At 65.1% G+C, this 110,588-nt stretch carries 116 protein-coding genes and 2 pseudogenes; 59 read left to right on the top strand and 59 right to left on the bottom strand.

All coding sequences use genetic code 11. From position 1 onward, the window contains the following. Positions 1-265, bottom strand: a pseudogene (locus IQ16_RS21875) (IS110 family transposase); the annotation flags it as partial. Between the two features lie 187 nt (positions 266-452). Here IQ16_RS21875 and IQ16_RS21885 point away from each other — a divergent pair. The 4 genes from IQ16_RS21885 (at position 453) to IQ16_RS21900 (ending at position 5,489) form a co-directional block, all read left to right on the top strand. Then, positions 453-1,460, top strand: a complete 1,008-nt coding sequence (locus IQ16_RS21885; RefSeq protein ID WP_018645817.1) for a methyltransferase — start codon at positions 453-455, stop codon at positions 1,458-1,460. A 284-nt stretch (positions 1,461-1,744) separates the two neighbouring features. Next, on the top strand, positions 1,745-3,211 hold the full coding sequence (locus tag IQ16_RS21890; RefSeq protein ID WP_018645818.1) for an amidase family protein: 1,467 nt from the start codon (positions 1,745-1,747) through the stop codon (positions 3,209-3,211). Positions 3,212-3,258: 47 nt separating this feature from the next. Next, on the top strand, positions 3,259-3,840 hold the full coding sequence (locus IQ16_RS21895) for a TetR/AcrR family transcriptional regulator (protein ID WP_018645819.1): 582 nt from the start codon (positions 3,259-3,261) through the stop codon (positions 3,838-3,840). 278 nt (positions 3,841-4,118) lie between these two features. Then, positions 4,119-5,489, top strand: a complete 1,371-nt coding sequence (locus IQ16_RS21900) for a heterodisulfide reductase-related iron-sulfur binding cluster (protein ID WP_145831751.1) — start codon at positions 4,119-4,121, stop codon at positions 5,487-5,489. Positions 5,490-5,591: 102 nt separating this feature from the next. Here IQ16_RS21900 and IQ16_RS21905 read toward each other — a convergent pair whose 3' ends face one another. Then, entirely contained in the window at positions 5,592-6,059 is a 468-nt protein-coding gene (locus tag IQ16_RS21905) for a cupin domain-containing protein (protein WP_026312476.1), read from the bottom strand. A gap of 332 nt (positions 6,060-6,391) precedes the next feature. On the opposite strand from IQ16_RS21905, the gene IQ16_RS21910 reads away from it, so the two are divergent. After that, a complete protein-coding gene (locus IQ16_RS21910; RefSeq protein ID WP_018646122.1) occupies positions 6,392-7,612 on the top strand; it encodes an MFS transporter in 1,221 nt (406 codons plus the stop codon). Between the two features lie 21 nt (positions 7,613-7,633). On the opposite strand, the gene IQ16_RS21915 is transcribed toward IQ16_RS21910, so the two are convergent. Both IQ16_RS21915 and IQ16_RS21920 read right to left on the bottom strand, forming a co-directional pair. After that, on the bottom strand, positions 7,634-8,020 hold the full coding sequence (locus IQ16_RS21915; protein ID WP_026312475.1) for an ester cyclase: 387 nt from the start codon (positions 8,018-8,020) through the stop codon (positions 7,634-7,636). Positions 8,021-8,036: 16 nt separating this feature from the next. After that, positions 8,037-8,927 (bottom strand): LysR family transcriptional regulator, encoded by an 891-nt coding sequence (locus IQ16_RS21920; protein ID WP_018646121.1) that lies wholly within the window; start codon positions 8,925-8,927, stop codon positions 8,037-8,039. 104 nt (positions 8,928-9,031) lie between these two features. On the opposite strand from IQ16_RS21920, the gene IQ16_RS21925 reads away from it, so the two are divergent. Further along, on the top strand, positions 9,032-9,757 hold the full coding sequence (locus IQ16_RS21925; RefSeq protein WP_018646120.1) for an SDR family oxidoreductase: 726 nt from the start codon (positions 9,032-9,034) through the stop codon (positions 9,755-9,757). Here the strand turns inward: IQ16_RS21925 and IQ16_RS21930 are convergent. The 3 genes from IQ16_RS21930 to IQ16_RS21940 form a co-directional block, all read right to left on the bottom strand. Beyond that, positions 9,754-10,626 (bottom strand): bifunctional helix-turn-helix transcriptional regulator/GNAT family N-acetyltransferase, encoded by an 873-nt coding sequence (locus IQ16_RS21930; RefSeq protein WP_018646119.1) that lies wholly within the window; start codon positions 10,624-10,626, stop codon positions 9,754-9,756. The genes IQ16_RS21925 and IQ16_RS21930 overlap by 4 nt on opposite strands. A 51-nt stretch (positions 10,627-10,677) precedes the next feature. Next, positions 10,678-11,091 carry a cupin domain-containing protein gene (locus IQ16_RS21935; RefSeq protein WP_018646118.1) on the bottom strand — a complete coding sequence of 138 codons (414 nt, stop codon included), beginning with the start codon at positions 11,089-11,091 and terminating at the stop codon, positions 10,678-10,680. Between the two features lie 77 nt (positions 11,092-11,168). Next, positions 11,169-11,570, bottom strand: a complete 402-nt coding sequence (locus IQ16_RS21940) for an Ohr family peroxiredoxin (protein ID WP_018646117.1) — start codon at positions 11,568-11,570, stop codon at positions 11,169-11,171. Positions 11,571-11,718: 148 nt separating this feature from the next. Between IQ16_RS21940 and IQ16_RS21945 the strand changes: the two genes are divergently transcribed. Further along, the gene (locus IQ16_RS21945; protein ID WP_018646116.1) at positions 11,719-12,177 is read left to right on the top strand and encodes a MarR family winged helix-turn-helix transcriptional regulator; all 459 of its coding nucleotides are present in this window, start codon (positions 11,719-11,721) and stop codon (positions 12,175-12,177) included. Between the two features lie 81 nt (positions 12,178-12,258). Next, positions 12,259-13,002, top strand: a complete 744-nt coding sequence (locus IQ16_RS21950; protein WP_051123046.1) for a 2-keto-4-pentenoate hydratase — start codon at positions 12,259-12,261, stop codon at positions 13,000-13,002. A gap of 44 nt (positions 13,003-13,046) precedes the next feature. Here IQ16_RS21950 and IQ16_RS21955 read toward each other — a convergent pair whose 3' ends face one another. From IQ16_RS21955 to IQ16_RS21970, 4 genes are read right to left on the bottom strand one after another with little or no spacing between them, the layout of a single operon-like run. Continuing rightward, on the bottom strand, positions 13,047-13,409 hold the full coding sequence (locus IQ16_RS21955) for an MmcQ/YjbR family DNA-binding protein (RefSeq protein WP_018646114.1): 363 nt from the start codon (positions 13,407-13,409) through the stop codon (positions 13,047-13,049). A gap of 44 nt (positions 13,410-13,453) precedes the next feature. Then, positions 13,454-14,497: a threonine aldolase family protein gene (locus IQ16_RS21960; protein WP_018646113.1), complete on the bottom strand. Its 1,044-nt coding sequence runs from the start codon at positions 14,495-14,497 to the stop codon at positions 13,454-13,456. After that, positions 14,497-15,744 (bottom strand): dicarboxylate/amino acid:cation symporter, encoded by a 1,248-nt coding sequence (locus tag IQ16_RS21965; protein ID WP_018646112.1) that lies wholly within the window; start codon positions 15,742-15,744, stop codon positions 14,497-14,499. The genes IQ16_RS21960 and IQ16_RS21965 overlap by 1 nt, the downstream gene beginning before the upstream one ends. Then, complete coding sequence (locus IQ16_RS21970; protein WP_018646111.1) at positions 15,741-16,424, bottom strand: GntR family transcriptional regulator; 684 nt, start codon at positions 16,422-16,424, stop codon at positions 15,741-15,743. Before IQ16_RS21970 ends, IQ16_RS21965 begins: the two co-directional genes overlap by 4 nt. 152 nt (positions 16,425-16,576) lie before the next feature. Between IQ16_RS21970 and IQ16_RS21975 the strand changes: the two genes are divergently transcribed. The 12 genes from IQ16_RS21975 to IQ16_RS22035 all read left to right on the top strand — a co-directional run bounded on the left by IQ16_RS21975 (position 16,577) and on the right by IQ16_RS22035 (position 25,611). Beyond that, the gene (locus tag IQ16_RS21975) at positions 16,577-17,212 is read left to right on the top strand and encodes a PadR family transcriptional regulator (RefSeq protein WP_026312474.1); all 636 of its coding nucleotides are present in this window, start codon (positions 16,577-16,579) and stop codon (positions 17,210-17,212) included. Between the two features lie 15 nt (positions 17,213-17,227). Continuing rightward, positions 17,228-17,872, top strand: a complete 645-nt coding sequence (locus tag IQ16_RS21980) for an O-methyltransferase (RefSeq protein WP_018646109.1) — start codon at positions 17,228-17,230, stop codon at positions 17,870-17,872. A 373-nt stretch (positions 17,873-18,245) separates the two neighbouring features. After that, positions 18,246-19,910, top strand: a complete 1,665-nt coding sequence (locus tag IQ16_RS21990; RefSeq protein ID WP_018646108.1) for an acetolactate synthase large subunit — start codon at positions 18,246-18,248, stop codon at positions 19,908-19,910. A gap of 208 nt (positions 19,911-20,118) precedes the next feature. Next, complete coding sequence (locus IQ16_RS21995; RefSeq protein WP_018646107.1) at positions 20,119-20,466, top strand: Lin0512 family protein; 348 nt, start codon at positions 20,119-20,121, stop codon at positions 20,464-20,466. A gap of 4 nt (positions 20,467-20,470) precedes the next feature. After that, entirely contained in the window at positions 20,471-21,163 is a 693-nt protein-coding gene (locus IQ16_RS22000) for a GNAT family N-acetyltransferase (protein WP_026312473.1), read from the top strand. Between the two features lie 73 nt (positions 21,164-21,236). Continuing rightward, positions 21,237-22,421 carry a serine hydrolase gene (locus tag IQ16_RS22005; protein WP_018646105.1) on the top strand — a complete coding sequence of 395 codons (1,185 nt, stop codon included), beginning with the start codon at positions 21,237-21,239 and terminating at the stop codon, positions 22,419-22,421. 95 nt (positions 22,422-22,516) lie between these two features. After that, positions 22,517-22,726 (top strand): YgaP family membrane protein, encoded by a 210-nt coding sequence (locus IQ16_RS22010; RefSeq protein WP_026312472.1) that lies wholly within the window; start codon positions 22,517-22,519, stop codon positions 22,724-22,726. Further along, on the top strand, positions 22,723-23,244 hold the full coding sequence (locus IQ16_RS22015; RefSeq protein WP_018646103.1) for an RNA polymerase sigma factor: 522 nt from the start codon (positions 22,723-22,725) through the stop codon (positions 23,242-23,244). The genes IQ16_RS22010 and IQ16_RS22015 overlap by 4 nt, the downstream gene beginning before the upstream one ends. A gap of 3 nt (positions 23,245-23,247) precedes the next feature. Further along, a complete protein-coding gene (locus IQ16_RS22020) occupies positions 23,248-23,595 on the top strand; it encodes a carboxymuconolactone decarboxylase family protein (RefSeq protein ID WP_018646102.1) in 348 nt (115 codons plus the stop codon). A gap of 30 nt (positions 23,596-23,625) precedes the next feature. Then, complete coding sequence (locus tag IQ16_RS22025; protein WP_018646101.1) at positions 23,626-24,291, top strand: DUF429 domain-containing protein; 666 nt, start codon at positions 23,626-23,628, stop codon at positions 24,289-24,291. A gap of 142 nt (positions 24,292-24,433) precedes the next feature. Continuing rightward, the gene (locus IQ16_RS22030) at positions 24,434-24,817 is read left to right on the top strand and encodes a hypothetical protein (protein ID WP_018646100.1); all 384 of its coding nucleotides are present in this window, start codon (positions 24,434-24,436) and stop codon (positions 24,815-24,817) included. A gap of 89 nt (positions 24,818-24,906) precedes the next feature. Further along, positions 24,907-25,611, top strand: a complete 705-nt coding sequence (locus IQ16_RS22035; RefSeq protein WP_018646099.1) for a glutathione S-transferase family protein — start codon at positions 24,907-24,909, stop codon at positions 25,609-25,611. Between the two features lie 2 nt (positions 25,612-25,613). Here IQ16_RS22035 and IQ16_RS22040 read toward each other — a convergent pair whose 3' ends face one another. From IQ16_RS22040 to IQ16_RS22050, 3 genes are all read right to left on the bottom strand, one after another. Beyond that, positions 25,614-26,396, bottom strand: a complete 783-nt coding sequence (locus IQ16_RS22040; RefSeq protein WP_018646098.1) for a sulfite exporter TauE/SafE family protein — start codon at positions 26,394-26,396, stop codon at positions 25,614-25,616. A gap of 3 nt (positions 26,397-26,399) precedes the next feature. Then, on the bottom strand, positions 26,400-27,032 hold the full coding sequence (locus IQ16_RS22045) for a TetR/AcrR family transcriptional regulator (protein ID WP_018646097.1): 633 nt from the start codon (positions 27,030-27,032) through the stop codon (positions 26,400-26,402). A gap of 218 nt (positions 27,033-27,250) precedes the next feature. Beyond that, positions 27,251-27,622 carry a tRNA-binding protein gene (locus IQ16_RS22050; protein WP_026312471.1) on the bottom strand — a complete coding sequence of 124 codons (372 nt, stop codon included), beginning with the start codon at positions 27,620-27,622 and terminating at the stop codon, positions 27,251-27,253. Between the two features lie 105 nt (positions 27,623-27,727). Between IQ16_RS22050 and IQ16_RS22055 the strand changes: the two genes are divergently transcribed. Next, entirely contained in the window at positions 27,728-28,081 is a 354-nt protein-coding gene (locus IQ16_RS22055; protein WP_018646095.1) for an ArsC family reductase, read from the top strand. A gap of 22 nt (positions 28,082-28,103) precedes the next feature. On the opposite strand, the gene IQ16_RS22060 is transcribed toward IQ16_RS22055, so the two are convergent. Continuing rightward, a complete protein-coding gene (locus IQ16_RS22060; protein ID WP_035667416.1) occupies positions 28,104-28,751 on the bottom strand; it encodes a PAS domain-containing protein in 648 nt (215 codons plus the stop codon). 335 nt (positions 28,752-29,086) lie between these two features. Between IQ16_RS22060 and IQ16_RS22065 the strand changes: the two genes are divergently transcribed. The 7 genes from IQ16_RS22065 (at position 29,087) to IQ16_RS22095 (ending at position 35,560) form a co-directional block, all read left to right on the top strand. Then, complete coding sequence (locus IQ16_RS22065; RefSeq protein WP_008551999.1) at positions 29,087-29,842, top strand: ABC transporter ATP-binding protein; 756 nt, start codon at positions 29,087-29,089, stop codon at positions 29,840-29,842. Beyond that, positions 29,835-30,581: an ABC transporter ATP-binding protein gene (locus tag IQ16_RS22070; protein ID WP_018646093.1), complete on the top strand. Its 747-nt coding sequence runs from the start codon at positions 29,835-29,837 to the stop codon at positions 30,579-30,581. The genes IQ16_RS22065 and IQ16_RS22070 overlap by 8 nt, the downstream gene beginning before the upstream one ends. A gap of 39 nt (positions 30,582-30,620) precedes the next feature. Further along, a complete protein-coding gene (locus tag IQ16_RS22075) occupies positions 30,621-31,838 on the top strand; it encodes an ABC transporter substrate-binding protein (RefSeq protein WP_018646092.1) in 1,218 nt (405 codons plus the stop codon). A gap of 67 nt (positions 31,839-31,905) precedes the next feature. Next, complete coding sequence (locus IQ16_RS22080) at positions 31,906-32,769, top strand: branched-chain amino acid ABC transporter permease (RefSeq protein WP_008551982.1); 864 nt, start codon at positions 31,906-31,908, stop codon at positions 32,767-32,769. A gap of 1 nt (position 32,770) precedes the next feature. Further along, complete coding sequence (locus IQ16_RS22085; protein WP_018646091.1) at positions 32,771-33,739, top strand: branched-chain amino acid ABC transporter permease; 969 nt, start codon at positions 32,771-32,773, stop codon at positions 33,737-33,739. Between the two features lie 156 nt (positions 33,740-33,895). Then, the gene (locus tag IQ16_RS22090; protein WP_018646090.1) at positions 33,896-34,540 is read left to right on the top strand and encodes a DUF47 domain-containing protein; all 645 of its coding nucleotides are present in this window, start codon (positions 33,896-33,898) and stop codon (positions 34,538-34,540) included. Positions 34,541-34,552: 12 nt separating this feature from the next. Beyond that, the gene (locus IQ16_RS22095; protein WP_018646089.1) at positions 34,553-35,560 is read left to right on the top strand and encodes an inorganic phosphate transporter; all 1,008 of its coding nucleotides are present in this window, start codon (positions 34,553-34,555) and stop codon (positions 35,558-35,560) included. Here IQ16_RS22095 and sugE read toward each other — a convergent pair. Beyond that, positions 35,553-35,867 (bottom strand): quaternary ammonium compound efflux SMR transporter SugE, encoded by a 315-nt coding sequence (gene sugE / locus IQ16_RS22100; RefSeq protein WP_018646088.1) that lies wholly within the window; start codon positions 35,865-35,867, stop codon positions 35,553-35,555. The genes IQ16_RS22095 and sugE overlap by 8 nt on opposite strands. A gap of 159 nt (positions 35,868-36,026) precedes the next feature. Between sugE and IQ16_RS22105 the strand changes: the two genes are divergently transcribed. The 8 genes from IQ16_RS22105 (at position 36,027) to IQ16_RS22140 (ending at position 45,029) form a co-directional block, all read left to right on the top strand. Then, positions 36,027-37,649 carry a peptide chain release factor 3 gene (locus IQ16_RS22105; RefSeq protein ID WP_018646087.1) on the top strand — a complete coding sequence of 541 codons (1,623 nt, stop codon included), beginning with the start codon at positions 36,027-36,029 and terminating at the stop codon, positions 37,647-37,649. A 252-nt stretch (positions 37,650-37,901) separates the two neighbouring features. After that, positions 37,902-38,480: a hypothetical protein gene (locus IQ16_RS22110; RefSeq protein WP_018646085.1), complete on the top strand. Its 579-nt coding sequence runs from the start codon at positions 37,902-37,904 to the stop codon at positions 38,478-38,480. A 195-nt stretch (positions 38,481-38,675) separates the two neighbouring features. Beyond that, complete coding sequence (locus IQ16_RS22115) at positions 38,676-39,260, top strand: NnrU family protein (protein WP_018646084.1); 585 nt, start codon at positions 38,676-38,678, stop codon at positions 39,258-39,260. Between the two features lie 69 nt (positions 39,261-39,329). Next, positions 39,330-40,922 carry a class I adenylate-forming enzyme family protein gene (locus IQ16_RS22120; RefSeq protein ID WP_018646083.1) on the top strand — a complete coding sequence of 531 codons (1,593 nt, stop codon included), beginning with the start codon at positions 39,330-39,332 and terminating at the stop codon, positions 40,920-40,922. A 169-nt stretch (positions 40,923-41,091) separates the two neighbouring features. Continuing rightward, on the top strand, positions 41,092-41,745 hold the full coding sequence (locus IQ16_RS22125; RefSeq protein ID WP_018646082.1) for a tetratricopeptide repeat protein: 654 nt from the start codon (positions 41,092-41,094) through the stop codon (positions 41,743-41,745). Between the two features lie 43 nt (positions 41,746-41,788). Then, a complete protein-coding gene (locus tag IQ16_RS22130) occupies positions 41,789-42,343 on the top strand; it encodes a hypothetical protein (RefSeq protein ID WP_018646081.1) in 555 nt (184 codons plus the stop codon). Between the two features lie 50 nt (positions 42,344-42,393). Continuing rightward, positions 42,394-43,776, top strand: a complete 1,383-nt coding sequence (der, locus tag IQ16_RS22135; RefSeq protein ID WP_018646080.1) for a ribosome biogenesis GTPase Der — start codon at positions 42,394-42,396, stop codon at positions 43,774-43,776. Continuing rightward, positions 43,773-45,029: a TCR/Tet family MFS transporter gene (locus IQ16_RS22140; RefSeq protein ID WP_018646079.1), complete on the top strand. Its 1,257-nt coding sequence runs from the start codon at positions 43,773-43,775 to the stop codon at positions 45,027-45,029. The genes der and IQ16_RS22140 overlap by 4 nt, the downstream gene beginning before the upstream one ends. A gap of 141 nt (positions 45,030-45,170) precedes the next feature. Here the strand turns inward: IQ16_RS22140 and IQ16_RS22145 are convergent, their stop codons facing one another. The 6 genes from IQ16_RS22145 to radA all read right to left on the bottom strand — a co-directional run bounded on the left by IQ16_RS22145 (position 45,171) and on the right by radA (position 52,468). Continuing rightward, the gene (locus tag IQ16_RS22145; RefSeq protein ID WP_018646078.1) at positions 45,171-46,394 is read right to left on the bottom strand and encodes an ABC transporter substrate-binding protein; all 1,224 of its coding nucleotides are present in this window, start codon (positions 46,392-46,394) and stop codon (positions 45,171-45,173) included. Positions 46,395-46,561: 167 nt separating this feature from the next. After that, the gene (locus IQ16_RS22150) at positions 46,562-47,710 is read right to left on the bottom strand and encodes an NHL repeat-containing protein (RefSeq protein ID WP_018646077.1); all 1,149 of its coding nucleotides are present in this window, start codon (positions 47,708-47,710) and stop codon (positions 46,562-46,564) included. 80 nt (positions 47,711-47,790) lie between these two features. Continuing rightward, positions 47,791-48,531: an SDR family NAD(P)-dependent oxidoreductase gene (locus IQ16_RS22155; RefSeq protein WP_145831753.1), complete on the bottom strand. Its 741-nt coding sequence runs from the start codon at positions 48,529-48,531 to the stop codon at positions 47,791-47,793. Between the two features lie 140 nt (positions 48,532-48,671). Beyond that, positions 48,672-50,195 carry an amidophosphoribosyltransferase gene (purF, locus tag IQ16_RS22160; protein WP_018646075.1) on the bottom strand — a complete coding sequence of 508 codons (1,524 nt, stop codon included), beginning with the start codon at positions 50,193-50,195 and terminating at the stop codon, positions 48,672-48,674. Positions 50,196-50,223: 28 nt separating this feature from the next. Continuing rightward, positions 50,224-50,853 carry a CvpA family protein gene (locus IQ16_RS22165; protein WP_018646074.1) on the bottom strand — a complete coding sequence of 210 codons (630 nt, stop codon included), beginning with the start codon at positions 50,851-50,853 and terminating at the stop codon, positions 50,224-50,226. Positions 50,854-51,019: 166 nt separating this feature from the next. Further along, a complete protein-coding gene (gene radA / locus IQ16_RS22170) occupies positions 51,020-52,468 on the bottom strand; it encodes a DNA repair protein RadA (protein WP_018646073.1) in 1,449 nt (482 codons plus the stop codon). A gap of 204 nt (positions 52,469-52,672) precedes the next feature. Between radA and IQ16_RS22175 the strand changes: the two genes are divergently transcribed. Then, positions 52,673-53,830, top strand: a complete 1,158-nt coding sequence (locus IQ16_RS22175; RefSeq protein ID WP_244635807.1) for an ABC transporter substrate-binding protein — start codon at positions 52,673-52,675, stop codon at positions 53,828-53,830. Between the two features lie 14 nt (positions 53,831-53,844). After that, positions 53,845-55,890 carry a putative bifunctional diguanylate cyclase/phosphodiesterase gene (locus IQ16_RS22180; RefSeq protein ID WP_026312469.1) on the top strand — a complete coding sequence of 682 codons (2,046 nt, stop codon included), beginning with the start codon at positions 53,845-53,847 and terminating at the stop codon, positions 55,888-55,890. Positions 55,891-55,900: 10 nt separating this feature from the next. Here the strand turns inward: IQ16_RS22180 and IQ16_RS22185 are convergent, their stop codons facing one another. The 9 genes and pseudogenes from IQ16_RS22185 to IQ16_RS22225 all read right to left on the bottom strand — a co-directional run bounded on the left by IQ16_RS22185 (position 55,901) and on the right by IQ16_RS22225 (position 62,932). Continuing rightward, complete coding sequence (locus IQ16_RS22185; RefSeq protein WP_018646070.1) at positions 55,901-56,626, bottom strand: sulfite exporter TauE/SafE family protein; 726 nt, start codon at positions 56,624-56,626, stop codon at positions 55,901-55,903. A gap of 238 nt (positions 56,627-56,864) precedes the next feature. Next, a complete protein-coding gene (locus IQ16_RS22190) occupies positions 56,865-57,782 on the bottom strand; it encodes a ribokinase (RefSeq protein ID WP_018646069.1) in 918 nt (305 codons plus the stop codon). A 10-nt stretch (positions 57,783-57,792) separates the two neighbouring features. Further along, entirely contained in the window at positions 57,793-58,239 is a 447-nt protein-coding gene (rpiB, locus tag IQ16_RS22195) for a ribose 5-phosphate isomerase B (RefSeq protein WP_018646068.1), read from the bottom strand. A 67-nt stretch (positions 58,240-58,306) separates the two neighbouring features. Next, positions 58,307-59,101 (bottom strand): annotated as a pseudogene (locus tag IQ16_RS22200) (transporter substrate-binding domain-containing protein). A gap of 20 nt (positions 59,102-59,121) precedes the next feature. Beyond that, the gene (locus tag IQ16_RS22205) at positions 59,122-59,877 is read right to left on the bottom strand and encodes an amino acid ABC transporter ATP-binding protein (RefSeq protein ID WP_018646066.1); all 756 of its coding nucleotides are present in this window, start codon (positions 59,875-59,877) and stop codon (positions 59,122-59,124) included. Between the two features lies 1 nt (position 59,878). Next, a complete protein-coding gene (locus IQ16_RS22210) occupies positions 59,879-60,547 on the bottom strand; it encodes an amino acid ABC transporter permease (RefSeq protein ID WP_026312468.1) in 669 nt (222 codons plus the stop codon). A gap of 7 nt (positions 60,548-60,554) precedes the next feature. Beyond that, complete coding sequence (locus IQ16_RS22215; RefSeq protein ID WP_018646064.1) at positions 60,555-61,238, bottom strand: amino acid ABC transporter permease; 684 nt, start codon at positions 61,236-61,238, stop codon at positions 60,555-60,557. Positions 61,239-61,248: 10 nt separating this feature from the next. Beyond that, positions 61,249-62,148 carry an NAD(P)-dependent oxidoreductase gene (locus tag IQ16_RS22220; protein ID WP_018646063.1) on the bottom strand — a complete coding sequence of 300 codons (900 nt, stop codon included), beginning with the start codon at positions 62,146-62,148 and terminating at the stop codon, positions 61,249-61,251. A 43-nt stretch (positions 62,149-62,191) separates the two neighbouring features. Next, entirely contained in the window at positions 62,192-62,932 is a 741-nt protein-coding gene (locus IQ16_RS22225) for a FadR/GntR family transcriptional regulator (protein ID WP_018646062.1), read from the bottom strand. 255 nt (positions 62,933-63,187) lie between these two features. On the opposite strand from IQ16_RS22225, the gene IQ16_RS22230 reads away from it, so the two are divergent. Together IQ16_RS22230 and IQ16_RS22235 are read left to right on the top strand one after the other, a co-directional pair. Next, on the top strand, positions 63,188-63,556 hold the full coding sequence (locus IQ16_RS22230; RefSeq protein ID WP_018646061.1) for a GFA family protein: 369 nt from the start codon (positions 63,188-63,190) through the stop codon (positions 63,554-63,556). 97 nt (positions 63,557-63,653) lie between these two features. Beyond that, a complete protein-coding gene (locus tag IQ16_RS22235; protein WP_018646060.1) occupies positions 63,654-64,469 on the top strand; it encodes an SGNH/GDSL hydrolase family protein in 816 nt (271 codons plus the stop codon). Positions 64,470-64,582: 113 nt separating this feature from the next. Here IQ16_RS22235 and IQ16_RS22240 read toward each other — a convergent pair whose 3' ends face one another. Beyond that, positions 64,583-65,353, bottom strand: a complete 771-nt coding sequence (locus IQ16_RS22240; protein WP_018645342.1) for an exodeoxyribonuclease III — start codon at positions 65,351-65,353, stop codon at positions 64,583-64,585. 41 nt (positions 65,354-65,394) lie between these two features. On the opposite strand from IQ16_RS22240, the gene IQ16_RS22245 reads away from it, so the two are divergent. Next, positions 65,395-65,613 (top strand): hypothetical protein, encoded by a 219-nt coding sequence (locus tag IQ16_RS22245; protein WP_018645344.1) that lies wholly within the window; start codon positions 65,395-65,397, stop codon positions 65,611-65,613. 161 nt (positions 65,614-65,774) lie between these two features. Here IQ16_RS22245 and alr read toward each other — a convergent pair whose 3' ends face one another. After that, positions 65,775-67,049, bottom strand: a complete 1,275-nt coding sequence (gene alr, locus IQ16_RS22250) for an alanine racemase (RefSeq protein ID WP_018645346.1) — start codon at positions 67,047-67,049, stop codon at positions 65,775-65,777. A 46-nt stretch (positions 67,050-67,095) separates the two neighbouring features. Next, positions 67,096-68,607: a replicative DNA helicase gene (locus IQ16_RS22255; protein ID WP_018645348.1), complete on the bottom strand. Its 1,512-nt coding sequence runs from the start codon at positions 68,605-68,607 to the stop codon at positions 67,096-67,098. A gap of 546 nt (positions 68,608-69,153) precedes the next feature. Here IQ16_RS22255 and IQ16_RS22260 point away from each other — a divergent pair. Next, entirely contained in the window at positions 69,154-69,360 is a 207-nt protein-coding gene (locus IQ16_RS22260) for a hypothetical protein (RefSeq protein WP_018645352.1), read from the top strand. A gap of 3 nt (positions 69,361-69,363) precedes the next feature. Here IQ16_RS22260 and IQ16_RS22265 read toward each other — a convergent pair whose 3' ends face one another. Next, the gene (locus IQ16_RS22265; protein WP_026312373.1) at positions 69,364-70,614 is read right to left on the bottom strand and encodes a cyclopropane fatty acid synthase; all 1,251 of its coding nucleotides are present in this window, start codon (positions 70,612-70,614) and stop codon (positions 69,364-69,366) included. 278 nt (positions 70,615-70,892) lie between these two features. Between IQ16_RS22265 and IQ16_RS22270 the strand changes: the two genes are divergently transcribed. From IQ16_RS22270 to IQ16_RS22280, 3 genes are all read left to right on the top strand, one after another. Further along, positions 70,893-71,807, top strand: a complete 915-nt coding sequence (locus IQ16_RS22270) for a hypothetical protein (RefSeq protein ID WP_026312374.1) — start codon at positions 70,893-70,895, stop codon at positions 71,805-71,807. A 106-nt stretch (positions 71,808-71,913) separates the two neighbouring features. Beyond that, on the top strand, positions 71,914-72,510 hold the full coding sequence (locus IQ16_RS22275; RefSeq protein WP_026312375.1) for a TetR/AcrR family transcriptional regulator: 597 nt from the start codon (positions 71,914-71,916) through the stop codon (positions 72,508-72,510). 11 nt (positions 72,511-72,521) lie between these two features. Next, positions 72,522-72,989 (top strand): PaaI family thioesterase, encoded by a 468-nt coding sequence (locus IQ16_RS22280; protein WP_018645360.1) that lies wholly within the window; start codon positions 72,522-72,524, stop codon positions 72,987-72,989. Between the two features lie 134 nt (positions 72,990-73,123). Here IQ16_RS22280 and rplI read toward each other — a convergent pair whose 3' ends face one another. The 4 genes from rplI to rpsF all read right to left on the bottom strand — a co-directional run bounded on the left by rplI (position 73,124) and on the right by rpsF (position 75,621). Continuing rightward, positions 73,124-73,723 carry a 50S ribosomal protein L9 gene (rplI, locus tag IQ16_RS22285; protein WP_018645361.1) on the bottom strand — a complete coding sequence of 200 codons (600 nt, stop codon included), beginning with the start codon at positions 73,721-73,723 and terminating at the stop codon, positions 73,124-73,126. Between the two features lie 47 nt (positions 73,724-73,770). Continuing rightward, entirely contained in the window at positions 73,771-74,751 is a 981-nt protein-coding gene (locus IQ16_RS22290; protein WP_018645362.1) for a YybS family protein, read from the bottom strand. Between the two features lie 127 nt (positions 74,752-74,878). Then, positions 74,879-75,118: a 30S ribosomal protein S18 gene (rpsR, locus tag IQ16_RS22295; protein WP_007592020.1), complete on the bottom strand. Its 240-nt coding sequence runs from the start codon at positions 75,116-75,118 to the stop codon at positions 74,879-74,881. A 5-nt stretch (positions 75,119-75,123) separates the two neighbouring features. Beyond that, complete coding sequence (gene rpsF, locus IQ16_RS22300; RefSeq protein WP_020607995.1) at positions 75,124-75,621, bottom strand: 30S ribosomal protein S6; 498 nt, start codon at positions 75,619-75,621, stop codon at positions 75,124-75,126. Between the two features lie 339 nt (positions 75,622-75,960). Here rpsF and IQ16_RS22305 point away from each other — a divergent pair, with 339 nt between their 5' ends. From IQ16_RS22305 to gmk, 9 genes are all read left to right on the top strand, one after another. After that, positions 75,961-76,665, top strand: coding sequence for a TetR/AcrR family transcriptional regulator C-terminal domain-containing protein (locus IQ16_RS22305; RefSeq protein ID WP_018645364.1), 705 nt, complete (start codon positions 75,961-75,963; stop codon positions 76,663-76,665). A gap of 3 nt (positions 76,666-76,668) precedes the next feature. Continuing rightward, on the top strand, positions 76,669-77,694 hold the full coding sequence (locus IQ16_RS22310; RefSeq protein ID WP_018645365.1) for a fatty acid desaturase family protein: 1,026 nt from the start codon (positions 76,669-76,671) through the stop codon (positions 77,692-77,694). Positions 77,695-77,867: 173 nt separating this feature from the next. Then, positions 77,868-78,827 carry an ACP S-malonyltransferase gene (fabD, locus tag IQ16_RS22315; RefSeq protein WP_018645366.1) on the top strand — a complete coding sequence of 320 codons (960 nt, stop codon included), beginning with the start codon at positions 77,868-77,870 and terminating at the stop codon, positions 78,825-78,827. Between the two features lie 12 nt (positions 78,828-78,839). Beyond that, on the top strand, positions 78,840-79,577 hold the full coding sequence (fabG, locus tag IQ16_RS22320; protein WP_018645369.1) for a 3-oxoacyl-[acyl-carrier-protein] reductase: 738 nt from the start codon (positions 78,840-78,842) through the stop codon (positions 79,575-79,577). A 315-nt stretch (positions 79,578-79,892) separates the two neighbouring features. Then, the gene (locus IQ16_RS22325; RefSeq protein WP_008130699.1) at positions 79,893-80,132 is read left to right on the top strand and encodes an acyl carrier protein; all 240 of its coding nucleotides are present in this window, start codon (positions 79,893-79,895) and stop codon (positions 80,130-80,132) included. Positions 80,133-80,241: 109 nt separating this feature from the next. Further along, entirely contained in the window at positions 80,242-81,507 is a 1,266-nt protein-coding gene (gene fabF, locus IQ16_RS22330; RefSeq protein WP_018645371.1) for a beta-ketoacyl-ACP synthase II, read from the top strand. Positions 81,508-81,632: 125 nt separating this feature from the next. Beyond that, positions 81,633-82,913 carry an endolytic transglycosylase MltG gene (gene mltG, locus IQ16_RS22335; protein WP_018645372.1) on the top strand — a complete coding sequence of 427 codons (1,281 nt, stop codon included), beginning with the start codon at positions 81,633-81,635 and terminating at the stop codon, positions 82,911-82,913. A 113-nt stretch (positions 82,914-83,026) separates the two neighbouring features. Then, complete coding sequence (locus tag IQ16_RS22340; RefSeq protein ID WP_018645373.1) at positions 83,027-83,914, top strand: YicC/YloC family endoribonuclease; 888 nt, start codon at positions 83,027-83,029, stop codon at positions 83,912-83,914. Positions 83,915-83,917: 3 nt separating this feature from the next. Next, positions 83,918-84,577 (top strand): guanylate kinase, encoded by a 660-nt coding sequence (gmk, locus tag IQ16_RS22345; protein ID WP_018645374.1) that lies wholly within the window; start codon positions 83,918-83,920, stop codon positions 84,575-84,577. Here gmk and IQ16_RS22350 read toward each other — a convergent pair. From IQ16_RS22350 to lptF, 12 genes are all read right to left on the bottom strand, one after another. Beyond that, positions 84,510-85,709: a hypothetical protein gene (locus tag IQ16_RS22350; RefSeq protein WP_026312376.1), complete on the bottom strand. Its 1,200-nt coding sequence runs from the start codon at positions 85,707-85,709 to the stop codon at positions 84,510-84,512. The two genes, gmk and IQ16_RS22350, sit on opposite strands and share 68 nt — an antisense overlap. 1,110 nt (positions 85,710-86,819) lie before the next feature. Beyond that, on the bottom strand, positions 86,820-87,041 hold the full coding sequence (locus tag IQ16_RS45745; protein WP_018645376.1) for a hypothetical protein: 222 nt from the start codon (positions 87,039-87,041) through the stop codon (positions 86,820-86,822). A gap of 56 nt (positions 87,042-87,097) precedes the next feature. Then, the gene (locus IQ16_RS45750) at positions 87,098-87,274 is read right to left on the bottom strand and encodes a hypothetical protein (protein ID WP_018645378.1); all 177 of its coding nucleotides are present in this window, start codon (positions 87,272-87,274) and stop codon (positions 87,098-87,100) included. Between the two features lie 225 nt (positions 87,275-87,499). Further along, on the bottom strand, positions 87,500-87,916 hold the full coding sequence (locus tag IQ16_RS22365; protein ID WP_018645380.1) for a hypothetical protein: 417 nt from the start codon (positions 87,914-87,916) through the stop codon (positions 87,500-87,502). A 200-nt stretch (positions 87,917-88,116) separates the two neighbouring features. Continuing rightward, complete coding sequence (locus IQ16_RS22370; protein WP_018645383.1) at positions 88,117-88,344, bottom strand: hypothetical protein; 228 nt, start codon at positions 88,342-88,344, stop codon at positions 88,117-88,119. Positions 88,345-88,426: 82 nt separating this feature from the next. Further along, complete coding sequence (locus IQ16_RS22375; protein WP_018645385.1) at positions 88,427-89,485, bottom strand: alcohol dehydrogenase; 1,059 nt, start codon at positions 89,483-89,485, stop codon at positions 88,427-88,429. A gap of 22 nt (positions 89,486-89,507) precedes the next feature. Beyond that, a complete protein-coding gene (gene rsmA / locus IQ16_RS22380; RefSeq protein ID WP_018645387.1) occupies positions 89,508-90,365 on the bottom strand; it encodes a 16S rRNA (adenine(1518)-N(6)/adenine(1519)-N(6))-dimethyltransferase RsmA in 858 nt (285 codons plus the stop codon). Next, entirely contained in the window at positions 90,365-91,378 is a 1,014-nt protein-coding gene (pdxA, locus tag IQ16_RS22385) for a 4-hydroxythreonine-4-phosphate dehydrogenase PdxA (RefSeq protein WP_018645389.1), read from the bottom strand. The genes rsmA and pdxA overlap by 1 nt, the downstream gene beginning before the upstream one ends. Then, positions 91,378-92,304: a SurA N-terminal domain-containing protein gene (locus IQ16_RS22390; RefSeq protein ID WP_026312377.1), complete on the bottom strand. Its 927-nt coding sequence runs from the start codon at positions 92,302-92,304 to the stop codon at positions 91,378-91,380. The genes pdxA and IQ16_RS22390 overlap by 1 nt, the downstream gene beginning before the upstream one ends. Before the next feature lie 68 nt (positions 92,305-92,372). Beyond that, the gene (locus IQ16_RS22395) at positions 92,373-94,862 is read right to left on the bottom strand and encodes an LPS-assembly protein LptD (RefSeq protein WP_026312378.1); all 2,490 of its coding nucleotides are present in this window, start codon (positions 94,860-94,862) and stop codon (positions 92,373-92,375) included. Beyond that, positions 94,862-95,959: an LPS export ABC transporter permease LptG gene (lptG, locus tag IQ16_RS22400; RefSeq protein ID WP_018645392.1), complete on the bottom strand. Its 1,098-nt coding sequence runs from the start codon at positions 95,957-95,959 to the stop codon at positions 94,862-94,864. Before lptG ends, IQ16_RS22395 begins: the two co-directional genes overlap by 1 nt. Further along, positions 95,956-97,125, bottom strand: a complete 1,170-nt coding sequence (gene lptF / locus IQ16_RS22405; protein WP_018645393.1) for an LPS export ABC transporter permease LptF — start codon at positions 97,123-97,125, stop codon at positions 95,956-95,958. Before lptF ends, lptG begins: the two co-directional genes overlap by 4 nt. 339 nt (positions 97,126-97,464) lie before the next feature. On the opposite strand from lptF, the gene IQ16_RS22410 reads away from it, so the two are divergent. The 3 genes from IQ16_RS22410 (at position 97,465) to IQ16_RS22420 (ending at position 100,076) form a co-directional block, all read left to right on the top strand. Continuing rightward, complete coding sequence (locus IQ16_RS22410) at positions 97,465-98,964, top strand: leucyl aminopeptidase (protein WP_018645395.1); 1,500 nt, start codon at positions 97,465-97,467, stop codon at positions 98,962-98,964. 4 nt (positions 98,965-98,968) lie between these two features. Further along, positions 98,969-99,421 (top strand): DNA polymerase III subunit chi, encoded by a 453-nt coding sequence (locus IQ16_RS22415; protein ID WP_018645396.1) that lies wholly within the window; start codon positions 98,969-98,971, stop codon positions 99,419-99,421. A gap of 166 nt (positions 99,422-99,587) precedes the next feature. Continuing rightward, the gene (locus IQ16_RS22420) at positions 99,588-100,076 is read left to right on the top strand and encodes a hypothetical protein (RefSeq protein WP_018645398.1); all 489 of its coding nucleotides are present in this window, start codon (positions 99,588-99,590) and stop codon (positions 100,074-100,076) included. A gap of 109 nt (positions 100,077-100,185) precedes the next feature. Here the strand turns inward: IQ16_RS22420 and IQ16_RS22425 are convergent, their stop codons facing one another. The 4 genes from IQ16_RS22425 to IQ16_RS22435 form a co-directional block, all read right to left on the bottom strand. Further along, entirely contained in the window at positions 100,186-100,974 is a 789-nt protein-coding gene (locus IQ16_RS22425) for a class I SAM-dependent methyltransferase (protein ID WP_018645399.1), read from the bottom strand. A gap of 226 nt (positions 100,975-101,200) precedes the next feature. Then, the gene (locus tag IQ16_RS22430; protein WP_018645401.1) at positions 101,201-103,063 is read right to left on the bottom strand and encodes an ABC-F family ATP-binding cassette domain-containing protein; all 1,863 of its coding nucleotides are present in this window, start codon (positions 103,061-103,063) and stop codon (positions 101,201-101,203) included. 46 nt (positions 103,064-103,109) lie between these two features. Continuing rightward, the gene (locus IQ16_RS45755) at positions 103,110-103,283 is read right to left on the bottom strand and encodes a hypothetical protein (protein ID WP_018645402.1); all 174 of its coding nucleotides are present in this window, start codon (positions 103,281-103,283) and stop codon (positions 103,110-103,112) included. Between the two features lie 225 nt (positions 103,284-103,508). After that, positions 103,509-103,766, bottom strand: a complete 258-nt coding sequence (locus tag IQ16_RS22435) for a hypothetical protein (RefSeq protein ID WP_018645404.1) — start codon at positions 103,764-103,766, stop codon at positions 103,509-103,511. Between the two features lie 312 nt (positions 103,767-104,078). Here IQ16_RS22435 and ndk point away from each other — a divergent pair, with 312 nt between their 5' ends. Together ndk and IQ16_RS22445 are read left to right on the top strand one after the other, a co-directional pair. Further along, entirely contained in the window at positions 104,079-104,501 is a 423-nt protein-coding gene (gene ndk, locus IQ16_RS22440) for a nucleoside-diphosphate kinase (RefSeq protein WP_018645406.1), read from the top strand. A gap of 44 nt (positions 104,502-104,545) precedes the next feature. Continuing rightward, complete coding sequence (locus IQ16_RS22445) at positions 104,546-105,406, top strand: TerC family protein (RefSeq protein ID WP_018645408.1); 861 nt, start codon at positions 104,546-104,548, stop codon at positions 105,404-105,406. A gap of 4 nt (positions 105,407-105,410) precedes the next feature. Here the strand turns inward: IQ16_RS22445 and ppx are convergent, their stop codons facing one another. From ppx to IQ16_RS22465, 4 genes are all read right to left on the bottom strand, one after another. Then, on the bottom strand, positions 105,411-106,913 hold the full coding sequence (gene ppx / locus IQ16_RS22450; RefSeq protein WP_018645409.1) for an exopolyphosphatase: 1,503 nt from the start codon (positions 106,911-106,913) through the stop codon (positions 105,411-105,413). A 15-nt stretch (positions 106,914-106,928) separates the two neighbouring features. Beyond that, complete coding sequence (locus tag IQ16_RS22455) at positions 106,929-109,121, bottom strand: RNA degradosome polyphosphate kinase (protein ID WP_018645410.1); 2,193 nt, start codon at positions 109,119-109,121, stop codon at positions 106,929-106,931. 141 nt (positions 109,122-109,262) lie between these two features. Further along, positions 109,263-109,940: a P-loop NTPase family protein gene (locus tag IQ16_RS22460; RefSeq protein WP_145831756.1), complete on the bottom strand. Its 678-nt coding sequence runs from the start codon at positions 109,938-109,940 to the stop codon at positions 109,263-109,265. 91 nt (positions 109,941-110,031) lie between these two features. Continuing rightward, positions 110,032-110,574 (bottom strand): CDP-alcohol phosphatidyltransferase family protein, encoded by a 543-nt coding sequence (locus IQ16_RS22465; protein ID WP_145831757.1) that lies wholly within the window; start codon positions 110,572-110,574, stop codon positions 110,032-110,034. Positions 110,575-110,588 lie beyond the last annotated feature (14 nt).

Genomic DNA, 110,588 nt, shown 5'->3' on the forward strand with positions numbered 1-110,588 from the left:
TATAAGGGCGGACATATTTGGCCGGCATCAACCTGGCATCGTGACCTAGCGATGCGAGTTTGCGGCTCAAATGATGTGCGCCGACGCAGGCTTCCATGCCGATCAGGCAAGGCTGCATATTGGCGAGCCGCGCCTCCACCTGGCCACGCGACCACTTTTGCCGCAGCACGATGGCGCCGCGCGTATCGTGGCCCACGACGTGGAACGAGTTTTTGCCGATATCGATGCCGATCACGGCGATCGCAGTACTGGGTGTCTGGGACATGGCGTGCTCCTTGTCTTGGCGCCCCTGGCCAGCTTATCGCTGGCGGGGCAGGAGCACGGCCGGACCATCCCATTAGCGGGGCTCGAATCTGATGCGCCTTCGTTGTGATACAGCGTGCGCACCACAACGAAAAGCCCGCACTCGATGCATCTTTAATGTGTGCTTGGCAACGGAAGGAGATGAGACCATGGCCGTAAATGCTTTGTCGGACCTTACGCGGCTGATTAACGGTTATCAGGTTTCGCAGTCCATTCACGTGGCGGCCCGGCTTGGCATAGCGGACCACCTTAGTCGCGGGCCCCTAAGCAGCAACGAACTGGCTCAGCTCAGCGGATCGCATCCGAGGACACTTTATCGGCTCCTGCGGGCGCTGGCTTCAGTCGGTGTTTTCCATGAGGCCGAGAACAACACGTTCTCGCTCACCTCGATGGGCGAGTGTCTTCGTTCCGACTCGCCGACCCCACTCGACGGCTGGGCTGCATATGTCGGCCGACCTTATGCTTGGCAGGCCTGGGGCCATCTTGAACACAGCGTCCGCACCGGCGAGAGTGCCTTTCAGCATCTCAATGGTCAGAGCGTATGGGAGTATCGCAGCACCCGTCCAGATGAGAACGCGATCTTCAACCGAGCCATGACGGCCAATTCTCGCGGCGCCATCGAAGCTATTATCGCCGCCTGCGATTTCAGCAGCTTTCGTCACGTCGCGGATATCGGGGGAGGTGAAGGCCAACTGCTGGCGGGAATTCTCGCCGCAAACAAGGGCCTGCGCGGAACGCTGTTCGACCAGCCGCACGTGGTTGGCAAGGCCGCCGAAGTTTTGAACCAACATGGTGTCGCTGACAGATGCGAAATCGTCGGAGGCAGTTTCTTTGAAACCATCCCGGAGGGAGCTGACGCCTATGTTATGCGAGCGATTATCCACGATTGGGACGATAACGAAGCGATCGCTATCCTGAAGGCCTGCCGCCGCGCTATGACGGCTGATGCCAGATTACTCCTCATTGAACGTGTGGTAGAGCCCCCGAACGAGGGGCCGATCTCGAAGTTCAGTGACCTCAACATGCTCGTCATGCTCGGGGCGCTTGAACGGAGCTACGACGAGTATTCCGCGCTATGTCGAACGGCCGGATTTGAGATGCGCGGCACAGCTCGCGCAGGCTCGCACTTCCAGGTCATGGAGGCAGTTCCCACTTAGGCTGACCGGTGCGGGACCTTGCTTCACGGCCGCAGGGGCACGCATCCGATGTGCTTTCATACCTGATGTCTGATTATGGCCGTTGCTGACCTACGCTCAGAGGGCCGTCTTCTTCTGACTGGCCGCTCAATCCGTCCCGTACCTCACGCTCATGTGTCCAGAGAAGGCCGCCGCCATTATTGAAGTACGATCGTAATTTGATATTATGAGCGTAATGGCATTGAAGCTGAGCCTCTGGTCTACGGCAACAGCGAACTGCCGCACACGCTTTTCGCGAGGACTCTATGAACGACCTTACCGCCGCTTCACGGCGCATGGCAGCGCAAGAACTTACGGATGACTCGCTGGGGGTCGTGTCCGCGGCCGCAGCCATTCGCAATGGCGAAATCACTTCAGAAGCTTACACCACAGGACTTCTGCAGCGTTCGCGAGCGCTTGCCGAACTCAATGCCTTTATCACCATCGACGAGGACGCGGTGCTGGCGGCCGCGAGGGATGCGGACAAAGCACGTGCGGCCGGATCGGCGGCTCCGCTGCTGGGCGTGCCGTTCGGGGTAAAAGACAGTTATTTGACGAAGGGGCTACCTACGAGCCTAGGCCTCGATAGCCTCGCCCATTTCGTGCCGCGCGAAGATGCGGACGCTGTCCGTGCCATCAAGCGCGCGGGCGCTCTGTTATTCGGGAAGAATAACCTCGTCGAGATGTCCTACGGCTTGACCGGTCATAATGCACGTTACGGGCAGGTGAAGAATCCGTACGCACGCGATCGTGTGTCGGGCGGCTCGTCGAGCGGCTCCGCCGCAGCGGTGGCCGCCGGCCTCGTTCCGGCGTCGCTGGGCGGTGACACCGTTGGGTCAATCCGGGTGCCCGCATCGTTCTGTGGTGTCGTGGGGTTCAAGCCGACGACCGGACGTTGGCCGCGCGATGGCGTTGCTCCGATCTCCCATACGCTCGACACGACGGGCGCATTCGCGCGAAGCGTCGAGGACTGCATTTTGCTCGATCAGGTCATGACGGGTGAACAAGCGGCCGCCCAGTCCTCCAATGGCGGCTACGATCTCAAGGGAGCTCGACTGGCTTTCGCGCCCCGACAGTTCCTCGAACTGGTGGACACGGATGTCGAGATCCGGTTCCGCGAGGTGATCCGGCGGCTAGCGGACGCTGGCGCCGAAGTGGTTGAGGTCGACCTTGGCGACGATTTCAACGCCCTGATCCAAACCGCGACATGGGGAATCTTCGCTCACGAGACGATGGGCGCGATTTCGGAATTCCTTCGCCGCCATGACATTCCGACCACGTTCGAGGCGATCTATGACGGGCTCAAACCTCAACTTCGGCAGGCGTGGGGACACATCGCCTTACCGGGCGGTGCGGGTGCTATCTCGACAGAAGCCTATCAGACTGCGCTCAACGTGAGCCGGCCTGAAATCCAGCGCCGTCTCGACAGGGCGTTCGTCGCTCATGGAGCGGACGTCATTCTGCAGCCGACGACGCCATGCACCGCGCCCTTAATCGAGGAGCAAGCGACCGTCCATATCGCGGGGCAGGAGGTCAGCTATCTTGCCTTGGCAAACCACACCGTGTCGGCGAGCAGCGTGGGGTTGCCGGGTGTCAGTCTTCCCGTCGGCCTTTCTCGCGCCGGACTGCCAATTGGCCTGGAGCTTGATGCTTCGCTAGGTAGCGACCGGACGCTTCTGGCCCTTGCACGCAAGATCGAAGGCGTTTTTGGTAACGGGCCGATCGCGATCTAGCGGCGTGATCCATAGTGGCTGCGGGATATTGGTGGAGTTGCGAGAAAATGCGCTTCGAGAAAGGTCACAAGGCGGAGACACGACGGCACATCGTCGACGTGGCATCGAAGTGCATGCGCCGGGACGGCATCTCCGCAACGGGAATTGCGGGGATCATGGGCGAAGCCGGCCTCACCAAAGGAGCCTTCTCTCCGCACTTCGAGTCCAAGGACGAGCTTGTTCGCGAAGCGCTGGGCAGGGCGCTGGGCGAACAGCAGCATTGCCTTGAGCAAGATCAGCTTAAGGGCAGCGATCTCGAAGGCACGATACGCCGGTATCTGAACCGCGCCCACCTTGAAGGCGCCGCAGACGGGTGCCCTTCCGCGGCATTGCTTCCGGAAATCGCCCGTCAACCCCTGTCCACCAGGCGAGATTACGAGAAAGCACTGCATAGCTACGTCACGGCCCTGGCCGCACTGCTTCCCGGCGAAGATTCCGTCAAAAAGAACCGGCTCGCGACGGCCATCTTCGGCCTCATGGTGGGCACCTTGCAGTTTGCGCGCGTAGTGCCTGACGCTGCCAAAGCGCGGCAGATCATGGAAGGTGGCGTGGAGGCCGCGTTGCACTTGGCGCGGGCTCCATCACCCTAACGTCAGGAACCGCGCGGAGGGGCTCAAGCCGGCATGCCGCGTGTCCCAAATAACTAAGTCCGCTTCTGGCCCATCGCGGCCCAGAGGATGCTCGTCTCGGTGCCGGCTGTCGAGTGTAGACCGGAAGCGGGTCGCGTCGCTCTGGACCGCCGATTTTGACCCAAAGGCGACAAACCCCGATTGCTGGCCTGCTCGTATACAGCTCGCCATTTGTGGGTTAGGTTCCGAAGTTGTCATGTGCCGCACGTAGCTGATCCGTCAGCGGTCTGGAGCTGGTCATGCAGCCGATAAACGAGGTCCCATTCGAGACGACCCTGGCTGAATGTGTCGAAGAAATGCTCGACGCCTGTACGCGATGCGGGAAATGCGTCGAGGCATGTCCGAGTGTCGAGCCGGCCGGCATCTTGGGGACAAAGTCCGAAGACATCATCGGTGGCATCCTCGAACTGGTACGGACCGGCAACGGCCCCGAAGCGTCGCGCAAATGGGCGCAGTCCTGCATGCGGAGCGGGGCATGCATCAAGGCGTGCGACTATGGCGTCAATCCGCGTTTCTTGCTGAGCATGGCGCGGCTTGGCATCGCGAAGTCGGACGATGAGCTTGCCGAACGACGCCGACTGGGTGTCGAGAAGTACCGCGAGGGAAGTCGTGGAGTGAGCGTGCTTTCGCGCCTGCAACTCGATACGGACGTGCTCGAACGACTGGGTCAGAAATCGGCGTCGGTCTCCACGCCCGTTGAGGCGCCGGATTTCGTGTTTTACACCGGCTGCAATGTGCTCAAGACGCCGCACATCGCCTTGCTTGCCCTCGATATCATGGATGCGCTCGGCGTCAATTATCAGGTGATGGGCGGACCAAGCCACTGTTGCGGCATCCTCCAACTCAAGTCTGGGGACGCAGAGATGGCCGGTCGTATGGGCTCGAGCACCATGGAAAAGCTGTCGCACTCTAACTCGGGACAGGTGATCTCCTGGTGCCCGTCGTGCTACGTCCAGTACACAGAAACCATCCTGCCAACGGTGGAGCGGCAGCGCGGCTCCCGCCCGTTCGAGATGAGCCCGTTCATGCGCTTTCTCGGTGACCGGCTGGCGCAGCTAAAGCCGCACCTTCAGCGCAAGGTCGAAATGCGGGTCGCGCTGCACAAGCATCCCGGCGTGGCCGGCGTCGTGGAAGCCGCCGCTGAAATCCTGACGACGGTCCCCGGTATCGAACTCGTCGATCTGAACCAGCCGGCGGTGGGTTTGCAGAGCGTGGATGTCGGCGTACTTCCAAAGTTCAAGCGCGAATTGCAGCTTATGGAACTTGAGGCGGCGCGCGATGCAGGTGTCGATGCACTGGTCGCGGTCTATCATTCCGATCATCGCGAATTGTGCGCGCACGAGCGCGACTGGCCATTCCGCATCATAAATATCCTTGAAGTGGTTGGCGAAAGCATGGGCCTGCATCGGCACGATCGCTACAAAGAGCTCAAGATCATGCAGGACGCCGACCAGATCATCGCCGACTGTAGCGACCTGATCGCAAAGCACTCGCTTGATCCCAACAATGCGCGTGACGTCGTGGTGAAGGTGCTGCTTGGCGACCAGCCGCTTCCCCTGAGGAGCGGCGCGCTCCCAGAGCCGCGCGCTGGGGGTGTGGCGCCGTCGTAGCAGCTTGACGTCGCTTATTGGCCCATCGCGACATACTGCGCTGCCGCACGAACTTGGTCGCTCTAGGAGCAAAGCGGACGTGGTCACCAGTCACGTTCATAGCTACACGCCCTGGTCCGGATAGGGCGTGCCGTCCTTGTGGACGAAGCGGCCGTCGGAATTGGCGCTCATCATGTCGATGTCCGAGCATGTCGTGAGATCGTCAGGCGCGCGTGAACCGACTTCGAGATAGACGGCAACCGCATTTGAGCGGTTGATCATGTGGTGGCCGTTGCCGGTTGCCTTCGGGAAGGCGGCGCAGTCGCCCGCGCGCAACACGGTTTCGCCCTGGTCCTCGATCAGCACCACTTCGCCTTCGAGCACGTAGACGAACTCGTCCTCATGCGAATGCCAGTGCCGCTGGCTCGACCAGTTGCCCGGCGGCAGGCGCATCAGATTGACGCCGAAATCGGCAAGGCCGCCGGCATTGCCGAGCCGCTTGCGGATGCGCTCGGCGCACGGGGCATCGAAGGGAGCTGGATAGCCCGAGCCCTTGCGGGCCGGGACAGTGGCGATGTCGATCTTGGGCATGGGAGCGTTCCGTTCGAAATCCGAGCATCGAAAGCGCACCGGATCGGCAGCCTGCGCCATGATCGGCGGGCGTCCGAACAGATGCGGTCAAGCTCGTGGGATGATGCCATTCTGCCAGTGTTTTGCCCGACGGAGCAACCGTTTCCCGGCAACGCAAGCCGCGGGCCTCGTAAGTCATTGATCCCACAGCGGCCGGCTACTGTGCATGGGGTTGTTTTCGAAACTTTTTGCTGGCAGGTCACAAAAGCGTGCGGCAAAAATGATGTGCCGCTGTCGGCCGGCGCAGTTCCCATTCGTCTTCCACCCAGACAAATCTGACGGGAGACCAAGAGATGCTTCGTTCCCACTATCGCTGGGTGATCGTCGCCGCAGGCGGCCTGCTCGGCTGCGTCGCGATCGGCGGCATGTTCTCGCTGCCGGTGTTCCTGCAGCCGATTGCCAAGGACACTGGCTGGTCGGTGACCGGCATCTCCAGCGCGATGACGATCGGCTTTCTGGCGATGGCCTTCACCAGCATGGCCTGGGGCACGGCAACCGACAGGTTCGGACCGCTGCCGGTGGTGCTGACCGGATCGACCGTGCTGGCGCTGAGCCTGTTCGCCGCAAGTCATGCGACCTCGCTGATCGTGTTCCAGTTCGTGTTTGGCCTCCTGGTCGGCGCGTCCTGCGCGGCGATCTTCGCGCCGATGATGGCGACGGTCACCGGCTGGTTCGACACGAATCGCAGCCTCGCGGTGTCACTGGTCTCCGCGGGCATGGGCATGGCACCGATGACGATGGCGCCGCTCGCGGCCTGGCTCGTGTCCGGTCATGACTGGCGCACCTCGATGCAGATCATCGCGCTGGTGGTCGCCGCCATCATGATCCCGGTCTCGTTCCTGGTGCGCCGTCCACCCGCGCTCGCGCAGGCCGCGGCAGCACCAATGGCGGAGGGGGCTGCGCAGAGCGAGATGTCGATGGGCGAGGCGCTGCGCTCGCCGCAATTCTTCATTCTGCTTGCCACCAACTTCTTCTGCTGCGCCACCCATTCCGGCCCGATCATCCATACCGTGTCCTATGCCATCAGCTGCGGTATCCCGCTGGTCGCGGCGGTGACGATCTACAGCATCGAGGGGGTTGCCGGCCTCGGCGGGCGCATCGCCTTCGGGCTTCTCGGTGATCGCTTCGGTGCCAAGCGCGTGCTGGTCTCGGGGCTGCTGCTGCAGGCGTTCGGCGCGCTGGCCTACGTCTTCGCCCAACAGCTCGCGACGTTCTACGCGGTCGGCGCCATCTTCGGCTTCATCTATGCCGGCACCATGCCGCTCTATGCGGTGTTGGTGCGCGAGAACTTTCCGCTGCGGATGATGGGGACGGTGATCGGCGGCACGGCGATGGCCGGCAGCCTCGGCATGGCGACGGGCCCGCTCGCCGGCGGCCTGATCTATGACGCGTTCTCCAGCTACGCCTGGCTCTACATCGCCTCCTGGGCGATGGGCTTAGGGGCCTTCCTGATGGCGATGACGTTCCGGCCTTTCGCCAAGCCGCAAGGGGAGGTGGCGCCGGCGGCGGCATGAACGTGAGATCGAGGCGCGGCGTCAGAGCTGCGTCTCGATCGCTGTCTTGTCGATGATCGACCACACCTGCCGGATCTTTCCCTCGCGGAATTCGTAGAACACGTTTTCGCAGAAGGATACGCGCCGCCCGTTGACGGCAAGTCCAAGGAAAGTCCCCACGGGCGTGCAATCGAATCTCAGCCGCGCCGCGATCCCGGGTGGGTCCGACGCCAGCAGTTCGACGTTGAAGTGCAGGTCCGCGATCTCGCGAAAATCCTGCTCCAGCATCGCGCGATAACCGGACAGCCCGAGCGGCCGCGCGTTGTGGACGACGTCGTCGTGCACGAACTGTCCGAGCGCCGGCCAATCCTGCCGGTTCAGGCAGGCGATGTAGCCGTGATAAATGGCGGCAAGCTCGTTCCTGGTCACGGCGGGTTCCTTCGGCTCAGCCGCGCCGCTGCACGTGCTCGATCAGTGCGCGCAGTTTCGGCGCGACGTTGCGGCGGCTCGGATAGTAGAGATAGAAGCCGGCGAAGGAGGCGCAATAGTCCTCCAGGATCGGCACCAGCTCGCCGCGTGCGATCGCAGGCCGGAAGCTCGCCTCCATGCCGAAGGTGATGCCGGCGCCGGCCACGGCGAGCTTGATCATCAGCGCCATGTCGTTGGTCGTGATCTCGGGCGCGACCGCGACGCTGAACTCCTTGCCGCCGTCGGAAAACTCCCAGCGATAGGGCGTGACGTTCGGCGCCGGACGCCAGCCGATGCAGCGAAACGCTGCGAGCTCGGACGGGTGCGAGGGCACCCCGAAGCGATCGCGAAAGGCCGGCGCGCAGACCGCGAGCTGGCGTTCGTCGCCGGCGATCGGCAGCGCGATCATGTCCTGCTCGATCACCTCGCCGAGCCGCACGCCGGCATCATAGCCGGCCGCGACGATGTCGAACTCCGCGTCGGTCACGGTGACGTCGAGCTGCACCTGCGGATTGGCTTCGGCAAAGCCGGCAAGAAACGGACCGGACAGGAAATGCTCGGCGATCGAGGAGACCGCGAGCCGCAACAGCCCGCGCGGCCGTCCACGCAGCGCCTCGGTGTTGCCGAGCGCGGCGCGCATGTCCGCAATGGCAGGGGCGATCTCCGCATGCAGCCGCTCGCCGGCCTCGGTCAGGCTGACGCTGCGCGTCGTGCGCTGGACCAGCGCGATGCCGAGCGTTTCCTCCAACCGCCGGATGGTCTGGCTCACGGCCGAGCGCGTCACGCCGAGACGGTCCGCGGCGGCGCGAAAATTCCGCTCTTCGGCGACCAGCGCAAAGACGGCGAGGGCGTTGAGGTCGGTTTCCATCGGTTAGCGCAGCTTGCCAGCGTGGTTAGATATGATCGTCTTATCACAGCAAAGGCGTCGGTCCATCTTCCCGCAATCACTCCGAACGCGACGGGAAGATCCTCATGCCAATCGATAAAGTCATTCTCATCACCGGCGCCTCCAGCGGCATCGGTGCAGGCATTGCACGCGAGCTGGCTGCGGCCGGCGCCAAGGTCCTGCTGGGCGCGCGGCGCGCCGACCGCCTGAAGGATCTCGCGTCCGAGCTGAACGCGGCCGGCGGCACGGTACTCGCCCATCCGCTCGACGTCACCGACCGCGCCAGCGTCGCCGCCTTCGCCGATGCCGCGCGCGGCGTCTGGGGCCGGGTCGACGTCATCGTCAACAATGCCGGCGTGATGCCGCTGTCGCTGATGGCTTCGCTGAAGGTCGAGGAATGGGACCGGATGGTCGACGTCAACATCAAGGGCGTACTCTACGGCATCGCCGCGGTGCTGCCGGAGATGGTGGCGCGCGGTTCCGGCCATGTGATCAACATCGCCTCGATCGGCGCCTTGAGCGTGTCGCCGACGGCGGCGGTCTATTGCGCGACGAAATATGCGGTGCGGGCGATCTCCGATGGCCTGCGCCAGGAGCACGACAACATTCGCGTCACCTGCATCCATCCGGGCGTGGTCGAGAGCGAGCTCGCCGATACCATCACCGACCCCGTGGCCGCAGCGGCGATGAAGACCTATCGTGCCGTCGCGCTTCAGCCTGACGCGATCGCCCGCGCCGTGCGCTTCGCCATCGAGCAGCCCGACGATGTCGACGTCAACGAGATCGTCGTGCGTCCGACGCGGACGACCTAGAGCCGCTTTTCGAAGAACAGGTCCGGGTAGGGATCGTCGTTGAAGCGCGGAATCTCGCGCCAGCCGGTGGTGCGGTAGAGCTGGCCGGCCTCGGGCAGCGCGCTGTTGGTGTCGAGCCGCAACAGGGCGATACCGAGCTCGCGCGCTGCGTCCTCAGTCGCGTCCATCAGACGCCGGCCGAGCCGCAGCCCACGTGCGGCCGGGGCGACCCAGAGCCGCTTGATCTCGGCATAACCGTGATCGGTTCCCTTCAGGCCCACGCAGCCGATCGGCAGCGTGTCCGACATCGCGACAATGAAGGTGCCGCGCGGCCGGCGCATGTCCTTGGCGTCAGGATCGCGCGACAGGGACACGTCGAAGCCCTGCTTGAAGCGGCGACCGAGCTCGGCATAGTACTCGCCGAGGCAATAGCGTGCCTGTTCGGATTGAGGATCGCTCTCATTCAGCGAAACGCGCTCTCGCGTCAATGCGGATGCGATCAGGTCCATCGCCGCGAGCAAGGCCTCGCGCTGCGCATGCTGCGCTAGGAATCCCTCGGCCTGGGCGTTCGAGAGCGCCTCGTAGGCAGCGAACTCGCGCCGGCCAGTGCGCGTCAGCTTTGCCACGCGGCGGCGGGCGTCGTCCGCATGCGTACTGGTCTCGACCACTCCCTCGTCCTCGAGGCTGCGCAGCAGCCGGCTCATCAGGCCGGAATCGAGCCCGAGATAGTCGCGGATCTCGGCGACGTCCGAACGCCCGTGCCCGATCGCATTGAGCACGCGCGCGGCACCCAACGGGCGCCCGCGCCCAAGAAACGAACTATCGAGTGCGCCGACGGCAGAAGTGACGGCACGGTTGAAGCGGCGGACGCGGGAAACTGGGTTGAGCATGATGTCTGACTTTAGTCAGATATCATGCGCGGGTCAATCGGAACGGCCGGCTCACTGCGCCAGCGTCAGCAGCGGCTTGTCCTTGGCGACGGTATAGGTCGCAAGCTCGCTCGCGGCCTCAGCGCCGACATTCTTCGCCGCATGCACCGTGCCGGCGGGGATGAACAGCACGTCCCCAGCTTTCAGCGTGACCGGCGGATTGCCCTCGACGTCGTATTCGATGGCGCCCGTGAGCACGTAGATGATCTCTTCGCCTGGATGAGTGTGCCGGCCGAACGCCACGCCGGGAGCGAGGTCGACGCGTACCTGCACTGCCTCGCGCCCGGGCGAGCTGAGATCGCGGCGCTGCAGGTCGGTGCGCGTGACGCCGGCCTGGGCGGCCGCGGCCGGCAGGGTGAACAGGTTTGCCGCGAGCAGGACCGCGCTCGACAGCGCGCGCAGGGTTCGCAGACGACGATGGCTCATGGTCGGCTCCTTGTGGTGAGTACGTTGTCCGCGCCGCGCGGGCCCGGCCGATCCCGGCCGGTCCGCGTCGTGGCGCTTCAGACGAGGGTGGTGGTCACCTCGATGTTGCCGTGCACCGCCTTGGAGTAGGGGCAGATGCCATGTGCGGCCTCGATCAGTTCCTGCGCGACCGCGCGATCGACGCCGGGGACGCTGACGTCGAGACGCGCGCGCAGGAAGAAGGCGCCGCCGGCGTTGTTCAGGTCGATCGCGGTGTCGACCGACGGCTCGCTCGGCAGCTTGACCTTGCGCTGCGCAGCCGCGAGCCCGAGCGCGCCGAGATAGCAGGCCGACCACGCGGCGGCGAACAGGTTTTCGGCGGCCGGGTGCGGCTGGGCCAGTTTGACGTTCAGGAACCCGTCGCTGGACTGCGCGGCGCCATCGGCGCCCGAGGTGACGTGGGTCTTGCCAGTGAAGAGAACCTTTGCAGCGGAGGTCATGGTCGTATCCTTCGGTTGGATTATTAATCGTATCCGATCTAATCGGATGCGTGTCGAAATAGTCCCACTGCATTCCGTGGTCAAGCTCTTCCGATTTAATCGGATGCGATTTATATAGGTCCGCAGATCACGAATTGCGGAGGTTCCCGTGGCCCGTTCCCCCAAAACTGCCGGCAAAGGCCGAAAACTCTCGAATTTCCTGTGCTTTGCCGTCTATTCGGCCAATCTCGCCTTCGGCCGGGCCTATAAGCCCCTGCTGGACAAGGTCGGGCTCACCTACACCCAGTACATTGCCCTGGTGGCGCTGTCGGACGAGGACGAGCAGACCGTCAGCGCGCTCGGCGAGAAGCTGTTCCTGGAATCCAACACGCTGACGCCGATCCTGAAGAAGCTCGAGCAGATGGGGCTGATCAAGCGCCACCGCGATCCCGCCGACGAGCGGCAGGTGCGCCTGAGCCTGACGCCTGCGGGGCGCAAGCTGATCGAGCAGGATCTCGGCGGGTCGCTGATTGAGGCGACAGGTCTTGGCGACGATTTTCCGGTGGTGCAGAAGACGGTGAGCGAATTGCGCGACAATCTGCTGCGTGCGACCAAGGCCGATGACTAGCTCATCGAGACATTACAAAAGGGGAGTTTCCGCCACGGCACGCCTCGTCGCCGAGGCCGGACCCCAGCACGGGAGAACATCGTGAGCAATGCGAGTGAAGTGGCGGACCGGTTGATCGCAGCGAGAAGCAGCGGACAGGCGGTCGACTGGCGCGACGTCCTCCCGTCGGATCGTGCCGGCGCCTACGCGATCCAGGATGCCACGCTTGCCCGGATCGGTCCGGTCGGCGGCTGGAAGGTCGGCGCGTCGGGCCCGGACGCCGAGCCCGTCTGCGCGCCGCTGCCTGCGTCCGGCCTGCTTGCCTCCGGCGCGCGGCTCGGTCCGGACTTCCGCCTGCGCGGTGTCGAAGTGGAGGTCGCGCTCCGGGTCGGGCGAGCGCTCACCGCTGACGACGCCGCGTTGTCCGATCGCGAGCTGGCACGTGCATTCGATGCGGTCTATGCCGTCATCGAGGTGGTCGAGACGCGCCTCGAGGATTGGACGAACAGCGCTCCCCTGGCCCAGCTTGCGGATTTGCAGAGCCACGGCGCGTTGCTGATCGGAGCAGCCTCGACAGTCAGCCCTGCTTCCGTCGATCTCAGGAGCGTCGAGGCGGATCTCTCCATCGGTGAAGACATCAGCCGGCGAACCATTGGAGGCAATCCCGCAGGCGACATCTGGCGTCTGCTGCGCTGGCTCATCCGCCATTGCGCGGACCGAGGTGTGCCTCTCTTACCGGGCCACATCGTCACAACCGGTTCGTGCACCGGCATGGTCTTCACAGAGGCGGGGACCAGCGCCCGCGCACGCCTTGTGGGGTTCGGCGAGGTTGCCGTCGACTTCTGAGCTGGAAGAATGAAGGTTCAGCATCGTCGCGACCGCGGGGATGATCACGCCGGCGGGGCGAGCCCCAGCGTCTTGCGGGCCTTGCGCGTCAGCCTCGCCACGATCAGCGCATGGGCCTGCACCAGATAGGCCGTGAGCTCGGCGTCTGGCAGCGCGTTGTTGCTGACGAGCTGTATCCATTTGGCGCGGGCGAGATACGGTGCCGGCCGCGCCAGGCCGTGCTCGATCAGCATCCCGTAGGCCATGTCCGAGACCTTGAACATGTAGCCGCCGGAGCCTGCGGCAAAGCCGCCGCCGAGCGCGAACATCTTGCCGCCGACCTTGAATACCGAAGTGCCTTCCCACTGCACCACCTTGGTGGCAGCGGGCAGGCGCAGGCAGCGCGCTTCGAAGGTTTTCGGAGTCATGGCGCGAGCGATAGCACGCCAAACCCGGCTTGCAAGGCCGCCAGCTAGCGGCCGAGCGCCGCGAAGGCGGCGATGGTGCGGTCGACTGCGCTGTCGCCAATGTGGCGATGGGTGACGAGCCGGAGCTGCGAGGGGCCGCTCGCCTGCACCAGGATGCCGTGCTGCTTCACGCCCTCGGCCCATGCGGCGGCGTCGCGCGCACTTGCGGAGACGTCGACGCGCAGGATGTTGGTCTGCACGTGGTCGGGATCGGCGAGTGCCGGGTCGAGCCAGCTCAAGGCCGCGGCGAGCCGCTTCGCGGCCGCATGATCCTCGGAGAGGCGGTCGATCATCGTCTCCAGCGCAACGAGGCCCGCGGCCGCGACGATTCCGGACTGGCGCATGGTGCCGCCGACGAGTTTTCGCAAGGCTCTTGCCCTTGTGATGACATCGTTGGAGCCGCAGAGCAGGCTGCCGACCGGCGCGCTCAGTCCCTTGGACAGGCAGAGCATGACGCTGTCGGCGTGCGCGGCGATGTGCGCGGCCGGGACGCCGAGCGCGACCGACGCATTGAACAGGCGCGCGCCGTCCAGATGCACGGGAATCCCGCGTGCCTGCCCGAGCGCATGAATGCGCGTCATGTGCGCCAGGGGCAGCACGGCGCCGCCGGCGCCATTATGCGTCGTCTCCATCGCGATCAGGCCGGGGCGCTCCGACGAGCGGATCGCGTCCGCGAGCGCCGTCTCGTCCATTGCGCCGCGGCGTCCCGGCACGGGTTTGGGCAGGAGGCCCGCGATCGTCACGACGCTGCCGAGCTCGGAGTTGAGCAGATGCGCACCGCCATCTGCGAATACGTCCGCGGCGCGCTCGGTATGGGCGAGCATCGCCAGCAGATTGCCCATCGTGCCGCTCGGCACGAACAGCGCGGCCTTCTTGCCGGTCAAGGCGGCGCCGCGCACCTCGAGCGTGCGGACCGTCGGATCGCCCTCGCGGCCGTCGTCGCCGAGCGGGGCGCGCTGCATGCGCTCCAGCATCGCCGCGGTCGGCAGCGTGACGGTGTCGCTGCGCAGGTCGACGATGCCGTCGCTGCCGCTCTCTTGCGTTGCCATCAGGCGTCCTGCACTTGCAGGCCGACTGGCGCCGGCTGGATCTCATCGGCCACGTCGCCGGCAAAGCGCTCTACCAGCTTCACCGCAACCGTGTTGCCGAACACGTTGATCGCGGTGCGGCCCATGTCGAGGAAGGCGTCGACGCCGGCGATGATCGCCAGCGCCTCGATCGGCAGCCCGATCGCCGACAGCACCATGGCAATCGCAACCAGCCCGCCGGAGGGAACGTTGGCGCTGCCCTTGCTCGCGATGGTCGTGACCATGAGGATGGTGAACAGCGTCGACCAGGTCAGCGTCACGCCATAGGCCTCCGCGAGGAAGGTGACGGCGAGCGCGAAATACATGATGGCGCCGTCGCGGTTGAAGGCATAGCCGAGCGGCAGCACCACCGAGACGATGCGCTCCGAGGCGCCCATCGCCCGCAGCTTCTCCATGTGCAGCGGCAGCGTCACTTCCGAGGAGCGGGTGGAGAAGGCGAGGATCATCGGCTCCATCACCGCTTTGGTGACGGCAATCGGCTTCTCGCCGATCGCAAGCAGCATCAGCCAGAAGATCGCGACCATGATGGCAAGGCCGAGATACATGACGCCGACGAGCTTTGCGAGCGCGACCACGGTGGCGAGACCTTGCGTCGCGAACAGCCAGGCCATCACCGCGAAGATCGCGATCGGGGCGAGCGAGGTGATCCATTTGGTGATCTTGAACATCGCCGCCATCACCGCTTCGAGCACGGCGACCATGGGCTCGCCGACCTTGCCGACGGAGGCGAGGGCCAGGCCGAACAGAATGGCGAAGACGAGCGTCGGCAGGATCTTCTGCTCGGCCATCGCCGCCACGATGTTGGAGGGGATCATGTCCATGAAGAACTTGATCCAGTCGACCGACACCGCGAGGTTTTGCGGTACCTTGCCTGTGGCGGCCAGCGGCGCGCCGGCGCCCGGATGGAAGGCGGCGTTGAGCAGGAGGCCGATCAGGATCGAGATCACGGTGGCGAGGTAGAAATAGCCGAGGCTGATCGCGGCGACGCGGCCCAGCACCTTCAGCTCGCTGCCCATCCGGTAGAGGCCGAGCGTGACCGCCGCGAACACCACGGGAATGACGATCATCTTCACAGCCTCGACGAAGGCGGTGCCGATCGGCCGCAGGCTCGCGCCGACATCGGGCCAGAGCAGGCCGACGCAAAGACCCAGCACCAGGCCGAGCAGCATCTGGACCACGAGGGGCAATCTGAGCAGCGGCCGGATCATGCGTGATGATCTCCTTGTCCCGGATATTGCGTGCGGATGGCGCCGAGCGCGGTGAGGCGCGCCTCGAAGGCGGACGACAGATGCCGCCACATGCGCTGCTGAGCGGCATCGGGATCGTGCGCTTCGATGGCCGCGTAGATGTCGAGATGCTCGCTGACGGCCTGGCGCGTACGATCGACGCTGTATTGCCGCATCTTCTGCAGGGCGAGGCCGCTCTGCGCGCGCAGATTGTCGTAGGACTGCGCCAGCCGGCCGTTGCCGGTGGCGCGAAACAATTCGTCGTGGAAGGCCCAGCCGACCTGCTGCGCTTCCTCCACATCGAGATTCTCGCGCGACTGAATCCTGCGCAGTTCCTCGGCGCATCGGCGCAGCGGCTCCGTCGGCCCGCGCGTCGCGGCCAGATAGGCGGCCATGCCTTCGAGCGCGAGCCGCAATTCGTGGATCTCGCGGAGATCGTCGAACGACATCTGGCGCACGAAGGTGCCGCGCATCGGATGGATGGTGAGAAGGCCGTCTTTGGCGAGCGCCTTCAGCGCCTCGCGGATCGGGGTGCGGCCGAGCGCGAGCCTGCTCGACAGGCTGCGCTCGGAAAGAGGCTCGTCGGGCCCGAACTCGCCTGACGTGACGAGGTCGCGGAGCAGCGAATAGGCGCGATCGCGCTCGAGGGAGGTCATGGGCATAACTGACATACCAGCGGTATGTCACGGGTATGTCAAGCTTGGCGACTGGTTTTGCTGGTGAAACCGACCCCAAGCCAAAGTCACGGGCTTGTGCCTTGCATCTCTGATCTCAAACATATCTTACGATATATCTAACAATGGAGATGCCAGATATGTTTCGAGACAAGCACCACGACAGGCACGGCCGCGAGGAGCACGAGTTTCGCTTCGCGTTCGCCATGGGTCGGCACGGCGGCGGGCGGCATCGCTTCGGCCGCGGCGGCCACGGCTTTTTCGGGCGCGGCGGCGACGACTTTCCCGGCGCACGTCGGCTGTCCTCGCAGGACCTTCAGCTCGTGATCCTGGCGCTGCTCGCCGAAAACCCTGCACACGGCTATGAGCTGATCAAGATCATCGAGGAGCGCTCCGACGGCTTCTACACGCCGAGCCCCGGCGTGATCTATCCGGCGCTGACCTATCTCGAAGAGGTCGGCCACAGCAGCGTCCAGCAGGACGGCGGGCGCAAGCTCTACAGCATCACACCGCAGGGCGAGGCGCATTTGGCCGAGAACCGTTCGACCGCGGATGCGATCCTTCAGGCGCTGTCGCGGATCGGGCGCCGCATGGACGAGGTGCGCGAGGCTTTTGCCGGCGTCAGCGATCTCGACGCTGGTGCCTCCGATGAACTGCACCGTGCCCGTCATAACCTCAAGCGCGCGCTACGCAGCAAACACGGCAGCGACGCCGCCGAGGCCCACCGCATCGCCGCGATCCTGGATCGCGCCGCTGCGGAAATCCTCGGCAAGTGATGGAGGACGCCACGCATGAATGATCGGCCCCACAGTCCGATTCAAGATCCGCGCGTCAACACCGTGATCGCGCGCCTGCAAGGCGCGCGGCAGCGTCCATCGGGCGGCGGGCCGCGCGGCTCGTCTAGCAGCCGCGATCCCCATGCCTACGCCGAGCAGGGCTTTTCGATCCATCCCGAGCAGGGCGAGTTGATCTATCTGCTCTGCCGCGGTCTGCGCGCCACGCGCGTCGCCGAATTCGCGACGTCGGTCGGCATGTCCACGCTCTATTTCGCGGCGGCGCTCCGCGACAATGGCGGCGGCACCGTGATCGGCTCGGAGATCGTGCCGGCCAAGGTCGAGACCGCCAGGCGCAATCTCGCGGAGGCGGGCCTTGCCGACTACGCCGAGATCCGCGAGGGCGATGCGCGACAGACGTTGCGCGATCTCGGCGGTCCCGTCGACTTCGTTCTGATCGATGGCTGGCCGGGCGAGGGAGGTCCTTCGCTGGCGCGCGAGGTGATCGAGATCGTCGCGCCGCAGCTACTGATCGGCGGCTACGTCATGAACGACAATGCCGAGCCCGACTACCTCGACTTCATCCGCGATCCCCGAAACGGCTTCGTCTCGATGACGCTGCCGCTCAAGGCCGGCACCGAGCTCAGCCTGAAGGTGAAGTGAGATATTGTAGCCGGGGTGAGCGAAGCGATACCCTGGACCGCTGCGTCCGGTGGCACGATTCCCGGATGTCGCTTTGCTCACCCGGGCTACAAGGCCTTGCGAGCTACAGAAGCAGGCCGGTGCCCCTTGCTCCGTCATTGCGAGCGTAGCGAAGCAATCCAGACTGCCACTGCGGAAAGATTCTGGATTGCTTCGCTGCGCCCGCAATGACGGTGCTGAAGCAGTAGGGCGCGATATTTCCCGGCCTTCGCCGGGACGACCCCGTTGAGAGAGTAGAGCGCCGCTTTGTGAGTTGTACCTGAGCCGCAGGCGGGTACGATGCGCGCGAGGTTCCCGCCGAAGGCGGAAGCCGGAGCTGCGACAGGGAGGCGACATGAGCGGGCAGGACCACAAAGTGAAGGGATCGGACCTGTTTGTTGCGGCCCTGGAGAACGAAGGCGTCGACCGCATTTTTGGCGTTCCCGGCGAAGAAAACCTCGATCTGGTCGAATCGCTTCGCAACTCCAGGATCGAGCTGGTCCTGACCCGCCACGAGCAGGCCGCTGCCTTCATGGCCGCTACGCATGGACGACTGACCGGCAAGCCCGGTGTTTGTCTCTCGACGCTCGGTCCCGGCGCGCTCAATTTGTCCACGGGCGCTGCCTATGCGCATCTCGGCGCGATGCCGATGATCCTGATCACCGGGCAGAAGGCGATCATGAGCAGCCGGCAGGCGCGTTTCCAGATCGTGGACGTGGTCGCCACCATGAAGCCGCTGACGAAGCTGTCGCGGCAGATCGTCAGCGCCTCCAGCATTCCGACCGTGGTGCGCGACGCCTTTCGCGTGGCGATGGAGGAGCGGCCGGGACCGGTGCATCTCGAGCTGCCCGAGGACATCGCGGGCGACGAGGTGTCCGCTGTCCCCGTGATCCCGATCCATCCGATCGAGATCCCCGTCGCCCATCGCGCCGCGCTCGACCGCGCCGCCGAGATGATCCTGGCGGCGAAGCGCCCACTGGTGATGATGGGCGCGGCAACCAGCCGGCCGCGCTCGACGCACGGCATCGCGAGCTTCGTGCGGCGCACAGGCATTCCCTTCTTCACCACGCAGATGGGGAAGGGCACCGTGCCCGGCGGCACCAATCTCTATATGGGGACCGCCGCGCTCTCCGAGCGCGACTATGTTCATGATGCCATCGACGCCGCCGATCTGATCGTGGCGATCGGTCACGACCCGATCGAGAAGCCGCCCTTCATCATGGGTCCGTCGGGGCCGAAGGTGATTCACGTCAGCTACACCTCGGCCAGCGTCGAGCAGGTCTATTTCCCCGATGCCGAGGTTGTCGGCGATGTCGGCCCGAGCCTGGAGCTTTTGGCCGACCGTCTCGAAGGCAAGTTGCCGCAGGCGGCGGTGCTGCTGCCGCTCAGGGAAGGAATCCTCAGCCACATCGCCGACCGCGCCACCGAGGCACGCTGGCCGCCGACGCCGCAGCGCATCGTGCACGACATCCGCCAGGTGATCCCGGAGAACGGCATCGTCGCGCTCGACAACGGCATGTACAAGATCTGGTTCGCGCGCAACTACCGCACCCGCGTCGCCAACACGCTGCTGCTCGACAACGCGCTGGCGACCATGGGCGCAGGCCTGCCGTCGGCGATGATGGCCGCGATGCTCTATCCCGATCGCCGCGTGCTCGCGGTCGCCGGCGACGGCGGCTTCATGATGAACAGCCAGGAGATGGAGACCGCGGTCCGCCTCAAGCTCAACCTCGTCGTGCTGGTGCTGGAAGACAATGCCTATGGCATGATCCGCTGGAAGCAGGCCGTCGATCACTTTGCCGACTATGGCATGACCTTTGGCAATCCGGATTTTGCGCTGTACGCAAAATCCTACGGGGCCAAGGGGCACCGCATCGCAAGCATCGACAGCTTTGGCCCGACGCTCGAGGCGGCGTTCAAAGAAGGCGGCGTGCACCTAGTCTCGATCCCGATCGACTATTCGGAGAACGTGCGCGTGCTCGTTGACGAGCTGCGCGCGCATGAGAAATCGAAGGCGTGATTGACGGCGCAAAGCTATCTCCACACCGTCATTGCGAGCGCAGCGAAGCAATCCAGACCGTCTCCGCGGAAAGATTCTGGATTGCTTCGCTGCGCTCGCAATGACGGAGGTCTCGGCAAAGATCTCCTGCTAACATGAGAACCACACTTGTGCCGCAGCCACTGATCTCCGACACTCTCATTCACTCAACCAACCACAGGACTATGAAATGACTCGCGTTCGTTGTGTCACCGAGATGGGCATGGGCGTCGACGTCCACGGCAGGGACGCCACCAAGGCGGCAAAGCGGGCGGTGTCCGATGCCATCAGGCATTCGAGCCTCGGCTTCTTCCGGATGATCGGCAAGACCGCCAACGACATGTTCGTCGATGTCACGATTGGAGTGCCCAACCCCGAGGCCGTGGACAAGGAAGCGGTTGCGAAGGAGCTGCCTTACGGCACCGTGACCGTGACTGCGGTCAAGGGCGGGCTGGAGATCCCCTCGGCTACGGAAGTTGCCAACGACCCGATCCTCATCGCCAACGCCGCCGTCATCGTCAGCTTCGACAAGGACTAGGCCGGTGTCCGACAGTGATGTGGCGCTGCTGGATCGTCCGATCTGGAGCGCGTTGACGACGAGCCAGAAGCACCTGGCTGAGGGCGGCCCGAAAGCGCTGCGCTATCCTATGGACATGACGCCCTTTGCCGACATGGTCGACATGTCCGCGGCAAGCTTTGCCGCGCTCGGCGATCTCATGTCGCCCTCGCAGGTCGCCGCGCTGTTCACGCCGGAGCCGGTTGACGTTCCCGCCGCCTTCAAGGTGGTGCTCGCCGACACCGGGGAGCAGATGATCGGCTCGCCCGCCGACAGTCCGCTCCGCGATGCCGAGATCGTCACGCTGGGAGCGGCCGACGTGCCCGCAATGATGGCGCTGACGGAGCTGACCAAGCCCGGGCCGTTCGCAGCCCGGACGCACCAGCTCGGTACATTCCTCGGCATCCGCGCCGGCGGCGAACTGGTCGCGATGACGGGTGAGCGGATGAAGCCGGGAAAGTTCGTCGAGATGACGGCGGTCTGCGTCCATCCGGACTATCGCGGGCGCGGCTATGCGCAGGCGCTGCTCGCGGCGGTCGCGCGCCGGATCGAGGCGCGCGGCGAAATTCCGTTCCTGCATGTGTTTTCGAACAACACCTCCGCGATTGCGCTGTACCAGCGGCAGGGCATGCGGATCCGGCGTCGCCTGCACGTTACCGCGCTGATGAAGCAGGGATGAGCGTTTCTCGGCGGGGCTTCATATCCGCCGAATTCGCGCTATATCGATCCCAACCATAATTTGGGGGAAACAGGTGGACGCCAGAACGACAGATTTTTCCGCCGCACGGACGGCAATGCAGCGCTACGTCGATCAGAAGATCATTCCGGGCGTATCCTGGGCGGTGCTGCGCGGCCGCGAGGTCGTCGATCAGCAATGCGTCGGCTTTGCCGACCGCGAAGCGAAGACGGCACTCCGGCCCGACCATATCTTCCGTGCGTTCTCGAACACCAAGATCTTCATCACCTGCGCGGTCATGCTGCTGGTGGAAGAAGGTCGCATCGGGCTCGATGATCCGGTCGAGAAAGTCCTGCCGCAGCTTGGCAATCGCAAGGTCCTGAAGCAGGGCGCAACAAGCCTTGCCGATGTCGAGCCGGCGAAGGGCCCGATCACGATCCGCCACCTTCTGACCCACACCTCCGGCCTCAGCTACGGCATCTTCGATCCCGGCACGGTGCTGTTCAAAGGCTACAACGAGGCGCGCGTGCTCAATCCGATGACGCCACTGTCCGACATGATCGACAAGCTTGCCGATCTGCCGCTGTCCTATCATCCCGGTGCGGGCTGGGAGTATTCAGTGGCCACCGACGTGCTCGGACGCATCGTGGAGGTCGTCTCGGGCAAGCCGCTCGATGCCTTCCTCAAGGCGCGCATCTTCGATCCCCTCGGCATGACCGACACCGGATTCTACGTCCCCGAGGCGCAGCAGGGCAGGCTGGTCGCGCTCTACAATGGCGCCGATGTGCTCGACCCGATGAAGCCAGGCCTCACGCGCGCCGACAATCTTCCCTTTCCGCAGGCCTATCGGCGGCCGTTCCCGCGGCTGTCGGGCGGCGGCGGTCTGGTCTCGACCTTGCCGGACATGCTCGCGCTGGTGCGCGCATTGTTGCCCGGATCGGATGCGCTGCTGAAGCCGGACACGTTGCGGCAGATGATGACGAACCAGCTGCCCGCAGGCCAGACCATCCGCTTTGCCAATCTCGGCCCGATCCCCGGCAAGGGTTTTGGTCTCGGCGGCGCCGTGACCTTCGCGCCGACGCCGTTCGATCCGCCGAACTCCACCGGCGAATTCCAGTGGGGCGGGCTTGCCGGCACCCATTGGTGGATCTGCCCACAGGCCAATACTGCGGGTGTCCTGATGGCCCAGCGCTACATGGGCTTCTGGAATCCGTTCTTCTTCGAGTTCAAGCGCCTGGCCTATCAGGCCGTCGGAGGCTGATCGCGAAAAAATTGCCGGCTGCCGCGAATCCTTTCGGGTCGTCGCGCCCTCTTGATGATCGAGGCATTTTGCTTCGGCTCATCTCGGAGGATGCGATGGCATTTTACAGGAAGAACATCGGCGGCCTGCACCAGGCGGTGCGGATCGCTTTGGGCGTGGCGGTCGCGGGCGCGGCATTGGTTTATCTGGCCGGCGCGACGGCATGGCTGGTCGCGCTCGGCGGCGCAGGTTTCGCGCTGACGGGACTTGTGGGCTATTGCCCGATGTGCGCGATGGCGGGGATCGGACGAGGAGGCTTGTCGTGAGTGCGGCCGCGATCTCGCCGGACTTGTTCGAGGCCGCGCGGCTCGGCGATCCCGAGGCGATCGCGCGCCTGCTCGAGACGGCTCAGCCGGATATCCGCCGCTATGCGCGGGCGACCTGCCGCAGCTCGGCGGATGCCGAGGATGCGACGCAGGAGGCGCTGTGGATCCTGTTCCGCCATGTCGGCACGATCCGCTCGCTGCTGGCGTTCTCGGCCTGGCTGTTCAGCGTGGTCCGCCGCGAATGCCTGCGGCTTGCGCGCAAGGCGGGCCTCGCGCCGGCTGTCGAAGAGAGCGAGGCGGAAGCCGCATTGCTGTTGCGGCCCGAGGCCGATCTGCGGCTCGACGTGGCCGCGGCCTTCGAGGCGCTGCCGCCGCACTATCGCGATGTCGCGCTGATGCGCGACGTCAAGGAGATGACGATCGATGAAATCGCCGCCGCGCTCGGTGCGACCAGGCAGACCGTGAAGGCGCGGCTGCATCGCGCCCGGGCCTTGATGCGCGAATATCTGACGAGATGAGACATGACCGATTATCAAAACCCCGACGATCTGAAATCGATTCCGGCGTTCGTTGCGCTAGCGCCGGTCGAGGCCAACGCGTTCCTGGCGTTCAATCATGCGGTCGAACGCAAGGACGGAGCGATCCCGCCGAAATATCGCGAGCTGATCTCGCTCGCGGTCGCGCTGACGACGCAATGCGCCTATTGTCTCGACGTGCATACGGGGCAGGCGGCCAAGGCCGGCGCAACGCGCGAGGAGGTCGCCGAAGCCGCATTGATCGCGGCCGCCGTGCGCGCCGGCGGCACGCTCGGTCACGCGCTGCTCGCGCAGCGGCTGTTCGAGCGGCATCGAGACGGCAGCACGGGATGAACGAGCGTCGGCAGGGGCTGATTCGTGCGCGTGAATAGCTATCTCGGCCTCGACGGATTTCGCTTCGGCTGGGTCGCAGCCTGGATCGATGATCTCGGCGATCACGGCTTCGATTATTCGCCAGGCTTGATGCGCCTGCTCGCGATCCCGCACGCGCGTGCGATGATCGACATGCCGATCGGATTGCCCCTGAGCGGCTATCGCGCTTGCGATCTGCGTGCGCGCGAGCTTGTCGGGCCTGCCGTGTTTCTCGGCGCGCGCCGGGACCTCTGGACCTTCCCGGACATGGCCGCGGCCAATCGCCATTACTGGGAGCACGAAGGCAAGGGCAGGGGTGTGTCGGCGCAGCTCTGGAACATCAGGGACAAGATGAAAGAGCTCGACGAGATCATCACGCCGGCGCGGCAGGCGGTGATCGGCGAAGCGCATCCGGAGTTGATCTTCTGGAATCTCGCAGGGCGAGTCCGTCTCGCAAGGAAGACGTCGGCGCACGGTCGCGAGCAGCGCATTGCGCTGCTGGAGCAGCACGGCTTCACGCGGCTGCCGAAATGGTTGACGCTGCGCCATGGCACAGGCATCGGCCGCGACGATCTCATCGATTCCTGCGCCTGCGCGGTCGCGGCACGCGACAGTACCCAGCGTATCGGTGGGGAGGAGATCGATCCGCGCGGATTGCGGATGGAGATCAACTTTTGAGGCCAATCGGCCCTCCCGATCGCCTTCGCGGTGGCAGCGACTATTGCGAACCGGCTTCGAGCGAGGCGCCCTCGGCGTCCAGTCTTGTTGCTCGCGCTTCATACTCGTCGGCCATCGCTCGCAACCGTTGTGCGGCTGCGCCATGAGCGAGTTCGTTCGCGACGCGGCGACAGCGTTCAGCGTGGTCGAGCAGGGCGCGCTTCTCGATGTTCATCCAGCGACAACGCTCGAAGGCGCCATTGGTCCCTGCGTAGGCCGCCGGAACCGTGCGATGGACTCGCAGCGGGCGTCGGGAAAAACTGGCAATATTTTCATGCCGCCTCGGAACGTGGCGCTTGAGCCGACGTTTACACCAAAGGCTGTTGAGGGACAAAATACCATGTACGACGTGTGCCAATTGGCGACCGCGATTCTCGCGATTGCCTTTACGGCCCTGCTGTTGGTCACGGGGCAACGGTTCATCGAGTATCGACTGCAGCATGAAGCAATGACCCCGATCGTGGCGATGGCAACGCTGCCGCGATAGCTGTGGGTTCGCCGGGACGAATCGTGACTTGCGCGGTGCGGCATCTCGCCTAGATTGAGCGCGCCTCAGTCCATGCACCAAAGGTCCCGATGTCCGATCTCTCCGACTTTCCCATCACCAAGCGCTGGCCGGCCAAGAATCCCGAACTGCTTCAGCTCTATTCGTTGCCGACGCCGAACGGGGTCAAGGTTTCGATCATGCTGGAAGAGATCGGACTGCCATACGAAGTCCACCTCGTCGATTTCGGCAAGGACGACCAGAAGACGCCGGAATTCCTCTCGCTCAATCCGAACGGCAAGATCCCGGCGATGCTCGATCCCAACGGTCCCGGCGGCAGGCCGCTGGCGCTGTTCGAATCCGGAGCGATCCTGCAATACCTCGCGGAGAAGACCGGCAAGCTGCTGCCGGAGGACGCCGCACGGCGCTACCAGACCATCCAGTGGTTGCATTTCCAGATGGGCGGCATCGGGCCGATGTTCGGCCAGGTCGGGTTCTTCCACAAATTCGCCGGCAAGGACTTTGAGGACAAGCGGCCGCTGCAGCGCTACGTCGACGAGTCAAAGCGGTTGCTCGGCGTGATGGAGACGCATCTTTCCGGCCGGCAATGGTTCACGGATGACGACTACACCATCGCCGACATCTCCATGCTCGGCTGGGTGCGTAACCTCATCGGCTTTTACGGCGCGGGCGAGCTCGTCGCGTTCAGCCAGTTCAAGTCCGTCGGTGCCTGGCTCGAGCGGGGACTTGCGCGGCCGGCGGTGCAGCGCGGCCTGAACATTCCGAAGCGGCCGTAAGATCAGCTCAGCGCTTTGTAGGTCATGTAGAGCGCCATCAGCGAGACGAGGGCGATCATGGCTCGGCGCAGCGCGGCTTTGCTGACGCCGTTGGCCGCGCGTGCGCCGAGATCGGTGCCGACCCACAGGCCCGCCAGGATGCCGAGGATCGCTGACCAGCCGACCATGAGCCCCTTGCTCCAGTAGATCGAGGCGGCGGGAATGTTGGTCGGGATCACCGAGAAGATCAGGCTGACGAGTTGCGCCTGATGCTGCGGCACGCGCAGGCCTGCGGCGAGGCCGACGGTGATCGCGAGCCCGCCGCCGATGCCCATGAAGCCGGAAGAAAATCCGGCCAGCGTGCCGATGAGGAGCAGGGGCAGCCAGGGCAGTTCGTCTTGTGCGCCAGGCTCGCTGCCGGCGTCCTTGCGATCGCTGCGCAGAAGCAACATTGCGATCAGCGCGACGAGATAGACGACGTAAGTCCATTGCAGCGCTGCGTCGGACACCGCCGCCGCGGCGTAGCCGCCGCCCGCGCCGCCGACGAGAAATCCGAGGCCGATCCAGGCGATCCACGCCAGAGGACTACGATTGCCGCTCTGCCAATAGCGACGCGCGCCGGCAAGGCCCGTGGGAGGGATCTGCGTGATCAAAGACGTTCCCTGTGCGACGTGTTGCTCGGCCCCGAGCAACAGCACGGAGAAGATGACGAGGCCGCCACCCGGACTCGTGCCCGTAAAACCCGACGCCAATCCCGCGACGAGACCGACGCCGCCGCCGGCGAGGAGTTCATGGATCCAGCTCATCGTTCATGTCCTGGTCCGTCGCTTGACGTCCGGCCTGGTCGTGCGCAGACCGTCGATCACGCCATCGACCGCCGCCATGCAGGCTGCGACATCAAAATCCTCGCCCCAGCTTTTCTGCAGCACGAAGCCCTGGAAGATCGCGATCAGCATGCGCGCGATCGCTTCGGCGCCGAGGTCGCGCTTGATGAGGCCGTCATGCTGACCACGTTCGACGAGTGCCACGATCAGGGCGCGCGGCATGTCGATGCCTTCGACGACGCTGCTGCGGACGCGGCGGTTGCGCAAGGCCTCGGCCCAGCCATGGATGCCGACGCGCCGCCGCGCTTCGCCGGCGGGATCGGTGAGCCATTGCGCGTAGACGCGAACCAGCGCGTGCAGTCCTTCAATCGGGTCGCCCGATCCCTGCGCGACCGAGTTGAGCACGGCCTCGCGCCGATGCCGGTCGTCGGCCAGCGCCTCGATCAGATCGTCCTTGCTCTGGAAGTAGAGATAGACGGCGCCGTGGCTGAGTCCCGATCGTTTGACGATGTCGGCCATGCCGGTCTGGTGAAAGCCGTCTTCCGCGAAGCAGGCGAGGGCGGCCTCGAGGATCTGCTGCCGCCGGCCTTCGCGCTGCTTGTCGCTGATCTTGGGCATTGGGCTGTCCCTCAATAGCTGACCGGTCGATCGTTTTAGTTGTTGGCGAGTTTTGGCCGACTTCTCCGCCACAGAAATAAAAAACGATCAGTCAGTCATTTTTATTGCCAAAGAGAGCTTTGGTCAAGTCCTGGCCGTCGGGGACGAGAAACAGGGGGATTATGCCGTTGCGACCGCGCGGGGCAGGAGCGGAGCTGCGGTCCGTGGTCGCGTTGCGGCTAGAACAGCCGTCCGCCGTTCGGCACCGGCTTGCTCGGCTGCACCAGGACGACCTTGCCGTCGGCGTCGGGAAAGCCGAGCGTCAGCACCTCCGAGACAACGGGTCCGATCTGGCGCGGCGGAAAGTTGACGACCGCCGCGACCTGTTGTCCCACCAGCGTCTCGAGCGGATGGTTCTCGGTGATCTGCGCCGAGCTCTTGCGCACGCCGATCGCGGGTCCGAAGTCGATCCAGAGACGCCAGGCGGGCTTGCGCGCCTCCGGGAACGGCTTGGCGTCGACGATGGTGCCGACGCGGATATCGACCGCGAGGAAGCTGTTGAAATCGATGGTCGGCGAGGCGGCGGCCGCGGGATCGTGGGTGACGTGCATCATGTGTCCGTTTTGCAGAGCGGGCTTCGTTTGCAATATTGTCGCGCGAAGCGGAGTTTCGTACAACGCCGCTGCCGAAGCATCACGCATGCGCGAGGAGTTGTCTTGCCCAACATCATCTACGGCATCAAGAACTGCGACATCATGAAGAAGGCGCGCACCTGGCTCGACAGTCATGGCGTGGCTTACGACTTTCACGACTACAAGGCCGCGGGCGTCGAGAAGGACAAGCTCAAGCAGTGGAGCGACAAGGTCGGCTGGGAGACGCTGCTCAATCGCGCCGGCACGACATTCAAGAAGCTCCCCGATTCCGACAAGGAAGGCCTCACCGAGAAGAAGGCGCTGGCGTTGATGCTGGCGCAGCCGTCGATGATCAAGCGGCCGGTGCTGGAAGTCGGCGGCAAGCTGCTGGTCGGCTTCAAGCCCGATATCTATGCCAAGGAAGTCAAGGCCAAGTAAGTCAGGGGCAAGTAAGCCGGCTCTAGTTCAGCTCGATGATCTCGGTGGCCTCGCCAGCCTGATCGGCGAACTCGACGACGTCCGCGGCCGCGATGCGGCCGGGGGGGCGATGAAAGAGATCGCGGTCGATCACGGCGCACAATTTGGGACGCGGCAGCGCGTCATTTCCGCGCATCAGATTCCTGATTTCGAAGCCGCCGTCCTCGCAAAAGGTCTTGAGCGAGGCGATGACGTGACAGACCTTGTCGTCGGTCAGGAACGGCAGCAGCAGGCGCTCATAGGCGACGACGCGCCCATAGATGTCGTCGACGTCGGCAACGCTGTAGACCGGAAGCCCGCGCGCGACGCATTCATGATAGACGGGCATCACTGAGGGCACGAGCCGCGGCCCGATATATTCATCCAGCGGCACGCCCTTGCCGGTGTGCCCGTAGGCGTGCGAGATGCGCGTGCCTTCGCTCTGGATGATGAGGCGCGGGTGGGCAGCCGAATTGTCCACCGTATAATAGATGAGATCGGACAGCTCTTCCTCGAGCCGCGCCGGCTGGTATTCCCAGATCGCCGGTGCGATCTCTTGGCGCGCATAAAGTCGCAGCCACGTGTTCAGCAGATCTCTCTGCCTGATGGACTTGACGACGGAGGGAGCGGCGCTTGCGAAATCCAAAACCATATTCCCGGCAGATATACCCGCAGCATGATGCCGCTTGCGGGAAAATATTCTATGAAGGCTGGCGCGCGGGGCGAAAGACCGTTAACGACGGCTTGATGGCCGGTGCTTTTGCGAACCGGGAGGCCGGGCAGGCACGACATCAAACATCTCCGACTAAGGGAGCATTTGTATCCCAGCCGGAGGCCTGATCTGCTCAGCTTTCCACCTTGCCTAACCCCCGTCACCTCCGGCATATTCCGCGCCCGGAGGCGGCGTTCCGGACGGGCTCCAAGACCTCCGGAATGCCGAAGCAACAAGGACAGCCACGCGCGTTGCGCGGGCAGGGGGAAATCTGTTTGGCCGATGAGTTCATTCTCGAAACGGAAGGCTTGACCAAGGAGTTCGCGGGCTTCTTCGCCGTCCGCGACGTTGCGCTCAAGGTTCGCCGTGGGAGCATTCATGCGTTGATCGGCCCGAACGGCGCCGGCAAGACGACGTGTTTCAATCTTCTGACCAAGTTCCTCAAACCGTCTGCCGGAAAGATCCTGTACAAGGGGCAGGACATCACCGCGATGGCGCCGGCGGACGTCGCCCGCATGGGACTTGTCCGTTCATTCCAGATCTCGGCGGTATTTCCGCATCTCACCGCGCTTGAAAACGTCCGTGTCGCGCTTCAGCGCCAGCACGGCAGTTCCTTCGATTTCTGGCGCTCGAAGTCGGTGCTCAACCGTTTCAACGATCGCGCGCGCGAGCTGCTGAACGATGTCGGCCTCAGCGAGTTTGCCAACACGCCCGCGGTCGAGATGCCCTATGGGCGCAAGCGTGCACTGGAGATCGCAACCACGCTCGCGCTCGACCCCGAGATGATGCTGCTGGACGAGCCGATGGCCGGCATGGGCCACGAGGACATCGACAAGATCGCGGCGCTGATCAAGCGCATCTCCGCGAAATACACCATCCTGATGGTCGAGCATAACTTAAGCGTCGTGGCCAATCTCTCCGACATCATCACCGTGCTGACGCGCGGGCAGGTGCTCGCGCAAGGCCATTACAGCGAGCTCACCAAGGACGAGCGCGTCAAGGAAGCTTACCTGGGAGCCGGTCATGCCTGACACTGCGATCGCCGAGGCTCCGGCAAGGACTGCGACCGGCGGAAACATCCTCCAGGTCCGCAACCTGGAAGCATGGTACGGCGAGTCCCACATCCTGCACGGGATCAACTTCGACGTGAATGCGGGCGAGGTCGTCACCCTGCTCGGGCGCAACGGCGCCGGCAAGACCACCACGCTGAAGTCGATCATGGGCATCATCGGCAAGCGTACCGGGTCGGTGAAGTTCAACAACCAGGAGATCATTCGCGCCACCTCCGACAGGATCGCGCGGATGGGCATCGCGTTCTGCCCGGAAGAGCGGGGGATATTCGCCAGCCTCGACGTCCGCGAGAATCTGATGCTGCCGCCGGTGGTGCGCGAAGGCGGACTGCCGCTGGAGCAGATCTTCGATCTGTTTCCGAACCTGAAGGAACGGCTCAACAGCCAGGGCACGAAGCTGTCCGGCGGCGAGCAGCAGATGCTCGCGATCGCGCGTATCCTGCGCACCGGCGCGAGCTTCCTGATGCTGGACGAGCCGACCGAGGGCCTCGCGCCCGTCATCATCCAGCAGATCGGCCATACCATTGCGCGGCTCAAGAAGGAGGGCTTTACGATCCTCCTGGTCGAGCAGAACTTCCGCTTCGCATCCACCGTCGCCGATCGCTACTACATCGTCGAGCACGGCAAGGTGATCGACGGTTTTGCGAACTCGGAACTGTCTGCGAACATGAACAAGCTGCATACTTATCTCGGCGTCTGACGCCCCGAGTCATTCAATAGAGGATTTCCCGGAGGGAATATGAAACAGCATTTTTCTGCACTTCTTCTCGGCATGGCGTTGGGATTCGTCGCAAGCGGCGCGTCGGCACAGGACAAGACCGTCAAGATCGGCGTCCTGACCGATAATTCCGGTCTCTATTCCGACCTCGGTGGCGCGGGCTCCACGCTGGCTGCCCAGATGGCGATCGAGGATTCCGGGCTTGCCGCCAAGGGCTGGAAGATCGACTTGATCTCCGCCGATCATCAGAACAAGCCCGATATCGCCACCACCATCGCGCGCCAATGGATCGACGTCGAGAAGGTCGACATCTTCATGGATGTGCTGAACTCCGGTGTCGCACTCGCGGTCAACAATGTCGTCAAGGAGAAGAATTCGATCCTGATCGACACGGGTGCGGCGACGTCGGATCTGACGAACGCCCAATGTTCGCCGAACACGATCCATTGGGTCTATGACACCTACATGCTGGCCAACAGCACCGGTCAGGCGCTGGTGAAGGCTGGCGGCGATTCCTGGTTCTTCCTGACGGCCGACTATGCGTTCGGCGCGGCGCTGGAGCGCGACACCGCGGCGGTGGTGCAGAAGGCGGGCGGCAAGGTGCTCGGCAGCGTCAAGCATCCACTCAATTCCTCGGACTTCTCCTCGTTCCTTTTGCAGGCACAGGCATCGAAGGCGAAGATCGTCGGTCTTGCGAATGCCGGCGGCGATACCACCAATTCGATCAAGCAGGCCGCCGAGTTCGGCATCGTTGCCGGCGGGCAGAAGCTTGCGGGGCTGCTGTTGTTCATCACCGACGTTCACTCGCTCGGCTTGAACGTGGCGCAGGGGCTCAATTTCACCGAAACCTTCTATTGGGATCTCAACGACGGAACGCGGGCCTTCTCCAAGCGCTTTTCGGAGCGCATGAAGAACAAGGCGATGCCTTCGATGGTGCAGGCCGGTGTCTATTCGGGCTTGGTCCATTACTTCAAGGCACTCGAGGCGATGGGCGGCAATCCGCATGACGGCGCCAAGGCGGTCGAGAAGATGAAGTCGATGCCGACGGACGATCCGCTGTTCGGTCAGGGCAGTATCCGGGTCGATGGCCGCAAGATTCACCCGGCCTACCTGTTCGAGGTCAAGAAGCCCTCGGAATCGAAGGGGCCGTGGGACTACTACAAGCTGGTGGGCACCGTCCCCGCTGACCAGGCGTTCCGGCCGCTCTCCGAGAGCGTCTGTCCGCTGGTGAAGAAATAACTCTCGTGGCCCGCCGGGCGGTCGTGCCGCCGGCGGGCTTTCATTTTGGTGGCGGAAGCTAATCCCGATGCAGGCTCTCTACGCACAGCTACTGGTGGGACTGATCAACGGCTCGTTCTACGCGTTGCTCAGTCTCGGGCTTGCCGTGATCTTCGGCATGCTCAACATCATCAACTTCGCCCATGGCGCGCTCTACATGATGGGCGCCTTCGTCGCCTATTTCCTCCTGAACCTCGGCGGCATCAATTACTGGTGGGCGTTGCTGCTGGCGCCGATCATCGTCGGCATCTTCGGCATGATCCTGGAGCGGACCATGCTGCAATGGCTGACCGGGCTCGACCATCTCTACGGCCTGCTCTTGACCTTCGGCATCGCGCTGATCGTGCAGGGCGTGTTCCAGAACTATTTCGGCTCCTCCGGCCTGCCTTACGCCATTCCGGACCAGCTCAAGGGCGGCATGAATCTCGGCTTCATGTTCCTGCCGATCTATCGCGGCTGGGTCGTCGTGTTCTCGCTGGTGGTGTGTCTTGCCACCTGGTTCCTGATCGAGAAGACGCAACTCGGCGCTTACCTGCGCGCCGCCACCGAAAACCCGACGCTGGTCCGCGCCTTCGGCATCAACGTGCCGCGCATGATCACGCTGACCTACGGTCTCGGCGTCGGCCTTGCGGCGCTCGCCGGCGTGCTCTCGGCGCCGATCAACCAGGTGCGCCCGCTGATGGGCGCCGACCTCATCATCGTCGTGTTCGCCGTGGTGGTGATCGGCGGCATGGGATCGATCATGGGCTCCATCATCACCGGCTTCGCGCTCGGTGTGATCGAGGGCCTGACCAAGTATTTCTACCCCGAGGCCTCCAACACCGTCGTGTTCGTGCTGATGGTGCTGGTGCTGCTGGTGAAGCCAACGGGATTGACGGGAAGGGCGGCCTGATATGACAACCCTGACGGACGATACGCTGCGTGCGACACCGCGTGCGATGCGCGACGAGATGATCGTATTCGTGGTGATGGCGCTGCTGCTGGCGGCGGTGCCATTCACCGGGGTCTATCCGTTCTTCGTGATGCAGGCGCTGTGCTTTGCGCTGCTTGCCTGCGCCTTCAATCTTCTGATCGGCTATGGCGGCCTGCTGTCGTTCGGCCACGCGATGTTCCTGGGGACCGCCGGCTACTGCAGCGCGCATGCGCTGAAGGTGTGGGGGCTGCCGCCGGAGCTCGGCATCCTCGTCGGCGTTGCCGCGGCTTTCGCGCTCTCGATCGTGACCGGCTACATCTCGATCCGCCGCCAGGGCATCTATTTCTCGATGATCACGCTGGCGCTGTCCCAGCTGCTGTACTTCATCTACCTCCAGGCCCCGTTCACCCATGGTGAGGACGGCATCCAGGGCATTCCGCAGGGACACATGTTCGGCGTCCTCGATCTGTCCAAGCCGACGGTCCTGTACTATGTCGTGCTGGCTGGCTTCCTCGCCGGGTTCCTGTTGATCTTCCGCATCATCAACTCGCCGTTTGGCGAGGTGCTGAAGTCGATCCGCGAGAACGAGCAGCGCGCCATCTCGCTGGGCTACCGGACCGACCAGTACAAGTTTCTGGCCTTCGTCCTGTCCGGCACGCTGGCGGGCTTCGCCGGATCGCTGAAGGTGTTCGTGGCCCAGAATGCCTCGCTCACCGACGTGCATTGGTCGATGTCGGGCGAGGTCGTGCTGATGACGCTGGTCGGCGGGCTCGGTACCATCTTCGGCCCCGTGGTCGGCGCCTTCGTAATCATCGCCATGCAGCAATATCTGGCGAGCTTCGGCCAGTGGGTGACGGTGATCCAGGGCTCGATCTTCGTGATCTGCGTTCTCACCTTCCGCCGCGGCGTCATCGGTGAAATCGCGCATTACTTCCGGCGGTCGCTCTAAGTAATTGATTTGACGGAATATTGTCTGCTTCTTGAAAGCGGTGGATGATCCGGCTCCGCGGGCGTGAGGTGGCACGCGCGCGGATCGAAAATGGTCTATGACAGTTTTGTGACGGCCCATCCGGGCCGGGCCATTTCCAACCGGTAGCCTGTCCCCATGATGCGATGGTTTCGCGCGTTCCTGCCCAAGGAAGAACGGTTCTTCGACCTGTTCGACCGCCATGCCCAGACCGTGATCCAGGGCGCGATCGCGCTCCAGGGCGTGCTCAACGGGGGCGAGGAGACGCCGGTCTATTGCCAGCGCGTCAACCAGTTCGAGAACGATGCCGACAACATCACCCGCGAGGTGCTGACGGCGGTGCGCCGCACCTTCATCACCCCGTTCGATCGCGGCGACATCAAGAATCTCATCACCTCGATGGACGATGCCATCGACCAGATGCAGCAGACGGCCAAGGCCGTGATGCTGTTCGAGGTCCGCGCCTTCGAGCCGCCGATGCGGGAGATCGGCGCGCTTCTGATCGAATGCGCCAATCTGGTCGGCCGGGCGCTGCCGCTGATGCAGTCGATTGGCCCGAACGTCGCCATGCTGACCGCGATCACGGAAGAGCTGACCAAGCTCGAGGGCCGGGTCGACGATCTCCACGACATCGGGCTGAAGGAGCTGTTCCTGAAGCATCGCGACGGCAACGCGATGGATTTCATCGTCGGCGCCGAGATCTACGACCACCTCGAGAAGGTGGCCGACCGCTTCGATGACGTCGCGAACGAGATCAACAGCATCGTCATCGAGCAAGTGTAGGGCAGGGCTGCTGTGGATGCTGCGTTGGGTGTTCCCGTCCTGGTCGGACTGATCGCCGTCGCGCTGCTGTTCGACTTCCTGAACGGCCTGCACGACGCCGCCAATTCGATCGCGACCATCGTGTCGACCCGCGTGTTGCGGCCGCAATTCGCGGTGTTCTGGGCCGCGTTCTTCAATTTCGTCGCCTTCATGGTGTTCGGCCTGCATGTCGCCCAGACCATCGGCACCGGCATCATCGATCCCTCGATCGTCGATGCCCAGGTGATCTTCGCCGCTCTCGTCGGCGCCATCGTCTGGAACCTCGTGACCTGGGCGCTCGGCATCCCGTCCTCGTCCTCGCACGCGCTGATCGGCGGCCTCGTCGGCGGCGGCATGGCCAAGGCGGGGATTTCGGCGGCGGTGTGGAGCGGATTGTCCAAGACGGTGCTGGCGATCGTGCTGTCGCCGCTGGTCGGCTTCCTGCTCGCGATGATGCTGGTTGCGATCGTGTCCTGGGCCTCGGTGCGCTCGACGCCCTTTGCCGTGGATCGCGCCTTCCGCATCCTGCAATTCGCCTCCGCCTCGCTCTATTCGCTCGGCCATGGCGGCAATGACGCGCAGAAGACCATGGGCATCATCGCCGTGCTGCTCTATTCGCAAGGCCATCTCGGCAGCGAGTTCTCGGTGCCGTTCTGGGTGGTGCTGTCCTGCCAGGCGGCGATGGCGCTGGGCACGCTGATGGGCGGCTGGCGCATCGTCCGCACCATGGGCCTGCGCATCACCAAGCTGACGCCGATGCAGGGTTTTTGCGCCGAAACGGGCGGCGCGGTGACCCTGTTCATGGCGACCTTCCTCGGGGTTCCCGTCTCGACCACCCACACCATCACCGGCGCCATCGTCGGTGTCGGCGCGGCCCGCCGCGTCTCGGCCGTGCGCTGGAACGTCGCAAGCTCGATCGTCTATGCCTGGGTGATCACGATTCCGGCCTCGGCCATCGTGGCCGCGCTGACTTGGTGGGCGGTCAGGATCTTCGTCAGGTGACGAGCTTCAACCCGACGATGCCGGCGACGATCAGTCCGATGCTGGCGAGGCGGAAGGCCGTGGCCGGCTCCCCGAACAGGAAGATGCCGAGCGTTGCGGTGCCGACCGCGCCGATCCCGGTCCAGACCGCATAGGCGGTCCCGACCGGCAGCGATTTGAGCGCGACCCCGAGCAGGATGACGCTGCCGGCCATCGCCGCGAGCGTGATGACGGAGGGAACAAGCCTGGAAAAACCCTCGGTGTATTTCAGGCCGATCGCCCAGGTGATCTCGAGAAGACCGGCGACGAACAGGATGCTCCAGGCCATGACGACCCTCCATTCACGGCAGGGTCGTCCCCGCGGCTGATATGCTGGTGGGATAGGAGGGCCGTCCCTCCCATCGGCCGATATGGGGCTGGCCGAGGGGCTCCGCAATCACCAAATCGGGCTTGATCAGGCCCATTTTCCCTGCCAAACGCTCCCGCCATGTCCGACATCGCCACCACCACAGCCGAATCGCCGGCCCGTTCCCCGCTTGCCACCGAGGTGGCGCGGCGGCGGACCTTTGCGATCATCTCCCACCCCGACGCCGGCAAGACCACGCTGACCGAGAAGCTGCTGCTGTTCGGCGGCGCCATCAACCTCGCCGGTCAGGTCAAGGCCAAGGGCGAGCGGCGCAACACGCGTTCGGACTGGATGAAGATCGAGCGTGAGCGCGGCATCTCGGTCGTGACCTCGGTCATGACCTTCGAGTTCGAGGGCCTCGTGTTCAACCTGCTGGACACGCCGGGTCACGAGGACTTTTCGGAAGACACCTATCGCACGCTCACCGCGGTTGACTCCGCCGTGATGGTGATCGACGCCGCCAAGGGCATCGAGGCGCGCACGCGAAAGCTGTTCGAGGTGTGCCGTCTGCGCGACATCCCGATCATCACCTTCATCAACAAGATGGACCGCGAGAGCCGCGACGTGTTCGAGCTGCTCGACGAGATCGAGAAGACGCTGGCGCTCGACACCACGCCGATGACCTGGCCGGTCGGCCGCGGCCGCGACTTCCTCGGCACCTACGACGTCGTCAACGGCGGCGTGCGTCTGCTCGAAGGCGGCGGCGCCAAGACCGGCGCGGCACAGCAGATCGAGATCGCCGAGCTCGCCAAGCTCAACGCCAATCTCGACGTCTCCGCGGTGAAGGACGAGCTCGAGCTCGTCACCGAGGCCTCGAAACCGTTCGAGCTCGGCGCATTCCGCGAGGGCCATCTGACGCCGGTCTATTTCGGCAGCGCGCTGCGCAATTTCGGCGTCGGCGACTTGCTGGAAGGCCTCGGCAAATTCGCGCCCGAGCCGCGCGCGCAGGAGAGCGACCAGCGCAAGGTCGAGGCCACCGATCCGCGCATGAGCGCCTTCGTGTTCAAGATCCAGGCCAACATGGATCCGAACCACCGCGACCGTATCGCCTTCGCGCGCCTGTGCTCGGGCAAGCTCAGCCGCGGCATGAAGGCGAAGCTGGTGCGCACCGGCAAGAGCATGCCGCTGTCGAGCCCGCAATTCTTCTTCGCGCAGGATCGTTCGGTTGCGGACGAAGCCTTTGCCGGCGACGTCGTCGGCATTCCCAATCACGGCACGCTGCGCATCGGCGACACGCTGACCGAGGGCGAGGATTTCACCTTCGTCGGTGTGCCGAGCTTCGCGCCGGAAATCGTCCGCCGCGTCCGTCTCACCGACGCGATGAAGGCGAAGAAGCTGAAGGAAGCGCTGCAGCAGATGTCGGAAGAGGGCGTGGTGCAGGTGTTCCGCCCGCGCGACGGCGCCCCGGCGCTGGTCGGCGTCGTCGGTGCGCTGCAGCTCGACGTGCTGAAGGCGCGCCTGGAGGCGGAATATTCGCTGCCGGTCGAGTTCGAGGTCAGCGAGTTCCAGCTGGCGCGCTGGGTCTCCTCGGACGATCGCAAGAAGCTCGACACTTTTATTGCCGCCAACACCTCGAGCATCGCCGACGATGTCGACGGCGATCCCGTGTATCTCGCCAGGAACGAGTTCTATCTCGGTTACACCAGGGAACGCGCCGAGGGTATCGAGTTCACCAACGTCAAGGACGTCAAGAAGAAGGGCTAGGGTGCCGCTGCGCCCACCGCCGCGCGGGCACACACTGCGCAGCCACACCCTCCGCTGTCATGCCCCGGCTTGACCGGGGCATCCAGTACGCCGCAGCCCATCGATTCAATCACTGCCGTCTCGGAGTACTGGGTCGCCCGGTCAAGCCGGGCGACGACAGTGTGCCTGAACGCAAGCATGTGAACGATCGGAGGCTTGACGTCATCGGGGGCAATGCCACGTTTCAGCTAAGGGACCCTGTGAGTTCGCAGCATGTGGCGTATCATCCTGGTTTTTCTCCTGCTGACGATCTCGACGATCGCCGCCGATGCGCAGCGACGCCAGATCAATCCGATTCCGTTTGCGCACGAGCCGTGCAGCGTGCTCGACTATCGGCCGTGCACGCCGTACTATTGCAGTCCCCTCGAGCCCGGCCCCTGCATTCCCGAGATCGATTACCCCTACGGCCAGAACCTCCAGCTCACGATCGAGAGCGTTCCGTCCGAGGCCGATCGCGCAAAATACCAGAAGCCGGATCACGATCTCGACACGATCGGCGACCTCTTCGCCGAGCTGCGCACCTGCTGGTCGCCGCCGGCGGACAATGCGCGGGCGGGCATGCAGATGGCGGTACGCTTCAGCTTCAACAAGGCTGGCGGCCTGATCGGCCCGCCGCGCTTGACCTTTGCGACCGCGGGCGTGCCGGCCGCCACCCGCACGACTTATCTTGACGCGATCAATTCATCGCTGAAAGCCTGCCTGCCGCTGAAATTCACCAGCGGCCTCGGTGGTGCCCTGGCCGGCCGACCGATCGCGATCCGCTACGTCGATAACAGGGAGCTCGGAAAGTAGCTCTATCCGCTCATCCTGAGGAGCGCGTTCTTCACGCGCGTCTCGAAGGATGAAAGGCCACGCTGTCGCGACAGCCGGGCCTGCATGGTTCGAGACGCGAAGGGCGCGCTCCTCACCATGAGGGGGTGAGAGAGTTGCGACCATCGGCCAATCGATGATACCTCAGGGGCGGGGGCTGCTTGAGGGGAGGATGTCATGGGTCTGCTGGTCATGATCCTGGGGCTGGTGCTGTTTTTCGCGGCCCATGTTTTCACCACGAAACGCGAGGCGCGCGCGCAGGCCATCGCTAGGCTGGGCGAGGGGACCTACAAGCTCCTCTACGCAGTGGTCTCGCTTGCGGGACTGGCGCTGATCATCTGGGGCTTTTCCCATTATCGCAGCTCCGGCTGGATCGACGTCTGGTACCCGCCGAAGGCGCTCAAGCACATCACGCTCGCGCTGATGCTGCCCGCCGTCATCCTGGTGGTCGCCTCCTATTTGCGCGGCCGCATCTATGCGACGCTGAAGCATCCGATGCTGGCCGGCATCAAGCTGTGGGCGGCGGCGCATCTGCTCGCCAATGGCGACCTCGGCTCGATCATCCTGTTCGGCTCGTTCCTGGGCTGGGCGGTCTATGACCGCATCTCGCTGAAGCATCGCAAGGATGCCGGCGGCCCGCCGATTCCGGTCGGCGGCGTCACCAATGATCTGATCGCGGTTGCCGTCGGCGTCGTTGCCTATCTGGCGCTGGCCTTTGCGTTCCATCCCGTCGTGATCGGTGTTCCCGTCGTGGGGGTCTAGCCGATCAGCGCAAGACAGCTCGGCATGCCCGTGCGCGGAAGGTGACAAAGCAACAAGCCGAGGCCTCCGATGGACTGGTCGCATTCAAAAATCCCGCCGATGCACCTCGAGGCGCGCTTCGGCGATCGGGTAGTGCCGGCGTTCTGTGACCGGCCGGCCAGTCTCTGGGCGATGATCGCGGACGCCTGCGCCCGCAATCCCGATGGTGAAGCGCTGATCGCAGGCAATGTCCGGCTGAGCTGGCGGCAGGCGGTGGAGCGGGCCGCGCAGATCGCCGCGGGTTTGCGCAAGCTCGGCCTGCAGCGCGGCGATCGTGTCGCGATCCTGCTCGGCAACCGCATCGAATTTCCGCTGCTGCTGTTTGCCGCCGCGCATGAGGGCCTCGTCACGGTGCTGCTCAGCACGCGCCAGCAGAAGCCTGAGATCGCCTATGTGCTTGCCGATTGCGGCGCGAAGATCCTGATCTATGAAGCGGGGCTCGCCGAGCGGCTGCCCGAGGCGCCTGATGTCCCCGACGTCATCCACCGCATCGCTGTCGATGACGATCCGCATCTGTCGCGCTTCGCGATGCTCGCAGACAATTCCCCGGCGCCTGCGCCCGTCGAGACGAGCGAGGAGGATACCGCGATGATCCTCTACACCTCGGGCACGACAGGCAAGCCGAAGGGCGCGATGCTCGCCCATTGCAACATCGTGCATTCCTCGATGGTCTTCGTCTCCTGCCTGCAATTGACGCAAGCGGACCGTTCCATCGCGGCCGTGCCGCTCGGCCACGTCACCGGCGTCGTCGCCAACATCACCACCATGATCCGCTGCGCCGGCGCGCTGATCATCATGCCGGAATTCAAGGCCGCCGATTATCTCAAGCTCGCCGCGCGCGAGCGCGTCACCTACACCGTAATGGTGCCGGCGATGTACAATCTCTGCCTGCTGCAGCCCGATTTCGACAGCTATGATCTGTCGAGCTGGCGTATCGGCGGCTTCGGCGGTGCGCCGATGCCGGTCGCCATCATAGAGAAGCTCAAGGCGACCATTCCCGGCCTCAAGCTGATGAACTGCTACGGCGCGACCGAGACGACGTCGCCCTCGACGATCATGCCGGGCGAATTGACGGCGAGGCATATCGACAGCGTCGGCCTGCCGTGTCCCGGCGCGCGCATTATTGCGATGGGAGCGGACTGGCGCGAGCTGCCTCCCGGCGAGATCGGCGAGCTCTGGATCCGGAGCGCCTCCGTCATCAAGGGCTACTGGAATAATCCGAAAGCCACCGCCGAAAGCTTCACGAGCGGTTTCTGGCACTCGGGCGATCTCGGCTCGGTCGATGCACAAGGCTTCGTCCGCGTGTTCGACCGGCAGAAGGACATGATCAATCGCGGCGGCCTGAAGATCTATTCGGCCGAGGTCGAATCCGTGCTGGCGGGCCACCCCGCGGTGATCGAGAGCGCGATCATCGCCAGGGCCTGCCCGGTGCTGGGTGAGCGCGTCCACGCTGTGGTGGTGACCCGCGCGCCTGTTGCCGACGCCGACTTGCGCGCCTGGTGCGCCGAGCGGCTGTCCGACTACAAGGTCCCCGAGACCATGGCGATCACATCGGAGCCGCTGCCGCGCAACGCCAATGGCAAGGTGCTGAAGCGGCAGCTGCGGGAGCGCCTCGGAACCTGAGCGGGGGCAGGTCGCCTCCCGGGCTCCGCCGGGTGGTTAACGCCTTGATCGGGCTCGCTTTGCCTTGCCACCGCCATATCGTTAGGGTACCTCGCCGCCACACGGGGGACGGGATTCCTGACGCGAACGCCTTGGCGCGCGTACCCGGACGGGCATGGGATTAGCATAAGTGTCTGAATTATTTGACGAAGTCGACGAGGAAGTACGTCGCGAACAGCTCAAGAAGCTGTGGGACAAGTATTCGATCTACTTCATCGCCCTGATGGTGCTGGTCGTGGCCGCCGTCGGCGGCTGGCGCGGCTACCAATATCTGGAGGCCCAGAAGGCCGCCGAGGCCGGCGCCGCCTTCGAGAAAGCCGTCGAGCTGTCCGAGCAGGGCAAGCACGCCGAGGCCGAGACCGCCTTCACCGAGCTCGCCGCCAAGGCTCCCTTCGGCTATCGCACCCTGGCGCGGCTGCGCGCTGCGGCCGAGGCGGCAAGCCGTGATCCCAAGGCGGCCGCCAAGCTGTATGACGACATCGCCGCCGACCGTGGCGTGGGCGGCGAATGGCAGGATCTGGCCAGGATTCGCGCCGCCGGCCTTCTGGTCGACAGCGCCTCCTATGCCGACATCCAGCAGCGGCTGGAGGCCTCCGCCACCCCGAAATCGACGTTCCGCCACACCGCGCGCGAGATGCTGGCGCTGTCGGCCTGGCGCAACAACGACATGACTGCGGCCCGCAAATGGCTCGACACGATTGCCGAGGACGGCGAAACGCCACCCGGCCTGCGTTCTCGTGCCGAGGCGCTGGCGGCTCTGCTGCCGCCCGTCGCCAAAAGCTGACCAAGAGCTGACCGACGGGCTCTCTGACCTGACGAGATACGATATGCGCCGTACGCCACGCCTGATCGCAGCCGCCGTCCTGATCGCCTTCACGGGCGTCCTGGGCGGCTGCTCCAGCTTCGATCCAAGCGACATGCTCGACTTCCTCGACACCAAGAAGAAGCTGCCGGGCGATCGCAAGCCGGTCTTCCCCGAGGGCGTTCCGGGCCTCGAGCAGGGTGTCCCGAAGGAGATGTACAAGGGCGCGCAGCAGCAGCCGGATCCGAACGCGCCCGCGGTCGCCGCTCTGCCGACCGAGCCGCCGCCGCCCGAGCCGGCCAAACCGGCCAAGGGTGCCAAGGCGAAGAAGACCCATCAGCCGGCCGCCGCTGCCGCCACACCGGCTGAGGCGCCTGCCGGCGAGGTCGATGGCGAGGTCCAGCCCGAGGCCGCGCCGCCCACCGCCGCGCCTCCGCCCAAGCAGAAGATCGTGCGCAAGCGCACCACCGCGCCGCCGCCGGATCAGCCGGTCCAGCAGGCGCAACCGACCCAGACCACACAGCAGCAATCGCAGGGTGCTTTCCCGGCCCCGATGCCGAGCGGCAGCTTCTCGCGCTAATAATTCCACCTGCATTGACAGGCGCAGCCCCGGCAGCGCACGAATGACCGATGTCCTTCACGATCGCCATCATCGGCCGGCCCAATGTCGGCAAATCGACGCTGTTCAACCGTCTGGTCGGGCAGAAGCTCGCGCTCGTCGATGACCTGCCGGGCGTCACCCGCGATCGCCGCGAGGGGGAGGCCAGGCTCGGCGATCTCGAATTCACCATCATCGACACCGCCGGCCTCGACGAGGGCGCCAGGGGCTCGCTCACCGCGCGCATGCAGGAGCAGACCGAGACTGCGATCGCGCAGGCCGACGCGCTGTTCTTCGTGATCGATGCCCGCATCGGCCTCACGCCCACCGATCGCGCCTTCGCCGATTTCGCCCGCAAGGCCAACAAGCCGGTGCTGCTGGTCGCCAACAAGAGCGAGGGCAAGCATGGCGACGCCGGCGCGATGGAATCCTTCGCGCTCGGCCTCGGCGATCCCATCCAGATCTCGGCCGAGCACGGCGAGGGCATGGGTGAGCTTTACGATGCGCTCGCCAAGCTCATGCCGGAGCCCATCGAGGACGATGAGGTCGAGGACGACGAGCCGCTCTCCGAGGAGGAGGCAGCGACGCGTCCGATCCGGGTTGCCATCGTCGGCCGGCCCAATGCCGGCAAGTCGACGCTGATCAACCATCTGCTCGGCGAGGAGCGCCTGCTGACGAGCCCGGAGGCCGGCACCACGCGCGATTCCATCGCGGTCGAGATCAACTGGAAGGGCCGCGATTTCCGCGTGTTTGACACCGCCGGCCTGCGCCGGCGCTCGCGCATCGAGGAGAAGCTGGAAAAGCTCTCGGTCGCCGACGCGCTGCGCGCGGTGCGCTTTGCCGAAGTCGTCGTGCTGATGATGGACACCCAGAACCGCTTCGAGGAGCAGGATCTGCGCATCGCCGATCTGATCGAGCGCGAGGGCCGCGCAATCGTGCTTGCCGCCAACAAATGGGACCTGATGGAGACCAAGGGCGGCGGCGCGATCTCGAACTTGCGCCGCGATGCCGATCACTGGCTGCCGCAGGTCAAGGGCGTGCCCATCGTCGCCGTCTCGGGCCTGATGGGCGAGGGCATCGATCGCCTGATGCAGGCGATCCAGGACGCCTACGCAATCTGGAACCGGCGCGTGCCGACCGCTGCGCTCAATCGCTGGTTCGAGCAGGCGATCCAGGCCAATCCGCCGCCGGCGGTGTCCGGCCGCAGGCTGAAGCTGAACTACATCACGCAGACCAAGGCGCGTCCGCCGAGCTTCGTGCTGTTCTGCTCGCGTGCCGATGCGGTGCCACAATCCTACCTGCGCTACCTCACCAATTCGATGCGCGAGACCTTCGAGCTGCCGGGCACGCCGGTGCGCATCACCCTGCGCGAGAAGGCCAATCCCTTCGCGCACAAGCGCAAGCGGCCGTCATGAGCGACGGGCCGGGAGAGGCGACAGCGTCAGCCGCTGCGCCGGTCCGGCGCGGCGCGGTCGCCTTCATCTTCGTGACCATCCTGCTCGACATGCTCGCGATCGGCGTGATCATGCCGATCCTGCCAAAGCTGGTCGAGAGCTTCGTCGGCAACGACACGGCGCATGCGGCGCGCATTTTCGGACTGTTCGGCACCGCCTGGGCGCTGATGCAGTTCGTGTTCTCGCCGATGCTTGGCGCGCTGTCGGATCGCTTCGGACGGCGGCCGGTGGTGCTGCTGTCGAATTTCGGGCTCGCCGCCGACTATGTGCTGATGGCGCTCGCGCCGTCGCTGACGTGGCTGTTCATCGGCCGCCTGATCTCCGGCGTCACTTCGGCGAGCATCTCGACCGCCTTCGCCTACATCTCGGACATCACGCCGCCGGAACAGCGGGCGGCGGTGTTCGGCAGGATCGGCGCGGCGTTCGGTGCAGGATTCATCCTGGGTCCGGCGCTCGGCGGTCTGCTCGGCGACATCGATCCGCGGCTGCCGTTCTGGGCCGCGGCGGCCTTGAGCTTTGCCAATGCGCTCTATGGGCTCTTCGTCCTGCCGGAATCGCTGGCGCCCGAGAAGCGTGCGCCGTTCCGCTGGACCAGCGCCAATCCGGTCGGGGCACTGCGTCTGCTGCGATCCAACGCGGCATTGGCCGGGCTGTCGATCGTCAATTTCATCGCGCAGGTCGCGCATGTGGTGCTGCCGTCGACCTTCGTGCTCTATGCGACCTATCGCTACGGTTGGGATTCCAAGACCGTGGGCCTGACGCTGGCCATGGTCGGCATCTGCACCATGGTGGCGCAGGGGCTCGCGATCGGCCCGATCGTGCGCCTGCTGGGCGAGCGGAACGCAATGCTGATGGGCTTGTGCTGTGGCGCGATCGGCTTCGTGATCCTGGGCGCTGCGCCGACCGGACCGCTGTCCTGGCTCGGCATTCCCGTGCTGTCGCTGTGGGGCATCTCGGGTGCGGCCATGCAGTCGCTGATGACGCGGCTGGTCGCGCCCGATCAGCAGGGCCAGCTGCAGGGCGCGACCGCGAGCGTGCAGAGCGTGTCGCAGCTCGTCGGCCCGTTCCTGTTCACGCTGACGTTTTCGTTCTTCATCGGCACCAGTGCGCCGCTGCACCTGCCCGGCGCGCCGTTCCTGCTCGCGGCGGTGCTGATGGTGATATGCGTCGCGATCGCGGTGCGGGCGCTGGCTGCAACGAAGACGGTCTCGTAGGGTGGGTTAGCCTCGCGGGTCGCGCGAAGCGCAAACCGCGAGGCGTAACCCACCTCTTTCATTTCCGCAGAGGCAGAAGTGGTGGGTTACGCCAGCGGACTGCGCTTCGCGCAGCCGCGTGCTAACCCACCCTACGACTTCCTATTTCTTCACCAGCGGACAATCGCTCGCCTCGAGCGGCTTGGCCGCGTCTTCCGGCGCGATGGTGGCGACCAGCTTGTAATAGTCCCACGGGCCCTTCGACTCCTCCGGCTTCTTCACCTCGAACAGATAGGCCGGGATGAGGCGGCGGCCGTCGGCGCGCAGCGGGCCCTTGCCGAACAGCGGATCGTCGGTCGGCAGCTCCTTCATCTTGGCGACGACCTTGGCGCCGTCATGCGGGTTGGCTCCGAGCGCATCCATCGCCTTCAGGTAATGCAGGATGCCGGCGTACAGCCCCGCGACCGTCATCGACGGCATCGAGCCCTTGGGTGAAACCTTCTGGAAGCGCTTCGACCATTCGCGGGTCTGGTCGTTGAGGTCCCAGTAGAAGGACTCGGTGAAGGTCAGGCCCTGTGCGGTCTTCAGGCCCAGTGAGTGCACGTCGTTGATGAACAGCAGCAGCGCGGCAAGCTTCTGACCGCCGGAGACGATGCCGAATTCGGCGGCCTGCTTGATCGCGTTGGTGGTGTCGCCGCCTGCGTTGGCGAGGCCGATGATCTTCGCCTTCGAGGACTGCGCCTGCAGCAGGAAGGACGAAAAATCGGAGCTGTTGAGCGGGTGCTTGACGCCGCCGAGCACCTTGCCGCCATTGGCGGTGACGACGGCGCTGGTGTCGCGCTCGAGCGCATGGCCGAAGGCGTAGTCTGCGGTCAGGAAGAACCAGCTGTCGCCGCCGGCCTTGGTCAGCGCCTTGCCGGTGCCGTTGGCGAGCATGTAGGTGTCGTAGGTGTAGGAGACGGTGTTCGGCGTGCAGGCCTTGCCGGTGAGGTCAGCGGTGGCCGCGCCCGAATTGAGCAGCACCGAGTTCTTTTCCTTGACGAGGTTGTTCACCGCGAGCGCCACGCCCGAGCTCGGCGTGTCCGAGATGACGTCAACCTTGTCGTTGTCGATCCATTGCCGGGCGATGTTGACGCCGATATCGGGCTTGTTCTGGTGATCGCCGGAGAGGACCTCGATGGTCCAGCCCTTGGCCTTCAGGCCGGAATCCTCGACCGCCATTTTCACGGCGGCGACCGAGTTCGGGCCGCCGATGTCGGCATACAGGCTCGACATGTCGTTGAGCACGCCGATCTTGACGGTCTTGTCCTGCGCGTAGGCGGATGTTGCAAAACCGAAGGTGGCGCATGCCAAAAGAGCCGCAGTGCGGTGCGCGAATGTCGTCATGAAAGGTCTCCTCCACTGTCAAATATGCGGACGGCTCTCTTGCGGAGCCTTGTTCCTGTCGATGGCTCTACCGTGTCCCGCAGGTCCCGGCAATGCGCCTAAATGCGGATGACGCTGCGTCGTAGCGTCATCCGTCGGTTAACTTTTGGGCAAAATGCGTTGAGACGCTATTTGAGCGCATCCGAGGTCAGCTTGAATTTCTGGATGCGCTTTCCGGTATCGACCTCGGCGGTATAGACGTTACCCTTGGCATCGATCGCCATGGCGTGCACCCAATGGAACTGACCGGCGTTGCGGCCGCTGTGCCCGAAGCTGCCGACCACGCTGCCGTCATCGCGCTTGATGACCCTGATCTCGTTGTTCTCGCCGTCGGCGCTGAGCAAATAGGTCTGCTTCGGATCGGGCCAGATCGCGATGTCCCACACCGCGCCGTTGCCGAGCGTGTTCTTCTCGAAGAAGAACTCCTTCACGAAGGTGCCGTCCTTTTTGAACACCTGGATACGGTTGTTTATGCGGTCGCAGACATAGAGGAGGCCGTCATTGGCGAGCTTCACGCAATGGACCGGATTGCCGAACTGCTGGGCAACCGGCGCCTTGGGGTCGTAAGGACCCTGCTTGTCGTCGCTGGGCTTGTTGCCGTAGGCGCCCCAGTGCCGCTTGTAGGCGAGCGTCGTCGCGTCGAACACGATGACGCGGCGGTTGCCGTAGCCGTCGGCGACGTAGATTTCGTTCGCCTCCTTGTCGATCGCGGTCTCCGCGGGCTTGCCGAGCTGCGTCGTGTCGTTGCTGCCGAGGCTCGGCGCGATCTTGCCGATCTGGGCGACGAACTTGCCGTCGAGCGTGAACTTCAAAATGGCGTTGTCATTGTCGGCATTGCCGCCGATCCAGACGAAGCCGCGCTCGTCGACCTCGATGCCGTGCTCGCGGCCGACCCATTCGTAGCCTTCGCCCGGGCCGCCCCATGAGCGCAGCAAATTGCCGTCGCTGTCGAATTCGAGCACGGGCGGCGCCGACACGCAGCATTTCGAGCGCGGCGGGTTGAGGCTCGCGCCTTTCTCGTCATCGGTCAGCGAGCGCGGCCGATGGATCACCCAGATGTGGCCCTGCCAGTCGACGGTGATGCCGCCGACCTGGCCGAGGATCCAGTTGTTCGGCAGTTGCTTTGGCCAGGAGGCGTCGACCGCGAAAGTCGGGACGTCACCCGCAGTCGCCGTGCCCGGAAGCACAAATGCGATGGCCGCGATCAGGATGGAAAAGGCGTGAGAGATATATGCGAGCGCACGCGCAGAGCCTGCGCGATCATGCCATGGCGCCATGGCAACCTCCCTTTTTGTTGGCTTGCGGCTTGCTGCCGCCTGAGCGCGGGCAGTCAATCGCGGGGAGGTGCCCTAGTCAATCAGGCCGGCGAGCGGAAGCTCATCAGGCTGCGGGTCTTGTAGTCGTAGAACTTGCCGGTCTCGGTCCAGTCGGGCGCGCACAGCGGCACGATGAACTCGGCGACCTGCTCGGGCGTATCCAGTGTCGCCGGGTCTTCGCCCGGCATCAGCGTGGCGCGCATGCGGGTGCGGATCGGTCCCGGGTTGAACAGAGTGACGCGCAGCTTGGTATTTGCCGTCTCCTGCGCCCAGGCGCGCGCCAGCGTTTCCAGCGCGGCCTTGGAGGCGGCGTAGGGGCTGACATAGGCGGTCGCCTTGTTGGCGGCGCCCGAGGTGATGAACACGGCGCGGCCGGCGTCGGACTGCTTGAGCAGCGGCTCCATGCAGCGGATCAGTTGGAAGTTCGCGGAGACGTTGACGGCCATCACGTCGTTGAAGGCCTTCAGCTCGACATGACCGATCGGCGAGGAGGGGCCGAGCACGCCGGCATTGCCGACGAGGATGTCGAGCTTGCCGTAGCGCTCGTGCAGGCCGGCGCCCAGCCGCGCGATGCCGTCGGAATCGGTGAGATTGAGCGGCACCAGGGTGGCGCTGCCGCCCTCTTTGCGGATCTCGTCGTCGAGCTCTTCCAGCCCGCCCTGCGTCCGCGCCGTCGCCACGATATGCGCGCCGGCTTTGGCCAGCGCCTTGGCGGTGGCGAAACCGATGCCGCGCGAGGCGCCGGTGACGAGAGCTATGCGATCGGCGAGGGGCTTTGTCATGGCGGGGTTTTACAGGCGTGGACGGCCGGGACAAGCCCCCCGCGACACCGTCATTCCGGGGCGATGCGAAGCATCGAACCCGGAATCTCGAGATCCCGGGTTCGGTCCTTACGGACCGCCCCGGGATGACGGCTGTGCCGTCAACTCGCCTCCGCCAGCAGCGACAATTGCCGCGGCTGCGGCTCGGTCTGGGTCTGGTCGGTGAGGTGGGTCGGGTAGGCCCCGGTGAAGCAGTGGTCCGAGAACTTCGGATTGGCGGGGTCGCGGCCGGGCTCGCCCATGGCGCGGTACATGCCGTCGATCGACAGGAAGGCGAGCGAGTCGGCGCCGATGATCTCGCGCATCTCCTCCAGCGAATGCGTCGCGGCCAAAAGGCCACCGCGGTCGGGCAGGTCGATGCCGTAATAATCGGGATAGAGGATCGGGGGCGAAGCAAGGCGGAAATGCACTTCCTTGGCGCCGGCATCGCGCATCATGCGCACGATCTTTTTGGAGGTGGTGCCGCGCACCAGCGAGTCGTCGATCAGGATGATGCGCTTGCCTTCGATCGCGGCGCGGTTGGCCGAGTGCTTCATGCGCACGCCGGATTCGCGGATCGCCTGCGTCGGCTGGATGAAGGTGCGGCCGACATAGTGGTTGCGGATGATGCCGAGCTCGAACGGCACGCCGGAATACTGGCTGTAGCCGACGGCGGCGGGCACGCCGGAATCCGGCACCGGCACGACGACGTCGATCGGCACGTGGCTCTCGCGCGCGAGCTGCGCACCGAAGGCCTTGCGCACCTCGTAGACCGAGCGGCCGTGGACGATGGAATCCGGCCGGGAGAAGTAGATGTATTCGAAGATGCAGGGGCGGGGCGCCATCGGCGGGAACGGCTTGTGGATGTCCTGGCCGTTCTCGTCGAACACGATGACTTCGCCGGGCTCGATGTCGCGCACGAAGCGCGCGCCGATGATGTCGAGCGCGCAGGTCTCCGAGGTCAGGATCGGGCAGCCGTCGAGTTCGCCGAGCACGAGCGGGCGGATGCCGCGCGGATCCCGCGCGCCGACCAGCTTCTTGTTGGTGAGCGAAACCAGCGCATAGGCGCCCTCGATCTCGCGCAGCGCGTCGATATAGCGCTCGATGAAGCGGGCGCGCTTGGAGCGCGCGACCAGGTGCAGGATCACCTCGGTGTCGGTGGTCGACTGCATCATCGCGCCGTGCTTCACGAGCTCGCGGCGCAGCGTCAGGCCGTTGGTGAGGTTGCCGTTGTGGGCGACCGCGAGGCCGCCGGCGTTGAGCTCGGCGAACAGCGGCTGCACGTTACGCAGGATGGTGGCGCCGGTGGTGGAATAGCGGACATGGCCGACCGCGACATTGCCGGGCAGGCGGTCGATCACCTCGCGGCGGGAGAAGGTATCGCCGACGAGGCCGAGGCGGCGTTCCGAGTGAAAGCGGCTGCCGTCGTAGGAGACGATGCCGGCGGCCTCCTGGCCGCGGTGCTGGAGGGCGTGGAGGCCGAGCGCGGTGATGGCGGCGGCGTCGGGGTGACCGTAGATGCCGAAGACGCCGCATTCCTCGCGTAGCGTATCCCCTTCCAGATCGTCCTGAAGCTCCAGCGCGGACGGTCCCAAGCCGGCCTTGGCGTCGAGATCAAGTTGAGCGTCCTGGTCAGGGTGTCGCATCTCGTTCGCGCCTCTCTCTGGGCTCAAGTCAACGTGCCGCGGGTTTCTCGATCAGTTTCTTCAAACTGTCACGAGCCGGTTTACTGTATCCGTCGCCACCGCCCGAAGGCTGCTGCTCGGAATCAGCTTGATCATCATCTGGTTTGTTTTTCTTGAATCTCTTCAAGATGGTGTTCTCGGGGTCGTCAGGCAAGAGGGCCATCAGCCAATCCCCGGTTCCCTGGAGCACGACACGGGATTTCGCCCCCGTGACCCAGTCCGGGCGCTGCTTGTCCGGCACCAGCCAGGTGAAGAACAGGAAGGCGACCACGACGATCAAAAGCCCGCGAGCCAGGCCAAACAGGAAGCCGAGGGTGCGATCCAGCGCGCCGATGCGCGAATCCAGGATCATGTCGGAGATCCGGACCGTGATCACGGACACCACGACGAGGGTACCGACGAACACGCCGGCGACCACGACCACGCTCGCCACCGTATCGTTGTTGAAATAGGTCTTCGCGGTCGGCAGCAGCTTCGAGAACGAATAGAGCGTCACGATCGCCGCGGCGCCCCAGGCCGCGATCGACAGGATTTCGCGCATGAAGCCGCGGACCATCGCGAGCAGGCCCGAGATCAGCATCACACCGAGCAGGATCAGGTCGAGGAGTGTTACTGGCATCGGCTGGTCTGGTCCGCTCGTACTTCAAAGGTGCTCAGCGAATCGGTGTTTGGCCGCCGCCCTAAAAGAGGGGTAGACGGCGTTCCCGGCAAGGCCGCAACCACGCAATCCCATGCTGCTTTTGTGACGGCTGTATAGCGGCGGTGGCCTCCGACGTCACCTCCGGCTACCCCTCTCCACGGCGGAATCTTGCCGGTGTGGCATTTTTCTCTGCCGGTGCGCCGGATTCGCCCCGGCGGGAGCCCCGGGCGGCGATCTCGGCCACCAACGTGGTCAGGCTGTTGACCGCGTTCAGGGACAGTCCGGCGTCGCCGCCAGCATCGCCGCCACGGGCCGATTCGGGCAGCACAGCGCGTTTGAAGCCGAGCTTGACCGCTTCCTTGAGCCGGGCGGGGGTCTGCGCCACCGGGCGGATGACGCCGGAGAGCGAAATCTCACCGAAATAGACCGCATCGGTGGGTAACTGCGCGTTAACCAGAGAGGAAACCAACGCCGCCGCGGCGGCCATATCGGCTGCCGGCTCGTGGATGCGCAGGCCGCCGGCGACGTTCAGATAGACGTCGTGGCCGGACAGCTTGACCCCGCAATGGGCCTCCAGCACCGCCAGCACCATCGAGAGCCGGCTCTGGTCCCAGCCGACCACGGCCCGGCGCGGGGTGCCGAGCGAGGTGGGCGCCACCAGCGCCTGCAATTCGACCAGAACGGGCCGGGTGCCCTCGATGCCCGCAAAGACTGCGGTGCCGGGCGTGCCCAGATCGCGCTCGGAGAGGAACAGCTCGGAGGGGTTGGTGACCTCGCGCAGGCCAAGGCCGGTCATCTCGAACACGCCGATCTCGTCGGTCGGCCCGAAGCGATTCTTGACGGCGCGCAGGATACGGAATTGCTGCGAGCCTTCGCCCTCGAACGACAGCACGGCGTCGACCATGTGCTCGACCACGCGGGGGCCGGCGATCTGGCCGTCCTTGGTGACGTGGCCGACCAGGATGATGGCAGCGCCGGTCTTCTTCGCAAAGCGGATCAGCGCCTGCGCCGAGGCGCGCACTTGCGTGACCGTGCCCGGCGCGGATTCCACCGTGTCGGTCCACATGGTCTGGATCGAATCGATCACGATCAGCCGCGGCACCGCGCCCTCCGACAGCGTCGAGACGATGTCCTCGACCGAGGTCTCGGCGGCAAGCTGCACCGGCGCATCCGACAGCCCAAGCCGTTCGGCGCGCAGGCGCACCTGCGCTACCGCCTCTTCGCCGGAGATGTAGACGATGCGGTGTCCCGCACGCGCCATCATGCTGGTCGCCTGCGTCAGCAATGTCGATTTGCCGATGCCGGGATCGCCACCGACGAGCAGCACGGAGCCGCGGACAAAACCGCCGCCGGTGACACGGTCGAGCTCGGTCATCCCGGAGGACAGGCGCGGCGCATCCGGGCTCTTTCCGGCGAGGCTCTCCAGCGCGAAGGTCCGGCCCTTGCGCTTGGAGCGGATCGAGACCGGCACGCTGCCGCTGGTGTCTTCTTCGGCGAGCGTATTCCACTCGCCGCAGGACTCGCACTTGCCCTGCCAGCGGTTATAGGCCGCGCCGCAGTTCTGGCAGACGAAGGAAAGCGTGTTCTTGGCCATCGGGGGATGTTGAGTCGGAGGTGTCGGGGTCTGCTGATAGCACGAAATGGCCGGCCCTGAGCCCGATCATCCCGCGCCGCATATCGCAATTCAACACGACCGGTACACGCTTTGTTAGCTCTAGGGAGCCGCGCCGCGCCGGACTTTGCCAAATGTTAGCGGACCCAGGTCCAGTTTCGGAACCGATACGGGATGGCGCCAAGAATGACGATATTTTTGCGGATAATGCTCGCCGTGGGCATGGCCTGCGGCGTGCTGGCGCCGGCCGGCGGTATCGACGCGGCTGCCGCCAAATCTCTCAACATCGTCTTCGTGAGCCCCGGCAAGACCGGCGAGGTCTACTGGGACATGGTTGCCCAGACCATGCGGGCCGCCGGCCGCAAGCTCGATGCGCATGTCGAGGTGCTGACCAGCGAGCGCAATTACCGCACCATGCAGGAGCTCGGGTTCGGCGTGGTGGCGCGGGCCGACAAGCCCGACTTCCTCATTCTCTCGAACGAGGAATCCGCCGCCGTTCCGATCCTGGAGGCGGCCGAGGCCGCCGGGGTCAGGACGCTGCTGCTGTCGAACACGCTGATCGGCGAGGACGCGAAGCGTCTCGGGCCGCCGCGCCAGAACCTCAAGTCCTGGCTCGGCGACATCACGACCGATCTTCAGACCGCGGGCGCGCGGATGGCGAATGCACTGATCAGCGCGGCGCGTGCCGAGAAATGGCAGAGCCCGGACGGCAAGATCCACATTCTCGGCATCGGCGGCGACGAGATCACGCCGGCCTCGATCGCGCGCAACGCCGGTCTCCAGCTGGCCGCGGACGCCGCGCCCGACGTGGTGGTGGACCGGATGCTGTTTGCCAACTGGACACAGTCCGAGGCCGAGCAGGTCACGGCGAATTATCTTCGCTGGGCCGCGCGCAAGGAGATCCGGCCCGCCGGCATATGGGCCGGGAACGATCCGATGGCACTCGGCGCGCTGCGCGCGATCACTGCGGCCGGCCTCGTGCCCGGCCGGAACATCGAGGTGGTCGGCCTCAACTGGTCGGAGGATGCGCTACGCGAGATCAAGGCCGGCCGTCTGCTGCTGAGCGACGGTGGGCACTTCCTGCTCGGCGGCTGGTCGATCGTCCTGCTCCGCGACTACGCCGATGGCTGCGATTTCGCCGACGTTTCGCCCCGGGTCGAGGTCAAGACGTCCGCGATCACGCGCGACAATCTCGGCTCGGTCGGCGACCTCATCAAGACGCGCGCCTTCGACCGGATCGATTTCACGCGGTTCAGGGCGAAGGCGGGACATTGCGGCCAGTATGACTTTTCCCTCGATGCGCTGGTCTCGTCCCTGCCGCTTCCGGACGGCGTCGGTGATTGATGAAGCGTGAGGCGATGACCGATCCGGACGGCAACGGGCAGGCAGCGCCGCCGCGCTTGCGCTCGGTCGTCCGCGCGATGATCTGGGCCACCGTGCCGGTCCTGCTGCTGGTGCAATTGCTCGCCTCCGCCGGTGTCGAGGCCACCAGCTTCTGGTCGCAGATCCGGCAGCTCGATGCCCGCATTGCCCGCACCGCCGAGAGCCGCGCCGAGCTGATCGCCGAGCCGCTCTGGAAGATGCGTTATGACCAGGTCACGGGCGTGCTCAACGAGATCATGCACGACGAGACCATCGCGGCGGCGGCCGTCTATGACGACACCGGCGTTGCGATTGCCCGCGTGGTGGCGCGCGCCTCGGACCAGGCGGTCGCGGAAATCTCGCGCCCCATCAAGTACAGCAACGGCAACATCGCCGTGCAGGCCGGACGCATCGCGATCGCTTATTCCTATGCGACCGTGTATGCCGACACCGGCAGCCGGCTGATGCTGCTGCTCATCGTCGGCCTGCTTGCAACGCTCGCCACCGTGGTGGCGATGCGCATCTCGGCCAACATCTTCATCGGCAGGCCGCTCGCCGCGATCATGTCGGCGATCCAGCGCAGCAAGCAGGACGGCCGCGCCTATCCGGCCGAGATCAGATCCGCGAACGAATTCGGCCAGCTCGCGCAGGCCTTCAACGCCATGCAGCACACCACGTCGGGCGCGCTCGACCGGCTCGGGCACATGGCGTCGCACGATCCGCTGACGGGCCTGCCCAACCGGCGCTCGCTGTCGGAGCGCCTCGTGACCTTGAGCGATGCCGGCTCGCCGGACTCCCTGATCGCCTTCTGCTTCATCGACCTCGACGACTTCAAGGGCATCAACGACACCTTCGGTCACGATGCCGGCGACAGGTTCCTGGTCCACATCTCCGAACGTCTTCGCGAGGCGGTCGAGCCGCAGGACTGGGTCGCGCGGCTCGGCGGCGACGAGTTCGTCGTGATCCGTCCCGAGGTCAGCAACGAAGCGACGGCGCAGGCCTTCGCACGCCAGCTGCTGGATGCGATCTCCGAGCCGATCCGGCTGCACGACAAGCAGGTCGCGCCGCGGGCCAGCATCGGTCTTGCCGTGCGTCGCGCCGGCGACCCCGAATTGTCGCATCTGCCGGCGCTTGCCGACATTGCGCTCTACCATGCCAAGAGCAAGGCGCCCGGCACCGTCGCGGTGCTGGACGAAGCGCTGCAGCGCGACTACCGCCGCCGCAGGGATCTCGAGCTCGCCATTCCCGCAGGCTTCGCCGAGGGGCAGTTCGAGGTCTGGTATCAAGGCCAGGTCGACCTCGAGAGCGCGGCCGTCGTCGGGCTCGAGGCGCTCATTCGCTGGCGTCACCCTGACCATGGCGTGATCGGCCCCGGCGAATTCCTGCCGCTGATCGAGCGCAGCGGCAACAATGCGCGGCTGACGCGCTATGTGCTGACCGACGCCTGCCGCGCGCTGCAACGTCTGGCCGCCGCCGGCAGGCCGGATATCAGGATCGCGATCAATCTGCCGCCGTCAGAGCTCGCCGACCATTCGCTTGCTGCCGAATTGCGCGCGACCTGCGCGCGCTTCGATGTCGCGGCATCGATGCTCGAGCTCGAGATCACCGAGGGCTCGCTGATCAACAACATCGCCAGCGCCTCCGAGACGTTGCATCGCCTGCGGCGGCTGGGAGCCACGATCGCACTCGACGATTTCGGCACCGGCTACTCTTCGCTCGCCCATCTGCGGCGGTTCCCGCTCGACAAGGTCAAGATCGACAAGGCCTTCATCAGCGAGATTCCTGACAGCGCCGAAGACAAGGCGATCGTCGGCGTCATTGCATCGCTTGCCGGCACGCTGGGGCTTACGCTTGTCGCCGAAGGCATCGAGCGGACCGAGCAGGCCGCGGCCATGCGCGAGATGGGCGTGACGCTTGGGCAGGGCTATCTCTACCACCGGCCGCAGCCGCTCGCGGCCGTGCTGCAAGGGCTCGAGGGGCGGACCGGCGAGGGCCGCGTCCGCATCGACAGCCCGTCGGTTGCACCCGAATTCGCCGCCTGAGCGCCGTTCGTTACGGCTGCGCCGCGTTCCAGAGCATCGAGAGCCCGGCCGCGATCATGATCGCGTCCATCAAGAGGCGGAACACGTCCGGCTTCAGGTGCAGCACGAAGCGTTTTGCGATGAAGGCGCCCGACATCAGCGAGCCCCCCGCGATCAGGCCTTTGACGAAGACATCGCCGGTCAGCGCGCCGAAGCGTTCGAAGGTCACCGATTTCGCGAAATAGAGCCCGAGCGAGGAGGCGGCCTCGGTGGCGAGGAAGGCGCCTTTGGAGAGGCCGTAGAACAGGAACAGCGGCACGCTGAGCGGGCCGGTCGAGACCACGATGCCGGTGAGATAGCCGATGACGGCGCCGCCGATCGCGAGATGCCAGAGATTGGCCTTGAGGTCGTGCCGCGCCAGCCAGTGCCGCACCGGCACCATCGCGATCAGGAAGACGCCGATGGCGAGATCGACGGCGTGCGAGGGCAGGGCCAGCAGCGTCCGCGCGCCGAGGGCTGCGGCCGGAATGCCCGTCACCGAATAGGCCGCGCAGGCCCGCCAGTCGACTTCGCGCCACCAGGCCAGGATCCGCGAAAAATTCGCCATCACCGAGGCCACCGCCATGATCGGCACGGCCTCCTTGGGTCCGTAGGCATAGACCAGCACCGGCATCAGCATGATCGACGAGCCGGTGCCGACGATGCCGGAAATGGTGCCGGCGATGAGGCCGACGGTGAGGACGAAGAGAAAGGCCAAGGGCAGGGCTCCGAGAATCGGACGAGTGTAGCCGGGGCAGGGGGCATGCGTGAATGGCGATACCCGTTCTCGTGTCCCGGACGCGCTGCAATGCGCAGCATTGCTGCGCTGAGCCGGGACCCAGAAAGCCGCGGAGTTCGCTGGTGCATGGGCCCCGGCTCTGCAGCGCATCACTTCGTGCTGCGCTGCGTCCGGGGCACGAGAGCGCAACGACGGAGGATCGGCAGCAGCGCGGCCGTCAGGCGAGCGATGAGATCGCGCCACGCATCGGCATGCCGGCCTGCGCGCCCGGCGTGAGGCATTTTTGGGCCGCCGCTTCGCATCCGACCTGGAGGGCGGTTTGCAGCGGAACCTTCTCGCTGAGCATCGCGGTAAACGCGCCGACGAAGGTGTCGCCGGCCCCGGTGGTGTCCACCGGCGTGATGCGCGGCGCGGGCGCGCGCAAACGGGTTCCGTCCGCTGCGACCGCGAGAGCACCTTGCGCGCCGGCCGTCACGACGCAGGTGAGATCTCCGGCCCTCGCGAGTGCCGCGGCTGCGGCTTCATAATCGGACGGGGCAATGCCGACGGCTGCGGCGGCATCCAGCGCCTCGTGCTCGTTGACGAGAAGATAGTCGGTGACCGCCAGAAGCTCCGTGACCATGGTGCGGGTCATGGTCTCCGGAACGGGCGCGAGATTCCAGATAACGGTGCCGCAGGACAATGTCGTCCGGCGCGCCGCCTCCAGCGCCTCTGCGAACGGCACCTCCATCTGCAGCACCAGCACCGTGTCGGGACCGAAAGGCTCGGCTGGCAGGTCAGCGGCGCTCGCGGCCATGTTGGCGCCGCTGGCCACCGTGATCGCGTTCTCGCCGGATTGATCGACCGTGATGAAGGCGCAGCCGGTCGGCTCGTCGCCCCTGACGACGAAAGCCGTGTCGACGCCGTTCTCCCGGAGGTTCTCGATCGCGCTGTCGCCAAATCCATCCCGGCCGACGCGGCCCGCCATCCGGACTTGTCCTGGTCCAGCAATCCGCGCGGCGGCGACGGCCTGGTTGGCGCCCTTGCCGCCGAAATGGGTCTGGTAGGACGGGGCGAGCACCGTCCGGCCGGGGCCCGGAATGACCGGGACCTGTGCGACCAGATCGACGTTGAGCGACCCGAACACCAGGATCATGGCGGGGATGTCAGCCTTGCTCGTCCATGACGCGCAGTTTTTCGACGCGGCGGCGGAAATCCTCGTCGGTGGAGAATTCAGCGGAGAGGTAGGATGAGACGAGGTCCACGGCGAGCCAGGCGCCGACGATCTGCGCGCCGATACACATGACGTTCACATCGTCATGCTCGACGCTCTGATGCGCCGAATGCACGTCATGGCAGACCGCGGCGCGGATGCCCTTCATCTTGTTGGCGGCGATGGAAGCGCCGACGCCGGTGCCGCACACCATGATGCCACGGGCGGCTTCGCCCGAGGTCACTTTCTGCGCCACCGCCCGGGCGATGTCGGGGAAGTCCACCGGCTTGTCGTCATAGGAGCCGACGTCGACGATGTCGTGGCCGAGCTTGCGGATATGGTCGATGACAGTCTGCTTGAGCGGCCAGCCGGCGTGGTCGGATCCGATGACGAGACGCATATGATGTCCTTCTTGATTTGGCATTGTCCGTGACAGCCGCAAAACGGCTGTCACGGTTCTCGTGGTTTCAGCTACGCATGTCCGCCGGCAGATCGACGCCGTGGAATTTCTTGTAGATCGCGTTGAGCTTGCCGTTCTTGACGTTCTCGGTGATCCAGGCGTTGAGCTTGTCCATCAGGCGCTGCTCGCCCTTCTTCAGGCCGATGGCGAGGTCGAAGGTCGCCAGCGGAATCCGGGACTCGAATACGCGCGAGGGATTCTTCACCCCGATCTGGTTGATGATGGTCGCGGACGAGCCGACGCAATCGACCTGGCCGGACACGGCCGCGGTCACCATGGTGGCGTCGTCGTCGTAGCGGGCGATCTTGAGGTCCTTGTCCTTCATGTTGGACAGGGTGGTGTCCTGTGTGGTGCCGCGCGAGACGCCGATCGACTTGTCCTTCAGGTCCGGCCAATCCTTGACCGTCGACGACTTCATGCAGCCGACGTCGGATTGCGGCGTCGCTTAGCGCTTGGTGAAGTCGATCACCTTGGCGCGTTCGGGCGTCACCGACAGGGTCGAGATGATGATGTCGGCCTTGCCGGTGAGGACGTTGGGGATGCGGGTCGCCCCCGTGGTCTGGATGAACTCGAGCTCGAGCCCCCAGTCCTTGGCGAGCAGCTGCGCGACCTCGACGTCCGAACCGGTCGGCTTCATGCTCGAGTCCATCATGCCCGAGGGCGGGATGGCGAGGTCGGTCGAGATGCGGATCTTCTTTGCCTGCGTGATGTCGTCGAGCAGGTCGGCGGATGCCGGCGTCGCCGCCATCATGATGAGGCCGCACAATGCGGCGGCGGTGCCCAGCAATGTCTTGTTTGTCATTCTTGGTTCTCCTCTCCCTGTTATGATTTTAGATTTCCCGTCCCCACGAATTGTGTAAGTTCGGGTGTGGTCGGCGACGTCAGGATCGAGGCGGGTCCGGTCTCGTGGACCTTGCCGCGATGCATGAACACGATCCGGTCGGCGATGCCTTTGGCAAAGCCCATCTCGTGGGTGACCATCACCATGGTCATGCCGTCCGCCGCGAGTTGCTCGATCACCTTCAGCACCTCGGCGGTGAGCTCGGGATCGAGCGCGGACGTGACCTCGTCGAACAGCATGACCTTCGGCTGCATCGCCAGCGAGCGGGCGATCGCCGCGCGCTGCTGCTGGCCGCCGGAGAGCTGCTCGGGATAGGCGTGCAGCTTCTCCTCGAGCCCGACCTGCGCCAGCACTTTTCGCGCGAGATCCCTGGCCTGGGCCGTTGCCATGCCCTTCACCGCGCAGGGCGCGAGCGTGATGTTCTGCTCGATCGTGAGGTGCGGAAACAGATTGTAGCTCTGGAACACGATGCCGACGTCCTGGCGCAGTGCGCGCAAATCGACGTCGGGGCGATCGACCCGGTGGCCGCAGACGACGATCTCGCCGCCGTCGACCTTCTCGAAACGGTCGATGCAGCGCAGCGCCGTGCTCTTGCCGGAGCCGGAGCGGCCGATCAGCGCGAGCACTTCGCCGCGCTCGACGGCAAAGGAGACGCCGTCGAGCACCCGCAGCGGGCCGAAGCTCTTCTGCACGTTGCGAAGCGAGACGATCGGTTCGGAAGAGGAGTTCTGCTGCATGTCAGGCCGGTGCGAGGTTGGACCTGCCGCGCCCCATCCGCCGCTCCAGCCTCTGGCTGAACAGCGACAGCGGATAGCACATGGCGAAATAGGTGACGGCGATGATGGCGTAGATGGCGAACGGCTCGAACAGCGAGTTGTTGACGATCTGGCCCGAGCGCATCAGCTCGACGAAGCCGACCACCGAGGCGAGCGAGGTGTTCTTGATGATCTGCACCATGAAGCCGACGGTCGGCGGCGTCGCGATGCGGATCGCCTGCGGCAGGATCACCTTGATCATGCGCTGCGTCCGGCTCAGTGCGAGGCCTTCGGCGGCCTCCCATTGCGGCTTCGGCACGGACTGGATGCAGCCGCGCCAGATCTCGCCGAGATAGGCGGCGACGTAGAGCGTGAGCGAGGCGCTGGCGGCCGTGAGGGGCGAGACCTTGAGGCCGATCGCGGCGAGGCCGAAATAGCCGAGGAACAGGATGACGAGCAGCGGCGTGCCCTGAACGAGCTGGACATAGGTTGCGCTGGCGAGCCGCACCGATTTCAGCGGCGAGATCCGTGCCAGCGCGATGATGAAGCCGACGATGCCGCCGCCGATCAGTGCGATCACCGACAGGCCGATGGTCCACAGCGCGCCCTGGCCGAGGAACATCAGATGGTTGATGTTGAGATGTCCGCCCATGCTCATCTCACAGTGGCGTGCCGAGCCGGCGCCGGCGCGGGAACAGCACGAGGCCGAGGCCCCAGAAGCCGGCGCGCATCACCAGCGACAGGATGACGTAGAGCACGGCGACGATGATGTAGGTCTCGAACGCGCGATAGGTGTCCGACTGGATGTAGTTGGCGACCGCGGTGAGCTCCTCGGCCGAGATCTGCGAGCAGACCGAGGAGGCCAGCATCAAGAGCACGAACTGGCTGGTCAGCGCCGGATACACCTTCTCGACTGCCGGCAGCAGGATGATGTGCCAGTAGATCTGGAGCCGCGACAGCGCCAGCCCTTCGGCCGCCTCGATCTGTCCGCGCGGGATCGCCTCGAAGCCGGCGCGCATGATCTCGGCGGTGTAGGCGCCGACATTGATGGTCAGCGCGGCCACGGCGACCGCGAAGGCGGAGAATTTCAGCCCGAGGCTGGCGAGGCCGAAATAAACCAGGAAGATCTGCACCAGGAGCGGCGTGTTGCGGATGGTCTCGACATAGGCCTTGCAGGCGCCCGCGATCAGCGCGTTGTGCGTGCCGCGTCCGACCGCCGCGAGCGTGCCGAGCAGGGCGCCGAGCACCGTCGCGAACGCGGCAAGCTCCAGCGTGAGGACGGCGCCGGCGAGAAAACTCGGCCAACGCTCCAGCACTGCGGGAAAGTCGAGTTGCAGGCTCATCGCCGTCGCTTCAGCCGGTTGTCTGGTTGGTCATGCGATCATAGACGCGGAACAGCGCTTGGTTGCCGTTGCTGCCTTCGCCATGGGCGCGCGCATCGACATATTGGCTGGTGACCAGCGCGGTGCCGGGCAGGGGCACGTTCAGGGCCTGCGCGTGCTCCTGCACCAGGCGGAGGTCTTTGAGCTGCAGATCGATCCGGAAGCCGGCGGATACGTCGCCCACGATCATCGCGGGGCCGAGCTTGTCGAGCATCCAGGAGGCGGCGGAGCCACCGAGCAGCACCCGGCGCAGCAGATTGAGATCGAGGCCCGAAGCGCGTCCGAGCGCCAGCGCCTCGCAGATCGCCTGGATGTTGATGCCGCAGATCAGCTGATTGCAGAGCTTGACCGTCTGGCCGGCGCCGGACGCGCCGACATGGGTGATGGTGGTGCCCATCGCGCGGAAGAACGGCTCGGCCTGCGCGAAGGCGGCTGCATCGCCGCCGGCCATGATCGAGAGCGCGGCGTTCTTGGCGCCGACTGGCCCGCCCGAAACCGGTGCATCGATGAAGCTGACGCCAATCTTTTGCAGGTCGGCATGGATGCGGCGGACCGCGACCGGCGAGATCGTGCTCATGTCGACGATCAGCTTGCCTGTTGGTGGCGACTTCAGGAGGCCGTGCTCCCCGTAGATGGTCGCCTCGACGTGGGGCGTGTCGGGCAGCATGGTGATGACGATATCGGTGCCTTCCGCGGCATCGGCGGGACTCTTGGCGCGCGTCGCGCCGTCCTTGACGCTGTCGGTCAATGCGGCCTCGTTGAGATCGAAGACGCGGACCGCGTGGCCGGCCACCAGCAGGTTGCGCACCATCTCGCGGCCCATCGTGCCGATGCCGATGAAGCCGACCTTGCCCTTGTCGTTCCGTCCCATGTTATCGATCCGTTTCTTGGTTGGTTTATTGGTTCGTCCGCGATCAGCCTGAAGCGCTGGTCTTGTCGATGTCGCCGACGACGGCGCGCCTGCGGTATTCGTCGCCGATGGCAAAATGCTTGCGCAGCGTCGCGTCCGCGCGCTCGGGATCGCGCGCGATCACGGCTTCGAAGATGCGACGGTGATCGTCGATCAGGTAGGTCTTCATCGACGGGAAGGCCTGCACCAGCTCGCGGCGGCTGCGATGCGAATGCGTCAGCAGGCCCGCCATCGAAGAGTGCAGCACCGTCAGCGTCTCCGAATGCGAGGCGACGACGATGGCGCGGTGGAACTCGAAGTCGGCCATGCCGCCGGCATCGGCCTCGTCGATCGTCTCTCCGATCTTGGCGAGGGCGCGCTGCAGGCGTTCGAAATCGGCGATGTTGGCGCGCTCGCAGGCGAGCCGGATCGCCTGGCATTCGATCGCGACGCGCGCCTGCATGACGTCGTCGAGCATGTCGGCCTGCTGGGCCAGCGCGAAGGTGAAGAAGTCGTTCAGCACGGAGACATCAGGCCGGGTCACCACGGTGCCGATGCGGTCGCGGATCTCGACGATGCCGAGCACGGTGAGGGCGCGCAGCGCCTCGCGCACGATCGGCCGGCTGACGCCGAGCAGGGTTGCCAGCTCGCGTTCGGAGATGAGGCGGTCGCCCGGCTTGAGCGAGCCCGCGAGCAGGCGCTCGCGCAGGAAGGCGAACACCTTCTCGAACCCTTTTTCGCCCTCAGTGGTCCGCTTGAGCTCCATTTCCATCCCGTTTTGGTCTGATCTTGGTCAGACCAGTATGCTAACCAAGCGGCTGAGGTCAAGAGGACAGGGACGCGTGGCTGGGAAGCGGCGAGGCGGCTTCAACAAGGCGCCTGCCAAGGCATTGAATCGCCTAGGGCCGGCTACTGTGCATGGGGTTGTTTTTCGTATTTTGTTGGCCCGCCTTGCTGCTGACAGCATGTTGGCAGCAGCGGCGGGCTACGACCATCTCCTGACAAACGGGGAGAGCGGGACATGCCGATCGAGGCAAGCTGTCATTGCGGAGAGACTGTGTTCGAGGTGACGGAGGCGCCCTCCAGCGTCACGCGCTGCACCTGCTCGCTCTGCGCCAAGCGCGGGGCGCTGTGGGCCTATTACACGCCGGCGCAGTTTCGCCTGCTGTCACCGGCGGACAACGTTGCGACCTATCTCTGGGGCAGCCGCATGGTCAAACATCATTTCTGCGCCAATTGCGGCTGCGGCACCTTTTCGGAATCGCCGGACTGGTCGAGCGGCAAGCCCGATTTCGACAATCCCAAGGTCGCGGTGAACGCGCGCCTGTTCGACGATTTCGATCTCGATGCGGTGCCGATGAACATGATCGACGGCAAGAATCTGTGGTGAGCATGAGGGCACGCGCATCTCTGCTGCGCGCCCGTCCTCTTGAGGCCCGGTTGAAAAGCTGATTTGTTTCCACCTCTAGAAAAAAGGGAGGAAACCCATGATGCGTCTTTTTGCGCGAGTGGTGTTTGCAATGTGTCTGGCCGTTGCAGCCGGCTTCAATGCACAGGCGCAGACCAAGCCGAAGGTCACTTCGCTCGGGCCTGACTTCCCCAAGGCCGCGCTGTTCGTCGGCAACAGCTTCTTCTATTACAACAATGGCATGCCCGGGCATCTCACCTTCATGGAGCGAGCCGCCGATGCCGCCAACAAGGCGGCCTATCGCAACACCATGGTCACGATCGGCGGCTCCGGCCTCGACTGGCACGACATGGACAATCTGCTGCGGGCGGGCGGCATCGGCGCCTATTCCTTCGACGAGCAGAACGTCGTGATCTTCAACAAGCCGGGCAGGCAGTTCGACGCCGTCGTGATGATGGATTGCAGCCAGTGCCCGATCCATCCGCAATTGAAGGACGCGTTCACGACCTTTGCGAAGAAGGACAGCGAGATCGTCCGCGCCCACAGCATGCGGCCCGTGCTGTTCATGTCCTGGGCCTATGCCGACAAGCCCGAGATGACGGACGGACTGGCCGAGGCCTACACGCTTGCCGGCAATGCCAACGACGCGCTCGTCATTCCCGCCGGTCTCGCCTTCGCGCGTGTGCGCAAGCTTGCGCCCGAGCTCAATCTCTATGCCCCGGACAAGCGGCATCCGAGTCCGGCAGGCACGTATCTTGCGGCGTGCGTGACGTTCGCCGCGCTGAGCGGCCGCACGCCGGTCGGCAATTCCTACAACATGGGCCTCGATGCGGAGACGACGCAGCTCTTGCAGAAGGCGGCGTGGGACACGGTGCAGGAATATTACGGGCGCTGACTTGGCGAGATCTCGTAGGGTGGGCAAAGGCGCGCATGCGCCGTGCCCACCATCTGTCTCCGTAAACCAATTTGGTGGGCACGCTTCGCTTTGCCCACCCTACGGCAGCTCGCTCATTTCAACACCACCCACGCCGGCGCATGATCGCTGGCGCCATCCTCGCCACGGACCTTCTTGTCGACACCGGCTTTCGCAAGGCGCGGCGCGAGGGCAGGGCTGAGCAACAGGTGATCGAGCCTGAGCCCCGCATCGCGCGGCCAGCGGTTTCGCTTGTAATCCCAGAACGTGTAGATGCGCTTCTCCGGATGCAGCGCGCGGATCGCATCGCACCAGCCTTGCTCGACCAGCGAGGCAAAGGCTGCGCGGCTCTTGGGCTGGATCAGCGCGTCCTTGTCCCACGAGCGCGTCGGGTAGATGTCGATTTCCGTCGGCGCGACGTTGTAGTCGCCGGCGAGCACCACGGGCAGGTCCTCCTTGATGAAGGTTTTGGCGTGGCGCTTGAGGCGTGCGAACCAGTCGAGCTTGTAGTCGAATTTCGGCCCCGGCTGCGGATTGCCGTTGGGCAGGTAGATGCTGGTGACGATGATCCCGCGGACGGCGGCCTCGATGTAACGGGCTTCGTGATCGTCGCGGTCACCCGGCAGGCGATCGCGCGTGAGCACCGGCTCCGTGTTGCGCGCGAGGATGGCGACGCCGTTCCACGTTCTTTGTCCACACCACACTGCGCCGTAGCCCGCCTTTTCGATGGCCGCGGCCGGAAATTCGCCATCACTTGCCTTCAACTCCTGAAGCGCGACGACATCGGGCTTTGCCGCGCGCAGCCATGCCAACAGATTGGGCAGGCGGCGGTTGATGTTGTTGATGTTGAATGTCGCGATCTTCATGTAGAGCTACCGGCTCCCGCCTTCCGTCACCCGGAGATACAATGTCCAAGTTGAGCTTTGCCGCTATTGCTTTCGTCGTCGCGTTCTCCGGGGCTACTTCGGCACAATCAGCCGAAACGCGCGGCGCGTGCAAGGCGGACTACGACAAATTCTGCGCCGGCCTCGCGCCGGGCGGCGGCATCGTCGCCTGTCTCAACGCCAAGCGCGACCAGCTCAGCGCGACCTGCAAGGCAGCGCTGGACAGCAGGAAGAAGAAGTAGACATCGTGTCCCGGACGCGCGTAGCGCGAGCCGGGATCCAGAAGGCGACGCGGTATCCTGCTGAGAGATGGGCGCCGGCTCTGCAGCGCATCGCTGAACCGGACGATGCTTCGCATCGCCGGGGGAGCGCTGCGCTGCGTCCGGGGCACGAGAGCGTCGCTTTAGCCCGGCAGCGGCGGCGGGCTTGCAGGCTGCTCGATCGGCGGCGAGGGCGGCTGCTCGGCTGCCGCCGCCGGAGCCGGCCTTGCCAGCGGCTCGACCACGTTGCCGCCCTTGTAGACGCGGGCATAGCGGTGACCGAGGCTGGTCAGCACCTCGTAGCCGATGGTGCCGAAATGATGCGCGAGCTCGTCGACGGTGATGCCTTCGCCGAGCAGCGTCACCATGTGGCCGCGCCGCACCGCGTTCGGCGGCAGATCGGTGATGTCGATCGCGATCAGGTCCATGGAGACGCGGCCCGCCACGGGGCAGCGTTTGCCCGCGACGATCACCTCGGCGCCGCGGGTGCCGTCGTTGGAGCTGGCGGCGCGGAAATAGCCGTCGGCATAGCCGACCGCGATGATCGCCAGTTTGGTCGGCCGGCGCGCGGTCCAGGTGCCGCCATAGCCGACGCTCTCGCCGCGCTCGACATTGCGGATCTGCACGATGCGCGCCTTGAGGTCGACGACCTGCTGCATCGGATTGTCGGCCTCCGGCGTCGGGTTGACGCCGTAGAGCGCAGCGCCGGGTCGCACCAGGTCGAACTGGAAGGGGGCGCCGAGGAAAATACCGGACGAGTTGGCGAGCGCCGCAGGCACGCCCGAGAATTCGCTGGCGATGGCGCGGAAGGCCGCGAGCTGCTTGGCATTGACGGGGCTGTTGAGCTGCTCGGCCGAGACCAGATGGCTCATGACGAGCGTGATGCCGTGATCGCCGGCGTTGATGCGGGGAATGATGGCCTGCGCTTCCGACAGCGTCAGCCCGAGACGGTTCATGCCGGTGTCGATGTGGATCGCGGCGCCGCCATTCCAGCCGGTGCGGCGGCAGAACACGTCCCATTCGGCGAGCTCGTTGAGATCGCCGATCACCGGCCGGCAGTTGATCTGGGCGTAGTGCTCGCCGGTGTTCTGGAAATAGCCGCCCAGCACGTAGATCGTGGGCTCCGGCACGGCCGCGCGCACCTTGCGGGCTTCCTCGATGGTGGCGACGAAGAAGGTCTTGCAGCCGGCCTTGCTCAGCGCACGCGACACCTGCTCGGCGCCGCAGCCATAGGCGTCGGCCTTGATCACCGCCGAACATTCGGCCGGCACCGCCGTCTTCTCGAGCTTGCGCCAGTTGGCGATGATCGCGTCGAGATCGACGGTGAGCACGCCGCCGTAAGCAGCGAGCGCGGCAGCCTGATTGGCCTCCGCGGAGAGAAGGCCGGATTGCGGGTTCATTTTCGGGTCGGACGCCATTGTCATGGCGCCGTTTTACGCAAGAGGCGGGTCTGGTTCAAGAAACTCAGTAGTCGTTGCCGCTGCGAGCCGGCAGCTGACTGTCAGGCGCGAGATCGCCGAACCGCGTGACCGAGGCTTCGAACGCCAAATCGACGGTGCCGGTCGGGCCGTGGCGCTGCTTGCCGATGATGACCTCGGCTTTTCCGTGCGCAAGACTCATGTCAAGCTGCCACTTCTCGTGTTCAGGCGTGCCTGGGCGGGGCTCCTTCATCGCGAGGTAATATTCCTCGCGGTAAACGAACAGCACGACGTCGGCGTCTTGCTCGATTGAGCCGGATTCGCGCAAGTCGGAGAGCTGCGGCCGCTTGTCGTCGCGGGATTCGACCTGGCGTGAGAGCTGGGACAGCGCGATCACGGGAACGTTGAGCTCCTTGGCGAGCGCCTTCAGGCTGGTCGTGATCTCCGTGATTTCCTGCACGCGGCTGTCGCTGGCGCGCTTGCCTGAACCTGACAGCAGCTGGATGTAGTCGATCACGAGTAGATCGAGGCCCTTCTGGCGCTTGAGTCGGCGCGCGCGTGCCATCAGCTGTGCGATCGACAGGCCGCCGGTGGCGTCCACATAGAACGGCAGCGATTGCAGCTCGATCGAGACCTCCCGGATCTTGTCAAAATCGGCTTCCGAGATGCCGCCGCGGCGGATGTGGGAGGAGGGAATGCCGGTACGCTCGGCCACGATACGCGTGGCGAGCTGGTCGGCCGACATTTCGCAGGAGAAGAAGCCGATCACGCCGCCATTGGCGGCCTTCATGGTGCCGTCGGCCTGGAGTTCGCCGACATAGGCCTTGGCGACGTTGTAGGCGATGTTGGTCGCCAGCGACGTCTTGCCCATGCCCGGGCGACCCGCCACGATGATGAGGTCGGAGTGCTGCAGGCCGCCCATCTTGGTGTCGAGGTCGCGCATGCCCGTCGAGATGCCGGACAGCTTTCCGTCGCGCTGGAACGCCTTTGCAGCGAGATCGACGGCGACCGCCAACGCCTGCGAGAATTTCTGGAAGCCGCCGTCATAGCGGCCGGACTCGGCGAGTTCGTAGAGCTTTCGCTCGGCGTCCTCGATCTGCGCCCGTGGCTGGAAATCGACCGGGGCGTCGTACGCGACATTGACCATGTCCTCGCCGATGCCGATCAGGTCGCGCCTGAGCGACAGGTCGTAGACGGTGCGACCGTAGTCCTGGGCGTTGATGATGGTGGTCGCTTCGGCCGCGAGCCGTGCCAGATATTGCCCGATGGTCATGCCGCCGACATCGGTATCGGCGGGCAGGAAGGTCTTCAACGTCACGGGTGTGGCGATCTTGCCCATCCGGATCAGGCTGCTGGCGGTCTCGAAGATGGTTTGGTGCAGCGGCTCGAAGAAATGCTTCGCCTCCAGGAAGTCGGAGACGCGGTAGAAGGCATCGTTGTTGACCAGGATCGCGCCCAGAAGGCTCTGTTCCGCCTCGATATTATGCGGCGCGCTCCGGTAGGCGGGAGTTCCCGGCTCGGGCGCGAGTTTGAGAACGTTCGAATCAGTCAGGGCCATGGTCGGCGTGCTTAGCAATTTTCTTGGGCAGATGCGGGGCCCGGGATAAAGCGCCGCCTCAAGCCAAAGCGGAAGCGAAAGCTGTCCGCTATCAACCGCTCAGTTAAAATGGTGGATGATTAGCAGCCGCAGCACGCGCCGCGCTTGACGGATTTTGGCGGAACTCGCCCGTCCCAAAGGCAGCCGCCCCTGGTCATGGAAAAATCCTGAAACCATGAACCTTATGGATTGGCGCGCAGACCTATCTGGAAGCGCGCGAAATGACGCGCACTGGCCGCTTTCGGCTCGGCTTCAGACCAGCAGGAGGTAGACCAGCGCAACAAGCGCCGCCCCAACGCCCGTGGCGATCAGGGCGTAATCGGTGCGGAGGTCGTCCTGCACGTCAAATGAGGTTTGGGTCTCTTTGCTCATGGCGACGGTCTAAGCCGGACCCGACCAGACTTATGTGAAGCAGATCACATCTCCCCGGAATCTTTCGGGGTAGGGCCGGAACAGGCAGGCGGGCAGGGGATTGTCCCAACCCGCGACGGGAAGACGAGGCGAGCGATGCGGCCAGAACGGCAGCAGCAGATTTGGCGGAGCGAGGCAGGCAGCCGACTGTGGCTGTCCGGGCTGATCGCGGCCATGCAGCACGCCGAGCGCCCCGAAGTGCGTCGCCAGCCGATCGCACCGGAGATCCTGGACGAAGTGCGGGCGCAATTGGCGTTAACGGCCTCTTTCCGCGCGTCCCCGATATCGACGCTGCGTCATTAGAACCTATTCACCTGCAAGCTTCAGCCTTGTCCTGGCGCCGCCTTCGATGGCGCGCAGGCGGGATTCATTGCGTGCGATGTAGTCACGGGTGATCGGCACCACGCCCTGACGCTTGGTGAGCTGGATCTGGAAGTTCATCATGGCCTGCTTGCGGAACGTCATCTCGCAGGCCGCCAGATAAAATTCCCACATCAGCGCGAAGCGCTCGTCGTAGAGCTGAACCGCCTCCTCGCGCCGGGCCATGAAGCGCTCGCGCCAGGCTTTCAGCGTCTCGGCATAATGCAGGCGCAGAATCTCGATGTCGCAGACCAGAAGGCCCGCACGCTCGATCGCCGGCAGTACCTCCGACAGCGCGGGGATGTAGCCGCCGGGGAAGATGTATTTGGCAATCCAGGGATTGGTCGAATCCGGCCCTTGCGAACGGCCGATCGAGTGCAGCACCATGACACCGTCCTCGTTCAGGAGTTCGGCGCAGCGCTGGAAGTAGGCGTCGTAGAACCTCGCCCCGACATGCTCGAACATGCCGACCGAGACGATGCGGTCAAATGGCCCGTCGATGTCGCGATAGTCCTGGAGCAGGAATCGGGCCGATCCGGTCAGGCCCTTTTCGGCCGCGCGCGCATTGGCGATCTGCAGCTGCTCGGTCGACAGCGTGACGCCGGTGACGTCGGCACCCGCGATCTCGGCGAGATAGAGCCCGAGCCCGCCCCAGCCCGAGCCGACGTCGAGCACGCGCTGGCCGCGCTTGATGAGCAGCTTGGCTGCGATGTGGCGCTTCTTGGCAAGCTGTGCATCGTCGAGCGTCGCGTCCTGCGTCTCGAAATAAGCGCAGCTATATTGCTTGTCGGCGTCGAGGAAGAGCGAATAGAGCCGGGCGTCGAGATCATAGTGATGGGCGACATTGGTGCGGGAACGCGAGCGCGGATTGAATTGTTTCAGGTGCCGCGTCAGATAGCGCAGGTGCCACCAGGGCTTGGCCCACTGCGGCAATAGGTCGGGTTGATTGAGCAGGATCGCGAGGGCATCAGCTATGGTACCGCGTTCGACCACGAACTCGCCGTCCATATAGGCCTCGCCAAGCCCGAGCTCGGGATTGACGAGGATCTTCCGCTCCGCCTCCGGAGTGACGAAGCGCACCGCGACCGGCTCGCCAGAGCCGTCGCCGACAGTGAACTTCGACCCCGCCGGCGTGGTCACCGTCAACGACCCGCGGCGGATGAATTGAGACAAGAATCGACGCAACAAACGGTCCATCGACACCTTCCTCTCGAGCGAACCCGAAGAGATGCGACTAAGCCGGTCTTCACATCTGACGCTCAGGTCCCGCTCGGGTTCCTATGCGTTTGCATCTAAATTTAGGGGCGGTGTTCCGAACCCGCTATTGCGTTGTGTTCAATGCGGATATTCGAAAAGCGCTTAACCACACCCTTGCGCGGGCAGCCTGCTTCCATTCGCGGCTCAATCCGCTAAAAGGTGACCCGCCGGCGCCGCCGGATTGCCGGCTGTGCGGAAAATCAATGGAGATGATGGGAATGTCGAGCCGAGCGCTTAGCCTCGCGACGGTATTGCTTCTGATCGGCTTCGGCGCGACCGATGCCGTCCTTGCGCAGGCGACGAACCTCGAGGCCGGCAAGACCCCCTCCCAGCTCTTCGCGCAGACCTGCAATGCCTGCCACAAGAGCCCGCGGGGACTGCTGAAGTCCGTGGCGCCGGGCTCGCTGCCGGGCTTCCTGCGCCAGCACTACACCACGAGCCCGGACATGGCGGGCATCCTCGCCTCCTATCTCGTCTCCAACGGTGCCACCGACACCCGCTACCAAGCCAAGGACGGCAAGAAGGACGGCCCCAAGGAGAAGGAAGCCGCCACGGCTCCAGGCCAGACGCCCGAACATCAGGGCCGCCGTCAGCGCTCCCAGGAGGCGGCCAAGCCGGAGGGCGAGGGCGCAACTGCGCCCGCTGAGGGGCGCCAGAAGCGCGCCGCGCGGCCGGCCGAAGAGGGCGCCAAACCCGAGGGCCAGCCCGCGCCAGAGGGACGCAAGGCTAAGCGTCGCGGCAAGCCCGGGACCGAAGACGCAGCGAAGGTCGATGCCGCTGCGCCGGCCACTGAAGACAAGAAGAGCGAGCCAAAGGCGGAAGCCAAGCCCGAGACTGCGAAGGTGGACTCCGGTGAAGCCAAGTCCGACAGCAAGCCCGCCGAGGCCAAGCCTGATACCGCCAAGGTCGAGCCGCGCGATCCGGTGCCGCAGGTGACTCCGGCTCCGCCGGCCGCCGCAAAGCCCGCCGAGCCGGCCGTGCCCAAGGCGGCGGAAGAGGCGGCTCCCAAGCCGGCTGCGCCTGCCGCAAGCTCCGAACCGGCGGCCAGGCCGCCGGAGCCGGCGCCCGCGACCGCTGTGGCCCCGCCGGCGGCGGAATCCTCCGGCCCGCCGACCCCGCCGATCTCGCGGTAAGCCCCACATCCTGCGATCAACTTGCGAAGGCCGCGTCATCGCGGCCTTCGCGTCGTCTTGACCGCAATTGGAGCAATACTCTAGAGTGTTGCTCCAGGAGGCGTCGATGACGGCCAGCGTGCGTGACGATCTGTTGGCGGCGGGGCTCGCCGTGTTCGATCGCGTCGGTTTTGACGGCGCGACGGTGGCGGCGATCCGCAGCAAAGCGCGCGCCTCCAACGGCAGCTTCTTTCACGCGTTCAGTTCGAAGAAAGAGCTGGCCGGCGCGCTGTTCCTCGAGGTGCTCAGGAACTATCACGCCGCGGTGCTGGCGGCGCTCGACCCTGTTCCCGATGCCGAGCAGGGCATCGATCGCCTGATCCGCGCGCACCTCGACTGGGTCGTCACCAGCCGGCGCGAGGCGCGCTATCTCTTCGAGATCTCGCGCAGCGAATGGGGCGAGGATGTCCGCGATGCCCAGCGCGCGCAGAATGCGCGGCTGGCCGAGGGCATCGAGCGCTGGCGTGCGCCGCTGGTTGCAAATGGCGAGCTGCTGCCGATGACGCCGGTGATGTTCGTCAGCCAGTTGATCGGCCCGGCGCAGATTTTTTGCCGCGCCTTTCTGTCGGGGCGTGATCGCGCCGATCCACGCAGCGAAGTCGACATGCTGATTGCCTGCGCCAACCGCGCGCTGCGTCCGTTCGATCGCATCAACAAGCAATAAGGAGAGGCCGCATGCGAACCGAAGCAGATCCCGACTTTGAGCCGATCGCCGCGCGCATCCACGCCAATGTCGGCCGGCAGGGCTTTATGAACCTGGTCGGTGCCGAGCTGTCGGATCTGTCGCGCGGCAGCTGCACCATCGCGGTGGAGCGGCGGCCGGAGCTGTTGCAGCAGCATGGCTTCTTCCACGGCGGCGTCACAGCCTTCCTGGTCGACAATGCCACGACGATCGCGGCGGCCACCTCGCGTGGCCAGCCGGCGCTGACGGCGGAATACAAACTCAATTTGTTGTCGCCCGCGGTCGGCGAGAAGCTGATCTGCCGCGCCCGGGTGATCAAGCCGGGCCGCCAGGTCTCGGTGGTCGCCGCCGACGTGTTCTGCGTCAGCGACGGCGTGGAGAAGCATACGGCAACCGCACTCGCCTCGATCGCGATGCTGAGCGAGGACGTCGGCGCCAAAACGAAAAGCCCGGCCGCCTGAGGCGACCGGGCTGATCTAGATCTCGTCATTCCGGGGGATGCGAAGCATCGAACTATGGTGCGCAATTGCGCACCTGAGAATCTCGAGATTCCGGGTTCGGTCCTGCGGACCGCCCCGGAATGACGGTATTCGGCTTACTTCTCTTCCGCAGCCGGGGCCGGCTCGACCTCGTCGTGCTGGGCTTCCGGATCGAAGAACTCGCCAGCGGCGGCGATCGCTTCGGCGGCCGCGTCGCGGTCCTCGTTGCGGGTCGAGATGTCCTCGCCGCGGTTGATGCGCTCGGCCTCGTCCTGGCTGCGGGCAACCGTGACGGTGACCTCGACCTCGACCTCGGGGTGAACGGCGACGGTGATGCTGTGCTTGCCGATGGTCTTGATCGGCGCGTCGAGCTGCACCTGCGGACGGGCGAGCGATACGCCGTCGGCTTCGAACGCGACGACGACGTCACGCACCGTGACCGAGCCGAACAGCTGGCCGGCTTCGGAGGCCTGACGGATCACGATGATGTTCTTGCCTTCGATCTTCTCGGCGACCTTGGACGCTTCGGCCTTGGAGGCGAGGTTGCGCGCCTCGAGATCGGCCTTCATGCCGTCATACTTGGCACGGTTGTCGGCGGTGGCGCGCAGCGCCTTGCCGCGCTTGAGCAGGAAATTGCGGGCATAGCCGTCGCGAACCTTCACGACTTCGCCCATCTGGCCGAGCTTGTTGACGCGTTCCAGCAAAATGACTTCCATATTCGTTCTCCTTTGAAGTGCTCTTGGTTTCAGTTTCAGGGTTGGACTTAAGGGGTTGGCAGCGGCGGCGGTTGCCGGTTGCGCAGGAAGCGCTCGCGGAAGCCGAACACGGCGTCCGCAAGACCGAGGATCACCATCGCGATGACGGGCCACCCGAACACGACCACGACGGCATAGGTCGAGCCGAGCCAGAAGGTGCGGCTCTTCAGCGCCAGCGTCAGCGTATGCAGCACGGCGAAGCCGGTGAGCGCATAGCCCATCATCAGCGCCGCCGTGGTGATCTGCGCGACGATCGCGAGCAGCCCGCCGGTGAAGCAGAAGGCGAGCGCGACGCAGAGCGCCACCAGCGTCATCGGCGGCAACTCGGCGGTCTTCAGATCCGGCCAGGGACGGCGCAGCCGGCCCGATGTCGCCGTCACCTTGGCGCTGAGCCAGAGGTTGAGGGTGAGCGTCATCATCGCGACGATGGTCGCCGCGGCCGGCGCGATACGCACCAGCGCGTCGACGAACTGGCCGGCTTCGGCGGAGGTCTGCGGATCGGTGGTGCGGAGGATGCGCATCAGGCCGCGCTGCAATGTGCCGGTGATGGTCTCGGCGTCGGTGCCGAGCGTGAGCAGGGCCGCGATCGTGGTCAGCGTGGCGAAGCCGGCGATCCACAGCAGCAGACGTCCAACCGGATACCACTCGAGCTCGGGCTCGGCCGGCGGCTCGGTGGTGGAAGCGTCTGGCGCGACGGGGCCGATCTGCCGGCTGAGCAGGACGAGATGGCCCAGCCACCAGGCCGGCAGCGCGACGGTGACGGCGAAGGCGATGCAGTAGGGCAGGCCGAACAGGGCGCCGAGGCCGATCGCAGCCGTGATGCCGCCAAGGCTCGCGCAGAGCGGTCCCCAGCCGATCGAGGCGACCATCAGAGGCAGCGGTGCGAGATAGAACAGGACGAGCGAGATCAGCGCGCCCGAGACGATCGAGGCGAACATCAGGGCCGACGCAGCGCCGGCGATCAGGGCTATCAGTCCAAAGGCCATCATCAGCTGTCCCGCTCCCTTCGAGCGGTTAGAGGCGTTTCGCCCCAACCATCGGCAACCGGACGACCCGGAAGCCTTATGAAACTAGGTAGAGCGACCGGCGGCGATGACGCCGCCGGTCGAATTCGTCTTAGCGAATGACGTAGGGCAGCAGGCCCAGGAACCGCGCGCGCTTGATGGCGCGGGCGAGCTCACGCTGCTTCTTCGCGGACACCGCAGTGATGCGGCTCGGCACGATCTTGCCGCGCTCGGAGACGTAGCGCATCAAGAGCTTGGAGTCCTTGTAGTCGATCTTCGGAGCATTGGCGCCCGTGAACGGGCAGCTCTTGCGACGACGGAAAAACGGACGGCGTGCACCAGCTTCAGCCATTGATCTTACTCCCCATCCGTCGTGGTTTCAGCTTCTTCGCGCGGACGACGCGGACCGCGATCACCGCGGAAGCCACCGTCGCGATCGCCGCCACGGAAACCACCCTCGCGGTCACCACGGAAGCCGCCTTCACGCTCGCCGCGGAAGCCGCCGCCACGATCGTCACGCTCGCGATCACGGTCGGCCTTGCGCATCATCGCGGACGGGCCTTCCTCGAGCTCCTCGACGCGGACGCTGAGATAGCGGATCACGTCTTCGCTGATGCGCTCCTGGCGCTCGATCTCGGCGATCGCCGCGGACGGCGCGTCGATGTTGAGCAGCACGAAGTGCGCCTTGCGGTTCTTGTTCATCCGGTAGGTGAGGGAGCGTACGCCCCAGTTCTCGGTCTTGGTGACCTTGCCGCCGAGACCCTCGACGATGCCGGTCATCTGCGCAGTCAGCTCTTCGACCTGCTGCGGGCTCGCGTCCTGACGCGCGAGAAAAACATGCTCATAGAGAGCCATGGTGGTCCTTTCCTCATGTTGGCGCATCGCCCGGCGTCAAGCCCTTAAGAGACCTTCGGAAAGGACTCTGGGATTAAGCTCAGAAGGCGGAAACACGGGACGACGGGCCGACTGGCCCTGCCACACCAAAATCACGAATGATTTGTTGAGACCGTCCGTTCAGCTCCCGGCCGGGGTCTGCGGATGCGCGCCTTATACGGATTTTGGCCGGCTTTGCAAGGTTCGGGGCCAGGTCTTGGCCCGGGTCGCCGGTACCGGACCGGGGCGGTCCTCTTATACCACACTCGGCTTGATCTATTTGTTTGTATAGCATACAAATAATTAGAACGAGAGAGCCCCATGGCGGAAAAGTCGGTCCATGAGCCGTTTGAGGCGGCTGGCGATCCCAAGCATGCGGCGCGTGCCACCCGTTCGGCCGGCCGCAAGATGCGTTCACTGCTGCTGGATGCGGCAAGCCCGCTGTTCCGGGAGCGGGGATTGTCGGGCGCCTCGATCACCGACATCGCGGCCGCCGCGAACGCATTCCCGAGTCAGATCACCTATTATTTCCGCACCAAGGAGGCGCTGTTCGTCGAATGCGCCTGCCGCGACCTCCTCTACTTGGCCCGTGCGACCGAGCAGGCTGCGCTGAAGGCGCACACGCCGCGCGAGTACACCCATGCGCTGGCGGAAACGGTGACGGCGAGTGATTCGGTCGCCTTCTTCGCGGAGGCGCTCACCCTGACACGTCGGCGCCAGGATCTGGCGCCGCTGGTCGAGCGCACCATCGAGCGCCTGCACACCGAGGGCGCGCGGGCCTATGCGAGCCAGGTGGCACGCCACGGCTGGCGCTCCTTACGCGCGCCCGACGAAAGCTCGCGGCGGTTCTGGGCCGTCGCGATCGGCGTCATTCTCGAAGGCTACGCCATGGGCCGCTCGCCGGACGAGCTCTGTGCCGAGATGCTGCGCGTGCTTGGTGAGCAGGCGAAGTCTACCGGCGAGGCCGCGCGGCTGCGCCTCGTCGACGACCGCGATGCATCGACCCCTTCGGACGAGGAGAGCTAGGCCATGACCGCGCTTCGCATGCGTGCCCGTGATTTCCTGACCGACGATCAACTGGCCGACGTGCGCCAGCGCGTGACCTGGAAGGGCGTCGCGCTCATCGCGCACGCCTGGGCGCTGATCATCGGCGCGATCGCGCTGGTCGCGTGGTGGCCCAATCCGCTGACCTATATCCTCGCCGTTGCCATCATCGGCTCGCGCCAGCTGGGCCTTGCGATCCTCATGCATGATGGCGCCCACGGTTGCCTGTCCGCCGACGAGAACACCAATCTGACGCTGAGCCAATGGTTCTGCGCCTATCCCATCTTCGCGGAGACGCGCGCCTATCGCCGCTATCATCTGCAGCATCACGCGCGCACCCAGCAGGAGGACGATCCCGATCTCGTGTTGTCCGCGCCGTTTCCAATCACGACGCTGAGCTATCGCCGCAAGTTCATCCGCGACATCACCGGGCAGACCGGCTACCAGCAGCGCAAGGCGCAATTGCTCAATGCGCTCGGCCCGAAGGACTGGCCGTGGCGGCAGCGTCTGGCGCATTTCTGGGACAAGCTCGGTCCGCAATGCATCGTCAATGCCGTGATGTTCGCTGGCCTCGCGGCGGCCGGCGTATGGTGGGCCTATCCGCTGTTATGGCTGGTGCCGCTGCTGACCTGGATGATGGTCATCACCCGCATCCGCAACATCGCCGAGCATGCCGTCGTCCCTGATAGCAGCGATCCCCTGCGCAACACCCGCACCACGCACGCCAATTTTCTCGAGCGGCTGTTCATCGCGCCGTACTACGTGAACTATCACCTCGAGCATCACCTGTTGTTCTACGTGCCCTGCTACAATCTGCCGAAGGTGCATCGGCTGCTTAGCGAGAGCCGGCACGCCGGCCGCATGGAGGTGCAGCCGAACTATGCTGCCGTGCTGCGGCTCGCCACGGCCAAGCCGAACCGCGACGACCGGCCGGGCCAACTGGTGAGCAGCGCCCGCCGGGCGCGGGCCGGTGCCGAGGTCGGTGCGGATCAGAAGTCGGGCGGGTTTTGAGGGACTGCATTCCCGGTTGACTGCCCGTCGAACTTCCCTTCTTGGCTTGACATTCCAGCCTCGGACGGTGTCTACGGCCCCCTTTGGAGCATGATCGGGAACCAAGGCTTGGGCCGGACGTAGTCGGCTGCCGGCTCTCGATACAACGGCTCAAGCGATCCAGGGGAGCGCCGATGACGGCAGCATTCACATTTCCGGGGCAGGGGTCCCAGGCCGTCGGTATGGGCAAGGCCCTGGCCGACGCCTTTCCGGCGGCACGCGCCGTGTTCGACGAGGTCGATGCCGCGCTTGGGGAGAAGCTGACGGCCACCATCTGGGATGGCCCGGCCGAGACCCTCCAGCTCACCGAGAACGCCCAGCCGGCGCTGATGGCGGTTTCTATCGCCACGCTGCGCGTGCTGGAAAGTGAAGCCGGTTTTTCCGTGGGGCGGGACGCCGCCTTCGTCGCCGGCCACTCGCTCGGCGAATATTCGGCGCTGGCCGCGGCCGGCAGCCTGACCATCTCGGACACCGCGCGGTTGCTTCGCACCCGCGGTCTCGCAATGCAAAAAGCCGTGCCGGTCGGCGCCGGTGCGATGGCCGCGCTGCTCGGCCTCGACTACGAGGCCGCCATGGAGGTCGCGGGCGAGGCGGCGCAGGGCCAGGTCTGCCAGGCCGCCAATGACAATGGCGGCGGGCAGGTGGTGGTCTCCGGCGACAAGGCGGCGGTCGATCGCGCCGTCGAGATCGCCAAGACCAAGGGCGCCAAGCGCGCCATGCTGCTGCCGGTGTCCGCGCCGTTCCATTGCAAATTGATGCAGCCTGCCGCCGACGCGATGGCCGAGGCGCTGGCGAAGGTCACGATCAAGGCGCCGGGCGCGCCGCTGGTGTCGAACGTGCTGGCGAGCGCCATCACCGATCCGGACGAGATTCGCCGCCGCCTGGTCGAGCAGGTCACCGGCACGGTGCGCTGGCGCGAGTCGGTTGCCTATATGGCAGGGCAGGGCGTGACCCGTTTCTTCGAGATCGGCGCGGGCAAGGTGCTGACGGGACTCGTCAAGCGTATCGCCGACGGTGCCGTCGGCGTCGCCGTGGGCGGACCGAACGACATTGCCGCCGCCAAGGATGCATTGGCCGCTGCGAAGCAGGCCTGAAGGAGTTTATCGATGTTCGATCTGACTGGCAAAAAGGCGCTCGTCACCGGCGCGACCGGTGGCATCGGCGGCGCGATCGCGCAGGCGCTGCATGCGCAGGGCGCCACCGTTGCGATCTCAGGAACGCGCAAGGAGGTGCTGGACGAGCTTGCCGGCAAGCTCGGCGAACGCGCTCACGTGCTGCCCTGCAATCTCTCCAAGGCCGACGAGGTCGAGGCGCTGGTGCCCGCCGCGGAAGCGGCGATGGGGCAGGTCGACATTCTCGTCGCCAATGCCGGCATCACGCGCGACAACCTCTTCGTGCAGCTTCGCGACGAGGACTGGGAGGAGGTCATCAACGTCAATCTGACCGCGACCTTCCGCCTGGCGCGCGCTGCCACCAAATTGATGATGCGCAAGCGCTTCGGCCGCATCATCGCGATCACCTCGGTGGTCGGCGTCACCGGCAATCCCGGGCAGGGCAATTATACTGCATCGAAGGCGGGCCTGATCGGCATGATCAAGACTCTCGGTGCCGAATACGCCAAGCGCGGCGTCACCGCGAACTGCATCGCGCCTGGCTTCATCAAGACGCCGATGACGGATGCGCTGAACGACAAGCAGCGCGAGACGATCCTGACCAAGGTTCCGGCTGCCCGTCTGGGGACGCCCGAGGACATTGCGGCGGCCGCCGTCTACCTGAGTTCGAACGAAGCAGCCTACGTCACCGGCCAGACCATCCACGTCAACGGCGGCATGGCCATGATCTGAAGCCCTCGTTCCGCACCGCCCACTTGGGCGGCCCAGGATGCGGCAAACGGCCGTTTCCGGAGCGAAATGAGGCTTGTAGTCAAGGCTATTGAAGTATGATAACCGGACCTTCAACGGATGGGCAAAGAACGCCATTGCAGGTTTTTGAAACCCTGTATATTGGCGATGCGGAGCCTTGGCCGTCGTTCGCCGGGCCCTGCATCGGTTGAGATGGGGCCAAATCTAAAGTTCGTAAGCAAAGGCAAGTAACACGACCACGACGGCTCGTATCGTCCCGGGGGGTCGGGTCTACAGGGAACAACACGAGGTTAAGCAATGAGTGACATTGGCGAGCGGGTTAAGAAGATCGTGGTCGAACACCTTGGTGTTGAACCCGAGAAGGTTGTCGACGCTGCGAGCTTCATCGACGACCTCGGCGCCGACAGTCTGGACACCGTCGAGCTGGTGATGGCGTTCGAAGAAGAATTCGGTTGCGAGATTCCGGACGACGCTGCGGAAACGATTCTCACCGTCGGCGACGCCACGAAGTTTCTCGAGAAGAACGCGAAGAGCTAAGGCTCTTCATTTTCGCGGGGACAACAGTTGAAACCGGACGGGCCGCTTCGCAGCGGCCAGCCGGTTTCTTGTTATTGGCCGTGAATCTTTCGATGCGGAGTTTTCGGATATGAGGCGGGTTGTCGTCACTGGTCTCGGCATGGTGTCGCCACTCGGCTGCGGCGTCGAGCCAACCTGGAAACGTATCCTCAACGGTGAGAGTGGTGCGCGAGCGATCGAGAGTTTCGATGTCTCCGATCTGCAGACCAAATACGCCTGCACTGTCCTGCGCGGCGACGGCTCCAACGACAGCTTCAATCCTGACAAATGGATGGAGCCGAAGGACCAGCGCAAGGTCGACGATTTCATCGTCTTCGCCATGGCCGCCGCAGGCCAGGCGCTCGATGATGCCAACTGGCATCCCGAATCCGAAGAGGACAAGTGCGCGACCGGCACCATGATCGGATCGGGCATTGGCGGCCTCAACGGTATCGCCGACACCGCGATCCTCCTGAAGGAACGCGGACCGCGCCGGGTGTCGCCGTTCTTCATCCCGGGCCGCCTGATCAATCTCGCCTCCGGCTACGTTTCGATCGCACACGGGCTGAAGGGGCCGAACCATTCGGTGGTTACGGCCTGCTCGACCGGTGCGCATGCGGTGGGTGATGCCGCCCGCCTGATCGCGCTCGGCGATGCCGACGTCATGGTCGCCGGTGGCGCCGAATCGCCGATCAGCCGCATCGGCATTGCCGGCTTCAATGCCGCGCGCGCGCTCTCGACCGGCTTCAACGAGACACCGGAGAAGGCCTCGCGTCCCTACGACAAGGACCGCGACGGTTTTGTCATGGGCGAGGGTGCCGGCGTTCTGGTGCTCGAGGAACTCGAGCACGCGCAACGTCGCGGCGCCAGGATCTACGCCGAAGTGATCGGCTACGGTCTGTCGGGCGATGCCTATCACATCACGTCGCCGTCGCCCGATGGCGATGGCGGTTTCCGCAGCATGTCGGCGGCGCTGAAGCGAGCCGGCCTGACGCCGTCCGATCTCGACTATATCAACGCGCACGGCACCTCGACGCCGCTTGGCGACGAGATCGAGCTCGGCGCGGTCGAGCGTCTGCTCGGCAATGCCGCCTCCAGGGTTGCGATGTCCTCGACCAAGTCGTCGACCGGCCATCTCCTCGGCGCTGCCGGCGCGATCGAGGCGATCTTCGCCATTCTCGCGATTCGCGATAATGTCGTGCCGCCGACCATCAACCTGGACAATCCGTCGGTCGAGACTGCGATCGATCTCGTGCCGCATAAGGCGAAGAAGCGCGAAGTTAATGTCGCGCTGTCGAACTCTTTCGGTTTTGGCGGCACCAATGCGTCGGTGATCGTCCGGCGCTTGGCCAGCTAGTTTGCGTTTGAAACAAATCCACCGTTTTGCCGTATTCGGCGATAGTCATAGAAGTGGGCGCGTGCATTTGGCTGGGCAAGCGATTGTCAGGCCGCGATTGAACCGGCAGGATTCAGGTTGCTTCGATGAGTGAAAGGCCGCCCATTTCGCCCCGGAGCCCGCGGGCAGCGCTCGAGCCCGAACAGGTTCCGCCGCCGCCGAAGCGATCGGAGCGCGCGCGCAACCCCTTCGTGGTCGTCGGCAATGCCATCATCACCCTGCTGCTGATCGCCATGCTCGGCGCCGGCGGCGTGTATTATTACGGCCGGCAGGTGCTGGAAGCACCCGGGCCGCTGAGGGAAGACAAGATCGTCAACATCCCGCAGCGTGCCGGCAAGCGCGACATCGCCGAGACGTTGAACAAGGAAGGCGTGACCGATGTCAATCCATGGGTGTTCATCGCCAGCGTCGCCGCGCTGAAGGCGAGCTCGGACCTCAAGCCGGGTGAGTATTCGTTCCAGAAGAACGCATCGCTGCGCGACGTCATCGCCACCATCGTCGAGGGCAAGGTGGTGCAGCATGCGGTCACGATCCCGGAAGGCCTGACCTCCGAGCAGATCGTGGCGCGGCTGTCCGACAACGACATCTTCACCGGCAGCGTGCGCGAGCTGCCGCGTGAGGGCACGCTGTTGCCCGAGACCTACAAATTTCCGCGCGGCACCACGCGCGAGCAGGTGATCCAGCGGATGCAGCAGGCGCACAAGCGCGTGCTGGCGGAGATCTGGGAACGCCGCAACCAGGATGTTCCGGTCAAGACTCCCGAGCAGCTGGTGACGCTGGCCTCGATCGTCGAGAAGGAGACCGGCAAGCCGGACGAGCGCAGCCGCGTTGCCGCGGTGTTCGTCAATCGCCTGAGGCAGAAGATCAAGCTGCAGTCCGATCCGACCATCATCTATGGCCTCGTCGGCGGCAAGGGCACGCTCGGACGTCCGATCAAGCGCAGCGAGATCACGCAGCCTTCGCCCTACAACACCTATGTGATCGACGGCCTGCCGCCGGGCCCGATCTCCAATCCCGGCCGCGCCTCGCTGGAAGCCGCCGCCAACCCGGCCCGCACCCGCGACCTCTATTTCGTCGCCGATGGCACCGGCGGGCATGCCTTCACCGAGACCTACGACGCGCACCAGAAGAACGTCGCCAAGCTGCGCGCGATGGAGAAGCAGATCCAGAACGACACGGTCGAGCCGGCCGAGGACGCGCAGCCCCCGGCGGCCGCCGCGCCCGGCGCCGCCGATGCGCCCACCGCGACCACCCCCCGTCCCAACCAGCAGAAGAAGCCGCCGGCGGTGCGCCCGGCCAATCCAGCCAATCCCGCACCGGCCCGGCAGGGCGCGGTGCAGTCCTCGCCGCCGGTGGTCCAACGTTAGGCAGCGCAGACCTGCCTACGGGACTTTGCGGATTCCACTTTCCTGCAAAATAGTCTTAAGATTCGCGTGGCTTGATGCCTCGCGAATCCTTTCGTTCCGGAGAATCTGACCTGATGGCGCTGTCGTCCATGACCGGCTTTGCCCGAAGCCACGGCGCGAGCGGGCCGTACACGTTCGAGTGGGAATTGAAGTCGGTCAACGCCAAGGGCTTTGACCTCAGGGTGCGGCTGCCGCAGGGGTTCGATGAGCTCGAGGCCCATGCCAAGAAGCGCGCCGGCGAGCTGCTCTCGCGCGGCACGGTCTACGCCAATCTCAACGTCAAGCGCACCAATGCGGCCGCCACGGTCCGCATCAACGAGGACGTGCTCAATGCGGTGCTGAAGGCGGCCGCGCTGATCTCCGGCAAGGTCGATGCCGTGGCGCCGAGCATCGACGGCTTGCTCGCCATCAAGGGCGTGGTCGAGGTTGCCGAGCCCGAGGGCGACGAGGAGGAGGACAAGGCGGCCCGTGCCGCTGCCGCGGAGGCCTTCGACAAGGCGCTCGACGAGCTCGTGGCGATGCGCAAGCGCGAGGGGACCTCGCTCGGCCAGATCCTGACCCAGCGGGTCGACGAGATCGAGACGCTGGCGAAGAAGGCGGAAGGCGCGCCCGGCCGCAAGCCCGAGGCGATCAAGGCGAGGCTCGCCGAGCAGATTGCAACCCTGCTCGACACCTCCGACCGTTTCGATTCCGACCGCCTGATGCAGGAGGCGATCCTGATCGCGACCAGGGCCGACATCCGCGAGGAGCTCGACCGCATCGCCTCGCATGTCGCGCAGGCGCGCGAGCTGATCGGCAAGGGCGGCCCGATCGGGCGCAAGCTCGACTTCCTGGCGCAGGAGTTTCACCGCGAGGTCAACACCTGCTGCTCGAAGTCGAACGACATCGAGCTGACCAATACGGGACTCGCCATGAAGAACGTGGTCGAGCAGTTCCGCGAGCAGGTCCAGAATCTGGAGTGATCGATGACGACGGGCGGTCACGGAACTGACGGTGTCGAGCGGCGCGGCTTGATGTTCGTGCTGTCCTCGCCGTCGGGCGCGGGCAAGACGACGCTGTCGCGCATGTTGCTCGAGCGGGAGCCCGGCCTGAAGATGTCAGTGTCGGCCACCACGCGTCAGATGCGACCGGGAGAGGTCGAGGGGCGCGACTATTTCTTCGTCACCAAGCCCAAGTTCGAGACGATGGTGGAGCAGGGCGAACTGCTCGAATGGGCCACCGTGTTTGACAATCTCTACGGGACGCCGCGTGCTCCGGTAGAGGCGGCACTGTCGGCCGGGCAGGATGTCCTTTTCGACATCGACTGGCAGGGCACACAGCAATTGCACCAGAAGGCGAGCATCGACGTGGTTCGCGTCTTCATCCTGCCGCCGTCAGCGGCCGACCTCGAGAAACGGCTGCATTCGCGCGCGCAGGATTCCGACGAGGTGATCCGCAAGCGCATGAGCCGCGCCAGCCACGAGATGAGCCACTGGGCCGAGTACGACTACATCGTCATCAACCACAATGTTGATGAGGCCTTCGCCGAGGTGCAGTCGATCCTGAAGGCCGAACGGCTCAAGCGCGAGCGGCGGACGGGCCTCGTCGGCTTTGTGCGAGGGCTGCAAGCTCAGCTTCAGGGCTAGGCTCCGACAGTCGCGGCCCTTCCTTCAGCAGCCGTTCCAGCATCGTCGTGATGATGTCGATGTCGACCGCATCCTGATTGCGGTCATCATGTTTTTCGGCGGCAGCGTTATCGGCCTCGTTCGCAGCCAATCGGGGCGCACGGGTCTCGATCTCGAACTCCCTGTCGAACACCGGGATCTCGTCCGCATCGCGCTGCGCGGCCTCAGTAACGGCCGGCGGCTCGTGCGCTTCGATCGCGTCGATCTCGTGATCGATCGCGGCAAGCTGCACGGTCTGCGGACGCACGGCATCGAAGTCGATCGGGCGCGGCTGCCGCGCGCGCGGCGTGGCCGGCATCTCCTTGAGCCAGGGCGCGCGATCCTGATTTCGGTGCTCCCGATCGTCCCAATGCACGCGGCGGTGTTCGTTCGCCTGGGCGCGGAAGCGCCCGCCGGCGAAGCGGTAGATGACGCTGGCGAGGATGCCGGCGAGCGCCAGCGCGCCGCCGATGACGAGCAGCAGCATCTGGAGCGAGCCGGTCGGCTTGTCGACGCTGCTGTCTGCCGCGGCAAGTGCCATGGAAGGCGAGGATTTTGACGGCTTTGCGCTCGGCTGCGCGGCGGCAACCGCGGTCGGTGCCGGCTCCGGCGCAGGCGGGGTAGATGCTGCGGAGACATCGGGCCAGGGGGCGGCGCTGGCGGGTTGCTGCGCGTTGCCGTCCGCCGTCTGGTCGGAGGATTGTTGCGGCGGTGTCGCGGTTGCGGCTTGTGCAGCCAGGGCCGGCGTCTTGACGGCCGCAGCGCTCCGGGGCGTCGGATATTCGGCGCGTGCGTCCTGAACCGGATGCTGCTGCGGCGCCGGCGACTCTGCCAACGGCGTATCGCTTGTGGCCTGCGCAGTCTGCACGAGCTTCGCGCTGTCCTTGCCGCCTTCGGCACGCAGATACCAGCATTGCCGCTTGGTGCCGCGCTCGACGCGATAGTGCCAGTGCTGCCCCTGCGGCGCGGAACCCTTCGGCGAGGCGAGGCAGTCGCTCGCGGCACCGGCGGTGCTCGATGCGGTGGGCGCGTTCTGCGACACGGCAGCGAGTGGTGCGCCGGCAATGATGCTGCCAACAAGCGCAGATACGAATTTCGCGGTTCGGTTGCCCATCCTGGTCTCCCGGTTACGCATTACGCAACTCTTAACCATCCCTTTCTCGTCAAAGAGTTGGGTGGCAATGAGCCGCAAATCCGGAGAGGATGTGGCCTGAATTGGGCTCGGCGCGCGTTCGTTCCGCCGCGCCGCCGACCTTTTTCGGCCGCGTTATTGCTTGGCTGAGGTCCAGGTTCCCGAGAAGCGGAAGGTGGCGATAGGAACCCCTCGCATTGCAGTTCCCATGGCATCGCGTTCTCGCGGCAACTCCTGCCCGAGCCTTGCTGTCGCTTGCCGCCCGTTGGATGCCAAAGGGCGCAGGGAAGGCCGGGCGCCGGCCGGCACCCGCAGATCCGTGCGCTACGGAAGATGCACACGGGGTGGATCACAGGTGATGCCGGTCGCTCGGCCTTCCCTGCGCGGATGGTTTTAACGGTGTCCTTCGTGCTCTCCCCGGGGAGCGATGCACTATTGCCCCCGTCGCCTTGCAGATGACTGATGCGCGCACCCGGTCGGGCCGCCACATCACCGCAAGCCTTGACGCACAGACCCCGGGCGTCAGGACCACACGACTTCTCCGTCCGCGGACGGCTTTGCCGATCATCAGAGGCTGGCGCGTGCTCACCCAAGATGACCAACACAACCGCTGTAACCGCGCCGTGTCGTACCGCGTCGCGTGAGACTCACGGTCGCCCGCCCTGTCATCACACCGATCGCGCCGGCGCTGCCGCGTCCACCGCCACCCGGCCCGCATGTCGTGACGGTCGCGAACGCCCCTTTGGCAGGGCCGGGATGGATGGTGTATGCCATAAATCCGAAATTCGGGAAAGTGGAATATTTTTGCGATGAGGGATTGACGGGGTGTTTTGCCCGACGCCTCGCGAGGGGGCGAGGCTTTGGGCAGGCTCTTGCCACATCGTCATTGCGAGCGCAGCGAAGCAATCCAGAATCTTTCCGCAGCGGCAGTCTGGATTGCTTCGCTGCGCTCGCAATGACGGAGAGAAGGCGGCATCGTGATACGGCAAGCCGCGACCCCGCCGATGCCCCGCAACTTTGTCCCGGGCGGAAGCCTAGGTGAGTGATGGGTTTCGCAAGGGCTCAACCCATCCTACTGAATATCGCAAGTACCTACTTCCACACCCGCGCCAGCGTCAGCGCCAGAAGCCCCAGCACCGTGCTCACGAGACCCACCATCGCGTAGGATTGCGCAAACACACCGGTCTGAATGAAGACCTGTGCCGCGATGGCGAAGCAGATGGCGGCGAGAAGCAGGCAGGCGCAACCGACGATGATCGACAGATAGCGTATCGCAGCTGCGACCGGCCGTGCGGGGAATGCGGGATCGCTCATGCAAATGACACCGGCATTGATGACTGGAGGTTCCGGTTTCGACGTGCGCGGAGAGATCAGTCGCGTGCGCAGCAATCGACCAGTGCGCGCCAGATGCGTTTGACCTCGACGGTCCTCTCAAGCTCGAGGACGTGGTTCTCGCTCACCTGGGACGATGTTGTCTCCTGGCGCGGTTCGCGCGGCGCGATCCAGCGCTCGGAGATGGGATCGTACCACTTGCCCAGATTGGTCAACTCGTTTCTCCTCTTTTCGATCCCCCAATTTTTTCGATCCCACATGCGTGATCGTTCGTCCCACGCGCCCGCTACCGGTGTTTTGCGTGATCTTCGGAGCAGGCGGCGCCTGCTCTTGTCATCGGCTCCGACCCGGTCGTCGCCTTGATGGAGAGCCAACGCGCTGGCGGCGCGCGACGTTCCAATGTCGCGCGCGAAGTGGAATCTGCGAAGAGAATCTAGGCGCTAGCGCTTCGGCGCGTTCCGATCATCGGACGAGGATTCGCCGGCCGTCGTGCGCTCCTCGCGCGTGCGGAGGTCTTCGGACACCGTCTCCAGCGATCCTTCGCCGTTTTCGGCTTCGGGCGGCTGGCTGGGCTTGCGGTACTTGTTGACCAGCCGCTTGATGTCGTCGACCGCCTGGAGCAGCGGCGGCGTCAGCGAGAACAGCGCGCCCATCGCAATGGCAATGATGGTGTGGCGAAGCGAGACCTTCTCGTCCTCATCGAAAGGATAGGCGTTCGGCTCGATGGCTGCCGGTGCGAGGCCGGCCGATGAGCGCGAATGATTCGGCTTCCGCGGCTTGCGCGGCGGCATCATGATGACGACGAACAGCACGTTGATCAGCAGCCAGATGCCGAAGATGATGAGAAAAGTTCGCATTCCAGAAAACCAAAAAGTAACGCGGCGTCGGCCTAAACCGCCATTGAACGGCCATTCACGGGCCGATGCAAGTTGTGGTTTTCGCGGTGGCAAGTCCCGGTCGAGTGAGGCATGACGAAATCACTATCGGAATCCGGCAAAACCCTGGAGCGGCCAGTGGAAAGCGATGGCTGCGTGGGAGAGGGCGACGTTGCCGTCGGTCACCCGAAGCGCACGTCCTGCGGCCGGCTCCTGGCCACGTGCGCGCGCCAGGCGTCGATCGCCCGGTTCGCGAGCAGCAGCTGCCGGCGTTCGCCGGTCCTGAGCTGAGCTTCAATGAAGTCGAGAAGAAAGTTCGCAGTCTCGTCCGGCGCGCCGAGCTCGCCGCTCTGCTCCAGGCAGCTCCAGGCAATGAAGAATGCGCTCTCGACAGTGCAGCGGATGGACATGTGCTGCCAACGCAGCGCGGGCGTCGGCGTTCCGCGGCGAGACCTTTGATCTCGCCGCAGGGAGGCTCGGGTTCCTCGCATCCTAGTTCTTCAGCACGATGCGGCCGACGACCTTGCCGGCGCGAAGCTCGTCGATCCATTTCTGCACGTCGCCCATCGGCTCCTCGCGCATCGGCGTCGGCTTGATCTTGCCGGCGCGGGCGAGCGCCATCAGCTCACGGCCTTCCGCGAGCGTTCCGACCATGAAGCCTTCGACGGTCAGGCGCTTGTAGACCCATTGCACCATCGGCAGCGTGAACTGGCCGCCCATCAGGCCGGAGACCACGACCTTGCCGCCGCGCGCGGCGACCGCGACCGCAAACGCCATCGACTTCTCGTTGCCGGCGAAATCGACGACCTCGTCGAAGCCGCCCTCGGTTTCTTTCAGGATGCGCTTGATCACGTCGGGCTCGGACGGATCGTAGGCGATGGCCGCGCCGTTCTTCAGCGCGGTCTCGCGCGCGGCCGGCGAGAGGTCGGCGACAGCGATCGGCTGCTTGAACATGGCCTGCGCGAACGACAGGCCCATCATGCCGACGCCGCCGAGGCCGATCAGCAGCAAATTGCGCTGGCGCGGACGGTCGACCAGGCGCTTGAGCGCGCCATAGGCGGTGACGCCGGAGCACATCAGGGTCGCGGCCTGATTGACGGGCAGGGGATCGTAGTCGAGCAGATACTTTGCGTCGGGCACCAGCACATGGGTGGCAAAGCCGCCGTCGATGGAGACGCCGAGGAAGCGCTGCTTGGCGCAGAGATTCTCGTCGCCATTGGCGCAGTCGCGGCACTGGCCGCAGCCGATCCAGGGAAACACCGCCTTCTTGGTGCCGACGAGGCCGGCGGGCACGTCGGGACCGACTTTGTCGACGACGCCCGCGATCTCGTGGCCGAGCGTGAAGGGCAGCGTCATGCCGCGCGTGGTGTCGAGCTTCTTGCCGCCGCCGAGATCGGCATAGCCGTCCTGGATGTGCAGGTCGGAATGGCAGAGACCGCAGCGCTCGATGCGCACCAGCACTTCGCGTGCTTGTGGCTTCGGCGTGTCGACGATGGTCTCGCACAAGGGCGCGTCGAACTTGACCAGGGACTGCCTGCGCATCAACGCCATATTCCTTCCTCCGAAATTCCTATTATTGAGCCTCGCTGCGTATATCCGCCAATTCACGGGCCATGGCAACAAAGCCCGATATCGGGATCGTCTCGGCGCGCCGCGTCGCATCGACGCCGGCCGCCGCGGCAAGTCGCGCAGGATCGACACCCAGTGATTTCAGGCTTTGCCGCAGCATCTTGCGGCGCTGGCCGAAGGCGGCGGCCGCGACCTGCTCGAGCAGTCTGCGATCGCAAGGCAGCGGCTCTGGGCGCGGCTTGAGGCGCACGACGGAGGAGGTGACCTTCGGAGGCGGCACGAAGGCGGACGGCGAAATGTCGAACAGGATCTTGGTCTCGCAGCGCCAGTTGGCGAGCACGCCGAGACGGCCATAGGCCTCCTCGTCCTCGCGTGCGACGATGCGCTCGCCGACCTCGCGCTGGAACATCAGCACCATCATGTCGTACCAGGGCGGCCAGGGTTCGATCGTGAGCCAGTTGATCAGCAACTGGGTTGCGATGTTGTAAGGCAGATTGGCGACGATCTTTGCGCGCTCGCCCGCAAGCAACGGTCGCGGATCGAAGGTCATGGCATCGCCGTGGACGATCTCGAGCCGGCCGGGATAGCGCGCGGAAATATCCTCAAGCGCCGGGATCGCGCGCTCGTCATGCTCGATGGCGATGACGCGCCGGGCGCCGAGCGCGAGCAGCGCGCGCGTCAGTCCGCCCGGGCCCGGGCCGATCTCGACGATGGTGGAGTCTTCCAGCGGCGCGGCTGCACGCGCGATGCGCGCAGTGAGGTTGAGATCGAGCAGAAAATTCTGACCGAGCGATTTGCGGGCCGACAGCGCGTGCTGGCGAATGACCTCGCGCAGCGGCGGGAGGTCGTCGATCGCGCTCATCAGGTTTTCGCAGCCGCCATGCGGCTGGCGAGCTGGAGCGCTGCAATCAGGCTTGCGGGGTTCGCTTTACCGGTGCCGGCGATGTCGAAGGCGGTGCCGTGATCGGGCGAGGTGCGGATGAAGGGCAGGCCGAGCGTGACGTTGACTGCGTCGTCGAAGGCGACGGTCTTGATCGGGATCAGCGCCTGGTCGTGATACATGCAGACCGCGCAGTCATAGAGGTTGCGTGCGGCCTCGTGGAACATGGTGTCCGCGGGCAGCGGGCCCCTGGCCTCGATGCCGTCATTGCGCAGAGCTTTGAGCGCCGGCGCAATCACCGTCTGCTCCTCATGCCCGAGCGAGCCGTCCTCGCCGGCATGCGGATTGAGGCCGGAGATCGCGATGCGCGGCCGCGCGATGCCGAAGCGGGATGTCAGCTCGGTCGCGACGATGCGCACGGTCGAGACGATCAACTCGCTGGTCAGCTGGCTCAGCGCCTCGCGCAAGGAGACGTGGATGGTCACCGGCACCACGGCGAGCCGCGGTGACCACAGCATCATCACCGGCTGCGGCACGCGGCCGTCCTCAGCGGCGAGCTCGGCGAGGAATTCGGTGTGGCCGGGATGGCGGAAGCCCGCGCGGTAGAGCACGCTCTTGGCGATCGGATTGGTGACGACGGCGCCGGCGCGCCCCTCGCGGACATCCGTGACTGCCTGGCGGATCGAGGCGAGCGCGGCGGGCGCGCTTGATGCGTCAGGCTTGCCGGGCTCGGCCGTCGCGCGCTCGCCGGTCGCGACCACGGGCAGGGCCTCGGCGAAGGCGGCCACGGCCTCGCTGGCGTTCACCGGGACGATCCGGATCTCGGCGCCGAGCGCTTTGGCGCGTTGCGCGACGAAGGCTTGGTCGCCGAGCAGATAGAAGGCGGGCAGGTTCAGCTCACGGCGGCGAAGCCAGGCCGCAATCGCGATGTCGGGGCCGATGCCCGCGGGCTCTCCCAGGGTCAGGGCGAGGGGCTTGATCGGGGCGTCGGCCATCAGCGGTTGCGATATTCGATCATCGCCGCCTTGCGGAGCTCTTCGAGATAGGCCTTCTGGGTCTTCTCGTACTTCTCCTGGTACATCTTCTCGCGGACCTCGCGCTTCTTCGGCGTGTCGATCATGGTCGGCTTGCGCGAGCACAGCACCACCATCTCGATGCCCGCCTTGGTCACCTCCGGCGCCGTCAGATGGCCGATCGCCGTGTCGTCGAGCACCTTGCGCAGCGTTTCGGGCAGGTCCGCCGTCGTCTTGGTGACGGCCTCGCGAATGGTGGCGTTCGGCGTCGAGCGGAACAGCGAATTGGCTTCCTCGCAGCTGCCGACGCGGGAGCGATATTGCTCGGCTTCCTTCATCCGCGTCTCCTGGAAGGCCGGGGACGAGCCGCGCGGCACGATCAGCACGATCGGCTGCATCTTGTATTCGGTGCCCTCGATCTGCAGCTTGTCGCCGGTCTGGGCCTGCACGGCCTGCGCGACGTCGCGCTCGCCGACCATCAGCTTCTCCTTGAAGCGGCCGCGCACGAGGCTGGTCCAAACCATCTCGGCCTTCATGCGGCCCTTCAGAGTTTCAGGGCGGACGCCCTTGGATTCGAGCGACTTGGTCAGCTGATCCGGCGAGATGCGCATGCGCTGCGCCATGCCCTCGAAGGACTGGTTGACGTCGCTGACACCGGGATCGACGCCGTATTTCTTGCCTTCCTTGAGCTTCACCCTGTCGTCGATCAGCTCGTTGATGACCTCCTGCCGGCCTGGGGTCTTCTGCGTCGTCAGCTGGTCGAGCTTGGCGCGCTGGTCGATATCGAAATCGGTGATCGGATCGCCGTTGACCATGACCACGATGTTCTGCGCGCGCGACGGCGTGCCGGCCAGAAGCAGGGCGGCGAGGACGAAGAGGAGGCGGAACAGAGGCAAGGCAGTCGTCATGGATCTCGCTCGCATGTCAGCCGCGGTGAACCTGCGATTGGGACAACGCGGCCGGCACTTCAAACCGTTTACTGGAGGCCGCTGGAACTGCTGGTCGTCGACGAGGTCGCCAGCGTACGCAGCCCGAACGTGAACATGTACGCATGGTTCAGCACTGGCGGCGCAGCGCCTGCCGAATAGCTATACGAAGTTACATAGTTCGCCGCCAGCACGAAGCAATCGTCGACATAGCCGGCGCCGAGCACATACTGGTTGATCTTGTTGGCCTCGAGGTCCCAGCGCGCCGAGCCCGACACCACCCAGTTGGACGCGACCTTGAGCGAGCCCGAGGTCAGGATGCCCTCGCGGCGCGTCAGATAGCCGAGTTCCGGCTGCGGCGCGTAGTTGCCGTACAGCACGCTGACCGACCAGCGGTCGAAATTGGCGCGGCCTTCCGCCTCGAAGCGCTGCACGTTCCAGGTCTGCTCGTCCATGCGGGAGCGGACGCTGAAGGTGTAGGTGCGGTTGGGCGAGTAGCTGGCGCTTGCCACGTAATCCGAGCGCGGCTTGTCGAGACCGGAATCCAGACCCGTGTTGATGGAGTCCCGGACCGCGAAGGAGTTCAGTCCGAATAGCTGGTAGGACTCGCCGAACAGCACCTTGACGGCGCCGCCCCTGTCGAACTGCGTGGTGGACTGCACGCCGACATTGGCGCGGCCGCCGCCCTCGACGCGGTCGTAGCCGGAGAATTTGTCGACGCTGAACAGGTTCGAGGCGTCGAACACCATGCTCTGCGCGTCCTCGTTCGGCAGCTTGCCGGCATAAGTCTCGTTCGGACGGATGATGATCTGCGCGATCGGCTCGATGGTGGTCGAGCCCCAGGGCTGAACGTTGATGAAGGGGTAGCGGTATTCGAGGCCGACGGTCGGCATCAGGCGGAATGCCTGGGTGTCGCCGACCGGCAGATAGTTCGATACGCCCGGCTGATTGGAGACCGAGGAATTGATCGCGTCGGCGCGCAGGCTGGCGAACGGCGTCCAGATCTGGCCGAACGGATCGGTATAGGACTTGCGCCACTGCGCTTCCGCGGTGAGGCGGGTGTAGGTGCCGGGGAAGCCGCGCAGCAGGCACTGCGACGGCGTGCGCGCGAGCGGATCGGCCGAGGCGGTGGTGCACAGGCCGTTGGTGTTGGCGAGCGTCGTGATCGGATCGAACACCGCGTTTTCGCGCGACAGGTTCACGAAATTGGTCTTGTAGCTGAACTCGCCGCCGAAGACCGGATAGTTGAGCACGTTCGAGTAGTCGATCACGGGGTAGACGACCGGGACCTTGTCCTGGTTGCCCGAGTAGCTCAGCCAGTACATCGTGCGAGCGTCGAAGAAGCTGCGATTGCCGACGCCGGTCAGATAGAGCTGCGACAGCGCGTCGGTCGGCAGGTTCAGGAACGAGCCGAGCGGGTCTTTGTAGGCCGCGAGGCGATAGTCCGAGAAGAAATAGTAGTCGGACATCAGGACGCCGTCCCAGCCCCAGACCCATTTGTCGTTCAGCGCGAACTGACCCTTGGTGTCGACGGCGCCGCGGAACTGGCGGTCGCCGGGCTGGCCGGCAAAGGCGCCGGGGTCGAGCTGGTCGATGCCGTAGGCCCGGATCTGGTAGGCGCCGTCGATCAGGCGCTGACGGAATTCACCCTGCACCAGCACGCCTTGCCGCGACAGGAAGCGCGGCGTGAAGGTTGCGTCCATATCGGGCGCGATCGCCCAATAATAGGGAACTTCAGCGCCGAAGCCGGTGTTCGTGGTGCCGGGGAAGTAACCGGGCATCAGGAAGCCGCTCTTGCGCTTGACGGTCGGATCAGGCGTCGAGAAATAGGGCATGTAGGCGATCGGCACGCCGAAGAACTCGAGCTGCGCCGTCTCGAAATACAGCATCTTCTCCTGCTGGTCGTGGATGATGCGGGCACCCTTGACCTGCCACAGCGGCGGCTTCTTCGGATCGTCCTTACACGGCGCGCAGGCCGTGTAGACGCCGTTATCGAACACCGTGTAGTTGCCGCTGGAGCGATCGGCGCGGCTCGCGGCCATGCGGGTCTGGTCGGCGGTGTCCACGCGCAGCGAATCGACGAAACCGTCGCGGTAGTCGTCGGAGAGATCCATGATCTCGGCGTAGGTGATCTTGCCGTCGGCATCCGTCATGCGGATGTTGCCTTCGGCATGGAGCCGCTTGGTCTTCTGGTCGTAGATGACCCTGTCGGCCTCGACGCTGGTGCCGTTGTAGAACAGCTGGACGTTGCCGACCGCGGAGACGCGCGAATTGTTGTAGTCGTAGTCGACCTCGGTCGCCTGAACCAGCATCTGGTTGTCGTTGGCGACCTTCGGCGGCTTCGGGCGCGGCGGCAGCGGATTGTAGGTGAAGCTCTGGGCGGAGGCGGGGGCCACGGCGGCAACATCCACCAGCCCGCCGAGCGATGCGACGGCGGCAACAGCGAGCAGAAGCCTGCGAATAGACAAGCCGCACCCGTTCGCGCGCACCACTGTACGCCGCGTCAAACGAGACACGCGCCCTCGTTGGACGGCAGTCACTAACCGTCCTCCTGATAGAGCAAGGCCAAAAAGCCGGTGAGGCCGCCCACAACAACGGGCAACCACGCCGCAGCGATCGGATGCATCAACTCAGCCTTGCTCAAGTCCTCAGTTACTTTCGACAGAACGTAGAGCAGAAAGCCTGCGCCCACGCCACTCAAAACCATCTTCTGCACGCCGCCCATCCGGAAGAAGCGCAACGACACGGAGGCCGCGAGCATCACCATGGCGGCGAGCAAAAACGGCTGCGCCAGGAGCTTCTGATACTGGAGTCGATATCCCGCTGTCGCGAAGCCTGAGCTTTCGGAGGAGCGGATGTAGTTCGGTAGTTGCCAAAAGGACACAGTCTCCGGTGTGGAAAAGCTGTTGCGGACCTGGGCCTCGGTCAGCGTCGTCGGAATCTCCAGGCTGGCCTGGTCGATCGGCGGCGCGTCCAGCGAGAAGCGGCGGACGCCCTTGAACATCCAATGGCCCGCCTCGAGCGTGGCTTCGCGCGCCTCGACGCGTTCCTTGAAGTGCTGCTGTGTGTCAAACCGGAACAGCGTGAGTCCCGTGAGCCGGATGCCCTGCTGCTCGCTGCGCGCCGCGTTGATGATGGTCTGGCCGTCGCTGGTCACCTGATTGAGCCAGAAGCCGGAGGCATCCTGGATGCCGCCGCCGGGCGCCGAGCCGAACAGCTCGGCCTCCATGCGCTTGGAGAGCTCGCGCAGATTGGCCGACATCGGATTGTAGGCGACGGTGGCGACGACCCCGATCAGGAGCGCGCTGCCGAGCGCCGGCGCGATGAACTGCCAGGCCGAGATGCCGGCGGCGCGCGCAACCACGAGCTCGAGCCGGCGGGAGAGGGCGAGATAGCAGGTCATGGCGCCGATCAGCATGCAGAACGGCGTCAGCTTCTCCAAAAGCTGCGGCACCCGGAACAGCGAGGTCTCGGCGACCATGATCGCGGAGGCGGATGCAAGGCCGGAAGTCTTGCGCACCATCTCGATGTAGTCGACCAGCACCAGCAGCAGGAAGATGCTCGCGAACACGCCGAGCGCCGCGACGACGAAGCGGCCGGCGAAATAGCGCCCGAGTGTGTTGGTGAGCATGCTCATGCGGTGGCCGGCCGTCCGAACAGCCGCGCAATGCGCGCGTTGGACTTGTTGATGGCCTCCATGAGGCGGGGAGGCAGCTCGACCACGATGCCGCCGATGATCATCCACAGCCCGATGCCGATGGCGCCGACGACCATTGCGTACTGAACGAACACCGCCTCCGGCGATTTCACCGCCATCACCGAGCAGGCGAAGCCGGCCATGCGCAGGCCGAACACCGCGAGGATCGAGGAGCCGATCGAGAAGTTGCGGCTCTGGCGGGTGGTGCGAGGCGCACCCAGGAACGCGAAGGTGAGCACGGCAAAGGCGAAGGGATAGACCGGAGCCAACAGGCTGTCATGCAGGGCCGAGCGGAACTGCCCGGGAATCTGCTTGTAGACGGGATCATCCTCGGCCGGCGAGAACAGCTCCCAGAGATAGCGCTCGCGAATGCCGAGGGTGACGTCGCGGCCCTGGCCCGAGAATTTCGACATGTCGAAGCCGTAGCGGCCGAACGCCACCAGCGCGGGATCGCGCTTGCCGGCCTCGAAGCGCTGGAGATTGCCATCCTTCAGCACCAGGAAGGAGCCGTTCTCGTTCTTCACGACCTCGCCCTGCTCGGCGACGATCGAGACGCGCTCATTCGGATCGCGGCGGTCGTCGATGAAGATGCCGGCAAGGATGCCGCCGGGCTGCCGTTCGCGAATCCGGATCGTCAGGTTCTTGTCGAGCTGGGCGAAGCGGCCGGGCTGGAGGATGTTGGTGAGCACGTCGGCGGTGATCTCGGCGTCCCACTGCTTGATCCGCCGCATGCCGTCGGGCGCCAGATACGCCGCGATGAAGGCGACCAGCAGCGCCACCACGCAGGTGGCGTAGAAGAACGGATAGAACAGCCGGAACGGCGAGAAGCCGGCGGCATTCATCACGATGATCTCGGAATCGGTCGCGAGCTTGTTCAGCGTGTGCGAGATCGCGATCATCAGCGCGATCGGCGAGATGATCAGGACCAGCGCCGGAATGACGAGGCTGGTGATGCCGAGGAAGGTGAGGATGGTCTGACCCTGGCTCGTCATCAGGTCGATGCCGCGCAACGCCTGCGTAATCCAGATCACGCCGGTGAGGCTGACCAGGACGAGCGCAAACGACGCCAGCGTCGTGCGGAAAATATACCTATCGATCGACCCCATGCGCTACCGCACGAATCCCACCAAGCCCCACTGCAGGCCGGAACTCCGGCTGTCCAACCAATCCCCGATCAGGGGATCCCCAAGGTTGGCCAACCACCGCTTCCGCCGACTTACTCTCTCACTACCATCCCTTTGATCCGTCAACAAAATGGCTGCCCCGTGGCACCCTCAATATATGGTTAAGATTTCGCGCGTTGTGGCCTGGCGGCCACGGCGGTGCTTGGCATCTGCCGGGCCGGTGGCCCATAGTAGATAAAGTCCAGTGAATCGCCGTTCAGCTCCGGCCTGTGGCCGGGACCGCCGAACGGCAAAAAGCCCCATGTTTTGGAGGAGTTACCCATGTCCGATGCCATCAAGGTCGGCTTCGTCCCGTTGTCTGCCGCCGCCCGTGGCATCCTGGTCGTGTTCTGTGACGACGGCCTGAAGCTCGGCCCGGCGACGGCCAAGGCGCTCGGGAGCGCTGCCGATCTCGTGAAGCGGGCGGCCTCCGCCGCCGGCTTCAAAGGTAAAAGCGGGGCTGCCCTGGATATCCTGGCGCCGGAGGGCGTGAAGGCGACCCGCCTGGTGGTGATCGGGGCCGGCAAGCCGGCGAGCCTGAAGACGAGCGATTTCCTCAAGTTCGGCGGCGTGGCGGCGAGCAAGCTCACGGCCGGTAGCGCCGCCATGACCATCATGGCGGAATTGCCCGGCGGCGCCATGACCAGCGAGCAGGCGGTCGCGATCGCCTCGGGCCTTCGTTTACGCGCCTACAAGTTCGACCGCTACAAGACCAAGAAGAAGGACGGCGAGGAGGGCGGCTCGCGCGCCGACATCTCGCTTGCGGTCGGCGACGCCATCGCCGCGAAGAAGGCGTTTGCCCCGGCCGGCCACGTCGTCGACGGCGTCGTCATGGCGCGCGACCTCGTCAACGAGCCGCCGAACGTGCTTTTCCCCGAGGAGTTCGCGCGCCGCGCCGGTCAGCTCCGCAAGCTCGGCGTCAAGATCGAGGTGCTCGACGTCAAGGCGATGCAGAAGCTCGGCATGGGCGCGCTACTCGGCGTCGGCCAGGGCTCGGCGCGGCCGAGCCGCACCGTGATCATGCGCTGGGACGGCGGCAAAAAGGGCGAGGCACCGGTCGCCTTCGTCGGCAAGGGCGTCTGCTTCGACACCGGCGGCATCTCGATCAAGCCGGCCGGCAGCATGGAGGACATGAAGGGCGACATGGGCGGGGCGGCCTGCGTCGTCGGCCTGATGCACGCGCTGGCGGCGCGCAAGGCCAAGGCCAACGTGGTCGGCGCCATCGGCCTTGTCGAGAACATGCCCGACGGCAATGCACAGCGGCCGGGCGACATCGTCACCTCGATGTCGGGCCAGACCATCGAGATCATCAACACCGATGCCGAAGGCCGCCTCGTGCTCGCCGACGTGCTCTGGTACGTCGCCAAGAAGACCAAGCCGAAATTCATGGTGGATCTGGCGACGCTGACCGGCGCGATCGTGGTCGCGCTCGGCACCGAGCACGCCGGCATGTTCTCCAACAATGACGAGCTCGCCGACCGCCTGCTCGCGGCTGGCATCGAGAGCGGCGAGAAGGTCTGGCGCCTGCCGCTCGGCCCCGAATACGACAAGCTGATCGATTCCCAGTTCGCCGACATGAAGAACACCGGCGGTCGCCATGGCGGCTCGATCACCGCCGCGCAGTTCCTGCAGCGCTTCGTCGACGGCACACCCTGGGCGCATCTCGACATCGCCGGCACCGCGATGGGCGCGCCGAAGACCGACATCAACCAGAGCTGGGGCAGCGGCTATGGCGTCCGCCTGCTCGACCGGCTGGTCGCCGATCATTACGAGCGCAAGTGACCAAATGACCGAAGTGCTGTTCTACCATCTGCAAAACATGACGGTGGAGAACGTGTTGCCGCCGCTTCTCGAGAAATCGCTCGAGCGCGGCTGGCGCGTCGTGGTGCAATCGACCTCGGAGGAACGCGCCGATGCGCTCGACGCGCATTTGTGGACCTATCGCGACGATTCTTTCCTGCCGCATGCGACGTGGCGGGTGAACGATGCCGCCGACCAGCCGATCGTGCTGGCGATCGAGGAGGGCAATCCCAACGGCGCCAATGTCCGCTTCCTGGTCGACAACGCCGCATTGCCGCAGGATGCGCAGGGCTATGAGCGCATGGTGCTGCTGTTCAACGGCGACGATCCGGATGCCCTCGCGTCGGCCCGCAGTGCCTGGACGGATTGCAAGGCGCGGGGATTTGATGTCACCTATTGGCAGGCCGACGAACGGGGCCGGTGGCAGCGTCGGAATTAGCGGCCGTTCGCAATTAATGATAATTTGCACTTTTGGGGTAAGGCTGGTCTCGGCCACCTTCGTGCCGCAAAGTGATGTTGGGACAATCGTTTAGGGCCGGTCCTTCACGCGGGGAATTTAGTTTATCGTGCGACATCAAAAGCTTCCCAGCTCGCTCATAGTTGTGTTGGCTGCCGTAGCACCGCTGGTTGCGGGCTGCTCGGGGACCGATCTGCTGTCGAAGGACGCCGAATGGTTCCAGAAGCCGGGTCGTCTCTTCATCAAGAACATCTCGATCGAGTCGCCGCCGCTGACCCCGGACAAGCCGGTGGGCGCCGAGGATCTCGTCAGCGCCGACGGCGCCTGTCCCGGCATGGCGCCAGCGCCCGGGCCGGCTGACGCCAATGCGTCGACGACGGCAGCGGCGCCGACGGGCGGCACGGTCGCGCTCGGCCACACCGAATGCGACGTGGTGCGCGGCATCGGCGCGCCCTCGACCGTCAATCTCTCCAATGACGCCGCCGGCCGCCGCGTCGCCGTCGTCACCTGGACCACCGGGCCGCGCGCCGGCATCTACACCTTCACGTCCGGCCGCCTGTCCTCGATCGAAGGCACGCCGGAAGCGCCGGTCATGCCGAAGGGGACCAAGCCGAAGCCGAAGAAGAAGTCGGCGTAAGGTGAGCTTGCGGGACGGCTATGGCCGTCCCTTCATTGCATCCTCGAACGACAGGACCTGACCGCTCGGTCCCCGGATTGCGGCGATCGCCGTTCGCGCCCGCGCATCATCAAGCGGCTTTGCGTCCCTTGATCGCGGTGGCCGAGGCATGAACCGTGATCTGTCCGCGCGCGCTCGCCGGCAGCCTTGCCTGCAGGCGGCGCTTGAGCTCTGCGCTCTCCGTCTCCGACAGCCTTGCCAATACGCCGGCCGGGCTGCTGACGACCATCGATAGCCAGTAGTCGTCGAAATTCGCAAACGTTCGTTCGACAACGAGTTCGCGCGTCTCGACCTCGCGGAGGCCGAGCTCCGCCCAAAGCGGCTTCAGCGCCTCGAACCGCGATACGTCCACACTCGGCGGACGCTGTGCAGGTTTGCCGAGCGCATCCATCTCCTCCCACAGCGGCTGCGTGGGCGAGCCGCCCCGGACGATGTCCCAGGTGTAGGACGCGACCATGCCGCCGGGCCTGGTGACGCGGACCATCTCGGCGGCACCTTTATGCGCGTCGGGGACGAAGAACAGCGCCAGCGCCATCACCGCGACGTCGAAGCGGTCGGCGTCGTAGGGAAGTGCCATGGCATCACCAGTCGAAAGCTCGACCTGCTTTGCCGATAGTTTCGCGCGCGCCGTCGCGATCTGTGCGTCGGAGGGATCGATCGCGCAAACGGACGACGGGGCGGACGCCGCAAGGATGAGCTCGGTAAACGCGCCATTGCCGCATCCGACGTCGATCCAGGCCAATCCGGGGCGAGGCGCCAGCCAGTCCAGGAAAAGAGTCCCGGCCGATCGGCTCCAGGGCGCCATGAAGCGCTCGTAAGCCACGCCGTCGGTGAACTTGATCGGTTCGAGCGCAGACATTCGAGATATCCCTGATCATTGCTTGTTTGGAAATCGCTTGGCTAGAATCGCTTGGACTGAAAATGCCGATCGTTCTCGACCTGGAGTCCGATCATCCCCCGGTGCGCTGACGCGAATTGCGTCCAACGTAACCCCAAATGCGCGCAACAGACACGGGCTATTTCGTCGGCAGGCGCGGATATTTCCGATTGACGGGCCGCCTGCAGACCCGGCGCCACCCAGGAAGCTAACCCGTCGCCTCGTCGAACTGCGTGCTCGCCTCGAGCCATTGCTCTTCCGCGCGCGCCAGCGCGTCGGCGGCATTGGCGCGCGCTTTCGAAAGCTGCGCGGCCTGCTTGGGATCGCGCGTAAAAATGTCGGGCAGGGCGAGCGCCGTGTCGATCTTGGCGATGATGTCGCTGACGCGGGCGATCTCGGCTTCGGCCTCCGCGATGCGCTTCTTCAGCGAGCCGCGATTGTCCGACTTCGGGCGCTGCGGCTTTTCGCTTGGCGCATTTCGCTCGCGCGGGGCGGGTTCGGCATTGCGCGTCGACAGAACGAGACGGCGGTATTCGTCGAGGTCGCCGTCGTAATTGGTGACGGTGCGGTCGGCGACGATCCAGAGCCGCTCGGCGCAGGCTTCGATCAAATAGCGGTCGTGCGAGACCATGATCACCGCGCCGGGGAATTCGTTGATCGCCTCCGCGAGGGCGGCGCGGCTATCGATGTCGAGATGGTTGGTCGGCTCGTCCAGGATGATCATGTTGGGGCCGAAGAAGGTCGCAAGCCCCAGCAGGAGTCGCGCCTTCTCGCCGCCCGACAATTTGCCCACCTTGGTGTCGGCGGCCTTGCCCGAAAAACCGATCGCGCCGGCGCGCGCCCGCACTTTGGCTTCGGGCGCATCGCCCATCAGCTTGCGAACGTGGTCGTAGGCGGAGGCGTCCTCGTTGAGCTCATCGAGCTGGTGCTGCGCGAAATAGGCGATGGACAGCTTGTCCGCGCGCGTAACTCTCCCTGAGAACGGCGCAAGCCGCCCGGCGAGCAGCTTTACGAGCGTCGACTTGCCGTTGCCATTGGCGCCTAACAGCGCAATGCGGTCGTCATTGTCGATGCGCAAGGTGACGCGGCCCAGCACCGGCGTCGACGGATCGTAGCCGACGGAAGCGTTGTCCACCGCGATGATCGGCGGCGACAGGATCTTTTCCGGCGCGGGAAAGGAGATCTCGCGCACGTCCTCGGTGACCAGCGCCGTGATCGGCTTCAGGCGCTCCAGCATTTTCACGCGAGACTGTGCCTGCCGCGCCTTGGACGCCTTGGCCTTGAAGCGGTCGACGAAGGCCTGCAGGCGGGCGCGCTCGGCCTCCTGGCGCTTGACCGCCTTGGCATCGAGCAGCTCGCGCGCGGCGCGCTGCTCCTCGAAGGAGGAGTAGGTGCCCTTGTAGAGCGTGAGCTTGCCGCGCTCCAGATGCAGGATCTGGTCGACCGAGCTTTCGAGGAGATCGCGGTCGTGGCTGATCACGATCACCGTGCGCGGATAATGCGCCAGGTGATCCTCCAGCCACAGCGTGCCTTCGAGGTCGAGATAGTTGGTGGGCTCGTCGAGCAGCAACAGATCGGGGGCGGCGAACAGCGTCGCGGCGAGCGCGACGCGCATGCGCCAGCCGCCGGAGAATTCGGCACAGGGACGGAGCTGATCGGCGGCGGAAAAGCCGAGGCCGGAGAGGATCGCAGCCGCGCGTGCGGGCGCTGAATGCGCGTCGATGTCGACGAGGCGGGTCTGGATCTCCGCGATCCGGTGCGGATCGGTCGCGCTCTCCGCTTCGTGCAGCAGCGCGTCGCGCTCGAGGTCAGCCTTCAGCACGACCGTGATCAGGCTTTCGGGGCCGTTCGGAGCCTCTTGCGCCAGGCTGCCGACGCGCCAGCGCGGCGGCAGGGTCACCGTGCCGTGTTCGGCCGCCAGCTCGCCGCGGATCACCTTGAACAGGGTCGACTTGCCGGTGCCATTGCGCCCAACCAGGCCGACGCGCGATCCGGGCGTGATCTGCACGGAACTCTGGTCAATCAAAAGGCGTCCGGCGAGGCGGATGGAGAGGTCGGTGATGGAGAGCATGCGGCCTTGTCACCGCAAGGCGCGCCGAACGCAACTCGTTTTTCCGTCAGTGCGCCTCGCGCTCGCGCCGCTTCAGCTCATTGAGGAGCTGCTCGAGATGCGTCGGCAACCGGGGTTCGGGCCGCAGGCTCTGCTGGAGCCGTTCTCCCACGGCATCGCAGATCGAGCGGCTGGTGCGCCGATCGATCTGTTCGCTGTCATTGGCGAGAAGGCCGGTCATAACGAGGTTCCATGTTGCGGAGTAACGACACGGTACCAAGTCATTGACCCCCCGGATGGTTTCGCCATTCTTGGGGGATGTCCGGCGCTCTAGCAAAAATTGTATGAATTCGTCGTAGCCGCCCAAAAATGAGGCCCCGGCGGGGGGATCGCCAGGGCCTCTCCAGGGGGGTACCTGGGGGGCTTAGGTACCGTTGGAAGGTGCTTTGGGAAGGTGCTGTCGGGCTCAGTAGCAGCGGTTGATCAGCCGCCAGCGGGGTCCCCAGGGGGTCGGGACCAGCCGGCGCACATAGCAGCCGCCATAACCGTAGGAGACGGGGGCATAGAAGCGCGGGCCACCCCAGCCGTAGCCGTGGTGCCAGCCACCGCCACCGCCGGGCCAGCCCCAGCCGCCGCCATGCCAGTGCGCGGAGGCCGAGGTCGGTGCCAGCGCGGCACCCAGCGCAACCGCGGCGACAGCGGCAAGCGAAAGTTTCCTCAACATGGTGATCTCCTCAAGACTGCCGGCGCGGGGCTATCGCGTCGAAGGAAAGGCCGCCGAAACGTTCCGCCTGTCGATCAGGCCTCGGTTTCGATAGGCCCGACCTTACGCCGGCGAGGCTGAACCAAACCCTGAATGGCGGCTTCAGATTCGGTTCATCTGGGTGAAATCTCGGTAATCCATCCCTAAATCCGATTGGGCCGCCCTGCGGCGAAGCGCCCGTGAGAGGGGGTTGGCGGTCGCTTGCCGTCCGGCAAAGGCGCCGATATAAGCCCCGCAACTCCGAACCACCGCTTTCTTCCCAAGGACAAGATTATGGCCATCGAACGCACTTTCTCGATCATCAAGCCCGACGCGACCGCGCGTAACCTGACCGGTGCGGTCAACGCCGTGATCGAGAAGGCGGGCCTGCGCATCGTCGCGCAGAAGCGCATCCGCATGACCAAGGAACAGGCCGAGACCTTCTATGCGGTCCACAAGGCCCGTCCGTTCTTCGGCGAGCTCGTCGAGTTCATGACCTCGGGCCCGGTCGTCGTGCAGGTGCTCGAAGCCGAGAACGCCATCGCCAAGTATCGGGACGCCATGGGCGCGACCGATCCGTCCAAGGCGGCCGAGGGTACGATCCGCAAGCTCTACGCAAAGTCGATCGGCGAGAACTCCGCACACGGTTCGGATGCCCCGGAGACCGCCGCGATCGAGATCGCGCAGTTCTTCTCGGGCAACGAGATCGTCGGCTGATCCATCAGCCGAACAGTTGAGACGACGGGGGATAAGGACTCATTGTGAATTGGCTCTGGCAGATCTTCGATCCCGCTACGATCGGGGCATTCTTCACCCAGTTCCGCAATGAGATGGCCGAACCGACCTTCTGGATTGCGGTCGGCAAGATCATCTGGATCAACATCCTGCTCTCCGGCGACAACGCGCTGGTGATCGCGCTTGCCTGCCGCGGCCTGAAGCCGCGGCACCGGCTGTGGGGCATGATCTTCGGTGCCGGCGCGGCGGTGCTGCTGCGGATCATCTTCACCGGCATCGTCGCGAGCCTGATGGAGCTGCCGTATCTCAAGCTCGTCGGCGGTCTCGCGCTGATCGTGATCGCGGCCAAGCTGCTGGTGCCGGAAAACGAGGACGAGGACGACGTCGAGTCCGCCTCGCATCTGTGGCAGGCGGTGCAGATCGTCGTGGTCGCCGACATCGTCATGAGTCTCGACAACGTCATTGCGGTCGCCGCCGCGGCCAATGGCAGCGTACCGCTCCTGATCCTCGGCCTTGCCATCAGTGTTCCGCTGATCGTCGCCGGCGCGGCCCTGATCATGGCGCTGCTCGCAAAGCTGCCGGTGCTGGTGTGGGCCGGTGCCGCGCTGCTCGGCTGGATCGCGGGCGAGGTGATCGCGACCGATCCCGGCGTCGCGCCGAGGCTGCACACGCTGTTCGACGGCCCGCTCGGCGCCTCGCTGGACAAGATCCTCGCCGGCTTGCGCATCCCGCTGCAATTCGGCCATGGCGGGTCGGGCGGCGAATATCTCTGTGCGGCGCTCGGTGTCGTCGTGGTGCTGGTCGTCGGCACGATCTGGCGCCGACGTAGCCTGAGTGCGGCCGCGCTGGAATCCTCCGAGCGGCACGCCAAGGCGTCGGCGGAATAGTTCTTTAGCGCCGGACGATCGAGCCGGCGCGGCTGACCAAACGGGCGAGCTGCTTGAAGCGGCTGCCGACGCGGTCGGCGACGAGATCGACGAGCCGGTGCTCGAACACCAGCATCAATTTGCGGCCCTGGGTGCGGAAATGCGTGGCGGGCAAGACGCCCGGCCGCGCCGCCGAGATCAGATGCGCGACACGGAATGCCGCGCCCAGCAGGCGGGCGCGTTCGAGCTGCGCCGGCGTCAGCAGCTCCTGCATGGTGACCGGCGGCTGGTTTTCCTCGCTGAGACCCGCATAGCGATAGAACACGGACAGGCCGACGAAGGCGCGCTCGGTGTGGGTGATCGCACCGAAATTGCCGTTGACGACGAGGCTGAGCGTCTGCTCGCCGCGGTGATCGGGATGTACGCGCCAGCCGATGTCGGAGAGCAGGCAGGCGGCGTGGCGCAGGCGGCGATCCTCCTCGGTCTCGCGCAGCTTCACGACGCGCACCAGGCGATCGGTCCAGGCGATCAGCTCGCGGGCGTGCTTGGCCGAGCGTGACAGCAGCTGGTTGAGCTCCTCGGCTGCGCAGATCAGCCCGTCCTTGTTGCGCTCGGTCTCCGGCAGCTTCTCATGCAAGAGGCCCTCGCGCACGCCGAAGGTCGAGAACACGATGTTCTTTGGTTTTGCGACGCGGATGATGTGCTCGAGCACCAGCGCCGCATAGGTGAGGAGAGGGCGGCGCGCGTCGGCGACGATCTCGATGTCGGCGAGCATGTCGGCGGCCGCAAGCCGGCGCAGGCGGCGCGAGAAGTCGAGCGCTTCGGTCGCGGAAATGGAATAGCCGTGCATCACCTGGAGCGGATAGCCGCTCTGGATGATGTGGATGCGTGCGAGCGCGCGCCAGGTGCCGCCAACGGCATAGAAGGTGCGGCCGCGGCCAGCAGTGAGCAACTCCACCTCATCGATCTCCTCGCGCACGATGCGGTCGGCGCGCTTGAGCGATTTGTGTGCGAGGTCCTGCAGCGCAAGGCCGCCGAGCGGCAGCGTGACGCCGCTGCGCACACTGTTCCGGCGCACGTCGATCAGCTCGAGCGAGCCGCCGCCGAGATCGCCGACGATGCCGTCAGGATGGTGGATGCCGGAGATGACGCCGAGCGCCGACAGCCGCGCCTCGCGCGGGCCCGACAGGATCTCGATCTTGACGGCGCAGATGCGCTCGGCCTTCGCGATGAAGTCGGGACCGTTGGAGGCATCGCGGCAGGCGGCGGTCGCGATCGCGAACACGCGCCCGACCTGCATCACGCGGCACAGCGCACGGAAGCGCTTGAGCGAGGTCAGCGCCTTGTCGACGGCATCAGGGGCGAGCAGGCCCGTGCTCTGCACCTCGCGCCCGAGGCCGCACAGGGTCTTCTCGTTGAAGATCGGAATGAGGCTCCGCGTCAGTCCTTCGTAGACGACGAGACGGACCGAGTTGGAACCGATGTCAATGACCGCGACAGTGGCGCCGCGCTTGCGCGGCCGCGTCACGTCAGGAATCCCGGATCAGGATGGATGACGTTCGTTCCGGCGCGTGAGACGACGCGGCGAGGATTCCTTGAGCGACTTTCCACGGCCAGACAGACTCGGATTTGTCATGAAGTAGTTGTGGACGTTGAAAGGCTCCTCGCCCTTCGCGGCCTTCATACGCGTTGAGGACCCGTCCGGCAACAACTGCCAGCTTTGCTCATTGTCCTTGAGATTCGCGACCATGATCTGTTCGAGAACCTGCTGATGCACCGTGGGATTTTGCAGCGGACACAGCACCTCGACGCGGCGGTCGAGGTTGCGCGGCATCATGTCGGCCGAGGAGATATACACAGCCGCTTTCGCGCTCGGCAGGCCTTGGCCCATGCCGAAGCAGTAGATTCGGCCGTGTTCCAGGAAGCGCCCGATGATCGATTTGACGCGGATGTTCTCCGACAGGCCGGGAATGCCGGGCCTGAGGCAACAGATACCGCGCACCACGAGCTCGACCTGGACGCCGGCCTGCGAGGCCTCGTAGAGCGCGTCGATGATGTCGGGGTCGACCAGCGCATTCATCTTCATCCAGACCGCGCCGGGACGGCCGTGCCGCGCATGCGCGGTCTCGCCCTGGATGTGCTCGATGATGCGCTTGCGCAGCGTCAGCGGCGACACCGCCATCTTTTCCAGATCGCTCGGCGCGGCATAGCCGGTGATGAAGTTGAACACGCGCGCCGCATCGCGGCCGATGGTCGGATCCGAGGTGAAGTAGGAGAGGTCGGTATAAATGCGTGCGGTGACCGGGTGGTAGTTGCCGGTGCCGGTGTGGACGTAAGTGGTGAGGCTACCGCCCTCGCGGCGCACCACCATCGAGAGCTTTGCGTGCGTCTTCAATTCGAGGAAGCCGTAGACGACCTGCACGCCGGCGCGTTCAAGGTCGCGCGCCCAGCGGATGTTGGCCTCTTCGTCGAAGCGCGCCTTCAGCTCGATCAGCGCGGTGACGGACTTGCCGGCTTCGGCGGCCTCCGCAAGCGTCCGCACGATCGGCGAGTTGTTGGAGGTACGGTAGAGCGTCTGCTTGATCGCGACGACATCAGGATCGCGCGCGGCCTGCTGGAGGAACTGCACCACCACGTCGAAGGATTCGTAAGGATGATGGACGACGAGGTCCTTCTGCCGGATCGCGGCAAAGATGTCGCCGCCATGCTCGCGCACGCGCTCGGGGTGGCGCGGCACGTAAGGGGTGAATTCGAGGTCGGGCCGGTCGAGGCGGGTGAGCTGCGAGAGCTCGTTCATCGCCTGCACGCCGTCGACCAGGAATACCTCGTCGTCGGCGGCCGAGAGCGCATGCTGCACGAAGCTGCGCAACTCTTCCGGCATCTTGGCGTCGATCTCGAGTCGGATCACCGATCCGCGGCGGCGGCGCTTCAGCGCGGTCTCGAACAGGCGGACGAGATCTTCGGCTTCTTCCTCGATCTCGAGCTCGGAGTCGCGGATGATGCGGAAGGCGCCCTGGCCGTGCAAATTGTAGCCGGGGAACAGGCGGTTGATGAACAGGGCGGTCGCCTGTTCCAGCGAAATCAGCCTGACGGCCTTGCCTTCGGACGGCAGTCGGATGAAGCGGTCGATCTTGCCGGGCATGCGGATCAGCGCGTTCATCTGCTTGCCGTCGGCAGCGCGCGTGAGCTGGAGCGCGATGGTGAAGCCGAGGCTCGGAATGAACGGGAAGGGGTGGGCCGGGTCGATCGCCAGCGGCGTCAGCAGCGGAAATACGTTGTTGAGGAAGTAGTCCTCGACCCAGGTCCGTTCCGCCTTGGTGACGTCCTTGCCGTCGACCAGGACGATGCCGACATCGGCCAGCGTACTGCGCAGGTCGCGCCAGATCGCCTGCTGGTCGGAGGCGAGCTGCGAGACGGTGCGGTTGATCAGCGCGAGCTGCTCGGAGGGCGTCAGGCCATCGGGGGCGCGCTCGGCAATGCCCTCGCGCACCTGGGCCTTGATGCCGGCGACGCGAACCATGAAGAACTCGTCAAGGTTATTCGCTGAAATCGACAGGAATCGCACCCGCTCCAGCATGGGGTGGCTGGGATTGACCGCTTCCTCCAGGACCCGGCGGTTGAAATGCAGCCAGGAGAGCTCGCGGTTGATGAACCGTTCGGGGCTCGATGCGATCGCCGGAAGGCCCTCGGTCTCTGGGGCTTTTTCTTTGATTTCAACGGCTTGCACAGAGTCCATGAGAAGTCGATCCATCCAGTTCACCCCAATTTGCGACTCGTGCGCAAAACCGGCGGGAGCATGTGTTAGAGCGATGACGTTTCGATGACATTGATGTTCCGCCGCTCGGCGCCGTCAAGCGGTGTTGGAACCCGGGCGGGGTCAGGCGTCCCGCAGCAGCTCGACGGCCAGCGCCCGGGTGACGGGACGGCCGAGGCGCAGGGCCTCGCTGTCGAGCAATTCCACGGCCTGCCGGGCGGCCGCCGAGGACCGCTCCAGCCGGGTGGCGAGGTAGCCGACCACGCTCTCGTCCACGGTGAGCTGGCGGTCGGCGCAGAATTTGACGATCAGGCCGCGGAACAGCTGGTCGTCGGGCGGCAGCAGCGTGACGACAGGCACGGCGCGCAGCCGTGAGCGCAGGTCGCGGAGGTCGATCTCGAGCGAGGCCGGTGCATCACGTCCGGTGAAGAGGACGTAGGCGCCGTCCTCGCGGGCGAGATTCATCAGGTGGAAGAGGGCGCGTTCATCAAAATCCCCGGCCTTGAGATCCTCGACCACCAGCGCGCCGGTGGCGAGCGCGGCCGGAACGCCCGCGGCGCTCAGCGCATTGGCGGTGGTCGAGCGGGCGCCGGCCTCCTCGGCCCAGATCGCGGCGAGATGGCTCTTGCCGCTGCCTTCGGGGCCGGCCAGCCACATGATGCGGTTCGGCCATTCCGGCCAGCCGTCGATCAAGGCGAGGCCGGCGGCGTTGGCAGGGCCTTCGAGGAAATTGTCCCGGCTGAGGCTCTCCGCATGCGGAAGCGAAAACGCCAATTGTCGGGGGTGAACGCGGCCTGCCACGCTTGCTTTGCTCCATGCCGGCGTGCCGGCTTCGTTTCAGAGATTCGACTTCATTGAGCGGGAGTTGGCCTTTTGCGGGGCCGTGTCCCACTCATTTGGCCTCGATCGTGCTCATGTGCCGCAGCCACTCGACGAGGTAGAGCGACACGGAGGAGAGCGTGAAGACCGTGACGAGGCCCATCATGATCATATCATAGGGCGCAGGCTTGAAGCCGAAGGCAAGAGACGCCAGCACCATGGCGGCGTAGGCGACCTGTGCGGCTGTGTTTAGCTTGGATACTTTCGACGGCTTCATCTCGACCGGCTTGTCGAACAGCCAGGACACGATCACCGCGGTGACGATCATGATGTCGCGCGACACCACCAGGATCACGACCCAGCGCGGGATGTCGCCCCAGATGCCGAGGGCGAGATAGATCGAGACCAGGAGCGCCTTGTCGGCGAGCGGATCCAGCAGGGCACCGAGCTCGCTGCGCATGTTGAAGCGCTTGGCGAGGAAGCCGTCCACGGCATCGCTGATGCCCGCGATCAGGAAGACGGCGAACGCCACCTCCATTTGGCTCGACACGATGGCCCAGACGATGATCGGGACCAGCATGATGCGGCCCAGGGTAATGATATTCGGTATACTCACGCGGCGCTTCCCGG

Origin of the sequence: Bradyrhizobium huanghuaihaiense, assembly GCF_007830635.1 — a bacterium.
Lineage (GTDB): Bacteria > Pseudomonadota > Alphaproteobacteria > Rhizobiales > Xanthobacteraceae > Bradyrhizobium > Bradyrhizobium huanghuaihaiense.

Bases quoted from the DNA above. Each gene is read 5' to 3' on its own strand.
- IQ16_RS21885 (WP_018645817.1), top strand. From the start codon at position 453: ATGGCCGTAAATGCTTTGTCGGACCTTACGCGGCTGATTAACGGTTAT.
- IQ16_RS21890 (WP_018645818.1), top strand. From the start codon at position 1,745: ATGAACGACCTTACCGCCGCTTCACGGCGCATGGCAGCGCAAGAACTT.
- IQ16_RS21895 (WP_018645819.1), top strand. From the start codon at position 3,259: ATGCGCTTCGAGAAAGGTCACAAGGCGGAGACACGACGGCACATCGTC.
- IQ16_RS21900 (WP_145831751.1), top strand. From the start codon at position 4,119: ATGCAGCCGATAAACGAGGTCCCATTCGAGACGACCCTGGCTGAATGT.
- IQ16_RS21905 (WP_026312476.1), bottom strand. From the start codon at position 6,059: ATGCCCAAGATCGACATCGCCACTGTCCCGGCCCGCAAGGGCTCGGGC.
- IQ16_RS21910 (WP_018646122.1), top strand. From the start codon at position 6,392: ATGCTTCGTTCCCACTATCGCTGGGTGATCGTCGCCGCAGGCGGCCTG.
- IQ16_RS21920 (WP_018646121.1), bottom strand. From the start codon at position 8,927: ATGGAAACCGACCTCAACGCCCTCGCCGTCTTTGCGCTGGTCGCCGAA.
- IQ16_RS21925 (WP_018646120.1), top strand. From the start codon at position 9,032: ATGCCAATCGATAAAGTCATTCTCATCACCGGCGCCTCCAGCGGCATC.
- IQ16_RS21930 (WP_018646119.1), bottom strand. From the start codon at position 10,626: ATGCTCAACCCAGTTTCCCGCGTCCGCCGCTTCAACCGTGCCGTCACT.
- IQ16_RS21935 (WP_018646118.1), bottom strand. From the start codon at position 11,091: ATGAGCCATCGTCGTCTGCGAACCCTGCGCGCGCTGTCGAGCGCGGTC.
- IQ16_RS21940 (WP_018646117.1), bottom strand. From the start codon at position 11,570: ATGACCTCCGCTGCAAAGGTTCTCTTCACTGGCAAGACCCACGTCACC.
- IQ16_RS21955 (WP_018646114.1), bottom strand. From the start codon at position 13,409: ATGACTCCGAAAACCTTCGAAGCGCGCTGCCTGCGCCTGCCCGCTGCC.
- IQ16_RS21960 (WP_018646113.1), bottom strand. From the start codon at position 14,497: ATGGCAACGCAAGAGAGCGGCAGCGACGGCATCGTCGACCTGCGCAGC.
- IQ16_RS21965 (WP_018646112.1), bottom strand. From the start codon at position 15,744: ATGATCCGGCCGCTGCTCAGATTGCCCCTCGTGGTCCAGATGCTGCTC.
- IQ16_RS21970 (WP_018646111.1), bottom strand. From the start codon at position 16,424: ATGCCCATGACCTCCCTCGAGCGCGATCGCGCCTATTCGCTGCTCCGC.
- IQ16_RS21975 (WP_026312474.1), top strand. From the start codon at position 16,577: ATGTTTCGAGACAAGCACCACGACAGGCACGGCCGCGAGGAGCACGAG.
- IQ16_RS21980 (WP_018646109.1), top strand. From the start codon at position 17,228: ATGAATGATCGGCCCCACAGTCCGATTCAAGATCCGCGCGTCAACACC.
- IQ16_RS21990 (WP_018646108.1), top strand. From the start codon at position 18,246: ATGAGCGGGCAGGACCACAAAGTGAAGGGATCGGACCTGTTTGTTGCG.
- IQ16_RS21995 (WP_018646107.1), top strand. From the start codon at position 20,119: ATGACTCGCGTTCGTTGTGTCACCGAGATGGGCATGGGCGTCGACGTC.
- IQ16_RS22010 (WP_026312472.1), top strand. From the start codon at position 22,517: ATGGCATTTTACAGGAAGAACATCGGCGGCCTGCACCAGGCGGTGCGG.
- IQ16_RS22020 (WP_018646102.1), top strand. From the start codon at position 23,248: ATGACCGATTATCAAAACCCCGACGATCTGAAATCGATTCCGGCGTTC.
- IQ16_RS22030 (WP_018646100.1), top strand. From the start codon at position 24,434: ATGAGCGAGTTCGTTCGCGACGCGGCGACAGCGTTCAGCGTGGTCGAG.
- IQ16_RS22035 (WP_018646099.1), top strand. From the start codon at position 24,907: ATGTCCGATCTCTCCGACTTTCCCATCACCAAGCGCTGGCCGGCCAAG.
- IQ16_RS22040 (WP_018646098.1), bottom strand. From the start codon at position 26,396: ATGAGCTGGATCCATGAACTCCTCGCCGGCGGCGGCGTCGGTCTCGTC.
- IQ16_RS22045 (WP_018646097.1), bottom strand. From the start codon at position 27,032: ATGCCCAAGATCAGCGACAAGCAGCGCGAAGGCCGGCGGCAGCAGATC.
- IQ16_RS22050 (WP_026312471.1), bottom strand. From the start codon at position 27,622: ATGCACGTCACCCACGATCCCGCGGCCGCCGCCTCGCCGACCATCGAT.
- IQ16_RS22060 (WP_035667416.1), bottom strand. From the start codon at position 28,751: ATGGTTTTGGATTTCGCAAGCGCCGCTCCCTCCGTCGTCAAGTCCATC.
- IQ16_RS22070 (WP_018646093.1), top strand. From the start codon at position 29,835: ATGCCTGACACTGCGATCGCCGAGGCTCCGGCAAGGACTGCGACCGGC.
- IQ16_RS22075 (WP_018646092.1), top strand. From the start codon at position 30,621: ATGAAACAGCATTTTTCTGCACTTCTTCTCGGCATGGCGTTGGGATTC.
- IQ16_RS22080 (WP_008551982.1), top strand. From the start codon at position 31,906: ATGCAGGCTCTCTACGCACAGCTACTGGTGGGACTGATCAACGGCTCG.
- IQ16_RS22085 (WP_018646091.1), top strand. From the start codon at position 32,771: ATGACAACCCTGACGGACGATACGCTGCGTGCGACACCGCGTGCGATG.
- IQ16_RS22090 (WP_018646090.1), top strand. From the start codon at position 33,896: ATGATGCGATGGTTTCGCGCGTTCCTGCCCAAGGAAGAACGGTTCTTC.
- sugE (WP_018646088.1), bottom strand. From the start codon at position 35,867: ATGGCCTGGAGCATCCTGTTCGTCGCCGGTCTTCTCGAGATCACCTGG.
- IQ16_RS22105 (WP_018646087.1), top strand. From the start codon at position 36,027: ATGTCCGACATCGCCACCACCACAGCCGAATCGCCGGCCCGTTCCCCG.
- IQ16_RS22110 (WP_018646085.1), top strand. From the start codon at position 37,902: ATGTGGCGTATCATCCTGGTTTTTCTCCTGCTGACGATCTCGACGATC.
- IQ16_RS22115 (WP_018646084.1), top strand. From the start codon at position 38,676: ATGGGTCTGCTGGTCATGATCCTGGGGCTGGTGCTGTTTTTCGCGGCC.
- IQ16_RS22120 (WP_018646083.1), top strand. From the start codon at position 39,330: ATGGACTGGTCGCATTCAAAAATCCCGCCGATGCACCTCGAGGCGCGC.
- IQ16_RS22130 (WP_018646081.1), top strand. From the start codon at position 41,789: ATGCGCCGTACGCCACGCCTGATCGCAGCCGCCGTCCTGATCGCCTTC.
- der (WP_018646080.1), top strand. From the start codon at position 42,394: ATGTCCTTCACGATCGCCATCATCGGCCGGCCCAATGTCGGCAAATCG.
- IQ16_RS22140 (WP_018646079.1), top strand. From the start codon at position 43,773: ATGAGCGACGGGCCGGGAGAGGCGACAGCGTCAGCCGCTGCGCCGGTC.
- IQ16_RS22145 (WP_018646078.1), bottom strand. From the start codon at position 46,394: ATGACGACATTCGCGCACCGCACTGCGGCTCTTTTGGCATGCGCCACC.
- IQ16_RS22150 (WP_018646077.1), bottom strand. From the start codon at position 47,710: ATGGCGCCATGGCATGATCGCGCAGGCTCTGCGCGTGCGCTCGCATAT.
- IQ16_RS22155 (WP_145831753.1), bottom strand. From the start codon at position 48,531: ATGACAAAGCCCCTCGCCGATCGCATAGCTCTCGTCACCGGCGCCTCG.
- purF (WP_018646075.1), bottom strand. From the start codon at position 50,195: ATGCGACACCCTGACCAGGACGCTCAACTTGATCTCGACGCCAAGGCC.
- IQ16_RS22165 (WP_018646074.1), bottom strand. From the start codon at position 50,853: ATGCCAGTAACACTCCTCGACCTGATCCTGCTCGGTGTGATGCTGATC.
- radA (WP_018646073.1), bottom strand. From the start codon at position 52,468: ATGGCCAAGAACACGCTTTCCTTCGTCTGCCAGAACTGCGGCGCGGCC.
- IQ16_RS22175 (WP_244635807.1), top strand. From the start codon at position 52,673: ATGACGATATTTTTGCGGATAATGCTCGCCGTGGGCATGGCCTGCGGC.
- IQ16_RS22180 (WP_026312469.1), top strand. From the start codon at position 53,845: ATGACCGATCCGGACGGCAACGGGCAGGCAGCGCCGCCGCGCTTGCGC.
- IQ16_RS22190 (WP_018646069.1), bottom strand. From the start codon at position 57,782: ATGATCCTGGTGTTCGGGTCGCTCAACGTCGATCTGGTCGCACAGGTC.
- rpiB (WP_018646068.1), bottom strand. From the start codon at position 58,239: ATGCGTCTCGTCATCGGATCCGACCACGCCGGCTGGCCGCTCAAGCAG.
- IQ16_RS22205 (WP_018646066.1), bottom strand. From the start codon at position 59,877: ATGCAGCAGAACTCCTCTTCCGAACCGATCGTCTCGCTTCGCAACGTG.
- IQ16_RS22210 (WP_026312468.1), bottom strand. From the start codon at position 60,547: ATGGGCGGACATCTCAACATCAACCATCTGATGTTCCTCGGCCAGGGC.
- IQ16_RS22215 (WP_018646064.1), bottom strand. From the start codon at position 61,238: ATGAGCCTGCAACTCGACTTTCCCGCAGTGCTGGAGCGTTGGCCGAGT.
- IQ16_RS22220 (WP_018646063.1), bottom strand. From the start codon at position 62,148: ATGGGACGGAACGACAAGGGCAAGGTCGGCTTCATCGGCATCGGCACG.
- IQ16_RS22225 (WP_018646062.1), bottom strand. From the start codon at position 62,932: ATGGAGCTCAAGCGGACCACTGAGGGCGAAAAAGGGTTCGAGAAGGTG.
- IQ16_RS22230 (WP_018646061.1), top strand. From the start codon at position 63,188: ATGCCGATCGAGGCAAGCTGTCATTGCGGAGAGACTGTGTTCGAGGTG.
- IQ16_RS22235 (WP_018646060.1), top strand. From the start codon at position 63,654: ATGATGCGTCTTTTTGCGCGAGTGGTGTTTGCAATGTGTCTGGCCGTT.
- IQ16_RS22240 (WP_018645342.1), bottom strand. From the start codon at position 65,353: ATGAAGATCGCGACATTCAACATCAACAACATCAACCGCCGCCTGCCC.
- IQ16_RS22245 (WP_018645344.1), top strand. From the start codon at position 65,395: ATGTCCAAGTTGAGCTTTGCCGCTATTGCTTTCGTCGTCGCGTTCTCC.
- alr (WP_018645346.1), bottom strand. From the start codon at position 67,049: ATGGCGTCCGACCCGAAAATGAACCCGCAATCCGGCCTTCTCTCCGCG.
- IQ16_RS22255 (WP_018645348.1), bottom strand. From the start codon at position 68,607: ATGGCCCTGACTGATTCGAACGTTCTCAAACTCGCGCCCGAGCCGGGA.
- IQ16_RS22260 (WP_018645352.1), top strand. From the start codon at position 69,154: ATGCGGCCAGAACGGCAGCAGCAGATTTGGCGGAGCGAGGCAGGCAGC.
- IQ16_RS22265 (WP_026312373.1), bottom strand. From the start codon at position 70,614: ATGGACCGTTTGTTGCGTCGATTCTTGTCTCAATTCATCCGCCGCGGG.
- IQ16_RS22270 (WP_026312374.1), top strand. From the start codon at position 70,893: ATGTCGAGCCGAGCGCTTAGCCTCGCGACGGTATTGCTTCTGATCGGC.
- IQ16_RS22275 (WP_026312375.1), top strand. From the start codon at position 71,914: ATGACGGCCAGCGTGCGTGACGATCTGTTGGCGGCGGGGCTCGCCGTG.
- IQ16_RS22280 (WP_018645360.1), top strand. From the start codon at position 72,522: ATGCGAACCGAAGCAGATCCCGACTTTGAGCCGATCGCCGCGCGCATC.
- rplI (WP_018645361.1), bottom strand. From the start codon at position 73,723: ATGGAAGTCATTTTGCTGGAACGCGTCAACAAGCTCGGCCAGATGGGC.
- IQ16_RS22290 (WP_018645362.1), bottom strand. From the start codon at position 74,751: ATGATGGCCTTTGGACTGATAGCCCTGATCGCCGGCGCTGCGTCGGCC.
- rpsR (WP_007592020.1), bottom strand. From the start codon at position 75,118: ATGGCTGAAGCTGGTGCACGCCGTCCGTTTTTCCGTCGTCGCAAGAGC.
- rpsF (WP_020607995.1), bottom strand. From the start codon at position 75,621: ATGGCTCTCTATGAGCATGTTTTTCTCGCGCGTCAGGACGCGAGCCCG.
- IQ16_RS22305 (WP_018645364.1), top strand. From the start codon at position 75,961: ATGGCGGAAAAGTCGGTCCATGAGCCGTTTGAGGCGGCTGGCGATCCC.
- IQ16_RS22310 (WP_018645365.1), top strand. From the start codon at position 76,669: ATGACCGCGCTTCGCATGCGTGCCCGTGATTTCCTGACCGACGATCAA.
- fabD (WP_018645366.1), top strand. From the start codon at position 77,868: ATGACGGCAGCATTCACATTTCCGGGGCAGGGGTCCCAGGCCGTCGGT.
- fabG (WP_018645369.1), top strand. From the start codon at position 78,840: ATGTTCGATCTGACTGGCAAAAAGGCGCTCGTCACCGGCGCGACCGGT.
- IQ16_RS22325 (WP_008130699.1), top strand. From the start codon at position 79,893: ATGAGTGACATTGGCGAGCGGGTTAAGAAGATCGTGGTCGAACACCTT.
- fabF (WP_018645371.1), top strand. From the start codon at position 80,242: ATGAGGCGGGTTGTCGTCACTGGTCTCGGCATGGTGTCGCCACTCGGC.
- mltG (WP_018645372.1), top strand. From the start codon at position 81,633: ATGAGTGAAAGGCCGCCCATTTCGCCCCGGAGCCCGCGGGCAGCGCTC.
- IQ16_RS22340 (WP_018645373.1), top strand. From the start codon at position 83,027: ATGGCGCTGTCGTCCATGACCGGCTTTGCCCGAAGCCACGGCGCGAGC.
- gmk (WP_018645374.1), top strand. From the start codon at position 83,918: ATGACGACGGGCGGTCACGGAACTGACGGTGTCGAGCGGCGCGGCTTG.
- IQ16_RS22350 (WP_026312376.1), bottom strand. From the start codon at position 85,709: ATGGGCAACCGAACCGCGAAATTCGTATCTGCGCTTGTTGGCAGCATC.
- IQ16_RS45745 (WP_018645376.1), bottom strand. From the start codon at position 87,041: ATGAGCGATCCCGCATTCCCCGCACGGCCGGTCGCAGCTGCGATACGC.
- IQ16_RS22365 (WP_018645380.1), bottom strand. From the start codon at position 87,916: ATGCGAACTTTTCTCATCATCTTCGGCATCTGGCTGCTGATCAACGTG.
- IQ16_RS22370 (WP_018645383.1), bottom strand. From the start codon at position 88,344: ATGTCCATCCGCTGCACTGTCGAGAGCGCATTCTTCATTGCCTGGAGC.
- IQ16_RS22375 (WP_018645385.1), bottom strand. From the start codon at position 89,485: ATGGCGTTGATGCGCAGGCAGTCCCTGGTCAAGTTCGACGCGCCCTTG.
- rsmA (WP_018645387.1), bottom strand. From the start codon at position 90,365: ATGAGCGCGATCGACGACCTCCCGCCGCTGCGCGAGGTCATTCGCCAG.
- pdxA (WP_018645389.1), bottom strand. From the start codon at position 91,378: ATGGCCGACGCCCCGATCAAGCCCCTCGCCCTGACCCTGGGAGAGCCC.
- IQ16_RS22390 (WP_026312377.1), bottom strand. From the start codon at position 92,304: ATGACGACTGCCTTGCCTCTGTTCCGCCTCCTCTTCGTCCTCGCCGCC.
- lptG (WP_018645392.1), bottom strand. From the start codon at position 95,959: ATGAGCATGCTCACCAACACACTCGGGCGCTATTTCGCCGGCCGCTTC.
- lptF (WP_018645393.1), bottom strand. From the start codon at position 97,125: ATGGGGTCGATCGATAGGTATATTTTCCGCACGACGCTGGCGTCGTTT.
- IQ16_RS22410 (WP_018645395.1), top strand. From the start codon at position 97,465: ATGTCCGATGCCATCAAGGTCGGCTTCGTCCCGTTGTCTGCCGCCGCC.
- IQ16_RS22415 (WP_018645396.1), top strand. From the start codon at position 98,969: ATGACCGAAGTGCTGTTCTACCATCTGCAAAACATGACGGTGGAGAAC.
- IQ16_RS22425 (WP_018645399.1), bottom strand. From the start codon at position 100,974: ATGTCTGCGCTCGAACCGATCAAGTTCACCGACGGCGTGGCTTACGAG.
- IQ16_RS22430 (WP_018645401.1), bottom strand. From the start codon at position 103,063: ATGCTCTCCATCACCGACCTCTCCATCCGCCTCGCCGGACGCCTTTTG.
- IQ16_RS45755 (WP_018645402.1), bottom strand. From the start codon at position 103,283: ATGACCGGCCTTCTCGCCAATGACAGCGAACAGATCGATCGGCGCACC.
- IQ16_RS22435 (WP_018645404.1), bottom strand. From the start codon at position 103,766: ATGTTGAGGAAACTTTCGCTTGCCGCTGTCGCCGCGGTTGCGCTGGGT.
- ndk (WP_018645406.1), top strand. From the start codon at position 104,079: ATGGCCATCGAACGCACTTTCTCGATCATCAAGCCCGACGCGACCGCG.
- IQ16_RS22455 (WP_018645410.1), bottom strand. From the start codon at position 109,121: ATGGACTCTGTGCAAGCCGTTGAAATCAAAGAAAAAGCCCCAGAGACC.